Source organism: Micromonospora sp. C97 (assembly GCF_018070385.1).
Taxonomy (GTDB): Bacteria; Actinomycetota; Actinomycetes; order Mycobacteriales; family Micromonosporaceae; genus Micromonospora; species Micromonospora parva.
Genome location: NZ_JAGPXU010000017.1, coordinates 1 through 114,372, shown reverse-complemented (window position 1 = coordinate 114,372; position 114,372 = coordinate 1). Strand labels below are relative to the sequence as shown.

Annotated in this window: 105 protein-coding genes, 1 tRNA gene and 1 pseudogene (1 of these 107 only partly in view); 65 read left to right on the top strand and 42 right to left on the bottom strand. The window is 71.6% G+C overall.

Annotation, left to right across the window (positions count from 1 at the left end; genetic code table 11):
* Positions 1-103, top strand: the 3' portion of a protein-coding gene (locus KBX26_RS21615; protein WP_210866277.1) for a GPP34 family phosphoprotein. 578 nt of this gene lie to the left of the window's left edge; 103 of the gene's 681 nt are visible here — the last part of the coding sequence; its start codon lies beyond the left edge, outside the window; its stop codon occupies positions 101-103.
* 12 nt (positions 104-115) lie between these two features.
* On the opposite strand, the gene KBX26_RS21610 is transcribed toward KBX26_RS21615, so the two are convergent.
* Both KBX26_RS21610 and KBX26_RS21605 read right to left on the bottom strand, forming a co-directional pair.
* A complete protein-coding gene (locus tag KBX26_RS21610) occupies positions 116-1,783 on the bottom strand; it encodes a phospho-sugar mutase (RefSeq protein WP_210866276.1) in 1,668 nt (555 codons plus the stop codon).
* Positions 1,784-1,831: 48 nt separating this feature from the next.
* The gene (locus KBX26_RS21605; protein ID WP_210866275.1) at positions 1,832-3,901 is read right to left on the bottom strand and encodes a serine/threonine-protein kinase; all 2,070 of its coding nucleotides are present in this window, start codon (positions 3,899-3,901) and stop codon (positions 1,832-1,834) included.
* 206 nt (positions 3,902-4,107) lie between these two features.
* Here KBX26_RS21605 and KBX26_RS21600 point away from each other — a divergent pair, with 206 nt between their 5' ends.
* Positions 4,108-5,691, top strand: coding sequence for a methylmalonyl-CoA mutase (locus tag KBX26_RS21600; protein WP_210866274.1), 1,584 nt, complete (start codon positions 4,108-4,110; stop codon positions 5,689-5,691).
* Positions 5,692-6,150: 459 nt separating this feature from the next.
* A complete protein-coding gene (locus KBX26_RS21595; RefSeq protein WP_210866273.1) occupies positions 6,151-7,410 on the top strand; it encodes an amidohydrolase in 1,260 nt (419 codons plus the stop codon).
* Here KBX26_RS21595 and KBX26_RS21590 read toward each other — a convergent pair.
* Positions 7,367-8,329: a DUF4349 domain-containing protein gene (locus tag KBX26_RS21590; protein ID WP_210866272.1), complete on the bottom strand. Its 963-nt coding sequence runs from the start codon at positions 8,327-8,329 to the stop codon at positions 7,367-7,369. The genes KBX26_RS21595 and KBX26_RS21590 overlap by 44 nt on opposite strands.
* A 93-nt stretch (positions 8,330-8,422) precedes the next feature.
* Between KBX26_RS21590 and KBX26_RS21585 the strand changes: the two genes are divergently transcribed.
* From KBX26_RS21585 to KBX26_RS33060, 4 genes are all read left to right on the top strand, one after another.
* The gene (locus KBX26_RS21585) at positions 8,423-9,055 is read left to right on the top strand and encodes an MBL fold metallo-hydrolase (RefSeq protein WP_210866271.1); all 633 of its coding nucleotides are present in this window, start codon (positions 8,423-8,425) and stop codon (positions 9,053-9,055) included.
* Between the two features lie 3 nt (positions 9,056-9,058).
* The gene (locus KBX26_RS21580) at positions 9,059-10,024 is read left to right on the top strand and encodes a hypothetical protein (protein WP_210866270.1); all 966 of its coding nucleotides are present in this window, start codon (positions 9,059-9,061) and stop codon (positions 10,022-10,024) included.
* A gap of 104 nt (positions 10,025-10,128) precedes the next feature.
* Positions 10,129-10,863 (top strand): hypothetical protein, encoded by a 735-nt coding sequence (locus KBX26_RS21575; protein ID WP_030328958.1) that lies wholly within the window; start codon positions 10,129-10,131, stop codon positions 10,861-10,863.
* A gap of 60 nt (positions 10,864-10,923) precedes the next feature.
* A complete protein-coding gene (locus KBX26_RS33060; RefSeq protein WP_210866269.1) occupies positions 10,924-11,883 on the top strand; it encodes a GNAT family N-acetyltransferase in 960 nt (319 codons plus the stop codon).
* A 75-nt stretch (positions 11,884-11,958) separates the two neighbouring features.
* On the opposite strand, the gene KBX26_RS21565 is transcribed toward KBX26_RS33060, so the two are convergent.
* Positions 11,959-12,414 (bottom strand): gamma-glutamylcyclotransferase, encoded by a 456-nt coding sequence (locus tag KBX26_RS21565; RefSeq protein ID WP_030328953.1) that lies wholly within the window; start codon positions 12,412-12,414, stop codon positions 11,959-11,961.
* A 106-nt stretch (positions 12,415-12,520) separates the two neighbouring features.
* Between KBX26_RS21565 and KBX26_RS21560 the strand changes: the two genes are divergently transcribed.
* Positions 12,521-13,924, top strand: a complete 1,404-nt coding sequence (locus KBX26_RS21560) for an NAD(P)H-quinone dehydrogenase (RefSeq protein WP_030328951.1) — start codon at positions 12,521-12,523, stop codon at positions 13,922-13,924.
* Positions 13,925-13,963: 39 nt separating this feature from the next.
* Here KBX26_RS21560 and KBX26_RS21555 read toward each other — a convergent pair whose 3' ends face one another.
* Together KBX26_RS21555 and KBX26_RS21550 are read right to left on the bottom strand one after the other, a co-directional pair.
* Complete coding sequence (locus KBX26_RS21555; RefSeq protein ID WP_210866268.1) at positions 13,964-14,605, bottom strand: DUF998 domain-containing protein; 642 nt, start codon at positions 14,603-14,605, stop codon at positions 13,964-13,966.
* 182 nt (positions 14,606-14,787) lie between these two features.
* Positions 14,788-15,408: a DedA family protein gene (locus tag KBX26_RS21550; protein WP_036410846.1), complete on the bottom strand. Its 621-nt coding sequence runs from the start codon at positions 15,406-15,408 to the stop codon at positions 14,788-14,790.
* Between the two features lie 502 nt (positions 15,409-15,910).
* Here KBX26_RS21550 and thrS point away from each other — a divergent pair.
* Positions 15,911-17,128: a threonine--tRNA ligase gene (gene thrS, locus KBX26_RS21545; RefSeq protein WP_210866267.1), complete on the top strand. Its 1,218-nt coding sequence runs from the start codon at positions 15,911-15,913 to the stop codon at positions 17,126-17,128.
* A gap of 47 nt (positions 17,129-17,175) precedes the next feature.
* Here the strand turns inward: thrS and KBX26_RS21540 are convergent, their stop codons facing one another.
* The 4 genes from KBX26_RS21540 to KBX26_RS21525 form a co-directional block, all read right to left on the bottom strand.
* The gene (locus KBX26_RS21540) at positions 17,176-19,089 is read right to left on the bottom strand and encodes an ABC transporter ATP-binding protein (protein ID WP_210866284.1); all 1,914 of its coding nucleotides are present in this window, start codon (positions 19,087-19,089) and stop codon (positions 17,176-17,178) included.
* Between the two features lie 188 nt (positions 19,090-19,277).
* Entirely contained in the window at positions 19,278-21,011 is a 1,734-nt protein-coding gene (locus KBX26_RS21535) for an ABC transporter ATP-binding protein (RefSeq protein WP_210866266.1), read from the bottom strand.
* A complete protein-coding gene (locus KBX26_RS21530) occupies positions 21,005-21,487 on the bottom strand; it encodes a MarR family transcriptional regulator (protein ID WP_030328938.1) in 483 nt (160 codons plus the stop codon). Before KBX26_RS21530 ends, KBX26_RS21535 begins: the two co-directional genes overlap by 7 nt.
* Positions 21,488-21,512: 25 nt before the next feature.
* Positions 21,513-21,959: a DoxX family membrane protein gene (locus KBX26_RS21525; protein WP_030328935.1), complete on the bottom strand. Its 447-nt coding sequence runs from the start codon at positions 21,957-21,959 to the stop codon at positions 21,513-21,515.
* Positions 21,960-22,042: 83 nt separating this feature from the next.
* On the opposite strand from KBX26_RS21525, the gene KBX26_RS21520 reads away from it, so the two are divergent.
* The gene (locus tag KBX26_RS21520) at positions 22,043-22,603 is read left to right on the top strand and encodes a TetR/AcrR family transcriptional regulator (protein ID WP_210861366.1); all 561 of its coding nucleotides are present in this window, start codon (positions 22,043-22,045) and stop codon (positions 22,601-22,603) included.
* 93 nt (positions 22,604-22,696) lie between these two features.
* Here the strand turns inward: KBX26_RS21520 and KBX26_RS21515 are convergent, their stop codons facing one another.
* On the bottom strand, positions 22,697-24,136 hold the full coding sequence (locus KBX26_RS21515) for a GuaB1 family IMP dehydrogenase-related protein (protein ID WP_030328931.1): 1,440 nt from the start codon (positions 24,134-24,136) through the stop codon (positions 22,697-22,699).
* A gap of 161 nt (positions 24,137-24,297) precedes the next feature.
* On the bottom strand, positions 24,298-24,894 hold the full coding sequence (locus KBX26_RS21510) for a LysE/ArgO family amino acid transporter (RefSeq protein WP_030328928.1): 597 nt from the start codon (positions 24,892-24,894) through the stop codon (positions 24,298-24,300).
* Positions 24,895-24,964: 70 nt separating this feature from the next.
* On the opposite strand from KBX26_RS21510, the gene KBX26_RS21505 reads away from it, so the two are divergent.
* Positions 24,965-25,858 (top strand): LysR family transcriptional regulator ArgP, encoded by an 894-nt coding sequence (locus KBX26_RS21505; RefSeq protein ID WP_210866265.1) that lies wholly within the window; start codon positions 24,965-24,967, stop codon positions 25,856-25,858.
* 18 nt (positions 25,859-25,876) lie between these two features.
* Here KBX26_RS21505 and KBX26_RS21500 read toward each other — a convergent pair whose 3' ends face one another.
* The gene (locus KBX26_RS21500; RefSeq protein WP_030328923.1) at positions 25,877-27,628 is read right to left on the bottom strand and encodes a biotin carboxylase N-terminal domain-containing protein; all 1,752 of its coding nucleotides are present in this window, start codon (positions 27,626-27,628) and stop codon (positions 25,877-25,879) included.
* 150 nt (positions 27,629-27,778) lie between these two features.
* Between KBX26_RS21500 and KBX26_RS21495 the strand changes: the two genes are divergently transcribed.
* The 3 genes from KBX26_RS21495 (at position 27,779) to KBX26_RS21485 (ending at position 30,244) form a co-directional block, all read left to right on the top strand.
* Positions 27,779-28,390: a PadR family transcriptional regulator gene (locus tag KBX26_RS21495; protein WP_030328921.1), complete on the top strand. Its 612-nt coding sequence runs from the start codon at positions 27,779-27,781 to the stop codon at positions 28,388-28,390.
* A gap of 121 nt (positions 28,391-28,511) precedes the next feature.
* The gene (locus tag KBX26_RS21490; RefSeq protein ID WP_030328919.1) at positions 28,512-29,471 is read left to right on the top strand and encodes a daunorubicin resistance protein DrrA family ABC transporter ATP-binding protein; all 960 of its coding nucleotides are present in this window, start codon (positions 28,512-28,514) and stop codon (positions 29,469-29,471) included.
* 17 nt (positions 29,472-29,488) lie between these two features.
* The gene (locus KBX26_RS21485; protein WP_030328917.1) at positions 29,489-30,244 is read left to right on the top strand and encodes an ABC transporter permease; all 756 of its coding nucleotides are present in this window, start codon (positions 29,489-29,491) and stop codon (positions 30,242-30,244) included.
* Between the two features lie 157 nt (positions 30,245-30,401).
* On the opposite strand, the gene KBX26_RS21480 is transcribed toward KBX26_RS21485, so the two are convergent.
* From KBX26_RS21480 to KBX26_RS21460, 5 genes are all read right to left on the bottom strand, one after another.
* Complete coding sequence (locus KBX26_RS21480) at positions 30,402-31,055, bottom strand: O-methyltransferase (protein WP_210866264.1); 654 nt, start codon at positions 31,053-31,055, stop codon at positions 30,402-30,404.
* Positions 31,052-31,783 carry a nucleoside triphosphate pyrophosphatase gene (locus tag KBX26_RS21475; protein WP_210866263.1) on the bottom strand — a complete coding sequence of 244 codons (732 nt, stop codon included), beginning with the start codon at positions 31,781-31,783 and terminating at the stop codon, positions 31,052-31,054. Before KBX26_RS21475 ends, KBX26_RS21480 begins: the two co-directional genes overlap by 4 nt.
* Before the next feature lie 218 nt (positions 31,784-32,001).
* Positions 32,002-33,105, bottom strand: coding sequence for a type VII secretion-associated serine protease mycosin (gene mycP / locus KBX26_RS21470; RefSeq protein ID WP_247680913.1), 1,104 nt, complete (start codon positions 33,103-33,105; stop codon positions 32,002-32,004).
* A gap of 1,408 nt (positions 33,106-34,513) precedes the next feature.
* Positions 34,514-34,972, bottom strand: coding sequence for a hypothetical protein (locus KBX26_RS21465; protein ID WP_210866261.1), 459 nt, complete (start codon positions 34,970-34,972; stop codon positions 34,514-34,516).
* Between the two features lie 91 nt (positions 34,973-35,063).
* The gene (locus tag KBX26_RS21460) at positions 35,064-35,258 is read right to left on the bottom strand and encodes an acyl-CoA carboxylase subunit epsilon (protein WP_030328908.1); all 195 of its coding nucleotides are present in this window, start codon (positions 35,256-35,258) and stop codon (positions 35,064-35,066) included.
* Between the two features lie 90 nt (positions 35,259-35,348).
* On the opposite strand from KBX26_RS21460, the gene KBX26_RS21455 reads away from it, so the two are divergent.
* Together KBX26_RS21455 and KBX26_RS21450 are read left to right on the top strand one after the other, a co-directional pair.
* A complete protein-coding gene (locus KBX26_RS21455) occupies positions 35,349-37,391 on the top strand; it encodes a serine/threonine-protein kinase (RefSeq protein ID WP_210866260.1) in 2,043 nt (680 codons plus the stop codon).
* A gap of 65 nt (positions 37,392-37,456) precedes the next feature.
* Positions 37,457-37,684: a hypothetical protein gene (locus KBX26_RS21450; RefSeq protein ID WP_030328904.1), complete on the top strand. Its 228-nt coding sequence runs from the start codon at positions 37,457-37,459 to the stop codon at positions 37,682-37,684.
* Positions 37,685-37,767: 83 nt separating this feature from the next.
* Here KBX26_RS21450 and KBX26_RS21445 read toward each other — a convergent pair whose 3' ends face one another.
* Both KBX26_RS21445 and KBX26_RS33055 read right to left on the bottom strand, forming a co-directional pair.
* Positions 37,768-38,520, bottom strand: coding sequence for a GH25 family lysozyme (locus tag KBX26_RS21445; protein ID WP_030328902.1), 753 nt, complete (start codon positions 38,518-38,520; stop codon positions 37,768-37,770).
* A 124-nt stretch (positions 38,521-38,644) separates the two neighbouring features.
* Positions 38,645-38,833 carry a Uma2 family endonuclease gene (locus tag KBX26_RS33055; protein WP_247675686.1) on the bottom strand — a complete coding sequence of 63 codons (189 nt, stop codon included), beginning with the start codon at positions 38,831-38,833 and terminating at the stop codon, positions 38,645-38,647.
* 222 nt (positions 38,834-39,055) lie between these two features.
* Here KBX26_RS33055 and KBX26_RS21435 point away from each other — a divergent pair, with 222 nt between their 5' ends.
* From KBX26_RS21435 to KBX26_RS21420, 4 genes are all read left to right on the top strand, one after another.
* A complete protein-coding gene (locus KBX26_RS21435; protein WP_210866259.1) occupies positions 39,056-39,799 on the top strand; it encodes a M50 family metallopeptidase in 744 nt (247 codons plus the stop codon).
* A gap of 61 nt (positions 39,800-39,860) precedes the next feature.
* Complete coding sequence (locus KBX26_RS21430) at positions 39,861-40,844, top strand: ketopantoate reductase family protein (RefSeq protein ID WP_210860073.1); 984 nt, start codon at positions 39,861-39,863, stop codon at positions 40,842-40,844.
* 62 nt (positions 40,845-40,906) lie between these two features.
* A complete protein-coding gene (locus KBX26_RS21425) occupies positions 40,907-41,407 on the top strand; it encodes a SigE family RNA polymerase sigma factor (RefSeq protein ID WP_030328895.1) in 501 nt (166 codons plus the stop codon).
* Complete coding sequence (locus tag KBX26_RS21420) at positions 41,400-42,281, top strand: hypothetical protein (protein ID WP_210866258.1); 882 nt, start codon at positions 41,400-41,402, stop codon at positions 42,279-42,281. Before KBX26_RS21425 ends, KBX26_RS21420 begins: the two co-directional genes overlap by 8 nt.
* Positions 42,282-42,311: 30 nt before the next feature.
* Here KBX26_RS21420 and KBX26_RS21415 read toward each other — a convergent pair whose 3' ends face one another.
* Positions 42,312-43,895, bottom strand: a complete 1,584-nt coding sequence (locus tag KBX26_RS21415; protein ID WP_030328892.1) for an acyl-CoA carboxylase subunit beta — start codon at positions 43,893-43,895, stop codon at positions 42,312-42,314.
* Positions 43,896-43,979: 84 nt separating this feature from the next.
* Between KBX26_RS21415 and KBX26_RS21410 the strand changes: the two genes are divergently transcribed.
* Both KBX26_RS21410 and KBX26_RS21405 read left to right on the top strand, forming a co-directional pair.
* A complete protein-coding gene (locus KBX26_RS21410; protein ID WP_210866257.1) occupies positions 43,980-44,855 on the top strand; it encodes a biotin--[acetyl-CoA-carboxylase] ligase in 876 nt (291 codons plus the stop codon).
* A 189-nt stretch (positions 44,856-45,044) separates the two neighbouring features.
* Complete coding sequence (locus KBX26_RS21405) at positions 45,045-45,617, top strand: PH domain-containing protein (protein ID WP_030328888.1); 573 nt, start codon at positions 45,045-45,047, stop codon at positions 45,615-45,617.
* A gap of 45 nt (positions 45,618-45,662) precedes the next feature.
* On the opposite strand, the gene KBX26_RS21400 is transcribed toward KBX26_RS21405, so the two are convergent.
* The 3 genes from KBX26_RS21400 to KBX26_RS33250 all read right to left on the bottom strand — a co-directional run bounded on the left by KBX26_RS21400 (position 45,663) and on the right by KBX26_RS33250 (position 47,713).
* On the bottom strand, positions 45,663-46,409 hold the full coding sequence (locus tag KBX26_RS21400; RefSeq protein ID WP_210866256.1) for a MaoC/PaaZ C-terminal domain-containing protein: 747 nt from the start codon (positions 46,407-46,409) through the stop codon (positions 45,663-45,665).
* A complete protein-coding gene (locus KBX26_RS21395) occupies positions 46,406-47,113 on the bottom strand; it encodes a GtrA family protein (protein ID WP_210866283.1) in 708 nt (235 codons plus the stop codon). The genes KBX26_RS21400 and KBX26_RS21395 overlap by 4 nt, the downstream gene beginning before the upstream one ends.
* A gap of 63 nt (positions 47,114-47,176) precedes the next feature.
* Positions 47,177-47,713: a GtrA family protein gene (locus KBX26_RS33250; RefSeq protein ID WP_030328876.1), complete on the bottom strand. Its 537-nt coding sequence runs from the start codon at positions 47,711-47,713 to the stop codon at positions 47,177-47,179.
* A gap of 440 nt (positions 47,714-48,153) precedes the next feature.
* Between KBX26_RS33250 and KBX26_RS21385 the strand changes: the two genes are divergently transcribed.
* The 4 genes from KBX26_RS21385 (at position 48,154) to KBX26_RS21370 (ending at position 53,340) form a co-directional block, all read left to right on the top strand.
* Entirely contained in the window at positions 48,154-49,998 is a 1,845-nt protein-coding gene (locus KBX26_RS21385) for a phosphoenolpyruvate carboxykinase (GTP) (RefSeq protein WP_030328874.1), read from the top strand.
* A gap of 36 nt (positions 49,999-50,034) precedes the next feature.
* Positions 50,035-50,904 carry a hypothetical protein gene (locus KBX26_RS21380; RefSeq protein ID WP_210866255.1) on the top strand — a complete coding sequence of 290 codons (870 nt, stop codon included), beginning with the start codon at positions 50,035-50,037 and terminating at the stop codon, positions 50,902-50,904.
* 491 nt (positions 50,905-51,395) lie between these two features.
* Positions 51,396-52,538, top strand: a complete 1,143-nt coding sequence (locus KBX26_RS21375) for a geranylgeranyl reductase family protein (RefSeq protein ID WP_030328869.1) — start codon at positions 51,396-51,398, stop codon at positions 52,536-52,538.
* Positions 52,539-52,569: 31 nt separating this feature from the next.
* The gene (locus tag KBX26_RS21370) at positions 52,570-53,340 is read left to right on the top strand and encodes an isoprenyl transferase (protein ID WP_030328867.1); all 771 of its coding nucleotides are present in this window, start codon (positions 52,570-52,572) and stop codon (positions 53,338-53,340) included.
* A gap of 60 nt (positions 53,341-53,400) precedes the next feature.
* On the opposite strand, the gene otsB is transcribed toward KBX26_RS21370, so the two are convergent.
* The 3 genes from otsB to KBX26_RS21355 all read right to left on the bottom strand — a co-directional run bounded on the left by otsB (position 53,401) and on the right by KBX26_RS21355 (position 55,252).
* Positions 53,401-54,225 carry a trehalose-phosphatase gene (gene otsB, locus KBX26_RS21365; RefSeq protein WP_210858719.1) on the bottom strand — a complete coding sequence of 275 codons (825 nt, stop codon included), beginning with the start codon at positions 54,223-54,225 and terminating at the stop codon, positions 53,401-53,403.
* A 67-nt stretch (positions 54,226-54,292) separates the two neighbouring features.
* Positions 54,293-54,646, bottom strand: a complete 354-nt coding sequence (locus tag KBX26_RS21360; protein WP_030328864.1) for a hypothetical protein — start codon at positions 54,644-54,646, stop codon at positions 54,293-54,295.
* A gap of 162 nt (positions 54,647-54,808) precedes the next feature.
* Positions 54,809-55,252, bottom strand: coding sequence for an XRE family transcriptional regulator (locus KBX26_RS21355; RefSeq protein ID WP_030328859.1), 444 nt, complete (start codon positions 55,250-55,252; stop codon positions 54,809-54,811).
* Between the two features lie 264 nt (positions 55,253-55,516).
* Here KBX26_RS21355 and KBX26_RS21350 point away from each other — a divergent pair, with 264 nt between their 5' ends.
* From KBX26_RS21350 to KBX26_RS21320, 7 genes are all read left to right on the top strand, one after another.
* Positions 55,517-55,861, top strand: coding sequence for a hypothetical protein (locus tag KBX26_RS21350; RefSeq protein WP_030328857.1), 345 nt, complete (start codon positions 55,517-55,519; stop codon positions 55,859-55,861).
* 31 nt (positions 55,862-55,892) lie between these two features.
* The gene (locus KBX26_RS21345; protein ID WP_030328854.1) at positions 55,893-56,228 is read left to right on the top strand and encodes a hypothetical protein; all 336 of its coding nucleotides are present in this window, start codon (positions 55,893-55,895) and stop codon (positions 56,226-56,228) included.
* A gap of 415 nt (positions 56,229-56,643) precedes the next feature.
* Positions 56,644-58,059, top strand: coding sequence for a PhoH family protein (locus KBX26_RS21340; RefSeq protein WP_030328848.1), 1,416 nt, complete (start codon positions 56,644-56,646; stop codon positions 58,057-58,059).
* 277 nt (positions 58,060-58,336) lie between these two features.
* Positions 58,337-59,014 (top strand): lytic transglycosylase domain-containing protein, encoded by a 678-nt coding sequence (locus KBX26_RS21335; RefSeq protein WP_210861170.1) that lies wholly within the window; start codon positions 58,337-58,339, stop codon positions 59,012-59,014.
* A 105-nt stretch (positions 59,015-59,119) separates the two neighbouring features.
* A complete protein-coding gene (locus KBX26_RS21330; RefSeq protein WP_030328841.1) occupies positions 59,120-59,773 on the top strand; it encodes a rhomboid family intramembrane serine protease in 654 nt (217 codons plus the stop codon).
* A gap of 106 nt (positions 59,774-59,879) precedes the next feature.
* Complete coding sequence (locus KBX26_RS21325; protein ID WP_030328840.1) at positions 59,880-60,848, top strand: NAD(P)/FAD-dependent oxidoreductase; 969 nt, start codon at positions 59,880-59,882, stop codon at positions 60,846-60,848.
* A gap of 65 nt (positions 60,849-60,913) precedes the next feature.
* Positions 60,914-62,737, top strand: a complete 1,824-nt coding sequence (locus tag KBX26_RS21320; protein WP_210866254.1) for a hypothetical protein — start codon at positions 60,914-60,916, stop codon at positions 62,735-62,737.
* Between the two features lie 163 nt (positions 62,738-62,900).
* Here KBX26_RS21320 and KBX26_RS21315 read toward each other — a convergent pair whose 3' ends face one another.
* Entirely contained in the window at positions 62,901-63,872 is a 972-nt protein-coding gene (locus KBX26_RS21315) for a DMT family transporter (RefSeq protein ID WP_307857874.1), read from the bottom strand.
* Positions 63,869-64,900: a class II fructose-bisphosphatase gene (gene glpX / locus KBX26_RS21310; RefSeq protein WP_030328833.1), complete on the bottom strand. Its 1,032-nt coding sequence runs from the start codon at positions 64,898-64,900 to the stop codon at positions 63,869-63,871. The genes KBX26_RS21315 and glpX overlap by 4 nt, the downstream gene beginning before the upstream one ends.
* A 159-nt stretch (positions 64,901-65,059) precedes the next feature.
* On the opposite strand from glpX, the gene KBX26_RS21305 reads away from it, so the two are divergent.
* Both KBX26_RS21305 and KBX26_RS21300 read left to right on the top strand, forming a co-directional pair.
* Entirely contained in the window at positions 65,060-65,707 is a 648-nt protein-coding gene (locus tag KBX26_RS21305; protein WP_210866253.1) for a DUF4245 domain-containing protein, read from the top strand.
* 208 nt (positions 65,708-65,915) lie between these two features.
* Complete coding sequence (locus KBX26_RS21300; protein ID WP_030328829.1) at positions 65,916-66,761, top strand: hypothetical protein; 846 nt, start codon at positions 65,916-65,918, stop codon at positions 66,759-66,761.
* 39 nt (positions 66,762-66,800) lie between these two features.
* On the opposite strand, the gene KBX26_RS21295 is transcribed toward KBX26_RS21300, so the two are convergent.
* Positions 66,801-67,022 (bottom strand): exodeoxyribonuclease VII small subunit, encoded by a 222-nt coding sequence (locus KBX26_RS21295; RefSeq protein WP_030328827.1) that lies wholly within the window; start codon positions 67,020-67,022, stop codon positions 66,801-66,803.
* Between the two features lie 45 nt (positions 67,023-67,067).
* Positions 67,068-68,300 carry an exodeoxyribonuclease VII large subunit gene (gene xseA / locus KBX26_RS21290; RefSeq protein WP_245233528.1) on the bottom strand — a complete coding sequence of 411 codons (1,233 nt, stop codon included), beginning with the start codon at positions 68,298-68,300 and terminating at the stop codon, positions 67,068-67,070.
* A gap of 143 nt (positions 68,301-68,443) precedes the next feature.
* On the opposite strand from xseA, the gene KBX26_RS21285 reads away from it, so the two are divergent.
* Both KBX26_RS21285 and KBX26_RS21280 read left to right on the top strand, forming a co-directional pair.
* Positions 68,444-69,430 (top strand): 4-hydroxy-3-methylbut-2-enyl diphosphate reductase, encoded by a 987-nt coding sequence (locus KBX26_RS21285; protein ID WP_124770510.1) that lies wholly within the window; start codon positions 68,444-68,446, stop codon positions 69,428-69,430.
* Between the two features lie 40 nt (positions 69,431-69,470).
* On the top strand, positions 69,471-69,905 hold the full coding sequence (locus KBX26_RS21280) for a hypothetical protein (protein ID WP_210866252.1): 435 nt from the start codon (positions 69,471-69,473) through the stop codon (positions 69,903-69,905).
* Between the two features lie 70 nt (positions 69,906-69,975).
* On the opposite strand, the gene KBX26_RS21275 is transcribed toward KBX26_RS21280, so the two are convergent.
* Complete coding sequence (locus KBX26_RS21275) at positions 69,976-73,272, bottom strand: S8 family serine peptidase (RefSeq protein WP_210866251.1); 3,297 nt, start codon at positions 73,270-73,272, stop codon at positions 69,976-69,978.
* Between the two features lie 137 nt (positions 73,273-73,409).
* Entirely contained in the window at positions 73,410-74,585 is a 1,176-nt protein-coding gene (locus tag KBX26_RS21270) for a DNA recombination protein RmuC (RefSeq protein WP_210861328.1), read from the bottom strand.
* 54 nt (positions 74,586-74,639) lie between these two features.
* Here KBX26_RS21270 and KBX26_RS21265 point away from each other — a divergent pair, with 54 nt between their 5' ends.
* Positions 74,640-75,440, top strand: a complete 801-nt coding sequence (locus KBX26_RS21265; protein ID WP_210861326.1) for a hypothetical protein — start codon at positions 74,640-74,642, stop codon at positions 75,438-75,440.
* A 71-nt stretch (positions 75,441-75,511) separates the two neighbouring features.
* On the opposite strand, the gene ppc is transcribed toward KBX26_RS21265, so the two are convergent.
* From ppc to KBX26_RS21250, 3 genes are all read right to left on the bottom strand, one after another.
* A complete protein-coding gene (ppc, locus tag KBX26_RS21260; RefSeq protein ID WP_030328814.1) occupies positions 75,512-78,298 on the bottom strand; it encodes a phosphoenolpyruvate carboxylase in 2,787 nt (928 codons plus the stop codon).
* Positions 78,299-78,685: 387 nt separating this feature from the next.
* Positions 78,686-79,597, bottom strand: a complete 912-nt coding sequence (locus tag KBX26_RS32480) for an AraC family transcriptional regulator (RefSeq protein ID WP_051708186.1) — start codon at positions 79,595-79,597, stop codon at positions 78,686-78,688.
* Positions 79,598-79,650: 53 nt separating this feature from the next.
* Positions 79,651-80,571 (bottom strand): cyclase family protein, encoded by a 921-nt coding sequence (locus tag KBX26_RS21250; protein WP_210866281.1) that lies wholly within the window; start codon positions 80,569-80,571, stop codon positions 79,651-79,653.
* Positions 80,572-80,868: 297 nt separating this feature from the next.
* Here KBX26_RS21250 and mfd point away from each other — a divergent pair, with 297 nt between their 5' ends.
* The 4 genes from mfd (at position 80,869) to KBX26_RS21230 (ending at position 88,085) form a co-directional block, all read left to right on the top strand.
* Positions 80,869-84,498: a transcription-repair coupling factor gene (gene mfd, locus KBX26_RS21245; protein ID WP_210866250.1), complete on the top strand. Its 3,630-nt coding sequence runs from the start codon at positions 80,869-80,871 to the stop codon at positions 84,496-84,498.
* A gap of 63 nt (positions 84,499-84,561) precedes the next feature.
* Positions 84,562-85,368: a hypothetical protein gene (locus tag KBX26_RS21240; RefSeq protein WP_030328805.1), complete on the top strand. Its 807-nt coding sequence runs from the start codon at positions 84,562-84,564 to the stop codon at positions 85,366-85,368.
* Positions 85,369-85,370: 2 nt separating this feature from the next.
* The gene (locus KBX26_RS21235) at positions 85,371-86,357 is read left to right on the top strand and encodes a nucleoside triphosphate pyrophosphohydrolase (RefSeq protein WP_210866249.1); all 987 of its coding nucleotides are present in this window, start codon (positions 85,371-85,373) and stop codon (positions 86,355-86,357) included.
* A 108-nt stretch (positions 86,358-86,465) separates the two neighbouring features.
* Positions 86,466-88,085 carry a DUF885 domain-containing protein gene (locus KBX26_RS21230; RefSeq protein WP_030328800.1) on the top strand — a complete coding sequence of 540 codons (1,620 nt, stop codon included), beginning with the start codon at positions 86,466-86,468 and terminating at the stop codon, positions 88,083-88,085.
* Between the two features lie 141 nt (positions 88,086-88,226).
* Here KBX26_RS21230 and KBX26_RS21225 read toward each other — a convergent pair whose 3' ends face one another.
* Positions 88,227-88,919 (bottom strand): hypothetical protein, encoded by a 693-nt coding sequence (locus KBX26_RS21225; RefSeq protein WP_030328797.1) that lies wholly within the window; start codon positions 88,917-88,919, stop codon positions 88,227-88,229.
* A 213-nt stretch (positions 88,920-89,132) separates the two neighbouring features.
* Here KBX26_RS21225 and eno point away from each other — a divergent pair, with 213 nt between their 5' ends.
* The 4 genes from eno to KBX26_RS21205 are packed head-to-tail and all read left to right on the top strand — an operon-like array spanning position 89,133 to position 92,202.
* Positions 89,133-90,416 carry a phosphopyruvate hydratase gene (gene eno, locus KBX26_RS21220; protein ID WP_030328795.1) on the top strand — a complete coding sequence of 428 codons (1,284 nt, stop codon included), beginning with the start codon at positions 89,133-89,135 and terminating at the stop codon, positions 90,414-90,416.
* A 32-nt stretch (positions 90,417-90,448) separates the two neighbouring features.
* The gene (locus tag KBX26_RS21215) at positions 90,449-91,087 is read left to right on the top strand and encodes a septum formation initiator family protein (RefSeq protein WP_210866248.1); all 639 of its coding nucleotides are present in this window, start codon (positions 90,449-90,451) and stop codon (positions 91,085-91,087) included.
* Positions 91,088-91,126: 39 nt separating this feature from the next.
* The gene (locus KBX26_RS21210; RefSeq protein ID WP_030328791.1) at positions 91,127-91,684 is read left to right on the top strand and encodes a DUF501 domain-containing protein; all 558 of its coding nucleotides are present in this window, start codon (positions 91,127-91,129) and stop codon (positions 91,682-91,684) included.
* On the top strand, positions 91,681-92,202 hold the full coding sequence (locus KBX26_RS21205) for an amino-acid N-acetyltransferase (protein ID WP_030328789.1): 522 nt from the start codon (positions 91,681-91,683) through the stop codon (positions 92,200-92,202). The genes KBX26_RS21210 and KBX26_RS21205 overlap by 4 nt, the downstream gene beginning before the upstream one ends.
* Here KBX26_RS21205 and KBX26_RS21200 read toward each other — a convergent pair whose 3' ends face one another.
* Complete coding sequence (locus KBX26_RS21200) at positions 92,203-93,048, bottom strand: PHB depolymerase family esterase (RefSeq protein ID WP_307857872.1); 846 nt, start codon at positions 93,046-93,048, stop codon at positions 92,203-92,205.
* 142 nt (positions 93,049-93,190) lie between these two features.
* On the opposite strand from KBX26_RS21200, the gene KBX26_RS21195 reads away from it, so the two are divergent.
* The 13 genes from KBX26_RS21195 to KBX26_RS21135 all read left to right on the top strand — a co-directional run bounded on the left by KBX26_RS21195 (position 93,191) and on the right by KBX26_RS21135 (position 104,821).
* The gene (locus KBX26_RS21195) at positions 93,191-94,231 is read left to right on the top strand and encodes a helix-turn-helix transcriptional regulator (protein ID WP_210866246.1); all 1,041 of its coding nucleotides are present in this window, start codon (positions 93,191-93,193) and stop codon (positions 94,229-94,231) included.
* A 22-nt stretch (positions 94,232-94,253) separates the two neighbouring features.
* Positions 94,254-95,195: a Ppx/GppA phosphatase family protein gene (locus KBX26_RS21190; protein ID WP_210866280.1), complete on the top strand. Its 942-nt coding sequence runs from the start codon at positions 94,254-94,256 to the stop codon at positions 95,193-95,195.
* Positions 95,196-95,359: 164 nt separating this feature from the next.
* Entirely contained in the window at positions 95,360-95,692 is a 333-nt protein-coding gene (locus tag KBX26_RS21185) for a PadR family transcriptional regulator (RefSeq protein WP_030328782.1), read from the top strand.
* Positions 95,689-96,696, top strand: coding sequence for a hypothetical protein (locus KBX26_RS21180; RefSeq protein ID WP_210866245.1), 1,008 nt, complete (start codon positions 95,689-95,691; stop codon positions 96,694-96,696). The genes KBX26_RS21185 and KBX26_RS21180 overlap by 4 nt, the downstream gene beginning before the upstream one ends.
* 130 nt (positions 96,697-96,826) lie before the next feature.
* Complete coding sequence (locus tag KBX26_RS21175; protein ID WP_030328778.1) at positions 96,827-97,363, top strand: hypothetical protein; 537 nt, start codon at positions 96,827-96,829, stop codon at positions 97,361-97,363.
* Positions 97,364-97,561: 198 nt separating this feature from the next.
* Positions 97,562-98,248: a dienelactone hydrolase family protein gene (locus KBX26_RS21170; RefSeq protein ID WP_030328776.1), complete on the top strand. Its 687-nt coding sequence runs from the start codon at positions 97,562-97,564 to the stop codon at positions 98,246-98,248.
* Positions 98,241-98,981: a uracil-DNA glycosylase family protein gene (locus KBX26_RS21165; protein ID WP_030328775.1), complete on the top strand. Its 741-nt coding sequence runs from the start codon at positions 98,241-98,243 to the stop codon at positions 98,979-98,981. Before KBX26_RS21170 ends, KBX26_RS21165 begins: the two co-directional genes overlap by 8 nt.
* Positions 98,982-99,003: 22 nt before the next feature.
* Complete coding sequence (locus KBX26_RS21160; RefSeq protein WP_210866244.1) at positions 99,004-99,780, top strand: DUF4129 domain-containing protein; 777 nt, start codon at positions 99,004-99,006, stop codon at positions 99,778-99,780.
* Positions 99,777-100,361, top strand: a complete 585-nt coding sequence (locus KBX26_RS21155) for a hypothetical protein (protein ID WP_030328770.1) — start codon at positions 99,777-99,779, stop codon at positions 100,359-100,361. The genes KBX26_RS21160 and KBX26_RS21155 overlap by 4 nt, the downstream gene beginning before the upstream one ends.
* Complete coding sequence (locus KBX26_RS21150; RefSeq protein ID WP_030328768.1) at positions 100,361-101,368, top strand: MoxR family ATPase; 1,008 nt, start codon at positions 100,361-100,363, stop codon at positions 101,366-101,368. The genes KBX26_RS21155 and KBX26_RS21150 overlap by 1 nt, the downstream gene beginning before the upstream one ends.
* Positions 101,368-102,810 carry a DUF58 domain-containing protein gene (locus KBX26_RS21145; protein WP_210866243.1) on the top strand — a complete coding sequence of 481 codons (1,443 nt, stop codon included), beginning with the start codon at positions 101,368-101,370 and terminating at the stop codon, positions 102,808-102,810. The genes KBX26_RS21150 and KBX26_RS21145 overlap by 1 nt, the downstream gene beginning before the upstream one ends.
* Before the next feature lie 16 nt (positions 102,811-102,826).
* Positions 102,827-103,387, top strand: a complete 561-nt coding sequence (locus KBX26_RS21140; protein WP_210858123.1) for a hypothetical protein — start codon at positions 102,827-102,829, stop codon at positions 103,385-103,387.
* A gap of 102 nt (positions 103,388-103,489) precedes the next feature.
* A complete protein-coding gene (locus KBX26_RS21135) occupies positions 103,490-104,821 on the top strand; it encodes an NAD(P)/FAD-dependent oxidoreductase (protein WP_030328762.1) in 1,332 nt (443 codons plus the stop codon).
* 133 nt (positions 104,822-104,954) lie between these two features.
* Here the strand turns inward: KBX26_RS21135 and KBX26_RS21130 are convergent, their stop codons facing one another.
* Positions 104,955-106,805 carry a hypothetical protein gene (locus KBX26_RS21130; protein ID WP_210866242.1) on the bottom strand — a complete coding sequence of 617 codons (1,851 nt, stop codon included), beginning with the start codon at positions 106,803-106,805 and terminating at the stop codon, positions 104,955-104,957.
* A gap of 101 nt (positions 106,806-106,906) precedes the next feature.
* Between KBX26_RS21130 and KBX26_RS21125 the strand changes: the two genes are divergently transcribed.
* The 4 genes from KBX26_RS21125 to KBX26_RS21110 all read left to right on the top strand — a co-directional run bounded on the left by KBX26_RS21125 (position 106,907) and on the right by KBX26_RS21110 (position 109,190).
* Positions 106,907-106,987, top strand: a tRNA-Leu gene (locus KBX26_RS21125).
* Between the two features lie 107 nt (positions 106,988-107,094).
* Positions 107,095-107,910, top strand: coding sequence for a Bax inhibitor-1/YccA family protein (locus tag KBX26_RS21120; protein WP_030328756.1), 816 nt, complete (start codon positions 107,095-107,097; stop codon positions 107,908-107,910).
* Between the two features lie 154 nt (positions 107,911-108,064).
* The gene (locus tag KBX26_RS21115; RefSeq protein WP_210866241.1) at positions 108,065-108,823 is read left to right on the top strand and encodes a Bax inhibitor-1/YccA family protein; all 759 of its coding nucleotides are present in this window, start codon (positions 108,065-108,067) and stop codon (positions 108,821-108,823) included.
* 46 nt (positions 108,824-108,869) lie between these two features.
* Entirely contained in the window at positions 108,870-109,190 is a 321-nt protein-coding gene (locus tag KBX26_RS21110; protein WP_030328751.1) for a hypothetical protein, read from the top strand.
* A 7-nt stretch (positions 109,191-109,197) separates the two neighbouring features.
* Here the strand turns inward: KBX26_RS21110 and KBX26_RS21105 are convergent, their stop codons facing one another.
* The 3 genes and pseudogenes from KBX26_RS21105 to KBX26_RS21095 all read right to left on the bottom strand — a co-directional run.
* On the bottom strand, positions 109,198-110,460 hold the full coding sequence (locus tag KBX26_RS21105) for an acetyl-CoA C-acetyltransferase (protein WP_030328749.1): 1,263 nt from the start codon (positions 110,458-110,460) through the stop codon (positions 109,198-109,200).
* Positions 110,461-110,538: 78 nt separating this feature from the next.
* On the bottom strand, positions 110,539-111,351 hold the full coding sequence (locus tag KBX26_RS21100; protein ID WP_030328747.1) for an SGNH/GDSL hydrolase family protein: 813 nt from the start codon (positions 111,349-111,351) through the stop codon (positions 110,539-110,541).
* A pseudogene (locus KBX26_RS21095) lies at positions 111,337-112,400 on the bottom strand (SGNH/GDSL hydrolase family protein); the annotation flags it as partial. The gene KBX26_RS21100 and the pseudogene KBX26_RS21095, both read right to left, overlap by 15 nt.
* 150 nt (positions 112,401-112,550) lie before the next feature.
* Here KBX26_RS21095 and KBX26_RS21090 point away from each other — a divergent pair.
* Together KBX26_RS21090 and KBX26_RS21085 are read left to right on the top strand one after the other, a co-directional pair.
* Positions 112,551-112,907, top strand: coding sequence for a YkvA family protein (locus KBX26_RS21090; RefSeq protein ID WP_030328742.1), 357 nt, complete (start codon positions 112,551-112,553; stop codon positions 112,905-112,907).
* 72 nt (positions 112,908-112,979) lie between these two features.
* Positions 112,980-114,350, top strand: coding sequence for a cystathionine beta-synthase (locus KBX26_RS21085; RefSeq protein WP_030328739.1), 1,371 nt, complete (start codon positions 112,980-112,982; stop codon positions 114,348-114,350).
* Positions 114,351-114,372 lie beyond the last annotated feature (22 nt).

Sequence of the window (114,372 nt, the reverse complement as noted above, 5' to 3'; positions counted from 1 at the left end):
CGGCGAGGTGAGCACCGACGACTCGGTGGTCCGCCCGTCGGTCGGCCTGGTCGTCGCCGCCCTGGCCACCGCCGTCGACCAGGCGCTCGGCCCGCGCCGCTGACCCGCGCGCCGGTCAGAGCCCCAGAGCTGCGGCGATCTCGGCGCGCAACGCGGCGACGGCCGACGCCGCCCGGTCGCGGGCCGTCGCGACGTCACCGTCCGCCACCGGTTCCACCACCTCCAGGTACGCCTTGAGCTTCGGCTCGGTCCCGGACGGGCGGATCACCACCCGGGCCACAGCGGTGCGCAGGATCACCACGTCCGACTCGGGCAGCAGGTCCCGAACGCTGTCCACCGGCTGTCCGAGCAGGGTGGCCGGGGTGGTCGTCCGGATCCGGGCCATCGCGTCGGCGATGATCCGCAGGTCGTCCACCCGGGCGGAGAGCTGGTCGGTGTGGTGCACGCCGAACTCGGCGGCCAGCTCGTCGAGCCGGTCGGTCAACGTCCGGCCCTGCGTCTTCAGGCCGGCGGCCAACTCCGCCACGGTCAGCGCGGCGGTGATGCCGTCCTTGTCCCGGACGTGCTCCGGGGCCACGCAGTAGCCGAGCGCCTCCTCGTAGCCGAAGACCAGCGGCGCGCTGCCACCGCCGGCCCGCACGATCCACTTGAAGCCGGTGAGCGTCTCGTCGTAGGGCAGACCCCGGGCCGCGCACATCGCCCGCAGCAGCGACGACGACACGATCGTGGTGGCGTAGAGCCCGGTCACCCCCCGGCGCATCAGGTGGTCGGCGAGCAGGACGCCCACCTCGTCGCCGCGCAGCATCCGCCAGCCGTCGCGGTGGTCCCGGACGACCACCGCGCACCGGTCGGCGTCCGGGTCGTTGGCGATGGCGAGGTCCGCGCCGGTGGAGTCGGCCAGGGCGATGAGCCGGTCCACCGCACCCGGTTCCTCCGGGTTGGGGAACGACACGGTGGGGAACGCCGGGTCCGGCTCGGCCTGGTCGGGCACCACCCCGGGGGTCGGGAAACCGGCGCGGGCGAAGGCGGCGGTCAGCACCGCCGCGCCCACCCCGTGCAGCGGGGTGTACGCCACCGTCAGGTCCCGTGGCCCGTCCGGGTCGATCACCGCGGTGGCCCGTTCGACGTACGAGGCGACCAGGTCGTCGCCGAGCACCTGACCGGGCTCGCCCAACGGCACCTGGGTCAGCGGCCCGACCGACCGGATGGCCGCCTCGATTCCGGCGTCGGCGGGCGGCACGATCTGCGCCCCGGCGCCCAACTCGCCGCCCAGCTCCGCGCCGAGATAGACCTTGTAGCCGTTGTCCTGCGGCGGGTTGTGGCTGGCCGTGACCATCACGCCGGCGACCCCGCCGAGGTGCCGCACGGCGTACGCCAGCACCGGGGTGGGCAGCGGGCGGGGCAGCAGCAGCGCCGGGCGGCCAGCGCCGGTGGCCACCTGGGCGGTGCGCTCGGCGAACTGCCGCGAGCCGTGCCGGGCGTCGTACCCGATCACCAGCGGGCCGGTGCCACCCTGGGCCGCGAGCCAGGTGACCAGGCCGGCAGCGGCCTGGGTGACCACGGCGAGGTTCATGCCGTTCGGGCCGGCGCGCAGCGGGCCGCGCAGGCCCGCCGTGCCGAAGGTCAGCGGGCCGGCGAACCGGTCGGCCAGCTCCGGCGCGCTCGCGGGCAGCCCGTCGAGCACCGCCGTCAGCTCGTCCCGGCTGGCCGGGTCGGGGTCGTCGGCCAGCCAGCGCCGGGCTTGCTCACGAATGTCGTCGATGTCAGTGGTGTCCGCCGCCATGCCCCTTGATAGCACGGCGACGGATCATCCCTGTCGGTTCCCTCCGGCTCAGCCGTCTTCGGTGAGCTGGAACGTGCGCGCCATCTCGTCGAAGATCGGCTTGCTCTCCGCGAACTTGGCGTCGGTGGCGGTGAGGTAGAACGAGTACGCCTTGCCGTCCTGCGCCACGCCCCGCCAGATGCCGTGCCGCATCACGTCACCCTCGCCGCAGGTGTACTCGAATTCGGCGGCGGGCTTGCTGGCCAGCTGGGTTTCGGTGGAGGACGAGACCTGGTTGTACGGCTTGACGCAGGAGGTGCTCCTGGTCTTGAGGCCGTTCTCGGCCGTCTCCGCCCACCGGGCGGAGCTGCTGGTCCACTTCTCGGTGATGATGCGGACCTTGCGGCCGCTGTCCTCCGGGTCGATGTAGTCGGTGTACGAACCGCCGGTGGCCTTCTTCCAGCCCTTCGGCACCATGACCTGGATCCCGCGCGCCGCGTGCTCCTGCATCTCGACGGTGGGGGCCGCCGGGGCGGACGGGGTGGGCTGTGCCGCCGGGGTGTTCGGCGACGTCGTGTCGTCGTCGCCGCCGGAGAGCGCCACCACGCTGAGCAGCAGCACGACGACCAACCCGCCGGCAGCGGCGAGCTGGACCTTGCGCGGCCAGCCCTTGACCGTGGTGACCAGCTGACCCCCGGTGGCCCGGACCTTGTCCAGAGCGCTGCCGCCGGAGGTGGCGGGCGCGGTGGCCCAGGGCTGGCCGGTGCCCGGCACCGACCACTGGTTGCCGCCGTAGGTGCCGCCGACGCGCTGGGTGGCCTCCGGTGCGCCGCCGTACCCGACCTGCTGGGTGGCGTCGGCCGGGTTGCCGTAGCTGACCCGTTGGGTGGCGTCGGGGTGCCCGCCGGCGTCCACCCGCTGGGTGGCGTCCGCGTTGCCGCCGTAGGTGCGCCCGGCCGCCGGTCGGCCGGCGGCCGGCATCGCGCCGGTCGGCGTGTGCAGCGGGCCGGCCAACGCGTCGGCGCTGGTCTCGTCGAGCCCACCCGTGGCACCGGCAGCGGACGCTGCCTGCTGGCGCTTGCCCCGGCGCAACGAGGACAGCCGGTCGGTCAGGGACTCACCCGGGGCCAGCATCGCCGGGCCACCGATCTGGCTGTCCGGCTTGGGCTCCGGCTGGGCCGGCGGGAGGACGGGCACGGGGCGCTGCTGCACCGGCACCACGGCGTACGGGTCGGTGACCGAGTGCACCGCCGTCGCCGTGCTGCCCAGCGGGCCGGCGAGCAGCTCGCGCAGCATGGCCCGGGAGGTGTGCACGTCCAGTCGACGCGCCGGGTCCTTCTCCAGCAGACCCATCAGCACGCGGGTCAGCGGGCCGCTGCGCTGCGGCGGGGCGGGTGGGTCCTCCACCACGGCGTGCATGGTCTCGATCGGGTCGCCCTTGTCGAACGGGGGCCGCCCCTCGACAGCGGTGTAGAGCGTCACACCCAGCGAGAAGAGGTCGCTGGGCGGGCCGAACTCCTGGCCCATGGCCCGCTCGGGCGAGATGAAGTGCGGCGAGCCGAGCACCATGCCGGGGGTGGTGAGCTGCACGTCCGTGGGCATCCGGGCGACCCCGAAGTCGGTCAGCACGCACCGCCCGTCGGCGCAGATCAGCACGTTGGCCGGTTTGACGTCGCGGTGCAGTACGCCGATCGCGTGGGCGACCTCCAACGCGCCGAGCAGCGCGATGCCGATCTTCGCGACGGCGCGGGGCGCGACCGGCCCGTCCTCGATCACCATGTCGGCCAGGCTGCGGGCGTCCAGCAGCTCCATCACGATCCACGGCCGGCCGGCCTCGGTGACCACGTCGTACACCTGCACGACGGCGGGGTGCTGGATGGCGGCGGCGGCGCGGGCCTCGCGCAGGGTGCGTTCGTACATCGCGTCGCGGTCGCTGGGGGCCAGCCCCGGGGGCAGGACGACCTCCTTCACCGCCACGTCACGGCGCAGCAGGGTGTCTGTGGCACGCCACACCGTGCCCATGCCGCCGTTGCCCACCGAGGACCGCAGCGAGTACCGGTCACCAATGGTGGTGCCGGGCGCCGCTCGTCCGTTGGCGGGACTAACTGGTCCGCCGCTCCACGTCGGGATCTGAGTCACAGAAAAGCCACCGGGGGAAATCGAGGGGGGCTGGGACACAACCCCCCTATCTTGCTGGTTCCGACGCCCGATGCGAAAGCCGACGCGACGGACGTTTATCGAAGTCAACAGAACGTGCCCTGTCGTTCACCTGGTGTCGACCGGTCGGGACGCACTGTGCGGTATCCCTCACCCGGCGACGTGGCCAGGCGTCCTACCATCCGGGGATGAACCAACGGCGGTCAAGTGAGTCCGGTTTCCCGATCAACGGCGTCTACACGGAGGCCGACCTTCCGGAGGACCTGGACTCCCGGCTCGGCAGCCCCGGCGAGTTTCCGTACACCCGGGGCGTCTACCCCACCATGTACACCTCCCGCCCGTGGACCATGCGCCAGTACGCCGGCTTCGGCACCGCCACCGAGTCCAACGCGCGGTACCACCAGCTGTTGCGGGCCGGCACCATGGGACTCTCGGTCGCGTTCGACCTACCGACCCAGATGGGCTACGACTCCGACGACCCGATCGCGCACGGCGAGGTCGGCAAGGTGGGCGTCGCCATCGACTCCATCGAGGACATGCGGCTGCTCTTCGCCGACATCCCACTGGACAAGGTGTCCACCTCGATGACCATCAACGCGCCCGGCTCGGTGCTGCTGCTGCTCTACCAGCTCGTCGCCGAGGAGAACGGGGTGCCGGGGACGGCACTCAACGGCACCATCCAGAACGACATCCTCAAGGAGTACATCGCCCGGGGGACGTACATCTTCCCGCCGAAGCCGTCGCTGCGCCTGGTGGCCGACACCTTCGCGTACTGCCGCAAGGAGGTGCCGAAGTGGAACACCATCTCCATCTCCGGCTACCACATGGCGGAGGCCGGTGCGACGCCCGCGCAGGAGATCGCGTTCACCCTGGCCAACGGCGTGGAGTACGTGCGGGCGGCGCTGGCCGCGGGGCTCGCCGTCGACGACTTCGCGCCCCGGCTGTCGTTCTTCTTCGTGGCCCGCACCACGCTGCTGGAGGAGGTGGCGAAGTTCCGCGCCGCCCGGCGGATCTGGGCCCGACTGATGCGCGACGACTTCGGCGCCAAGGATCCGAAGTCGATGATGCTGCGGTTCCACACCCAGACCGCCGGCGTGCAGCTCACCGCGCAGCAGCCGGAGGTGAATCTGGTCCGGGTGGCGGTGCAGGGGTTGGCCGCGGTGCTCGGCGGCACCCAGTCGCTGCACACCAACAGCTTCGACGAGGCGATCGCGCTGCCCACCGAGAAGGCGGCCCGGCTCGCGCTGCGTACCCAGCAGGTGCTGGCCTACGAGACGGACCTGACCGCCACCGTCGACCCGTTCGCCGGCTCGTACGTGGTGGAGGCGATGACCGCCGAGATCGAGGCTGCCGCCGTCGAGCTGATGGAGCGGGTGGCCGACCACGGTTCGGCGGTGGACGCGATCGAGGCCGGCTTCCAGAAGCGGGAGATCGAGCAGTCCGCGTACCGGATCGCCCAGGAGATCGACTCGGCGGAGCGGGTGGTGGTCGGGCTCAACCGGTTCACCGTGGACGAGGAGGAGCCGTACGAGCCGCTGCGGGTCGACCCGGCGATCGAGGCGGCCCAGGCCGACCGGCTGGCCCGGCTGCGCGCCGAGCGGGACGCCGACGCGGTGGCGCGGGCGCTGGCCGATCTTCGGGCCGCCGCCGAGGGTGCGGAGAACGTGCTGTACCCGATGAAGGAGGCGCTGCGGGCCCGGGCGACGGTGGGCGAGGTGTGCGGGACGCTGCGCGAGGTGTGGGGGTTGTACCGACCCTCCGACCGCTTCTGAGCGCGCTCGGTCGCGGCTCTACGGCCCGAGGGCACTGTGTGTCAGTCGGGCCGAGCGGGTATCCGGTCGGTTGAGCCGGGACGCACACCCTGTGCGCCCACGGTGGGTGGGTGCGTGTGAGCGTCCTTATCCGGCTCGTTGCGGAGTGTGGTCGGCTAATTGTCGGAGTGTCAGTTCACCACCCCGACTAATGCGACAATTTGGCAACGGGTTCCGACTGGTTCCGGGATTCGTGACCGCCGCGATTGGTTACGCGTTGTAGGAGGTGAGGGGCCGATGACGGCGTTCGACCGTGATCTACCTGCTGTCCCCCGCCTCGACGAACGCCCTCAGCAGGGCATACGTGACTCTGTGCGGTCCGATCATTACCGTAACGAGGTTGCGCAGCGTCACCGTCGGAGGTCTAGGCTGTCTGCTGTCCCCGATGATCCATCCATCTCTAGTGATCGAGAATTCGACGTGACGAGTGCGTTGACGCTGCCCACGGGTGGCCAGCTGGCGTCGTCCTGGCCGGAGACGCCACCCGGATCCCAGCCGTTGCCCCGCGAGCTGGATCACCTTCTCGCGCTCCGGGTCCCGGGGCTGATCGCTACGCGCCGTCACATCCACTCGCACCCTGAGCTCTCCGGCAACGAGTTCGAGACGGCCGCGCTGATCGCCCGGGAGTTGTCGCTGGCCGGGTTGAGCCCGCGCCTGCTGCCCAAGGGCAACGGCGTGATCTGCGACATCAACGGCCGGCCGGACGGCCCGGTCGTGGCGCTGCGCGCCGACATCGACGCCCTGCCGCTCGACGACCCCAAGGACGTCCCGTACCGGTCGACCGTGGAGGGCGTCTGCCACGCCTGCGGGCACGACGTGCACACCACGGTCCTGCTCGGCGTCGGCATGCTGCTCGCCCAGCTCGCCGACCTCGGGGAGCTGGACGGCCGGGTCCGGCTGATCTTCCAGCCGGCCGAGGAGATCCTGCCCTGCGGTTCGCTGGAGGTCATCGAGGCCGGCGGCCTGGACGACGTGGTGCAGATCTTCGCGCTGCACTGCGACCCGAACCTGCCGGTGGGCCAGGTCGGCCTGCGGGTCGGTCCGATCACCGCGGCCGCCGACAACGTGACAGTCCGGCTCTCCGGCCCGGGCGGGCACACCGCCCGCCCGCACCTGACCGTCGACCTGGTCGACGCGCTCGGTCGGCTGATCACCGAGGTGCCCGCCCTGGTCAGCCGCCGGGTGCCGGCCAACAGCGGCCTGCTGCTGGTCTTCGGCCACGCCTCGGCCGGCACCCGCTACAACGTCATCCCGTCCGAGGCGAGCGCGTCCGGCACCCTGCGGGTGATGGACCGCGACACCTGGGAGCAGGCTCCCAAGATCGTCGCTCAGGTGGTACGGGACGTGATCGCGCCGACCGGCGCCACTGTCGACCTGGAATACCTGCGCGGCCGTCCGCCGGTGTGCAACGACTCCCGTGCCATCCAGGTGCTGACCGCCGCCACCGCCGCCGCGCTCGGCCCGGAGGGGATCGCCGAGACACCGCAGAGCATGGGCGGCGAGGACTTCTCCTGGTATCTGGAGTACGTCCCCGGCGCCCTCGCCCGGCTCGGCGTGGGTCGTTCCGGCCCCAACGTCGACCTGCACCGGGGGAGCTTCGACGTGGACGAGCGGGCCATCCCGGTCGGCGTCCGGGTCATGGTCCAGACCGCGCTGCGGGCACTGGCGGCGGCGCGCTGACGGGCGCGCCCAGAGCCGGGGACCTGCGCCGCCGGCGCAGCACCACCAACAACACCGCCAGCGGTACGCCGAGCGCCACCAGCCACGGCAGCAACGCGCCCAGCACCGTCAGCAGGACGGTCATCGAGACGACGAACGCCTTCCAGCCGCCCTTGAGCCCCACCAGGAAGCCGGTCTCGTCCTTCTCCTCGGTGGCCTTCGCCGCCGGTCCGGCCAGCGCCACGGTGATCGTGGAGAGGGCGGTCAGGTCGGCCAGGCGTCGCTTCTTGGCCTCCAACGAGGCCAGGTCCGCCTCCCGGCGACCCAGCTCGTTCTCCAACGACACCAGGTCGGTGATCGAGGTGGCCCGGGCCAGCAACCGGCGGGCGCTGTCCACCCGTGCCCGCTGACTGGTGATCCGGGCGTCCAGGTCGACGGTCTCCTCGGTGACGTCCTGTGTGTTGATCTCCCGGTTCTGCTGCCGACCGAGCTTCGCGATCTCCTCCACCACGCCGGTGAACTTCGCCGCCGGCACTCGCAGCACCAGCTCCGCCACCGCGTCGGCGTCGGCGCTGCGCCGCTGGTCCCCACCGACGAAACCACCGGCCCGAGTGGCCACGGCGGTGGCCTCGCGGGCGGCCGAGTCCACATCGTCCACCTGCACCCGCATCGTTCCGGTGTAGATGATCGCCCGCTGGTCCACCCGCAGGTCCGGTGCGCCGGCACCGGCCGCCTCCGGTGCGCCCGCGGCGGCGTCCCGGGGCACCTCACCGCCCTTGGCCGGCGGCGCCTCGACCGCCGAGCCGGCGGTGTCGTGTGCCCCACTGTCGCCGGCACCGCATCCTGTCAGCGCCAGCGCGGCCGCCAGTGCTGTCGCCGCCAGCAGCGCACCGCGGCGTCGTCCCACCTGTCCGTCCATCCCCGCTCCCATCGTCGTCAACCGGTGTGGCGATAGCTCGGACGCGACGCACACTCCGGCTGGTTCCGGCAGACTGCGCTGAGGACGTCACGATTCGATAATCGAGGAGTCACGATGCGACTCACCAAGTACGCCCACTCCTGCCTTCGGGTGGAACACGATGGGGGAATCCTCGTCGTCGACCCCGGGGTGTTCAGCGACACCACGGCGGCGCTGGACGGTGCGGACGCGGTGCTGATCACCCACGCGCACCCCGACCACCTCGACCTGGCAGCGGTGCGGCTCCAGCTCGACCGACGGCCGTTCCCGATCCACGGCCCCGCCTCGCTCGCCGAGGCCCTTGGGGACGCGGCCGACGCGCTGCGCCCGGTCGACGTCGGTGAGTCGTTCACCGCCGCCGGGGTCGCCGTGCGCGCGTACGGGGGGCGGCACGCCGTGATCCACCCCGAGATCCCGGTGATCGACAACCTCGGTTACCTGATCAACGACGTGGTCTACCACCCGGGCGACTCCCTGGTGGTGCCCGACGAGACACCCGTCGACACGCTCTTCGCGCCGATCCACGCCCCCTGGTCGAAGTTCTCCGAGGTGCTCGACTTCATCCGCGCGGTCGCGCCGCGGCGCGCGTACGCCCTGCACGACGCGCTGCTCAACGACAACGGGCTGGGTGTGCTGAACCGGCAGTACACGGCGATGTCCGGCACCGAGTACCAGCGACTGGAACCCGGCAGTCGGGTGGACGTCTGACCGATGCCCGGCCTCTCCGCGGAGCTGGTGCAGCAGCTCTACCGCACCCCACCGGACCGGTTCGTGGCCGCCCGGGAGGCCGCCGTGGCGCAGGCCCGCCAGGCCGGTGACCCGGCCACCGCCCGGGAACTGGCCCGGCTGCGTCGCCCGACGGTGGCCGCCTGGTTGGTGAACCTGCTCGCCATCCGACGTCCGGAGCTGGTCGCCGATCTGGTGCAACTCGCCGACGCCCTACGGTCCGCCCAACGGGAGCTGCGCGGGCCCAAACTGCGGGAGCTGTCCGCGCAGCGCCGGGCGGTGGTCGGCTCCCTGGTCGCCGAGGTGCGCAAGCTCGCCGCGGCCGAGCCGGACGCGCCACCGGCGAACCGGCTACCCCTGGCCGAGGTGGAGGCGACGTTGAACGCGGCGTTCTCCGACGTCGAGGTCGCCGAGCAGGTGCGGGCGGGTCGGCTGCTGCGGGCGGCCAGCTACGCCGGCTTCGGTGAGGTGCCCCGGCCACAACTGCGGCTGGTCACCGGAGACGGCGAGGAGCCCGACGAGGAACGCCCGGCCCGCCGACCCGGCGCCCAGCGAGGGCGACCCGAGGCGGCACCCCGTACGGATCGGGCGGCCGAGCGGGCCGCGCAGCGGGCGGCCCGAGCCGAGCGGGCCCGGCAGCGCCGCGCCCTGGACCGCGAGTTGGCGAAGGCCCAGGCCGACCAGGAGCGGGCCGAGGCGGAACTGACCAAGGCGACCGGGCAGGAGCGCGACGGTGCGGCCGTACTCGATGGGCTTGAGGCGGAGCTGGCCGAGCTGGAGCGGCGGCGCGCGGTCGCCGAGCAGGATCTCAGCCGGGCCAAGCTCGCCCGGCGGGCCGCCGAGCGGGCGGTCACCGTGGCCCGGCGGCGCGCCGGGGAGGTCGAGGCGGCCATCGAGGCACTGGCGGCCGAAGAGGGGGATGCGGACGCGGGCGGTGGCGCGGCAGACTGAGCATTGATGGACGACGACGAGTGCGCGGGCCGTGCACGGTGGGTGGCCGTGGATCGGGGCGTGGTCGGGCGCGGCGGTTCGGGCCGCGCGAAGAGGGCCCCGCGGTGACTCCGGAGCAGGTCGCGGCTGCCAGCAAGCCCGTCGTGCTCGACCTGGGCGACGCCTTCAGCCGGGACCCGACCACGTTGCGCCGGGCCCGACTGCTCGGCATCTCCGGGTGGGCCTTCTACATCAGCGGCCGGGCCGGCGCGCTCGGCGATGTGCGGGCCGAGACGGCCGCCGCCGCCCTCGGGTTCATCGCCCCGGACGCCGTCGCCGACGGTTGGGACGCCGCCGCCCGGGTCGTCCCGCCGTTCCAGGTGGCCGCCGCGAGCCTCGCCGAATGTTGCCGGTGGGGGGCGCAGCAGCTCGGCCCCCTGCCCGGTGCCGAACGCCTGTCCGCGCTCGTCGAGCGGGCCGTCGTCGCGGCCGACGCCAGCGGGATGCCGCTCTTCGCCGCGTGGCGGGCCATGCCCCTTCCGGACCTCTCTCCCGGGGCCCGCAGCGCCGCCGGGCTGCGGCTGCTCCGGGAACACTTCACCGGCGCCTACCTGCTCGCGGTACGGGCCGCCGGGATGACTCCGCTGGAGGCGGTGCTGGCCGGGCCGGAGGGGGAGGCCGGGGCGGTGGCCTGCGGGTGGCCGCCGCCGTACCCGCCGATCGGGCCGCTGGTGCGCCGCCGGCTCTGGGCGGAGGCGGTGACCAACCGCTTGGCCGCGCCGGCGTTCACCGCCCTCGGGCCCGCCGACGGCGCCGAGTTGGTGGAGTTGTTGCACCGCACCCGGGTCGACCTCGGCTGAGCCTCCGCCAGCCGGAAAATGGGCGGCGCCCCGGCGGCTCGGCTGCCAGGATGTCCTGCCGTGACCCTTCCCGCTGGTTGGACAACGCGCCGCCCCACCCTCGACGACGTGCCGGCGATCCTCGCGGTGGTGCACGCCGCCGACACCTTCGCCATCGGCCACCCCGACTTCGACGCCGAGGACGTCACGGCGTCACTGACCGCCAGCCACTTCGACCCGACCCGGGACTCCTGGTTGGCGATCGACCCGGACGACACAGTGGTCGGCTGGGCGACGGTGGACAACCCGAGCGGGGTGGGCCGGGAGTTCGTGGAGGTCTACGTCGAGCCGGTGCGGGGCGCCGCCGTCCGCGCGCCGCTGCTGGTTCGCCAACTGGACCGGGTCGCCGAACGCGCGGCCGAGCGGGGGTTGCCGTCGCTCACCGTCCGCTGCGCGGTCTTCGCCCCCGAACATGACTGGGAACAGACCCTTCGCGCGCTCGGTTTCGCCCGCGTCAAGCGGTACGTCCGAATGAGCCGACCGTTGGACGATCTGCCCGACGAGCCGGCCGCACCCGCGGGCGTGACCGTGCGGCAGGTCCGCCCGAACCACGAGACCGACCTGGTCGAGTTCCACCGGATCTACGAGGCCGCCTTCGGTGACACCCCGGACCACGAACCGTTGTCGTACGAGCGGTGGCGGGCCCGCATCGGCGACCTGACCGCCTGGGACGAGTGGTTCGTCGCCGAGGTGGACGGGGTGCCGGTCGGCGCGTTGCAGTCCTCGGATCAGGCACTCGACCAACAGTCGGGCTGGGTGAAGACCCTGTCGGTGCTGTCCGCGTACCGTCGCCGGGGTGTGGGTGCGGCGCTGCTGCGCCGCGCCTTCGCCCGCTACGCCGAGAAGGGGCGGAAGTCGGCCGGTCTGGGCGTCGACCTCACCAACCCGACCGCCCCGCTGTCGCTCTACCGGTCGGTGGGCCTGCGGGAAACCCACTGGACCGACATGTACGAACGGTCCGTCCCGGCGGCCCGTGTGTGATTGACGACCCCGGGCGGGCCCGACCGGCCCCGCGGTCGACAGCGGTAGCAGACTGGAGGCGTGCGATACGCGCTGCTACGCCGACGCGGTGCCGGTGGGGCGGGCCCGCAACTCGGTGACGTAGTCGTCCGGGGCGCCCGCCTTCTCGGCGGCGTTCGCGATCTCCGACAGGTACCACGAGGTCGGCAGGCCACCCTCGTACCCGTTGAAGACGTAGATCCACGCGGTCACGTCGCCGTCGAGGGTGGAAACCCGGACGTGCAGCTTGCGGTACGTCCCGGCGGCGACGCCCTCCAGCTCGTCGAGCTGCTCGGCGTCGTACGGGTGGATGTCGTAGAGCGCCACGAAGACCCGGTCACCGGGAGACTCGACGAGGGTGCTCACCGCACCCTCCCAGCCGATCACGTCCGCCCCGGCGAAGGTCAGCCGCCAGCCCTCCAGCCAGCCGGTGCCCACCATCGGCGAATGCGGACAGTAGGCACGCATCCGGGCGGGGTCGAGATTTGAGCCGTAGGCGGCGTGATGACGCACGGCGATGACGATAGCCCGGCCGACGGGTGGGGGAGAATACGACAGTGCGTGTCGAACGCGTTCGGGAGAAGAAAGTCACTGTGAGCATGGACGAAGGGCGAACGCTGTGAGCCAGATCGTGATCATCGGTGGGGGGCCGGCCGGGTACGAGGCGGCACTGGTCGCCGCCCAGCTGGATGCCGATGTCACCGTGGTGGAGGCCGACGGGGCCGGCGGCGCCTGCGTGCTCTCCGACTGCGTACCGTCGAAGACCTTCATCGCCAGCTCGGGGGTGGTCACCGGATACCGGGACACCGAGGAGTTCGGGGTGCACTCGGACGGCCTGGAGGCGGTCACCGTCGACGCGCGGGCGGTGCACGAGCGGGTCAAGCGGCTGGCCCTGGCGCAGTCCGCTGACATTCACGCCAAGCTGCTGAAGGCGGGCGTCACCTTCGTGGCCGGCACCGCCCGGCTCGGCGAGGACTCCCTCGGGCACACCCACCGGGTCGTCGTCAGCCCCGCCGACGGCGGCGAGGAGTACTCGATCGACGCGTCCACCGTGCTGGTGGCCACCGGCTCGACACCCCGTCAGCTGCCCACCGCCGTACCGGACGGTGAGCGCATCCTGACCTGGCGACAGGTGTACGACCTGCCGGAGCTGCCCGAGCACCTGATCGTCGTCGGGTCCGGCGTGACCGGTGCGGAGTTCGCCAGCGCGTACCTGGCCATGGGGGTCGAGGTGACCCTGGTCTCCAGCCGCGACCGGGTGATGCCCCACGAGGACGCCGACGCCGCCTCCGCGATCGAGCGGGTGTTCCGCAACCGGGGCATGGAGATCCTCAACAACTCCCGGGCCGACGCGGTCCGGCGTACCGCCGACGGCGTCGAGGTGGAACTCTCCGACGGCCGTAAGGTGACCGGCTCGCACGCGCTGATCACCGTCGGGTCGATCCCGAACACCGCCAACCTGGGCCTGACCGAGTACGGGGTGCAGCTGGGCCGGGGCGGCTACGTGACAGTCGACAGGGCCTCCCGGACCAACGTGCCCGGCATCTACGCCGCCGGTGACTGCACCGGCGTGCTGCTGCTGGCCAGCGTCGCCGCCATGCAGGGCCGGATCGCCATGTGGCACGCGCTCGGCGAGGCGGTCCGCCCGCTGCGGCTGCGGACCGTCGCGGCGAACGTCTTCACCGATCCCGAGCTGGCCACGGTGGGTGTCTCGCAGGACGAGGTGGACGCGGGCAAGGTGCCGGCCCGACAGGTGATGCTGCCGTTGTCCGGCAACGCCCGGGCCAAGATGGACGACCTCTCCGACGGCTTCGTGAAGTTGTTCTGCCGCCCGGCCAGTGGTCAGGTGATCGGTGGTGTGGTGGTCGCTCCGAAGGCCAGCGAGCTGATCCTGCCCATCACCATGGCGGTGGAGAACAACCTCACCGTCAACGAGCTGGCCCAGACCATCACCATCTACCCCTCGTTGTCCGGCTCGATCACCGAGGCGGCCCGCCAGCTCATGCTGCACGAGCTGGAGTAGCCGCCCCTTCTCGACGATCGTGGAGTTGTGGTGGGTGGTTCACGCCGCGATGCCCCCTTGGTGAGGTGCCACAACTCCATGATCGACGGCCGCGCGGGTCTGGGCCAGCGCGATGGTCGCCAGCACTGCCACCTCGGTGACGATGAGCAGTCGCTCGGCCAGGCCGATCAGCAGACGGTCGCCGGGGTAGGCGGACCAGATCATCGCCGCCGCCAGGGTCAGGCTCAGCAGGACGAGGGTGCGTAGCATTCGGGCGACCGGCGCCAGCTCGGATCGACGGGCGAGCAGCCAACCGGCCGCCGGCAGTGCCAGAAAGGCGACCACCGAGGCGTACCGGTGCACGTAGGCCGCCGTGGTCATGGCGGTGCCTGGCTCGTTCGTCGGCACCACCGCGGCCAGGAGCAGCCCGGTCACCCACGCGCCGAGCAGCAGGTCGGTTGCCGGGGCGGGCCGTGCCGGCGCGGCGCGGCGCAGTCCGTACAGCAGCGCCACGGTGGCGAGCGCCAGCACCACCATGGCGACGTCGATCACGCCGCCGCGGTCGGAGACGGCGAAGTCGCTGATGGTCAACGCCCAGGGGTTGAGGTCGTCGTTGACTTCGAGGTGACCGATGACGGTGAGCAGCGCCGCCAGGGCGATCCCGCCCAGGGCCAGCAGACCGGTACTCCGGGTTCCAGGCATGCCTCAGCCTGTCGCCGTGGGCACCCCAGCCGGATCCGGGACAGCCACCGAAATCTCTCCCCGGGACCACCCCTAGAGGCCCGCCGCCAACCCGCCGCGATCTTGCACTTTCGGTCGTTCTTATCTGCGGGCATGCCCCAATAGTTGGGACAGAAAGTGCAAGATCGCGAAGGTTGCGACACTCAGTCGATGGGGACGTCGACTGTGGCTGCGGCGCGGGCGTGGCGGGCGCTGACCAGGGTCATGGCCCAGCCGGCCGCGGCGAAGCCGGCCGCCGCGGCGGTGGCGATGATGGCCAGCCGCCACGCCGACTCGGTCAGCGCGGTGCCTCCGAGGTGCCCGACCAGGGCGCCGTAGGTGGCCCAACCCAGTGCGGCGACGGCCTCGTAGAGCACGAACAGGCGGTAGGGGTAGCGGCTGCGCCCGGCCGAGAAGCAGGCCGCCATCCGTCCGCCGGGCACGAACCGGCAGAGCAGGATGACCATCGGCCCGGGTTGTCGCAGCCCCTGGGTGACCCGGCTGGCCACCCGGCGGGCGCGGCTCAGTTCGGCGTGCCGGGGCGGGCGCCGGTCCGGCGCGCTGCGTCCGAGCAGGTAGCAGGCCAGGTCACCGGCGAACACGCCGAGTGCGCCGACGGCGATGGTGACCGGCAGGCTGAGCCCGCCGTAGACGGTGAGCGCACCACTGGTGATCATGACGATCTGGGTGGGTATCACCGGTACGAAGGCGTCCGCGATCAGCAGAGCGAGCAGCACCAGGTACGCCCACGTCGGCGACGCGACGTCAGTCAGAAGTTCGGGCACGCCTGCCACCTCGCCGGATGCGGCCGATTGGGTGTCTTGAGCCTGACGTCGTGTCCGGCGTCACCGTGGAGGGCCCCGGCCCGTCGTGACCGTCGACACCACTGGGCCACCCAGCTGCAACGAGACTGATCGCTGCCGGGTGACGGGTTCGGAGGGCGGTCCACCCGTTCGAGGCGGGCGGCGGATCGGCGTTCGTCGGCGTACCGTTGTCGGCGCGGCCACGCCCGTCGGGTCCCCCGTTCCTGACGATTCGGCCGCCAGGGCCGCCGGCGGGTCCCGCGCCGGCGGCCCACCCCGTAAATCCAGGTGCGTCCCCGATCGTCGCGCGGGTACGGTCGCCCCATGCGCAGCGCGGTAGTGCAGACCACGACGCCGGGAATCCCCGGCGCGCCGCTCTGACGTAACCACCGTCGACCAGGCCCCGGGGCGATCCGCCCCCGAGGGCAGTGCGCCGAACGGAGCTCAGGTCGCCTCCGGGTCGTACCCGATCCAGGAGCCCGACATGATCGACCACCGTAGGCTCGGCCGCGAGCTGGACCTCTTCGTCTCCGATCCGCTGGCCGGCGCCGGCCTGCCGATCTGGCTGCCGGCGGGCGCCGCCGCCCGGCACGCCGTCGAGGAGTACGTCCGGGAGTTGGAGCGCCGCTCCGGACACCAGCACGTCTACTCGCCGCCGCTGGGTAAGCGGGAACTCTTCGAACTCTCCGGTCATCTCGGCTACTTCGCCGACGACATGTTCCCGCCGATGCGGCTGAGCGCCGACGACGAGTTCGTGCTCCGGCCGGCGCTCTGCCCGCACCACGCGCTGGTCTTCCGGGCGCGGGGCCGCTCCTACCGGGAGTTGCCGTTGCGGATCGCCGAGCTGGGCGGGATGTACCGCTCGGAGCGTTCCGGCGTGCTCGGCGGGCTGTCCCGGGTCCGCGCCATCTCGCTCAACGACGCGCACACCTTCTGTGCCCCCGAGCAGGTCGGCGCGGAGGTCGTCGAGATCCTCGGGCTGATCCGCGCCGCGCACGCCGCGCTCGGCGTCCGTCCGGCCGGGTTCCGGTTGTCGCTGCGCGGGCCGGGCGAGAAGTACGTCGGCGACGACGCGCAGTGGGCCCGCGCCGAGGCGCTGCTCCGAGAGGCGCTGGCCGGGGTGGAGTACGTGGAGGCGCCGGGGGAGGCCGCCTTCTACGGACCGAAGATCGACATTCAGATCGTCGACGCGGCCGGCCGGGAGTCGACCATCTCCACCATCCAGGTGGACTTCGACAAACCGGAACGGTTCGACCTGTCGTACACCGATTCGGATGGCGGCCGGCGTCGACCGGTGATGCTGCACCGCAGTCTGGTCGGCAGCATGGAGCGGCTGTTCGCGTACCTCATCGAGGTGCACGAGGGGGCGTTCCCGGCCTGGTACGCGCCGGTGCAACTGGTGCTGCTGCCGGTCGACGCCGGCCAGGCCGGCGCGGCGGCCGACCTGGCCCGCCGGGCGGCCGAGGTCGGCCTGCGGGTCGATGTCGACGTCGCCGGCTCGCTGGGCGCCCGGGTACGGGACGCGGCCCGCCGCCGCGTCCCGTACCTCGGGGTGTTGGGTGCGCGGGAGGTTGCCGACGGCCACCTCGCGCTGCGGCTGCGCGGCGGCCACGCCCTGGCTCCGATGCCCGCCGACGCCGCGCTCGCCCTGATCGGTGGGCAGGTCGCGGCCCGCGCCGCCGACCTGCTGCCGCAGGGCTGACCGACTGCCGGATCCGGGGCGGACCGCTGTACGCATGGCGGTCCGCCCTACACCGACGCCGGTTGCGCGGCTGGTTCCTCGTCGACCACCGCACCGGTGAACTGCGAGCGGTAGAGCCGGTGGTACGCCCCCTGGGCGGCGAGCAACTGCTCGTGGGTGCCCTGCTCGACGATCCGACCGTCCTCCATCATCAGGATCAGGTCGGCGTCGCGGATGGTGGAGAGCCGGTGCGCGATGACGAAGCTGGTCCGGTCCGAGCGCAGCGCGGCCATCGCCCGTTGCAGCAGCACCTCGGTGCGGGTGTCCACCGAGCTGGTGGCCTCGTCCAGGATCAGCAGGGACGGCTCGGCGAGGAACGCCCGCGCGATGGTGATGAGCTGCTTCTCGCCGGCGCTGACGTTGCTGCCCTCCTCGTCGATGACCGTGTCGTAGCCGTCGGGCAGGCTGCGCACGAACCGGTCCACGAACGTGGCCCGGGCCGCGGCGAGGATCTCCTCCTCGGTGGCGTCCGGCCGCCCGTAGGCGATGTTGTCCCGGATGGTTCCGCCGAAGAGCCAGGTGTCCTGGAGCACCATGCCGATCCGGCCGCGCAGGTCGTCGCGGCGCATCGTGGTGATGTCCACCCCGTCGAGTGTGATCCGGCCGGCGTCCAGCTCGTAGAAGCGCATCACCAGGTTGACCAGTGTGGTCTTGCCGGCACCGGTCGGGCCGACGATGGCCACCGTGTGACCGGGCTCGGCGACCAGTGACAGGTCGTCGATCAGCGGCTTGTCCGCCTCATAGCGGAACGAGACGTGCTCGAACTCCACCCGACCGTGCGGGTCGGTGACCCGGGCCGGTTCGACCGGGTCGGGGGTCTGCTCGTCCGCGTCGAGCACCGCGAAGACCCGCTCGGCCGAGGCCACCCCGGACTGGAGCAGGTTGGCCATCGAGGCGAGCTGGGTGAGCGGCTGGGTGAACTGGCGGGAGTACTGGATGAACGCCTGCACGTCGCCGAGGCTCATCGTGCCGGAGGCCACCCGCAGCCCACCGACCACGGCGATCGCCACGTAGCTCAGGTTTCCGATGAACATCATCGACGGCATGATGATCCCGGAGATGAACTGCGCCCCGAAGCTGGCCCGGAACAGCTCCTCGTTCTTCGCGTGGAAGGCGGCCTCGACCTCACGCTGCCGGCCGAAGACCTTCACCAGCTCGTGACCGGTGTACGCCTCCTCGATCTGGCCGTTCAACTCGCCGGTGTGCGTCCACTGGGCGATGAACTGCTTCTGCGAGCGCTTGGCGATGCGCTGGGTGACCAGCACCGACAACGGCACCGCGACCAGGGCCACCAGAGCCAGCACCGGCGAGATCCAGAACATCACGGCCAGCACCCCGATGACGGTCAGCAGCGAGGTGAGGAGCTGGCTGAGGGTCTGCTGGAGGCTGGTGGAGATGTTGTCGATGTCGTTGGTGACCCGGCTGAGCAACTCACCGCGCGGCTGCCTGTCGAAGTAGGGCAGCGGCAGCCGGTTGAGCTTCTCCTCCACCTCGGCGCGCAGTCGCAGCACCGTGCGCTGGACCACGCCGTTGAGCAGCCAGCCCTGCCACCAGGACAGCAGGCTCGCCGCCAGGTAGAGCCCGAGCGCCAGCAGCAGCACCCGACTCAGCGCGCTGAAGTCGATGCCCACCCCGGGCACCACGTCCATCCGGGCCAGCATGTCGGCGAAGCTGTCGTTGCCGCTGGCCCGGGCCGCCGCGACGGCCTGGTCGGCGGTGGTGCCGGCGGGCAGTTGCCGGCCGATCACCCCAGTGAAGATCAGGTCGGTGGCGTGGCCGAGGATCTTCGGCCCGGCCACGCTGAACCCGACGCTCACCACTGCCAACGTGATGATCGCGGCCAGGTGCAACCGGTGTGAGCGCAGCCGGCCGAGCAATCGTCGGGCCGACGGGCCGAAGTTCATCGACTTCTCGGCGGGCATCCCGGCGCCCATCCACCCCGGGCCGCCGCCCTGACGGCCGGGCGGCAGCCGCTTCGGCGTCCGCGCGTCCCCGCCGGGCTGCTGCGCGGCGTCGCCGGGCTGTTGTGGCGCGTCGCCTCCCGGCGTCCGCGGCTCGCCGGCCGGCTTCTGACTGGGTACGGCCGCGGTGCGCGGCTCCTCACGCTCGCTCATGCCGCCACCTCCGTCGTCTGCTGCGAGGCCACGATCTCGGCGTACGTCGGGCAGGTCTCCAACAGCTCGGCATGTCGTCCCACTCCGACGACCCCTCCGTTCTCGAGAACGATGATCTGGTCGGCGTCGATGATCGTGGAGACCCGCTGGGCCACGATCACCACCGCGGACTGTGCGGTGACCGGCCGTAGTGCCGCTCGCAGCCGTGCGTCGGTGCCCAGGTCGAGCGCGGAGAACGAGTCGTCGAAGAGGTAGATCTCCGGTTGCCGGACCAGCGCTCGGGCGATGGCGAGACGCTGCCGCTGCCCACCGGAGACGGTGGTGCCGCCCTGCGCGATCGGGGCGTCCAGCCCGCCGGGCATCTGGGCCACGAAGTCCCGGGCCTGGGCGATCTCCAGCGCCGTCCACAGCTCCTCGTCGGTGGCGTCCGGGTTGCCGTAGCGCAGGTTGCTGGCGACCGTCCCGGTGAACAGGTACGGCCGCTGCGGCACCAGGCCGATGCGTCGCCACAGCTCGTCCGGTGCCAACTCCCGCACGTCCACCCCGTCGACCAGCACCGCGCCGGCGGTCACGTCGACCAGGCGGGGGATCAGCGACAGCAGTGTCGTCTTGCCCGCTCCGGTGCTGCCGATGATGGCCGTGGTGGTGCCCGGGGTCGCCCGGAAGGAGATGTCGCGCAGCACCGGCTCCACCGCTCCCGGGTACTGGAAGCGCACCCCGCGCAGCTCCAGCTCGGCCCGGGTGGGCAACTCGGTGACCGGCGCGGTGGCCGGAACCACCGAGGAGTCGGTGTCCAGCACCTCGACGATCCGCTCGGCGCACACCGCCGCGCGCGGCACCATCATCAGCATGAAGGTGGCCATCATGACCGCCATCAGGATCTGCATCAGGTACTGCAGGAACGCGGTGAGCGCGCCGACCTGGATCGCGCCGGCGTCCACCCGCTGCGCGCCGAACCAGAGCACCGCCACGCTGGAGACGTTCAGCACCAGCATGACCACCGGGAAGATCAACGCCAACAGTCGACCGGTACGCAGCGCGGTGGCGGTCAGGTCGGCGTTGGCGACGGCGAAACGGTCCGTTTCGTACGGCTCGCGGACGAACGCGCGGACCACCCGGATGCCGGTGATCTGCTCCCGCAGCACGCGGTTGACAGTGTCGATGCGGGTCTGCATCAGCCGGAAGCCCGGCACCATCCGGCGGATGATCGCGCCGAGGGCGATGGCCAGCACCGGCACGCTGACCAGCATCAGCCAGGAGAGCCCGACGTCCTCACGCAGCGCCATGAACACCCCACCGACGCTCATGATCGGTGCGGCGACCAGCATCGTGCAGCTCATCAGCACGAGCATCTGCACCTGCTGCACGTCGTTGGTGTTGCGGGTGATCAGCGACGGCGCCCCGAACCGGGCCACCTCGCGGGCGGAGAAGCGGTTGACGTGCCCGAACAGTTCGGCGCGTACGTCCCGGCCGAAGCCCATCGCGACCCGGGCGCCCAGGTAGACGGCGGCGATCGAACAGATGATCTGGATCAGGCTGACCAGCAGCATCCAGCCGCCGGTGCGCACGATGTAGTCCGTGTCGCCCCGGGCCACGCCCTGGTCGATGATGTCCGCGTTGAGGCTGGGCAGGTAGAGCGAGGCCATGGTGCCCACGAACTGGAGCAGCACCACCGCCAGCAACGGTTTCTGATAGGTGCGCAGTTGGCCGCGCAGGAGTCGGATCAGCACGCCGGGTCCTCCGCTTCGGTGGGGCGTCCGGTCATCCGCGGGTCGTCTCCGCTGCCGATGACCTCAAGCAGAAACTCCCGGATCACCTGGGCTTTCGCCGGGTCAGCGTCGACCGAGGTGAGTGGCCGTCCGGAGTGCATGAGCGCGCCGAGCGCAGCCACTCGTTCCCGGCCGGCGGGGGTGATGGCGAGTCGGATGCTGCGTCGGTCGCTGTCGTCGCGCTGCCGCTCGACCAGACCGTCACGCTCCAGCGTGTCCACGATGCCGGTCAGGGTCGCCGGGCGGACGAACCCCTTCTCGGCAACCTTGCGGTGGGGTAGCTCGCCGTGTCGGGCGAGCGTCATCAGGGTGATCATGCCGGCCTGGGTGAGGCCGTGCTCCTCGGCGAGGTAGCGGTTCCACCGCTGCCCGACGAGGTGCCCGGCCACCACCAGGAGACGGCCGAGCGGCACGTCCTGGAGGGTGATGAGTTCCACGAGAGGTAGATTAGCCCCCTGATAGTCAGGCACCAAACGAAATTACCGTGGCGGCGGCCACGAACAGGATCTGCAGGGCGGTGCGCTGGGCCAGCGGGGTGACCGGGCGGCCGGCGAGGGTCAGCTGGCGACGGGCGGCCGAGACGTTCGCCGGAAACATGGCCAGCATGAGCAGGCCGAGTCCGGCCGCCGCCACCCGGGCGGTCGCCGGCAGCAGCAGGCCGATCGCGCCGACCAGCTCCAGTACGCCGGTGACGGTGACCAGCAGGTCCGGCCGGGGCAGGCGGGGCGGGACCATGGCGATCAGTCCGGCCCGGCGGGGGCCGGCGAAGTGCGCGACGGCGGTCAGCGTGAACATCACGGCCAGTCCGACGCGCAGCGCGGGGATCCAGCCGTCCAGTGCGGCGATGCCGGCCAGGCCGGCGAGTCGGGCCAGAGCGGTGCCGGCGATCAGGGCGATCAGGGGTGCCATCGGAATCCTCCTCAACGAAACTTGTCAGTGACAAGATTCGCCGACGCGTGGCATCTTGTCAATGACAAGATTAGGATTCGCTGGTGACCGACAGCCGCTCGTACCATCACGGCGACCTGCGCCGCGCGCTGCTCGCCGCGGCGCTGGAGGCCATCGAGGAGGTCGGGCCCGTCGCGCTGAGCCTGCGCGACCTGGCCCGACGGGCCGGCGTCTCGCACGCCGCGCCCGCCCACCACTTCGGCGACAAGGCGGGCCTGCTCACCGCGCTCGCCACGCAGGGCTTCGACCTGCTGACCCAGACGTTGACCGAGGCGGATGGCGACCTGCTGGAGGCCGGCGTCGCCTACGTCGACTTCGCCGTCACGCGCCGCGCGTACTTCGAGGTGATGTTCCGGCCGGAGCTGCACCGGGCCGACGACGCCGAGCTGATCGCCGCCCAGGGTCGGGCCGGCGCCGCGCTCCGCGCCGGGGTGGCGACACTACCCACCGGCGACGCGCCCGCCGACCCCGGTCGGGACGCGCTCGCCGCCTGGTCGATCGCCCACGGCTTCGCCACCCTCTGGCTGGCCGGCGCGCTACCCGACCGAGTGGGCGACAACCCCCGCGAGGCAGCCCGCACAGTCCTGCGCCGACTGACAACCTAACCCCCGCCCTTTCCTCTGTTGATCATGAAGTTGTTGCCATGACACGCGACGCGGGAGGCAACAACTTCATGGTCAACCGGAGTGGGGTGGGGGTTACCAGCTGGTGGGGAGGGGCATTCCTTCGGTGAAGCCGGCGGCGCTCTGGACGCCGACGATCGCCCGCTCGTGGAACTGGGTGAGGTTCCGGGCGCCGGCGTAGGTGAAGGCGCTGCGTACCCCCGCGATGATCTCGTCGATCAGGTCCTCGACGCCGGGACGGGCCGGGTCCAGGTGCATCCGGGCCGAGGAGATGCCCTCCTCGAAGACCGCCTTGCGGGCCCGGTCGTACGGGCTGTCGTCGGCGGTTCGGGCGCTGACCGCCCGGGCCGAGGCCATCCCGAAGCTCTCCTTGTACCGCCGGCCGTCCACGTCGGTGTACAGGTCACCGGGGGACTCGTAGGTGCCGGCGAACCAGGAACCGATCATCACGTTCGACGCCCCGGCGGCGAGCGCGAGCGCCACGTCCCGGGGGTGCCGCACCCCACCGTCGGCCCACACGTGCCGGCCCAGTTGGCGGGCGGCCGCCGCGCAGTCGAGGACGGCCGAGAACTGCGGTCGACCCACGCCGGTCATCATCCGGGTGGTGCACATCGCACCGGGGCCGACGCCGACCTTGATGATGTCCGCACCCGCCTCCACCAGGTCGCGTACGCCCTCGGCGGTGACCACGTTGCCGGCCGCCACCGGCACCCCCGGGTCCAGCTTGCGGACCGCCTGGAGTGCGGAGATCATCCGTGCCTGGTGGCCGTGCGCGGTGTCCACCACCAACGTGTCCACCCCCGCCTCCAGCAGCGCCGAGGCCTTGCCGGTGACGTCACCGTTGATTCCGACGGCGGCGGCGATCCGCAGCCGACCGCGGTCGTCCACGGCCGGCGTGTAGAGGGTGGCCCGCAACGCGCCCTGTCGGGTCAGCACCCCGACCAGCCGGCCCTCGGTGTCCACCACCGGGGCGAGTCGGCGACGGCCCGCCGAGAGCAGATCGAAGCCGGTACGCGGATCCGAGTCCGCCGGGACGGTGTGCAGCTCGGTGGACATCACGTGCCGCAGCTGGGCGAACCGGTCCACGCCCGTGGTGTCCGCCTCGGTGACCACACCCATCGGTCGGCCGGCGTCGTCGACCACGATGACCGCACCGTGCGAGCGCTTGGGCAGCAGGTGGATGGCGTCGCCCACGGTGTCGGTCGGGCCGAGCGTGATCGGCGTGTCGTAGACGAGATGGCGCTGTTTCACCCAGGCGACGACATTCGCCACCACCTCGATCGGAATGTCCTGCGGGATCACCGTGATGGCACCCCGGCGGGCGACCGTCTCCGCCATCCGCCGTCCGGCGACCGCCGTCATGTTCGACACCACCAACGGGATGGTGGTGCCGGTGCCGTCGCCGGTGGACAGGTCGACGTCGAGCCGGGAACCCAGGTCGGAGCGGGCCGGCGCCATGAAGACGTCGGTATAGGTCAGGTCGTGCGCGGGGACCGCGCCGTGAAGGAACCGCACCCGGCAATCATTCCCGCTCGCGGTCGGTTCCACCGCCGGTGGTCGTGGAAAACACTCGCGTCGTTGCTGGCCTGGCCCGGTTGGCGCCCGCCCGCCCGCACGGTCCGGCCGGGGGCCCGCCTGGCCCGGGTGGCCTGGTCGTTCTCCGCCGGCGGGGCCGGTCAGCCCAGCAGGAGTGCCACGGCCAGGCCGGTCATCACCACGGCGATGACCGCGTCCAGCACCCGCCAGGCGGCGGCACGGGCGAGCAGTGGCGCGAGGCGCTGTGCGCCGACGCCGAGCGCGGTGAACCAGACCCCGCTGGCCACTGCGGCGCCGGCGCCGAAGACCCACCGGTGCGGGTGTTGTTGGGCCACCCCGCCGAGGAGCAGCACGGTGTCCAGGTAGACGTGGGGGTTCAGGTAGGTGAAGGCGGCGCACGCGAGCAGGGTGGCCCCCAGGGAGGCCGGCGGCCGTTCGGTGGGCAGCAGGGCGCCCGGACGCAGGGCACGGCGGGCGGCGAGCCCCGCGTAGCAGAGCAGGAACGCCGCGCCGCCCCACCGGATCGCGGCCAGCAGGCCCGGTCGGTCGGCCACCAGCGTGCCGACCCCGGCGACGCCCGCGGTGATCAGCAGCGCGTCCGACACGGCGCAGGTCAGCACCACGGGTACCACGTGCTCGCGGCGCAGACCCTGGCGCAGGACGAAGGCGTTCTGGGCGCCGATGGCGACGATGAGCGCGATGGAGATCGAGAAGCCGGCGACGGCGGAGGTGAGCACGGACTCGACGCTAGGGCTGCCGACGATCACCAGTCCAACTAAAGATTCTGACGCAACTTAAGCTGAGCTGATGGATGGTCTCGACTCGGCGCAGCTGCGGACGCTCGCGGCGGTGGTGGCGGAGGGCAGCTTCGACGCGGCGGCCCGGCTGCTGCACGTCACGCCGTCGGCGGTGAGTCAACGGATCAAGGCGTTGGAGGAGACCGTCGGCCAGGTGCTGGTCCGCCGCGCCCGACCGTGCGTGGCGACCGACGCCGGCCGCCCGCTGCTGCGCCTCGCCGGCCAGCTGCTGCTGCTCGAACGGGAGGCGCTGGCCGACGCCCGCGGCCCGCTGGCCGGCGGTGGCCGGATCCGGGTCGCCGTGGTGGTCAACGCGGACTCCCTGGCCACCTGGTTCCCCGCCGCGCTGGCCCGGTTGCCGCAGCGGGCCGGGCTCTCGTTCGACCTGCGGCAGGACGACCAGGACCACACCGCCGAACTGCTCCGCGACGGCTCGGTGACGGCGGCGGTCACCGCCCAGCGGGAGGCCGTGCAGGGCTGCCGGGTGCTGCGACTCGGCGCCATGCGCTACCGCGCGCTGGCCACCCCGGAGTTCGCGGCGTCCCACTTCGCCGGCGGATTCACCGCCGTCACGCTGGCGAGCGCGCCACTTGTCGTCTTCGATCGGAAGGACCGGGTGCAGCACCGCTTCATCCGGGCGGTGGCCGGTCGGCCGCTCGACCCGCCGGTGCACTACGTGCCGTCGGTGCCGGCGTTCAGCGAGACGATCCGGCTCGGGTTGGGCTGGAGCCTGGTGCCCGAACAGATCGCCGAGGCCGACCTGGACGCCGGCCGCTGGGTCGACCTCGCGCCGGGCCGACACCTCGACGTCCCGCTGTACTGGCAGCACTGGCGGCTGGAGTCGGACGTGCTGACCGCGCTGACCGCCGCCGTCCGCGCGGTCGCCACCGAAACCCTGCGCTGACTGGCGCCGAGCGGCGGCTCAGGCGATGGTGCAGATGGGGGCGCCAGCGGTGATCACGGCACCGACCTCGGCGCTGAGGCCGCTGACCGTGCCCGCCTTGTGCGCGTGCAGCGGCTGCTCCATCTTCATCGCCTCCAACACCACGACCAGGTCACCCTCGGCCACGGTGTCGCCGTCCGCCACCGCGATCTTGACGATGGTGCCCTGCATCGGCGAGGTGAGCGTGTCGCCGCCGACCGGAGCGCCGGCCTTGGCACCGCCGCCGCGCCGGGTCGGCTTGCGGGAGGCGGGTGCCGCTGTGGTCGTACTCCCGCCGAAGCCGGCGGGGAGGCTGACCTCGAGGCGCTTGCCGCCCACCTCGACCACGACGGTGTCGCGTTCGGCCGGCGCGTCGGCGGTGCCGGCGGCGGCGGTGAACGGCGGCACGGTGTTGTGGAACTCCGTCTCGATCCACCGGGTGTGCACTGTGAACGGCTCGGCGGTGAACGCCTCGTCCCGCACCACGAGCCGGTGGAACGGCAGCGCGGTGGCCATGCCGTCGAGGACCATCTCGTCCAGCGCGCGGCGGGCGCGCTCCAACGCCTCGGTCCGCGTCTCACCCGTGATGATCACCTTGGCGAGCAGTGAGTCGAAGTTGCCGCCGATCACGTCGCCGGCCGAGATGCCGGTGTCGACCCGAACCCCCGGCCCGCTGGGCAGGCGCAGCGCGGTGACAGTGCCCGGGGCGGGCAGGAAGTTGCGGCCCGGGTCCTCGCCGTTGATCCGGAACTCGATCGCGTGCCCGCGCGGGGTCGGGTCCTCGGTGATACGCAGCTTCTCGCCGTCGGCGATCCGGAACTGCTCCCGGACCAGGTCGATGCCGGCGGTCTCCTCGGTGACCGGGTGCTCGACCTGAAGGCGGGTGTTGACCTCCAGGAAGGAGATGGTGCCGTCGACGCCGACCAGGTATTCCACGGTGCCGGCGCCGTGGTAGCCGGCTTCGCGGCAGATCGCCTTGGCGCTGTCGTGGATCTGGGCCCGCTGGGCGTCGGTGAGGAACGGCGCGGGCGCCTCCTCCACGAGCTTCTGGTGGCGTCGTTGCAACGAGCAGTCCCGGGTGCCCACCACGATCACGTTGCCGTGCTGGTCGGCGAGGACCTGCGCCTCGACGTGCCGGGGCTGGTCGAGGTACCGCTCGACGAAGCACTCGCCCCGACCGAACGCGGCGACCGCCTCCCGGGTGGCCGACTCGAAGAGCTGCGGGATCTCCTCCATGGTGCGGGCCACCTTGAGGCCGCGCCCACCGCCACCGAAGGCGGCTTTGATGGCGACCGGCAGGCCGTGGTCGACGGCGAACGCCATCACCTCGTCCGGGCTGCCCACCGGGTCCGGGGTGCCCGGGACCAGCGGCGCGCCGGCCCGCTGGGCGATGTGCCGGGCGGTCACCTTGTCACCGAGGTCGCGGATGGCCTGCGGGGTGGGGCCGATCCAGGTCAGCCCGGCGTCGATGACGGCCTGGGCGAAGTCGGCGTTCTCACTGAGGAAGCCATAACCCGGGTGTACGGCGTCGGCACCGGCCCGAGCGGCGACGTCGAGCAGCTTGTCGATGCGCAGATAGGTCTCGGTCGCACTGTCCCCGCCGAGCGCGTACGCCTCGTCCGCGAGCGTGGCGTGCAGGGCGTCGCGGTCGGAGTCCGCGTAGACGGCGACGCTGCCCAGGCCGGCGTCGCGGCACGCGCGGATCACCCGGACGGCGATCTCGCCGCGGTTGGCGATGAGTACCTTGCGCACCTTCGTGGCTCCTCCCGGGCAGGTTACTGACGGGGAGTGTATCGGCCGCCCACGGTGGCCCTAACGATCGCTCAGTGTGGGATGCCGCACTGCGCCCGCCACGGTTTAGTCAAACTTGGCTATTACGCTTATCGGGTGTCTTCGACTCGGATGATGATTCTCGGTCTGGTGCGGTGGATGCAGCCCGTGCACGGCTACGACGTGCGCCGCGAGCTGCTGAGCTGGAGCGCCGACAAGTGGGCGAACGTGCAACCCGGATCGATCTATCACGCTCTGCGCAAGCTCACCGAGGAGGGGCTGCTCCGCGCCGTCGCGACCGAGCAGGTCGGCGCCCGCCCGGCGCGCACCACGTACGAGGTGACCCCCAAGGGGGAGGACGAGTTCGAGACGTTGCTGCGCAATCTGTGGTGGAACATCAGCGAGCCCGCCGACCCGTTCGTGGCGGCCTTCTCCTTCCTGCCGGCCATGCCGCGCGCCGAGGCGGCCGCGGCCCTGCGTAACCGGGCCAACCTGCTGCGCGCCGGCATCGAGTCGATGCGTGCCTCGCTCGAGTCGGACTGGGTGCGCAACCGCAAGCCGGCGCACGTGGGCTGGATGTTCGAGCTGTGGTCGGCGCGGGCCGAGGCGGAGATGAGCTGGTGCGAGCGGATCGCGGAGCGGATCGATTCCGGAGTGTCGTACCTGCCTGCTGAGCTGGATGAAGCGCAGGGTTGGTCGGGGTGGAAGGACGGCGAGGTGCCGTCCGGCACCGACACGGAATAATCAACGTTGACTAGAAAAGTTATATCGCGTTAGCCTGCTGGCGGCACAGCGGGGGAGTGCGCCGTCCGGCGTCGTCCCACTCGACGGCCGGCGCTACCGGCCTGAACGACCAGGAGCAGAAATGATCGAGACCAGGGGGCTGCGGAAGTCGTTCCGCTCCCGCGCGGGTCGAGAGACGAAGACGGTGGACGCCGTGCGGGGCGTCGACCTTGACGTCGCCAAGGGCGAGATCTTTGGCTTCCTCGGCCCGAACGGCGCCGGCAAGACCACCACGCTGCGGATGCTCGCCACGCTGATCGAGCCGGATGGCGGCGAGGCCACCATCGCGGGCGCCGACCTGCGCAAGGACCCGGCCGAGGTGCGCCGCCGCATCGGGTACGTCCCGCAGGGCGGCAGCACCTGGGACGAGTCCACCGCCCGTGAGGAACTGGTGCTGCACGCCCGGATGTACGGCATCAGCAAGGCCGACGCGCAACGCCGCGCCGCCCGCGCCCTGGACGCCTTCCAGCTCACCGAGTACGCCGACCGCAAGTGCAAGACCTACTCCGGCGGCCAGCGACGCCGGGTCGAGATCGCCCTCGGCATCATCCACGAGCCGAAGATCGTCTTCCTGGACGAGCCGACCACCGGCCTCGACCCGCAGAGCCGCGCCCACATGTGGGACGAGATCCGGCGGCTCCGCAGCGACGGCATGACCGTCTTCATCACCACGCACTACCTGGACGAGGCCGACGCGCTCTGCGACCGGATCGCGATCATGGACAACGGCGAGGTGGTGGCCGAGGGCACCCCGGCCGAGCTCAAGCGGGAGATCTCCGGAGACGTGGTGCTGGTCGGTCTCGACCTGGCCGCCACCCCGCAGGCCGCCCAGGCACTCGACGGCGAACCGTACGTCAACAAGCTGGAAACCGCCGACGAGGGCGGCCTGCGCCTCTATGTCGACGAGGGCGCCACCGCCATTCCGCAGGTGCTGCGCCGACTCGACCACGCCGGGCTGGAGCTGCGCTCGATCGAGCTGCACCGACCCAGCCTGGACGACGTCTTCCTCACCAAGACCGGCCGCTCGCTGCGCGAGTCCTGACCCCGGAGACGACTCTCATGAAATTCGCCCGTGACACCTGGCTGATCTTCCAGCGCCAGACCCAACTCCTGCTGCGCAACCCGGTCTGGGTCTTCGTCGGCGTCTTCCAGCCGGTCATGTACCTGCTGCTCTTCGCCCCGCTGCTCAAACCCGCACTGAACGCCCCCACCCAGGCCGAGGCCTACAAGATCTTCGTACCGGGCCTGCTGGTGCTGCTGGCCATCTTCGGTGGCCTGTTCCAGGGCTTCGGCCTGATCGCCGAGCTGCGAGCCGGCGTCATCGAACGCTCCCGGGTCACCCCGATCAGCCGGCTCGCCCTGCTGCTCGGCCGCTCGCTGCGCGACGTCGTCTCGCTCATCGTGCAGGCGGTCATCATCACCCTGCTGGCGCTCCTGTTCGACCTGCGGGTGTTCATTGGTGACCTGCTGCTGGCGTACCTGATGCTCGCTCTGATCGCCCTCATGACCTCGGCCGTCTCCTACGGTGTCGCCCTCAAGGTCAAGAGCGAGGACGCGCTGGCCCCACTGATGAACACCGTGGCGCAGCCGGTGCTCCTGCTCTCCGGCATCCTGCTGCCGCTGACCTTCGCACCCGGCTGGTTGCAGGGCATCGCCAACTGGAACCCGTTCTCCTGGGCGGTCGACGGCACCCGTTCGCTGTTCGCCGGTGACCTGGGCAGCGACAAGGTCTGGCAGGGCCTCAGCATCACCGCGGTGCTCGCCGCACTGGGCGTCTACTGGGCCGCCCGCCAGTTCGCCCGCAGCGTCCGCTGACCGTCCCCTGCGCGCGAGTTCCTGAAAAACGGGGTGTCCCCTGCTGGGGGACACCCCGTTTTCCGTGTTAGGCGGCCGGCACCCGGCGCCCGGCGTTGCCGGCGGCCGGCGTTTGGTGGTTGTCGGCGGGTGGCCGGCGTTCGGCGGGGGTCGGCGGTCAGCGGACCCGGGCGAGGGTCAGGCCGTCCGCGATCGGCAGCATCACCGGGTCCACCCGTACGTCGGCGAGGACCTCGTCGTTGAACGCGGCGATGGCCCGGTCACCTTCGTCCTGCGGGGCGATGACCCGCCCACCACGTAGCACGTTGTCGACGGCGATCACCCCACCCGGGCGCATCCGGGGCACCAGCTCCGCCCAGTAGATCGGGTAACCGGTCTTGTCCGCGTCGATGAACGCGAAGTCCAGGTGCCGCTCGTGCGGCAACGCCCGCAGCCCGTCCGCGGCCGGGCCGATCCGCAGGTCGATCAGATCCTGCACGCCGGCGCGCGCCCAGTAGCGCCGGGCGATGCCGGTGAACTCCTCGGAAATGTCGAAACAGGTCAGTCGCCCGCCCTCGGGCAACCCGCGGGCGATCGCCAGCGACGACAGCCCGGTGAACGTGCCGACCTCGACGGCCTGCCGTACGTCGAGCAACCGGGTGAGGAACGTCAGGAACGCGGCCTGCTCCGGCGCCACCTGCATCGAGGCGTGCTCCGGCAGCACCGACCGGGTCTCCTCGGCCAGGTCCCGGATGATCTCGTCCGGCGGGGAGCCGTGTGCGACCAGATAGGCGTGCAGCTCTTCGGTGAGCGGGATCGACTTGGTGGTCATGACCGGACGTTACCGAGCGGCTCGACGGATTGACCGCCCGCCACGGCAGGTTGGCCGCCGGGCTCGGCAGGTTGGCCGCCGGGCTCGACGGATTGGCCGCCCGGTGCGACCTTCGTCCACAGGTCGGTGATCCGCAGATCCAGCTCGGCGAGGAGCCGGCGCAGCAGTGGCATCGACAACCCGACCACAGTTCCCGGGTCACCCTCGATCCGCTCCACGAACGGCCCGCCCAGCCCGTCGATAGTGAACGCGCCGGCCACCGCCAACGGCTCACCCGTGGCCACGTACGCGGCGATCTCGTCGTCGCTGATCTCAGCGAAGTGGACCGTGGTCGAGGCGACCGCCTCCGCCCGCCGCCCCGCATCAAGGTCAATCAAGCAGTGCCCGCTGTGCAGCACACCGCTGCGCCCGCGCATCCGCCGCCACCGCCGGGTCGCGTCGGCCGCATCGTCAGGCTTGCCGAGGATCTCCCCGTCGAAGGCCAGCACCGAGTCGCAGCCGATCACCAACGTCCGCTGATCACCGGTCGGGTTCAGTCGGCTCACCACCGCCTGCGCCTTCAGCCTCGCCAACTCCAGACACAGATCCTCGGCCCGCTCGGTCACCACCAGGGACTCGTCCACCCCGCTGACCAGCACTTCCGGCTCAATACCGGCAGCCTGGAGCAACTTACGACGGGCAGGGCTCGCCGAAGCGAGCACGAGGCGGAGCGGCAAAGTCTCAGACACGAGCCCGACGTTACCGCCCAACCCCCACCAGGCCCGACACCCCGCCCAGCGCCCTCACCGATGCCGGCCCGGCGGCCTGGGTGGTCCGGGGCCTTGGCAGCCGTCGTAGCCCGGCGGTTCGACCGCCGGCACCCTTGATCCACACGCCTTTCAGGAAAACGCGCTATCCCATCGCCCCGGACACGGCGGTTTCCTGAAAGCCGAGTGGATCACCGCGATCACCGGCTGATTCTGGGCGGCGGATCATCACCACGACGGCGACGTCGCGCTATCACGACCCATCCCACCCCGGCGGCCACGATCACCCCAAGAGTGGCCAGGCCGCGCACGGTCGAGCCATCATCCTGACCACCCGGCTGAGCGGCAGCCGTCGTGGTCGGGCCAGCACCGGCCGGAGCGCTCACCGATTCAAAACCCAGCGGCGGTACGTCTGCCGTCAGCGCCGCCACAAGATCGATCACTCCATAGCCGTACTCGTCGTCGCGCCCAGGAGGGCCCTTGTCGACGGCGGTAGCCGTGAGCCGGTGCGCCACCTCTCTCGCCGGCAGGTATGGGTACTTCGACCTGATCAGTGCTGCCGCGCCCGCCACGATCGCCGTCGCGTCAGAAGTTCCAGTCCCTTTGCGGTACTTGCCGTCGATGCTCGTGCTGTAGATGTCGACCGCCGGCGCAACTACGTCAATATCGGGACCAGTCAGCGAGACGGTAGCGCGTTTCCCATCTCGATCAATTCCGCCAACAGCGATAACTTCCGGGTAGCGTGCTGGGTAACCAACCAGCTGCGCCCACGGCGCATTTCCAGCAGCGGCAACAACTACGATGTCAGCTTGTAAGGCCATTCTGACTGCCTGTTGCAGGCGGTCGCTCACCCCGCCGGCGATCGAGACGCTGATGACATCGGCGCCACGCTCAATTGCGTACTCTATTGCCACTGCCAATGACTCTGAATCGCCATCCCCTCCCGGCGGTGAACAGAGTATCGGTAGGATTCTAGATTTTGGTGCAATGCCGAGCGCGCTTGAACTTCCGTCGCCATGGGCTGCGATGAGGCCGGCCATTCCTGTTCCGTGACCGTCTCTATCGGTCAGCCCATCGCCACTGCCTCCAGCGATCACGTCCTTTCCGGAAAGCAGGTTACCCCTTAGGTCCGGATGCTGATCTACGCCGCTATCGGGAAGGGCAACGATAGCTCCCTCGCCTTCGCTGACCTTGTGCGCTTCTGTGACTCTGAGGAAATTCAGGTGCCATTGCTCGACATGGGCGCCGTTTTCGCGCGCTTGTAATGCAGGGGCCGGAATCCCTCCAGGCAAGCTCAATGCCAACAGAAGAGGGAATGCGAGGTATGACCTCACCGAGGAAGGCCGAGAGCGGGGCCCGGATCAATTGGGCCGTCCTCGTCGGGCGGGAGCACCACAGGTGCGACCCCAGGCTCCATCCTCCATGGATGGTCTGGGTCCCATCGGTTGGACTCGCTGTCACTGTCGTCGGGACCCCATCGATTAGGCCGAGTAGGCGGGGCAGACATGTGCCAATTGGCCCCAGTTCTAGGCGCACCACCAATGGGCGACATGCCGCTGACGCTCCCAAGCGCACGCGGAGCACTTGGCCGCGAGCCCGCCCCTCCCGTTGGCGCCGTCCCAGCGCTCCCACCGCCTATGACACCTCCAACGGGATTGACCCGGCGCGGTGCAGCCGGACCGTTGTTAGGTGATCCAAATCCAAGACCCGGTGCGCCACCGATTAAGCCGCTTGGTGGAGCTGGACGAGGTGTTTGCGTCGTATTAATTCCTTTTAGTTTCGGCTCCTCGGGCAGTAACCGCCCCGTTGACCCACGTTGCTCGGTTGGCTGCCCAATGATCCTTGGCGCGTTAGGGGTAGACCCAAGGCTTGCGGGTGGTATTCCCATGCCAGGTGGCTGGTTTATTGGCCCAATCTGTTGGCCGTGTGGCAAGTCTTGAGTGACGGGGGCGGGCGCTGGGCTTGCTCCACCAAGGACAGGGCCAACCCCCTTTGCGATGGGCATCCGGTCACTTCGCGGATCACCTGAGTTGCCGGGTAGCGACATTCGTGCGGTCGATTGAATGGGAACCGGAACGATCGGCGGGATGACGGGAGCTGCAGTGGGTGTCGTGGCGGCTCCGCCTTCGTCGACGCGGAGAGCGGGCCGCGTGGGAGGTTTTTGGAGGGTTGCTTGGGCTTGTTGGAGTTCGCCGCTCAAGCTGAACATCATCGACCGGGCCTGCGCGTTCAGCTGTTCCAGTTCCCCATCGGCGACAGGCGGTTGGGTGGCCCGGTTGCCCATCACCGCCTTCGGGTCGGCGACCATCGCCTCATACGCCTGTTTCTGCTGGTACTTGGTCGCGTACTCCTCATAGATCTTGCGGAGCGCGGCGCGGGTGGTGCCGATGGCCTGGGTTGCGGCGGAGAGGGCGGTGTAGTTCGCGGCGGCGGCATCGTGGGTGCGTTGCACCTTGTCGATGAGTTCGTCGAGTTCGGCGAGGTACGTGCGGGAGGCGGCGCTGGTTTCGGGGGGCCAGGCTGCGGCGAGGCCGCGTCGGTACTGCTGGAGGCGGCCGAGGTGGGTTTGCGCGAGGTCGCAGACCTTGCGCCAGCCGGCGACCTGCTTCCAATGGTTGGCGGTGTCGTGGTCCTGCAGGCAGGCCCACATGCTGTTGACGTCCATGAGTTGCCAGTCGGTGAGGCCGGTGGTCCGGCCGCTGCCCCGTTCGATCACGGCAGCACCACCGGCGGCTGGGCGTCGGGGCTGGTCGGGTCAGTCGGCACCGACGTGGGGCCGCCGGGCAGCATGTTCAAAGGGTTGGCGAGGGCTCGTTGCACGTCCACGACTCTGGCGGCGGTGAAGGCGTCGCTGTCGGCGTAGTGGGTGGCGACCTGGTCGGCGGCGGCGGCGAGGTGGCCGGTGGCGCCTCGGACGGCGTACACCATGTCGGCGGTGGCCTGCTGCGTCTCGTGGTGCGCGTGCAGGAAGGTGACCAGCTCGATGAAGGCGTCGCAGGGGTTGGGCAGCTTCGCGGACATGTCCTCGGCGATGTACGACAGGTGCGGCGCGTAGTTGCTCTCGACGTCGGCGGCGAGCCGGTCGGCGAACTCTCTGAGCTGGCTGATGTCGGCTTCGATGCCGCCGTAACCGCGCAGCCAGGGTGCTGGCCGGTCCTCTTCGGGGATCATGGATCCTCCCTACCCGTAGCGGCACCGTTTCCCTGAGTGAGGTTAACGGCTCAACGCCACCCTGGCAGCCCCCGTACGGCGGTCTGGCGGGTCAGCGAGGCAGGCCGGCGGCGCGCCAGCCGCGGGAGCTGCCCGGTCGGCCGCTGCGCGCCCAGGCGGACGGGGCCGTCGGCGTGGGAGCGGCGGCCGGGCGGGACCGGATGATGATCGCCCCCACCAGAGCGGCCAACTCCTCGGCGGTGGGCACGCCGCGGACGACCCGGAACAGCGGCTCTTCGGCAGACATGCCGTCAGGGTACGCGGCGCGAAGTTACCCGAAGCGCACAGTGGCGTGCCGGCGGTGTGAGCGTCAGCGGGTCCGGGTACCGTCTCACCGATGTCGAACGCGCTTCCCCAACTCGTCGCTGACCGATACCGGCTCCTGTCGCCGCTCGGCCAGGGCGGCATGGGCCGGGTGTGGAAGGCGCGCGACGAGGTGCTGCACCGGGACGTCGCCATCAAGGAGTTGGTGCCGCCACCCGGTCTCACCGATGAGGAGCGCCGCGAGATGCGCGAGCGCTCGCTGCGGGAGGCGCGGGCCATCGCCCGGCTCAACCACGCCAATGTCGTCCGCATCTTCGACGTGCTGCGCACCGACGGCGATCCGTGGATCGTCATGGAGTACGTGGCGTCGAAGTCGTTGCAGGACACGCTCGCCGAGGACGGCCCGGTTTCGGTGGCCCGCACGGTGGAGATCGGCCTGGGTGTGCTGGGCGCGCTCAGCGCCGCGCACAAGGCGGGCGTCATGCACCGCGACGTGAAGCCCGGCAACGTGCTGCTCGGCGAGGACGGCCGGGTGGTGCTGACCGATTTCGGTCTGGCCACCATCCCCGGCGACCCCAACGTGACCCGCACCGGCATGGTGCTCGGCTCACCCGCGTACATCTCGCCGGAGCGGGCCCGGGACGGCACCGCCGGTCCGGAGGCCGACCTGTGGTCGCTTGGCGCGACGCTCTACGCGGCGGTCGAGGGCAAGTCTCCGTACGCCCGCCCGTCGGCGATCGGCACCCTGGCCGCGTTGGCCACCGAGCCGATTCCGCCGCCGAAGAACGCGGGTCCGCTGAAGGCCGTCCTCAACGGGCTGCTGCGCAAGGACCCGAACGAGCGGATCACCGCCGAGGTGGCGGAGCGGTTGCTGCGCCGCGCCGGGGGCAAGCGGTCGCGCGGGATCTCCCTGCTTGATGGCGTACGTCGGCCGGGGCCGAACGGTCCGCGCGAGCCGCGCCCGCCGCACGTGCCGGCGCCGCGACCTGCCGAGAGCGTCGACCAGCCGGTGTCGCCGCCGCCGGCTGCCGCTGCGGTCCCCGCTGCTGCTGCCGCGACCGCTGCGGCTGATGCCACGCCGACGGCAGTGGTTTCCTCAGGTGCAGCCGCCGACCCGACCGCTGTGGTGCCGGCCGACCCGACGGTAGCGGCACCGGCCGAGCCGACCGCCCCTGTCGACCGCCCGTCCGAGGCCGCCGCGTTCGGGGCCGCCGCGTCCGATGCTGCCGCGTCCGGGGCAGAGCCGACCGCGACGGTCGCGGCCGCGCCCGACACGAGCGGCGACGGTACGACGAACGTCGACGACGAGCCGACGGTGGTCGACGGGCCGCCGGTGGCTCCGGAGCAGCGCAAGCCGACCACGCCGACGTCGCTGATGCCGCCGGTGGGTCCGGCCGGCCGCGCGTCGGTGCCGCCCTCGGACGGCACGAAGCCGAACAACACCCGACGTAACGTGCTGATCGGGGCGCTGGTCGCGCTGCTGCTGATCGGCCTCGCGGTGGTCGTGCCGATGCTGACCAGCGGCGACGGCGACAAGACCCCGCAGGCCGACCCGACCGGTGCTGCCGCCACCTCGGCGCCCGCGCCGACCTCCGCTGCCGCGCCACCGCCGCCCACCACCGGTGCGCCGACCCCGTCGGCCTCGGCCACTCCCTCGGTCGACCCGAACGCGCTGCCGGCCGGCTGGAAGCTGCACCGGGACCCGGAAGGCTTCGCCCTGCCGATCCCCGACGGTTGGGTGCGCCGCGACGCTGGTCAGAACACTGTCGTCTTCGACGAGTCCAACGGGCCGGGGGAGCTGCTCGTGCAGTGGACGCCGACCCCAAAGGACGACGCCTACAAGGACTGGCAGCGCATCGAGCCGGACCGCAGAGAGATCGTCAAGAATTACCAGAACCTCGGCATCAAGCGCTGTAACTTCTGGAAGACCTGTGCGGACTGGGAGTGGCTGGAGACTCGGGACGGGCAGCGGATCCACGTCCGCAACCGGGGGTTCGTGACGGCCAGCAACCGGGGCTACGCCCTGCGGTGGGAGATCGCGGAGAAGGACTGGCAGGCCAACCTGCCGAACTTCGACCGGATCGCCAAGGGTTTCGTGCCCGACCGGCAGGACTGAAACTCATTCGCATGACCTTCCGTCGTCCGGGGTAATTGACCTTTGACGACGGAAGGAGGCACGACATGGGTTACCGACGGAGGGACACTCGGCCCCGGCTGGCACTGTGGATGCTCGTGGCGCTCGGCGACGCGATTCTGCTGCTGGTCAGCGCGGGGGTTTCGGTGCTCGTCGCACTGCTCGGCGTCGTGATCGTTGCCGGCCTTGGCGTTGCTGCCTGGCGGATGACCCGCCGGGGCGCGCTGGCTCGTGAGGATGCTGTGGTGCCGGCCCTGAGCCGGCGGCGGGCCTGACCCGTACCCGGTGGTGTGGCGGCAGCCGGACCGATTGTCGACCGTGCTGGTGACCGTCGATCCCGCTGCCGCCAACGGCCCGGTCAGGTGTTGTTGGCCAACGCGATCAGGCGGCTCCGGTCGCCGTTCCAGTAGTTGCGGTCCACGTTGCCGCTGATCCCGGAGACCGCGCCGGTGCTGGTGTACTGCCAGAAGCTCCACACCGACGCGCCGGCCGGCAGCGTGCCCGGCGCGCTCGCCCAGCGGGCCAGCCAGAGCGGGTGGTTCGCCCACGGGCCGGTCCAGCTGCCGGTGCACTGGTTCCACCAGCTCGTGGTGGTGTAGATGACCGCGTACCGGCCGGTGCGGGAGCGGTAGGTGTTCAGGAAGTCCTGGATCCAGTTGCGCATCCCGGTCGTGCTGAGGCCGTAGCAGTAGCCGCCGCTGTACGGGTTGCCCTCGATGTCCAGCGCGGCGGGCAGGGTGCGGCTGTCCGCGGACCAGGCGCCGCCGTTGGACGCCAGGTAGTTGGCCTGGGTGGAGCCGGCGGAGATGTTCGGGCGGGCGAAGTGGTACGCCCCGCGGATCACCCCGGCGTTGTACGCGTTGACGTAGTTGGCGTTGAAGTTCGGGTCCTTGTAGCTGGTGCCCTCGGTCGCCTTGATGAAGGCGAACTGGATGCCCGCGTTGCGGACGCTGGTCCAGTTGATGCTGCCCTGGTAGCGGGACACGTCGATGCCGGGTGTGGTGGCTGCGGCCGCCGGTCCGGCGGTCGCTACCAGGGCCGCCGCCGCGGTGGCGAGGACGGTGAGGCCGGCCGCGAGTGCGCGGCGCAGCGTTGATGAGGTACGGGCCATGAGTGCCTCCAAGGACGTCGCTCTATCGACGTCCATCTTTGGAGGTAAGTGCCCTAGATCGCAAGGGAGGCTGAAAAAAGCTTCATCGGCGGCCGTCTGTCGCCCTGGTGACGAGAGGAACGGGTCAGCGCAGTGTGGCCGGGTCGAGCTGCCAGCGGAACGGCTCGACGACTGTCAGCGTCTCGCCGGGCTTGGCAACCTGGTCCTCGACGTAGTGCTCGCCGTCGAGCCGGAACAGCCGCAACGAGTGACCGTCCCCGTCCTGCTCGACCAGCAGGTACCAGAGGATTCGCGCGATGGCGTAGAGCTGCATTTTGACCAGGCGATCGGCGGCTCCCGTCGAGCAGCTCGATGCGGTCCGGGGTTTCACCCAGGGCGAAGTAGTCGGCCTCGGTCCAGAGCCCGACGTGGTGCCCCCGGGGTTCCGCGCTCATCAGCGCTCACCTGCCGTTTCACTCGCCACCCGATCAGTCTCACAGGATGCGAGCCGGTGCCTCGGGAGCGACACGGAACGCCGCCGGTAGGCTCGCGCCCCATGATGTCGATCGACGGGCTGGGCGAGAAGTGGGACACGTTGTTCGGCGCGCAGCCGGACCCGCCCGCGCTGCTGGTGCTGATCACCGGGGCGGTGGCGCTGGTGGTGGTCTCCACCCGGCTGCCGTGGCGGATCGCCCGTAACGCCATCACCATCGCGCACGAGGGCGGGCACGCCCTCGTCGCCCTGCTCACCGGCCGCAAGCTGCGCGGCATCCGGCTGCACTCGGACACGTCGGGTTTGACGCTCTCCGCCGGCCGTCCCACCGGGCCGGGCATGATCCTCACCCTGCTCGCCGGATATGTCGCACCGCCGTTGGTCGGGCTGGCCGGCGCCTGGCTGCTCGGCGGCAACCGGATCACCCTGCTGCTCTGGGTGGCGGTGGCGCTGCTGCTGGCCATGCTCGTCATGATCCGCAACGCCTTCGGCGTGGTGTCGTTGCTGGTCACCGGCGCGCTGGTGTTCGCCGTCTCGTGGTACGCGACGCCGCAGGTCCAGGCAGCCTTCGCGTACACCGGGGTGTGGTTCCTGCTGCTCGGTGGGGTGCGGCCGGTGGTCGAGCTGCAACGGCTGCGCTCCCGGGGCCGGATGCCCGCCTCCGACGCCGACCAACTCGCCGGGCTCACCCCGTTTCCGGGGTTCTTCTGGGTGAGCGTCTTCGCAGTGATCAACCTCGCGGCGCTGATCGCCGGCGCGCTCCTGCTCGCCGGCCCGTTCCTCACCGACGCCGGCCTGACCAGCTAACGGAAGGCAACCGGCGGGCGGCACACCGGGCGGAAGGCGCACGGCGGGCAGAATGAGGTCCATGCGATACGTGATCATCGGGGCGGGCGCGGTCGGCGGCACCATCGGCGTACGGCTGGCCCAGGCCGACCGGGACGTGACAGTGGTGGCCCGCGGCGCCCACCTGGACGCGATCCGGAGGCGGGGTCTGACCCTGCGGCAGCCCGACGGTGAGGTCACCGCCCGGCTCGCGGCGGTGGACCGGCCCGGTGACCAGCCGCTGCCAGCGGACACCGTGCTGATCCTCACCGTGAAGTCGCAGGACACCGCCGGCGCGTTGGCCACCTGGGTGGACGCGCCGGTGGTCGGCGGCGGCACGGCCGGCGAACGTCTGCCGCTGGTGACCGCGCAGAACGGGGTGGCCAACGAGCGGGCCGCGCTGCGGCTCTTCGCCGACGTGCACCCGGTCTGTGTCTGGCTGCCGGCCACCCACCTGGACCCGGGCGTGGTGGTCGCCAACGGGTACCCGCACCCCGGGATGCTCCACATCGGCCGGTACCCCGCAGGTGCCGACGACACCGACGCGGCGATCGCCGCCGACCTGACCGCCGCCGGCTTCGTCGCCCCGGTCCGCGCCGACGTGCTGCGCTGGAAGTACGGCAAGCTGCTCAGCAACCTCGGTAACGGCCTGCAGGCGCTGCTCGGCCGGGACATCCCGGACGCGCTGGCCGAGCGGGTACGCGCCGAGGGCGTCGCCGCGCTCGCCGCCGCCGGCATCGCGCACACCTCGCCGGAGGAGGAGAAGGCCGAACGGGGCGACCTGGTCGGGCAACGCCCGGTCGCCGGAGAGGCCCGTTCCGGCGGCTCCACCTGGCAGAGCCTGGCCCGGGGCACCGGCTCGACCGAGGTCGACCACCTCAACGGGGAGATCGCCCTGCTCGGCCGGCTGCACGGCGTACCGACACCGGCCAACGTGGCGGTGCAGCGGGCCGTACGCCGGGCGGCCCGGGAGCGGATCGCGGCCGGCGCGTTCCCGCTCGCCGAGCTGGAGAAGATGATCGCCTGACCGGGGCAACCGACCACCCCGCGCGGTGCGTGTTCCCAGCGACCGACACGGGGAGGTAGCTGGTGCCGGACGTCGACGGGTTCGACGAGTTCTACCGGGGGAGTCGACAACGACTCCTCGGGTTCGTCTACGCCCTCACCGGCGATCGGGGCGAGGCGCAGGACGCCGTGCAGGAGGCGTACGTCCGGGCGTGGCAGCGCTGGTCGACGATCAGCGCGTACGACGACCCGGAGGCGTGGGTTCGGGTGGTGGCCAGTCGGATCGCGGTCAGCCGCTGGCGCAGTCTGCGGAGCAGGGCCCGTGCCTACCTGCGACACGGGGCCACCGAGAGCGTTCCCGGGCCGGGCACCGACACCGTCGCGGTGGTCGCCGCCCTGCGCCGGCTGCCCGAGGAGCAACGCGTCGCCATCGCCCTCTACTACCTGGTGGGCATGCCTGTCGCCGAGGTCGCCCGGGAGACCGCGGCCCCGGTGGGCACGGTGAAGGCCCGACTCTCCCGGGGGCGCGCTGCGCTCGCCGGTCTGCTCGCCGTCTCTGACCTGGAGGAGGCCACCGATGCGTGACGACCCGACCTTGGTCGAACAGATTCAGCGCGACCTGCGGGACGTGCGCTGGCTCGGCCCGGAGGAGATCCGTGCCCGGGCCCGTCGCCGCAGCCAGCGCAGGATCGTGGCGGCCACCGTCGTGCTGGCCCTCGCCGGGGTGTCCGCCGCCGCGGTCGCCGCGCCGAGGACATCTCCGCCGTCGGCTCTTCCGGCCGCCTCCGCCTCGCCCGACGCCACGCCGACCCAGCACGAGATCACCACCGACGCCCTGCTCCAGCCGGCCGACCTGACGCGCCCGATCGAGGTGCAGCTCAGCCAGGCGGGCATGGGAGAGCCGGTCCGGGTCGACGCGATGCTCGATCAGTGCCGGGCGAACCTGGGGCTGCCGGAGGGGTGGCGGTTCTCCCGCCTGTCCCGCTCACAGACCCTGCTTCGGGCGCGTCCCGCCGGAACCGAGCCCGGCAACGCCGACGTTCTCGTGATGCAGGACGTCTACCGGATGGCAACACAGGACGAGGCGACGTTGGCCCTCGTGACCCTCCAGGGTCTGGTGGACCCGTGCGACGAGTGGCGCAGCCGCGGGCCGTACGAGCGGAAGGGGCAGACCGGTACGGCGGAGGCGGTGCACCGGTGGCAGGTCCGGCCGCTGGACTCTGGGGGGCAAGGCGGCGTCCTGCTGACCCACACGATTTCCCAGGCCCGGGACGTGAACACCGGCGCGACGCTCGACGACGAGACGCGCCCGACCAACACTGCGGTGGTGCAGGTCGGCGATCTCGTCTCGGTGCTCAGCCTCGGTCGCGACGGCACCGAGGCGGAACTCCAACAGTTCGCCGTCGCGGCCGTGGCGCGCCTGTGCCCGAACGCCAACGCCCCACCCCCGAACTGCTGAGGGCGCGGATCGAGGGAACCGGACCCCGCGTTACAGCGGGATGTTGCCGTGCTTCTTCGGCGGCAGGGTCTCCCGCTTGGTGCGCAGGATGCGCAGCGCCCGCACGATCTGGGTGCGCGTCTCGTGCGGCGGGATCACCGCGTCGACGTACCCCCGCTCGGCGGCCACGTACGGGTTGGCCAGGGTGTCCTCGTACTCGGCGATCTTCTCGGCCCGGACCGCCGCCGGGTCCTCGGCACCTGCCAGCTCGGAGCGGTAGAGGATGTTCACCGCGCCCTGCGCACCCATCACCGCGATCTGCGCGGTCGGCCAGGCGAAGTTCAGGTCCGCGCCGAGGTGCTTGGAGCCCATCACGTCGTACGCCCCGCCGTACGCCTTGCGGGTGATCACCGTGACCTTGGGGACGGTGGCCTCGGCGTACGCGTAGATGAGCTTGGCGCCCCGGCGGATGATGCCGTCCCACTCCTGGCCGGTGCCGGGCAGGAAGCCGGGTACGTCCACGAAGGTCAGCACCGGGATGTTGAACGCGTCGCAGGTGCGCACGAACCGGGCTGCCTTCTCCGAGGCGGCGATGTCCAGGGTGCCGGCGAAGTGCATGGGCTGGTTGGCGACCACACCGACCGGTCGCCCCTCGACCCGGCCGTAGCCGACCACGATGTTCTGCGCGTAGAGGGGCTGGACCTCGAGGAACTCCCCGTCGTCGAGGACGTGCTCGATGACGGTGTGGATGTCGTACGGCTGGTTGGCGGAGTCCGGGACGAGGGTGTCCAGCTCGCGGTCCTCGTCGGTGATCGTCAGGTCGGCGGGGGCCTCGACGACGACCGGCTCGTCGAGGTTGTTCGACGGCAGGTACGACAGCAGCGCCTTGACGTAGTCGACAGCGTCCTCCTCGTCGGTGGCGAGGTAGTGCGCGTTACCGCTGCGGGAGTTGTGCGTACGCGCGCCGCCCAGCTCCTCCATGCCGACGTCCTCGCCGGTCACCGTCTTGATCACGTCGGGGCCGGTGATGAACATGTGCGAGGTCTGGTCGACCATCACTGTGAAGTCGGTGACCGCGGGGGAGTAGACCGCGCCGCCGGCGCAGGGGCCCATCACCAGCGAGATCTGTGGGATGACACCGGAGGCCCGGACGTTGCGGAAGAAGATCTCACCGTAGAGGCCGAGCGAGACGACGCCCTCCTGGATGCGCGCGCCACCGGAGTCGTTGATGCCGACCACCGGGCAGCCGATCTTCATGGCCAGGTCCATCACCTTGACGATCTTCTCGCCGAAGACCTCGCCGAGCGAACCACCGAAGACCGTGAAGTCCTGGGCGAAGACGCACACCTGCCGGCCGTCCACCGTGCCGTAGCCGGTGACCACACCGTCGCCGTACGGCCGGTTCTTCTCCAGCCCGAAGGCCGTGGACCGGTGCCGGGCCAGTTCGTCGAGTTCGACGAAGGATCCCTCGTCGAGCAGCATCTCAATCCGCTCGCGGGCGGTCTTCTTGCCGCGCGCGTGCTGCTTCTCCACGGCGCGGGCCGACCCGGCGTGCACCGCCTCGTCGACCCGGCGCTCCAGGTCCGCCAGCTTGCCCGCGGTGCTGTGCATGTTGGTCCCGGTCTCGGTAGTCACCCTGGGAATATAACGATGGTTCAGGTGGGTGCCCCTGTGCAGTACGCCTCAGTGTCGATCAGGGCACCGCCGTAGGCTGGCGGAATGCCGGGTTCCCCGTACACCGATCTGGACCGGCCGCCGCTGTCGGCGGCCCGGCTGCGCCGCGCGTTGGTCGCGCCGAACGGGCCGTGGGCCCGGCTGGAGTTGCGGGCCGAGACCGGCTCCACCAACGCCGACGTGGCCGAGGCGGCCCGGACCGACGAGCCCGAGGGCCTGGTGGTGGTCGCCGAACGGCAGACCGCTGGTCGTGGTCGCCGTGGTCGGGTCTGGCAGTCGCCGGCCCGGGCCGGCATCGCGACGAGCGTGCTGCTGCGGCCCGGCGAGGCCGTGCCGGACCGCGGTTGGTTGCCGGCGGCACCCACGGGGTACGGGTGGCTGCCGTTGCTGGCCGGCGTGGCGCTCGTCGAGGCGGTGGCCCGGCTGGCCGAGCTGGAGGCCACCCTGAAGTGGCCGAACGACCTGTTGATCGACGACGCGAAGTGCGCGGGCGTGCTGGCCGAGGCGGTGCCCGGACGTACGCCGGACCAACCGCCGGCGATCGTGCTGGGCATCGGGCTCAACGTGACGCTGCGCGCCGACGAGTTGCCGGTGAACCCGACCGGGCTGCCGGCCACCTCGCTCCAGCTGGCCGGCGCGGCGGCCACCGATCGGGATCCGCTGCTGCGGGCGCTGCTGCGGGCGGTCGCCGACTGGTACGACCGTTGGCGTTCGGCGGGCGGCGACGCGGTGGCCAGCGGCCTGCGCGACGCCTACCTGGCGGCCTGCGCGACGGTCGGTCGGGAGGTACGCGTCCTGCTCCCCAACGGCGACTCCCTGACCGGCACCGCCACCGGAGTGGACCCAGACGGCCAACTCATCGTCACCACCCCCACCGAAACCCGAACCCTGGCAGCCGGCGACGTCCTACACCTCCGCTAACCCACCCCGCCCCACCCCCCAACCGCGCGATCTTGCACTTCCTGTCGCGGCACAAGGGGTGAAAGCCGCGTAACGGCGACCGGAAGTGCAAGATCGCGGAAGCACGGGTGGGGGCCGCGTGGCGGATGTTGTGGTGGGGCTTGGGGGGTTTACCGTCTGCGCGTCTAGAAAATCGCGTTGGAGGTTCCCGTGGCGTTTCCTGAGGACGTGCTCACCGAGGACGAGCATGTCGTGCTGCACCTGCACCCGCACTGGAAGGCGTTGATCCGGCCGATCGCGGTGCTGGTGCTGGCCATCGCCGCGGTGGTGGTCGGCGTGGTCCTGTTGCCTGAGGGCAGCGGGGGTTCGATCGTGCTGGCCGTGATCGGGGCGATCGCCCTGGTCGCGGTGCTCTGGCTCGCGCTGTGGCCGTTCCTGGTCTGGCGCACCACCCACTACCTGTTCACGAACGAGCGGGTCCTGCTCCAGCAGGGTGTCTTCTCCCGGGACCGGCGGGACCTCCCGCTCGCCCGCGTCAACGACCACTCGATGAACCAGCGTTTCGTCGAGCGTCTGCTCGGCTGCGGCACGCTCACCATCGAGTCGGCCGGTGAGCGCGGCCAGTCGGTGCTCTCCGACGTGCCGGACGTCGGAAAGGTGCAGACCACCCTGTACGAGTTGGTCGAGGCACAGCACGACAAGCACTCACTGGGCGATGGCGAGATGCGCGACATGCTCGCCGACATGCAGGACGGCAAGTCGCTGCGCGACACCACCACCTGACCGGTGCGGTTGACACCCGCCCCCTGCCACGGTGTCGGGGGCGGGTCAGTCGTGTCGTTGCGCCTCGGCGGAGCCGCTGATCTCCGTCGGGTCACCGTCGGACGGCGCGGCGGCGGACGGCACGGCGGCGGACGGCGCGGCGGCGGACGGGTCCGCCGCGCTCGGGCCGTCGGCGGGCCGATCAGCTTCGGGCCGATCAGCTTCGGGCCGATCAGCTTCGGGCCGATCAGCTTCGGGCCGGTCAGCGTCGGCCGCGGCGGCTTCGACAGCTTCGGCGCCGGCGGGGTCGACCTCGACCGGCCGGACGGCGAACCAGCCACGGAAGCGGGTCCGCAGCACCTCCTGCTCGGGCCGGTCGTCCGGGCCGAGGCGCAGCATGGTGCCGGTGAGGCTGACGGTGCCGAGCCCGGGACGGGCGGTCGACGGTCGGGCGCCCATCACGTCGACCCGGACGGCGAGCCGGTCGCCGGCCCGCACGGGGGCGAGCCACCGCAGCTCCTCCAGGCCGGGGGACGCGTCCGCGGCGGCCCGGGACAGCAGGTGGTCGACGTACGCGCGCATGAACAGGCTGACCGTGTAGAAGCCACTGGCGATCACACCGCCGTGCCGGCTCGCCGCGGCCAGGTCGCTGTCGACGTGGTACCACTGCGGGTCGAAGCGGCGGGCGAAGGCGACCATCTCGTCGGCGTCCACGGTGACCACGCCGAGATCGACGGTCAGCCCCGGGACGAGGTCCTCGAAGAACAGCTCGGCTGGTCGGCCCGTGCCAGAGCGGGCGTCGGGTGTGGTCACCGGCGGGGCGCGCGACGGGTGCCGACGTGCAGTTCCGCGGCGAGTTCCGCGTCCAGGTCGGCGGCGGGGCTGACGCTCAGGTGCGGGGGCCGGCCCTGGGTGGGTGTGCCGGGCGGGTAGTCGGCGCGCTGTGCGGGCTCCGACTCCTCCAGCTCGGACACGGATTCCGCCAGCTCGGCGACCGGGTCCATCTCCGCCATGGTGTCCCACTCGTCGCGCGGAATGCTGTGCCAGGTGGACTGGGGCTTCGCAGCCTCGTCCGCTGCTGGTGCGACAGGTTGGAAGACGAAGGTCCGGTAGGACCAGAACCGGAACAGCGTGGCCAGCATGACGCCGACGGTCTTGGCCACATTCAGCGCCAGCAGGCCGTGTACGCCGAGACCGTACTTGGCGGCCGCCACGGCACCCAGCTCAATGAGCAGGCCGGCGCCGTTGAAAAGGAAGAAGAGCAGATATTCCCGACGAAGCGCCGATTTCGGGCGATCGCGGTACGTCCAGTGCCGATTCATGAGGTACGACGTGATGGTCGCGACGATGGTCGCGATCACGGTCGCCTTCAACTGACCATTGACGAAAACGGTCAGTGCGAGGGCATTGAACACCGCGTAATTGATGACGGTGTTGATGCCGCCGACGATGCCGAACTTGAGCGCCTCGTGGATGAACTTCTGCCAGCGCTCAGGCAGCAGACGGACAAGACGCATGCGAAACACCTTAGGGCAGTCGGTGCGGCCGGCGATCACCGGCCGAACGAGGTGGGCGGCAGGTCACGCCCCGTGGTCACGGTCGGGATTCACCTGCGGAACGGTCGGGGTTCCCGCTTCGACGAAGACGAACCGCCGGTAGGACCAGAATCGGAACAGCGTGGCGAGCCCCGTGCCGACGATGTAGCTGGCGAGGTTGTCGGCGAGGCGGGTCTGGAACACTGCCGGCCAGATGGCCCCGAGCCCGTAGCGGCTCAGCGCCAGGCAGGCGACGGTGATGCCGAGGCCGACCGCGTTGAAGAAGAAGAAGAGCGCGTACTCGCGGGCCGCGTTGTTGCGCTGACGGTGCCGCCACGTCCAGAACCGGTTGCCGACGAAGGCGACGGTGGCCGCGATCACTGTGGAGATCGTCTTCGCGGTCAGCTCCTCGACGCCGTGCCTGCTCGTCAGGTAGTTGAAGAGCGCGAAGTCGATGAGGAAGGCGAAACCACCCACGGTGGCGAACTTGCTCAGCTCGCGGAGGAGATGACCGAAGCGGTCGAGCAGTGTGCCGACGAGACCCCGTCGGGTCTGCGGGGAACCCGGTTGCTCCCCGGTCATCGTGGCGGCCACGCAGGGAGCCTACCGGCTGCCGGCCAGTCAGAGGGGTAGCAACGGCGAGCGGGCGCGGTGTCCCGGAGGGGCCCAGCGTCTGCGTACGTGACCACTGCACAGAGCGTAGCCAATTGGGAGGACTGAGCCGCTGCGGAACGGGAATCCTCGCACCGGTCGGCGGGGCAGGTCCACGGCCCGACCGCAACAAGCCGCCGCCGGGGTGCACAACAAGATTTGCGTGAAACTGCGCGGGAAAGCGGGTATCAGCTCGTGATGCCGCAGCGAGGCCGTAGCTTGTGCAGTTCTTCACAACCTGTCCCACTGACTCGGAAGGCTGCCCGGTTTACGCTGAGGCCAATCCCAGGTTTCCACGAAGGCGACGCTTCGCGCCGCCGAGTCTCGTGCATCCCATAGATCGGTCAGCGTCGACCACAAGGAGATGTGTCATGGTTGCTCCGGCTGTTGTGCGGGGAATCGATCAGGCCCCGACGTCCCACCCGAAACTGCTCGCCTGGGTCCGTGAGGTCGCAGAACTGACCACCCCCGACCGTGTCGTCTGGGTGGACGGGTCCGACGAGGAGTGGCGCCGCCTCACCGATGAACTGGTCGAGGCCGGCACTCTGATCCGGCTCAACCCCGAGAAGAAGCCCAACTCGTTCTACGCGCGCACCGACCCGACGGACGTCGCCCGGGTCGAGGAGCGCACCTACATCTGTTCCGTCGACGAGGCGGATGCCGGCCCCACCAACAACTGGATGGCGCCGGCCGAGATGAAGCGGACGATGACGGAGTTGTACCGGGGCTCCATGCGCGGTCGCACCATGTACGTCATCCCGTTCGTCATGGGCCCGGTGGAGGCCGAGTCCCCGATGTTCGGTGTGGAGATCACCGACAGCCCGTACGTGGTCGCCTCCATGCGGATCATGACGCGGATGGGCGCCCGGGTCCTTGAGGCCATGGGCGACGACGCGGACTTCGTGCACGCGCTGCACTCCATCGGCGCCCCGCTCGCTCCCGGCCAGGAGGATGTCGCCTGGCCGTGCAACGACACCAAGTACATCTCGCACTTCCCGGAGACCCGGGAGATCTGGTCGTTCGGCTCGGGTTACGGCGGCAACTCGCTGCTGGGCAAGAAGTGCTACTCGTTGCGGATCGCCAGCGTGATGGGCCGGGACGAGGGCTGGCTCGCCGAGCACATGCTGATCCTGAAGATCACCTCGCCGGAGGGCCGGGTCTACCACATCGCCGGCGCGTTCCCGTCGGCCTGCGGCAAGACCAACCTCGCCATGGTGGAGCCGACGATCCCCGGCTGGAAGGTCGAGACCATCGGCGACGACATCGCCTGGATGCGGTTCGGCCCGGACGGCCGCCTCTACGCGGTCAACCCCGAGTACGGTCTCTTCGGCGTCGCGCCCGGCACCGACTGGAAGACCAACGCCAACGCCATGCGCACCCTGGACCGGGGCAACTCGATCTTCACCAACGTCGGCCTCACCGACGACGGTGACATCTGGTGGGAGGGCATGGGTGAGCCGCCGGCGCACCTGATCGACTGGAAGGGCAACGACTGGACGCCGGAGAGCGACAGCCTCTCGTCCCACGCGAACAGCCGGTTCTGCACCCCGATCACGCAGTGCCCGATCCTCGCCGACGAGTACTTCGACCCGAACGGCGTTCCGATCGACGCGATCCTCTTCGGCGGACGCCGTAAGGACACCGTCCCGCTGGTGACCGAGGCCCGCGACTGGGTGCACGGCGTCTACATGGGTGCCACGCTCTCCTCGGAGACGACCGCCGCCGCGTCCGGCGCGGTCGGCGTGGTCCGCCGGGACCCGATGGCGATGCTGCCGTTCATCGGCTACCACGCCGGTGACTACTTCCGGCACTGGATCGAGATGGGCAAGGGCACCGACGGCGACGAGGCGAAGCTGCCGAAGATCTACTACGTCAACTGGTTCCGCAAGGACCCGGACGGTTCGTTCCTCTGGCCCGGCTTCGGCGAGAACTCGCGGGTGCTCAAGTGGATCGTGGAGCGGATCGAGGGCACCGCCGACGCGGTCGAGACGCCGGTCGGCATGGTCCCCGCGCCGGACGCCCTGGATGTCGAGGGCCTGGACATGACCCCGGAGGATGTCCGGATCGCGCTGAAGGTCGACCCGGACGAGTGGCGCAACGAGCTTCCGATGATCACCGATTGGTTCGAGAAGTTCGGTGACAAGCTGCCCGGCGTGCTCTGGGCCGAGCTGGACGCACTGCGCGCGCGCCTGGACGCCGCACAGCCGCAGCGGTAGGTGTGAACGAGGCCCTTCGCGGGCAACATCGATTTCATGAGGACGGCCGCCGAGACCCAGGTCCGGCGGCCGTCCGCCGTCCGGGTGCTCGTCATCCTGCTGGCCACGACGGCGGCGGCCACCGTCGTGGTCGAGCTGCTCAATTGGTGGTACGCCCCGGAGCAGGGTTTCGGGTTGGCCGTCCGGACCGGCTGGGCACTGCTGCGCTCGTTCGGTTTCCTGCTGCTGATCGGGCATGTGCAACGGGGTCGTACGGTGGCCCGCCCGTTCGGGCTGATCCTCGCGGTCACCACGATCTTCGCGGTCGGCCGGCTCATCGTGCCCCGGCAGGGGGTGCCGCCGTTGCCCGGCCTGCTCGGTTTCGCGATCCTCACGGCGCTCTGTGTCGCTGTGGTCTGGCTGCTCTACCGCTCGTCGGCGTTGGCCGGGCACCTGGTCCGGCACCGTGCGCGTCTCGTCATCGACCGGGACGGCATCTCCTGGCGGGAGACCCCGCCCCGCCGACCACAGGCCAGCGCCTGGTTGTTGACCAGTCGCGTGGCGGCCTTCACCTACAGCCCGTTGATGCTGGTGCCAGCGCTGGTGGCCGGGGGCTCCATCCTGGACGGTCGGCTGACCGCGGTGCCGGCCGTGCTGTTCTGGTTCGGCGCTGGCATCACGGCCAGCTACGCCGTGCTGTTCTGCACCGCGTTCCTGATGCGGGGCAAGGACTGGGCCCGTGGCCTGCTGATCGTCGTCACGGTGGCCGTACTCGCTGTGGATCTGCCGCTGTGCTGGTGGCTGCTGGGGGTCGACGGCCTGGTCCGCGACGGCGGCCCCCTGGTCGCGGCGGCGGGGTTGACCCTGTACGGCCTGCGCCGCGCCGCCCGCGCCCCCGACGCCGCCCAACCTGAACCCCAACCCTGACCGCGGCCAGCCCCGCACCCCTCCCGCTGGCCGGCTGGCGGCCGGCGGCCGGCGGCCGGCCATGGCGCTGGCCCGGCCATGGCGCTGGCCCGGCCATGGCGCTGGCCCGGCCATGGCGCTGGCCCGGCCATGGCGCTGGCCCGGCCATGGCGCTGGCCCGGCCATGGCGCTGGCCCGGCCATGGCGCTGGCCCGGCCACAGCGCAGGCCCGACCACGGCCCATTCCCCCTTTGCTCTGCACCTCTATAGGCGACAGTGGCGGACGGTAACCGTCGCGTCCGCGGGTGCAGAGCAAAGGAGGGCGGTGAGACCTGTCGGTCCAGTGCGGGAACGGTCTTCTCGGGCGGGCAGGGGGCAGGATGGCGGGTGGCGTCGGTCACAGCGATCGGCGTCGGGGCAGCTGCGGAGATCGTCGGTGTGGCCGGCCGGAGGGCCGACCAGGTCGCCCGGCGGGAGCGGCCGCGCCGCGTCGGACTGGAGGGAGGCGCGCGGTGGACGACGAGTTCGACGTGGTGGTGGTGGGGGCGGGGCCGGCCGGCGCGGCAGCGGCGCTGACGGCGTGCCGGGCCGGTGCCAGCGTGCTGCTGCTGGACCGGGCCGACTTCCCCCGGGACAAGGCGTGTGGTGACGGGATCGCCGCGCACTCGGTGGACGTGCTCGCCGAGCTGGGGGTGACCGAGGCGGTGGCGGGTTACGCGCCGTTGCCGGCGCTCCGCATGATCTCGCCGGGGGGCGGTGCGGTGGCCCGGGCGCTGCCCCGACCCGCGTACACCGTGCCCCGGGAGGTCTTCGACGCGCGCTTGGTGGCGGCCGCGGTGGCCGCCGGCGCGCAGCTGCGCCGGCACACCGTGCGCCAGGTCGAGCCACGAGCCGACCGGGTGGTGCTCGACGGGCAGGTGTCCGGGCGGGTGGTGATCGGTGCGGACGGCGCCGGCTCGGTGGTGCGTCGGGCGCTCGGCCACCCGCAGAACCCCGACCGGCACCTCGCGCTGGCCATCCGGGGGTACGCCCCGGCGCTGCCCGGCCCGTCCGAGCAGCTCATCGTCACCTCGAAGGCGCGTTGGCCGGCGTACGCATGGTCCTTTCCGATCGGTGACGGACGGGCGAACGTCGGGTACGGGGAGGTCCTGCGCGGTGAGCCGCTGAGCCGGGCGTACCTGCTGGACCGGCTGGCCGCGCTGCTACCCGGCACCGACCTGGCGACAGTGACCGCGTTGCGGGCCCATCACCTGCCGCTCTCCACGCACCGACCGTCGCCGGGGCGGGGGCGCACCCTGCTGGCCGGGGACGCCCTGTCGCTGATCAACCCGTTCACCGGGGAGGGGATCTTCTACGCGTTGCTCTCCGGCGCGCTGGCCGGGTCGGCGGCGGCCCGGTCGCCCGAGGACGCCGCCGGCCGCTACGCCCACGGGTTGCGTCGCCGTCTCGGCACCCACCTGCGGCACAGTTCGGTCGCGGCCTGGTTGGCCCGGCGACGCCGGGTGGTGGACGCGGCGGTCCGGGCGGCCCGTCGGGACGACCGGGTCTTCTACGACGTGGTCGAGCTGGGTCTGGGTGACGGACGCCTCACCGCTCGTACGCTCGCGATGATCGGCATCGGTCTGGGCGGTGGGGATGGGGCTCCGAGGCGGTGAACTGGCGCAAGGGTCGCTACGCTGCTAGGTGATGACGCTGCGGAACCTTATCTACTCCGTGTACGAGCGCCGGCTCACGGCAAAGCTCGCCGGTAAGCCCGTGCCCCGCCATGTCGGGGTGATGTGCGACGGCAACCGCCGCTGGGCGCGGGAGATGGGCTTCGTCGACCCGAACGACGGGCACCGGGTCGGCGCCGCGAAGATCAAGCATGTCCTCGCCTGGTGTGACCAGGCTGGCGTCGGGCACGTGACCCTCTACCTGCTGGCCACCGACAACCTGCGTCGCCCGGCGAGCGAGCTGGATCCACTGGTGAAGATCATCGAGGATCTGGTGGTGGAGCTGGCCGAGGAGGGCAACCCCTGGCGGCTGCGCATGGTCGGTGCGCTCGACCTGCTGCCGGCGCAGACCGCGGCGGCGCTCAAGGGCGCCGAGGAACGCACCCTCGACCGCAGCGGAGGGGCGGAGGTGAACATCGCGGTGGGCTACGGCGGTCGGCGGGAGATCACCGACGCGGTCCGCTCCCTGCTGCTGGAACACGCAGCCGCCGGCGGGACCCTTGAGGAACTGGCCGAGGTGCTGGACGTCGAGCACATCAGCGAGCACCTCTACACGCGCGGCCAGCCCGACCCTGACCTGGTCATCCGCACCAGCGGCGAGCAGCGGCTCTCCGACTTCATGCTGTGGCAGTCCGCGCACTCGGAGTTCTACTTCTGCGAGCTCAACTGGCCGGATTTCCGGCATATCGACTTCCTGCGGGCCCTGCGCTCGTACGCCAACAGGCAACGCCGCTACGGCACCTGACCGGGCGGCGACGCCGTCGGTCGCCGCTCGATCAGAGCAGGCCGGTCAGAGCAAGGCCGGTCAGGGCAGGTGGGTCAGCGCCCGGGTGAGGAAGTCGCCCAGGGCGGCCGGCGACTCGATCGTCAGGTCGGCGGCGTTGGCCACCTCATGTCCGGTCTCCGAGTTGGCCACCGCCACGCACACGCCGAGGAAGTCCGGATCGGCGGCGGCGCGAGCGCGCAGCGCGGCGAAGGCCTTGATGTCGGAGACGTCGTCGCCGAAGTACCAGGCGCCGGTGGCGCCCTTGATCGCCTCGCCGATGACCATGCCCTTGTCCCGGTCGACCGGCGGCTTGAGCTCCAGCACCATCCGCCCGGCCTGCGAACGCAACCCCAGGCGGTCGGCCTGCGACTGACCCCACTGCTGCACCGTCGGGCCGAGTTGCGGGGCGGTACGCCAGTGCAGCGCGACCGAGAGCCGCTTGTACTCCACCAGCGTGCCGGGAGGCAGCTCCGCCCGGGCCAGGTCGGCCAGCTCGGACATTGTCGGAACCCAGGGCAGCGCCGCCGGTTCGGTGACGGTCTCCCCGCCGGAGTGGCTGTGCTCCAGCCCGTAGAGACCGTAGAGGTCCACGCCGGCGAGCCCGCCGAGCTGGTCCCGAAGGAACTCGACGGGTCGGGCGGAGACGATCGCGACCCGCTGCACGACCGGGGCGAGCGCCTCGATCGCGGCCAACGCGTTGGGAGCCGGGCGTACCGCGGTCGGATCGTCGTCGACGGGCGCGAGCGTGCCGTCGAAGTCGAAGAAGAGCACGGTCCCGGCCGCCCGACTGGCGGTTGCCCGCCAGGCCTGGTCGGCGTCCAACGGGGTTTTCGGCTGCTGATTGCCCAGATTCAACGGCGGCACGCGCGTCAGCGTACCCCGGCGATCCAGGCTCATTCCTGGCCGAGCGGACCCGTTGTGCGGTAGGCGATCAGCGTTCGGCAGCTCCTCGTCCGCGCCGGCCGAACGGCACCACCGCCGCCTCCTGGCCGTGGCTCAACAGGTAGCCCTCCACGAACCCGGTGTTCCGATCGCCGGTGTGGTGTTCGATCTCGTTGAGCCGGGCCACCAGGAACTCGGTGAGCGCGCTGATCCGGTTGTTCAGGCGCTCGTGCAGCTCGGCGACGACGGCCAGGACGACCGCGGTGCCGGCGGTGATGAGCGCAAAGAGGTTGACGAGCAGCGGAAGCTGCCCGCCGTCGACCACGAGGGTCACTGTGTTGCCGGTCACCCACAGTGTCACCGACACCGTTGCGACCACGACTGCCAACCACTTCAGGGTCATGGACAGACCCCTCCTTCTGTCCCGCAGGGCTGGGTTCGGCCTTGTCCCGTCCCCCCGCCGATGACGAGCCCAAGCAGTACGAATAGGGACGCTAGCGTGCCCGTTCCAACCCCGGAGGTAAACGAATGAACCTGACCAGGCGTTCTTTCGCTATCTGAGGAACTAGCCTGCCTGATTGCCCCTTTTTCGGACATCGACCGGCAGCGTTGGGCGGTATGCGAGGTATCTGATGGTTTCGCGGATGTGGAACTTCTCCGCGTCCGACACCTGCGGGTCGACCAGCCGGCGCAGCAGGGCCTCGACGTCGGGGTCCATCGGAGGGGCGGCCTGGCCGGTGCGGGGGCCGGTCGCGGTGCGGTCCCAGCCGAGGGCGGCGAAGGCGGCGGCCGGGTTCAGGCCCAGCCCCTCGCAGAAGGCGACCACCCGTTCGGCCTCCGGGTCGCTGGCCCAGTCGCCCCGGACCCAGCGGTTGATGGTCTGCCGGGAGACGCCGGTGCGCCGGGACACCTCGGTGCCGCTCCAGGCTCGGGTCGCCCGTGCCTCGTCCAGGGCCCGTCGGACGAAGGTGGCGAAGGCGATCTTCCGCGCATTGGCCGTCTCGGTCACTCCGTGACGGTACGGCCAGCCGGCGGAGGGTGGGTACGACGGCTCGCCACTGTCACGCGGACGTGACGAGGCGTTCGGATTTCCGGTAAACGAGTCAGTGCCACTGTTGAGGGGTGTCACGCGGGCAGAATAGATGAACGTAGTGGCAAACGTAACCGGACGAAAAGCTGATACTGTCACGTCCATGGGACAATCTACGGTGTGTCACGTGCATGAGACGACTGGTGCTCACATGCGTCACGCCCCCGGTGCCAGGGGGCCGTGGTGACCGAGCTCGCCACCCGCGCCCAGGCCTTCGGGCTGATCGCCGAGGGCGTCGCTGCGGGGCTGACCGCCCCCTGGCGCCTCTACCTCGCCCGAGGCTGCCGTTACCTGTCGCTGAGCGTCGGCGATCGTGCCGAGTGGAACGCCTGGCGTACCCATCTCGGCTGCCCCGAGCTGAGTGTCCGGGTCTACGACGCCGGCGGCGAGATCCGCCGGTCCTCGGTGGCCGAAGTCGTGCTGGACGGCTGCCGGATCAGCGTCGAGCTGGTCGAAGAGGTCAGCACCGACGACCTGGACCGGTTGCTCGTCGCCGACCCCACCACGATCGAGCCGGAGGAGCGATGACCTGGCGTCCCGGCTGGGCCGGAGCTGCCCGATGAGCCCTTTTCTCGCGGTGTTCCTCGTCCTGGTGCTCGGCGCCACCAGCTACGCGGCCGGGCGGCTGCACGGGCAGCTCAGCTATCGCATCGGTTACCGCTTCGGTTACCGGCAGGGCTACTTCGACGGTGACCGGGGCGCCTGGAACCGGCGTCGGCGGGACGCCCAGGCGGCCATCGCCTCGGCCCTGTCGGTCTCGCCCGCGGGAGTGGTCCGCTCGGCTGGTGCCGTCGCCCGCCCCGGCACCACGTACACCGGCTCGTCGTTCAGCGCGCCGGCCGCCCCGATCACCGGGCGGCACCCGACCGGCACGCTCGTCCGACGGACCGGTTGAGGTCGGTCGGCGGGGTCCGCCCCGCCGACCGGTGCCACGAACGCGGTGCGTCGTCCGCGGCGGACACGCACCGTCGGGGTCACGTCAGACCGGTGACGGTGGCCCCAACCGGCCGGGATGCGCGCAGGGGGCATGCATCCCGGCCGGTTCCGCCGTGCCCGCGACGGTGCCTTTCGGCTGGTGCCGGCGTCGGCGCGGCGCTGTTCACGAGCGCGCCGTGGGAGATCCACGTTCGGCCTCTAGCCGGGAAGGTCCGGCGGGGCTAGCGTCTAGGCATGGCACGGGGTTCTCCCGAGCCAGCCGGTCCGCCCGGATCTGCGACCTCGCGCACGGGGTTCCGCATCCGACCCCGTGTCCCCGGGCACCGGAGGAGGCGGAACACGGGTGGCGGGTGCCCATCCGTCGGAGCAGGCCTGTGACGACTCGCCGTACCATCGCCGGTGCCGACCAGACCCCGGCCGCGACTGCCACGACCCGCCGCGCCACCAGGAGCCGCCGTTCGGCGGCCGCCGCGCCGGCCGACCCCAAGGAGCCACGACCAGCCGGCCAGGCCTTCGTCCTGGACACGTCGGTGCTGCTCTCCGATCCGGCGGCATTCCACCGGTTCGCGGAGCACGAGGTGGTGCTGCCTCTGGTGGTCATCACCGAGCTGGAGGGCAAGCGGCACCATCCGGAGCTGGGCTGGTTCGCCCGGCAGTCGCTGCGGATGCTCGACGACCTGCGGGTCCGGCATGGTCGACTCGACCATCCGGTGCCCGCCAACGACGTCGGCGGCACCCTGCGGGTGGAGCTGAACCACACCGACGACGGTGTCCTGCCGCCCGGCTTCCGCACCGAGAGCAACGACGCCCGGATCCTCTCCGTCGCGCTGAACCTCGCCGCCGAGGGGCGGGAGGTGACCCTGGTCAGCAAGGACATGCCGCTGCGGGTCAAGGCCGCCTCGGTGGGCCTGCGCGCCGACGAGTACCGCCACGGCCAGGCCAGTGACCCGACCTGGACCGGCATGTCGGAGCTGGAGTTGAGCGAGGAGCAGATCGGCCAGCTCTACGCCGGCGAGACGCTCGACCTCGACGAGGCGGCCGGGCTGCCCTGTCACACCGGTCTGGTGCTGCACTCGGCGCGTGGCTCGGCGCTCGGCCGGGTGCTGCCGGACAAGTCGGTGCGGCTGGTCCGGGGCGACCGGGAGGCGTTCGGGCTGCACGGTCGCTCGGCCGAGCAGCGGATCGCTCTCGACCTGCTGCTGGACGAGTCGATCGGGATCGTCTCGCTGGGCGGCCGGGCCGGCACCGGAAAGTCGGCGCTGGCGCTCTGCGCCGGGCTGGAGGCGGTGATGGAGCGTCGTCGGCACAAGAAGGTGATCGTGTTCCGCCCGCTGTACGCGGTAGGTGGCCAGGAGTTGGGCTACCTGCCGGGTTCGGAGTCGGAGAAGATGTCGCCGTGGGCGCAGGCGGTCTTTGACACGCTCGGCGCGGTGGTGCACGAGAACGTGCTGGAGGAGGTCACCTCGCGGGGCATCCTGGAGGTGCTGCCGCTGACCCACATCCGGGGGCGCAGCCTGCACGACGCCTACGTGATCGTGGACGAGGCCCAGTCGCTGGAGCGCGGGGTGTTGTTGACGGTGCTGTCCCGGATCGGGCAGGGCTCGCGGGTGGTGCTCACCCACGACGTGGCCCAGCGGGACAATCTGCGGGTCGGTCGGCACGACGGGGTGACGGCGGTCATCGAGGCGCTCAAGGGCCATCAGCTCTTCGCACACGTCACCCTCAGCCGTTCGGAGCGGTCGCCGATCGCCGCGATGGTCACCGACCTCCTGGAGGACATCCCGATCTGACGGGCGCTTTAGGGGGATTCGTCCCTATTTTTAGTGTGGCCCAGATCACAAACGGCCCGGTCCGTTTCCCATCAGCCTCACTGTGCGCAATCGTGTCCCACGAGCGTCCACGCACCACAGGAATCGTTGGTGATCGAACGTCGCGAGACGGACGACATCAGCGACGATCGGTGCGTCAGCGCGACCGGCAACCGGTCGGGGCGCTCGTGGCACGGCTGACGGCCCACCTGCGGCCCGCGCCGCGCCACGTCCTTGCTCCCGACGAAGGGACCACTTCGTGAGTCGGCTGTGGAGCCGGTTGGGCGCCCGTACGGCTGCTGTAGCGCTGCTCTCCGTGGGCGTTGCCGGTGGCTTCTACCTGGGCGAAGACCGGGAAACCCAGCAACAGGGCCTGGCCGACAAGGTCAGCGTCGAGGTCGACCGGGCCGACCTCGCGTACCAGCGTGAGCGGCAGGCCGCTCACCAGGTGCAGTTCTCCAAGCAACGCGCCGCCGAGTACCAGGCGAAGCTGCGGGCGAAGCAGGCCGCGAAGGAAGCCGCCGAGCGGGCACGCCAGGCCGAGGCCGCTGCGGCGTCGCGCAAACGTGAGCGCGCGGCCGCGAACGCGGCCGCGAAGCCGTACGACGGGCCGATCCCGGCGTCCTGCGCCGAGTACAGCGGCAACCGCAAGACCGGCTGCGCTCTGATGATCGACGCCGGCTTCGGCATCTCCGAGTTCCCCTGCCTGGAGAAGCTCTGGACCAAGGAGAGCGGCTGGAACCACAAGGCCAGCAACTCCTCGTCCGGTGCGTACGGCATCCCGCAGTCGCTGCCGGGCAGCAAGATGGGCTCCGTCGCATCCGACTGGCGAACCAACCCGGCCACCCAGATCAAGTGGGGGTTGGGCTACATCAAGGGCAGGTACAAGACGCCCTGCGGTGCCTGGACCTACTTCCAGAACAACGGGCACTACTGACGCTCTCGACGCGGGGCGGGTGGGAGACCACCCGCCCCGCTGTCGCGCGTACCCCGGTCGGGACGTGAGTGGCGGTCGGCCGCTTTTGCTGATAGCAGTTGTACGGTGACCCTGCACCCGTCAAGCGGCGACCCGTTCCGGTTCGGCACCGAGGCGTTCTACGCCTCGCTCGGCCGGGCCTTCGTCGCCATGTGCGCGGTGGTCCCGTTCCTGTTTCTCATCGAGGCCGTCGACCAGGGGCTGGCGTTCGGCCTGGACGCCACCGCCGGCATCATCCCGCAACGCATCGACGGGCTGGACGGGGTCTTCTTCTCCCCGTTCCTGCACCACGGCTTCGACCACCTCTACAGCAACAGCATCCCGCTGATCCTGCTGGGCACCTTCGTCCTCGCCGCCGGTGCCCGCCGGTTCCTCTGGTCGACCCTGATCATCATCCTGGTCAGTGGGCTCGGCGTGTGGTTCACCGGCTCGCCCAACTCGGTGGTGGTCGGCGCCAGCGGTGTCATCTTCGGCTACCTGGGCATCCTGCTCACCCGGGGCATCGTCGAGCGCAGCTGGTGGAACTTCGCGGTCTTCCTCCTGGTCGGTCTGCTCTACGGCTGGCAACTGGTCGGCATTCTCCCCACCGACGAGCGGATCTCCTGGCAGGGTCACCTGTTCGGCCTGCTCGGCGGGGTGGTGGCGGCGATCCTGTTCCGGCGGCGGCGACCGGCGGTGGACGGCCCGGACTATTCAGGTTCCACGCTCAGCCTGCCCTGAGCCGATTCTCCGGCGCGCCTCTGGGACGTCCTTGCCCGACTGTCGCCGCCCGCCTACGGTCGAGATCAGCACGCGTTGATCCGTAAGCGGAAAGCGACGGTACGCCATGCGCGAGGTCGATGTCGCCGTGATCGGGGCCGGTCCGGCCGGCCTCTTCGCCGCGTACTACGCCGGGTTCCGAGGGCTGTCGGTGGCGGTGATCGACGCGTTGCCCGAACCGGGCGGCCAGGTCACTGCCATGTACCCGGAGAAGCTGATCCTCGACGTCGCCGGCTTTCCCGCCGTCAAGGGCCGTGATCTGGTGGCCAACCTGGTGGCCCAGGCAGCGCCGTTCAATCCGCGGTACCTGCTCGGCACCCGGGCGGAGAAGCTCTCGTACGCTGACGGCCGACCGGTGCTGGGCCTGGCCGGCGGTGAGCAACTCGCCTGCGGCGCGATAGTGGTCACCGGCGGGCTCGGCAGCTTCAGCCCTCGGCCGTTGCCGTGCGCCGACGGCGCCCCCGGGTCAGGGATCGTCTACTTCGTGACCGAGCCGACCGAGCTGGCCGATCGGGACGTGCTGATCGTCGGTGGTGGCGACTCCGCCTTCGACTGGGCGTTGGCCCTGCAACCGCTGGCCCGGTCGGTGACCCTCGTACACCGACGGGAGAAGTTCCGGGCGCACGCCTCGACCGTCGCCCGGGTGCTCGCGCTGCCGGTGCGGGTCGTGGTCAACGCCGAGGTCACCAGGCTGCTCGGGGACGGCACGGTGACCGGTGCCGAGGTGACAGTGCGCGGCGGCGCCACCGAGACGTTGCCGGTGGACGTCGTGGTGGCCGCCCTCGGTTTCACCGCCGACCTGGGCCCGCTCGCCGAGTGGGGGCTACGGCTGGACCGCCGCCACATCCTGGTGGACAGCGCGATGGCCACCAACCTGCCCCGGGTCTTCGCGGCGGGCGACATCACCGAGTACCCGGGCAAGGTCCGGCTGATCGCCACCGGCTTCGGTGAGGCGGCGACGGCGGTCAACAACGCGGCGGTGGCCATCGACCCGAGCGCCCACCTCTTCCCGGGGCACTCCTCCGATGCCGGCTGAGCGTCGGTACCGGACCCAGACCGACCTGAGCCCGGATCGAGACAGGTCGACCCGATCCTGAGGGGATGACGGGTTCCGCCACTCCCCAGGACGGCGCACCCACCACGCTGTCCTGGCTCTGCCACACTGCCACTCTGTTCGCGCTGGCCCTGCTGCTGGTCAACGATCATGTGCTGAAGGCGGCCTTCCCCGGCCCGGTGACCGGCAAGCTGAGTGACGTCGCCGGGCTGGTGCTCACCCCACCGCTGGTCGCGGTGCTGCTGACCCTCCTGCTGCCACGACTGCCGGCCCGGAGGGCCGCATCCGTCGCCCTGGCCACTGTGGGTGCCGGGTTCGCGGTGGTCAAATCCAGTGGGTACGCCGCCGAACTCGCCTCCTCGGCCTGGACCGTGCTGGCCGGGCCGTCGCTGGTCCGGGCCGACTGGACCGACCTGTTCACCCTGCCGGCGCTCGGCCTGGCCTGGTGGAGCTGGCGGCGGTCACGTCGCCGCCCGGTGCGCCGACGGACCGCCCGGCTGGTCCGGATGCTGGTGGTGCTGCCACCGGCGGTCTTCGCGGTGGCCGCCACCAGCCAGTACCAGTACCCGTACGCCGTGGGCACCGCCCTGCTCGACGGTCACCCGGCGATCTCGATCGGCGTGGGATACAACGATCGGACCTGGCCGGAGGGGCCGGCTGACGGCCGATGGTCGATCAGCCAGGACGGGGGGAACACCTGGCGGCCCGCCGCCGACGGCGAGGAACAGCGGTTGTCCCGCCAGGGCCCCGGGCAGCGGCAGGCGTGTGTGCCCACCGAGCCGCAGCGGTGCTACCGGGCGGTCGCCGAGCACCTGCGGGTGGAGCAGAGTGACGACGCGGGCGTGACCTGGCAGGTGGCCTGGGAGGTGTCGGACGCGCGCCGCGAGGGGATGGCCCGCCGGTTCGCCAACCCAGGTGACATCCGCCGGCACTTCGCCTCCCGCGATCTGATCGTCTATCCGGCCGCCGGTGGCGGCCACGAGGTGCTGGTCGCCAACGGGCGCGACGGCATCCTGCACCGGAGAGCGGACGGCGGATGGCAACGCGACGGCTTCCGACATCACGCGGGACCGGACGACGGAGGCTGGACCGAGCCGCCCGCGCTGGACGGCGGGCTCGGCAGCCGCGACACGGACCTGCAGCTCGCCCTCGCGCTCGCGCTGACCCTCGGCGTTACGGTCACCGTGCTCGCTGGTCATCTGGCGATCCGTCGCGGGGGCGGTCCGCGCTGGTGGGGGGTCGCCGGCAGCGGGGAGATAGTGGTCGCGGGGATCGTGCTGGCGGGCGCCTGGGGGCGCAACGATGACTCCTCGACGGGCATGGCCCTGCTGTTCGTCGTTCTGCCCCTGAACGTCGTGACAGCGACGGCCATGCTCGTTCGGGTCTCCTACCAGGACGCACTGACCCGATGGAGCGGATGGGCACTCACCGGGCTGCTGCTCACCGCGCTCCTCTCCCTGGTGCCGCTAGTGGGTTGGCTGGGCGGGAACCCTGCGCAGAGCAGGGTCGCCGTGGCGCTCGCCCTGCTGGCCCTGGTGCCGGGCGTGCTGCTCGCCGTCCGGATCGCCCGGCTGTACGACCCGGCCCGGGCGTTTGGGCACCGATACCCACCGCACCCGTCCGATCCGCCCTACCCGCAGTACCCGCCGCACCCGCCCGCGGTTCCCGATCGGCCCTACCCGCCCTACCCATCGCACCCGCCCGCGGTGCCCGATCCGTCCTACCCGCTCGACCCGCCCTACCCGTTCGAACCGCCGGATCGGCTGTCGTCTAGGACGCCGCCAGCGCCCCCGACATCCCCAGCGCCGCCGGAGTCGTCCCATCCGGTGCTCCGGCCTTCCGTGCCGGATCCGTCAGCCGAGTCGGGGTAGGCCGCTCAGGTCGGCGCGTGGTCGAGGTCCGGGTGCCGTGGTGCGGGCTGGCGCCGTTCGGCCCGGCCGCACGATGACGAAGTCGACCCCGGTGCGCTCACGGCGACCGTGGGGGCCCTGGGCGGCCGATCCGCGCCAGGTGCGTCGCCGGCCCGCTGACGGCTCAGCGGCGGGCCGGCGGGGCGAGCGCGGCGATCAGCACTGCCACCATGGTCAGCGCCGCCCCCAGCAGGGTGTTCACCCCGGGGTGCGAGGCCGCCGTGGGGAGGACCAGGTCCAGCAGCACGGCGCCGACGATCTGCCCGGCGATGGTGGCCAGGCCGAGCAGCAGCACACCGGTGAAACGCACGATCGCGGCGGCGATCGCGATGAACACGATGCCGATCGGGCCGCCCAGGTAGAGCCACGGCTCGGACGGCAGATGGCCACCGGGCCAGCCGCGTACGACGATGTCGATCGCGAACGCGACCAGCAGGGTGACAGTGCCGACGGCGAAGTTGACGAGCGTGGCGGTCAACGCGCTGTCGGCCGCCGCCCGGACCCGACCGTTGACGGCCTGCTGCCAGGCGATGCCCACCCCGGCGAGCAGCGGCAGCAGAGCCAGCGCCAGTGCGCCCGGGTCGCCCAGTCGGTCACCGACCGCCAGGCAGACCGCCAACACGGTGAGCACCGCGCCGGCCAGCCGCTGCCGGGTGACCGGCTGCCGGCCGGTGGGCCCGATCCCGGCCCGATCCACGGCAAGGCTGCTGCCGGTCTGGCCGGCCACCACCGCCACGGTGAAGACCGCCACGCCCAACGTGCCGATGGTGAGCCCCTGAGTGGCCACCAGGAACGCCCCGCACATGCCACCGAGGCACTGCCACGGCCGCAACGCGCCCGTCCGCAGGGCCCGCCGGGTCGCGGCCAGCCCGCGCCGGCCACCAGGGGTCGCGGGCACCAGCACCAGCAGCACCAGCAGGCCGAGGCCGAACGACACCACCGCGGCGGCGAAACCGTCCTCGAGGCGTACCCCCAGCTCGCCGTTGATCCGCGACTGCACCGCCACCGCGACCCCGGAGGCCGACGCGAGCGCGACGCCGGTGATCCGACGGGCGGCCGACAGGGTCTGCGGGGTCGCCGTGTCGGTGGCTGTCACTCCTGTTCAGCCAGCGGTCGACCATCGAAGTCGACAGCGGAGTAGAGCGCCAGCTTCTCCAGCCGGTGGTACGAGTCGATCACCCGGATGGTGCCGCTCTTCGAGCGCATCACGATCGACTGGGTGTACGCCCCGCCCGCCCGGTACCGCACGCCGCGCAGCAGGTCGCCGGAGGTGACCCCGGTCGCCACGAAGAAGCAGTTGTCGCCGGTGACGAGATCATCGGTGCCCAGCACCCGGTCCAGGTCGTGCCCGGCGGCGATCGCCTTCTCCCGCTCCTGCTCGTCGCGCGGCCAGAGCTTGGCCTGCATCGCACCGCCCATGCACTTGAGCGCGCACGCGGAGATGATGCCCTCCGGGGTGCCGCCGATGCCCATCAGCACGTCCACGTCCGACTCGCCCCGGGCGGCGGCGATGGAGCCGGCGATGTCGCCGTCGGAGATGAACCGGATACCCGCCCCGGCCCGGCGGATCTGCGTGACCAGGTCGTCGTGGCGGCTGCGGTCCAGCACGCAGACCGTCACCTCGGAGACGTCGGTGCCCTTGACCTTGGCGATCCGGCGCAGGTTCTCCGCCACCCCGGCGTTGATGTCGATCACGTCGGCGTACGCGGGCCCGACGGCGAGCTTCTCCATGTAGAACACGGCGCTGGGGTCGAACATCGCACCCCGCTCGGAGACGGCGAGCACCGCCACGGCGTTCGGCATGCCCTTGCTCATCAGGGTGGTGCCGTCCACCGGGTCGACGGCGACGTCCACCTCCGGGCCCGTGCCGTCGCCGACATGTTCGCCGTTGAAGAGCATCGGGGCGTTGTCCTTCTCGCCCTCGCCGATCACCACCACACCGCGCATCTGGATCGAGTTGATCAGCTTGCGCATCGCGTCGACAGCTGCTCCGTCGCCGCCCTCCTTGTCGCCCCGACCGACCCACCGGCCGGCGGCCATCGCCGCGGCCTCGGTGACCCGGACCAGGTCGAGGGCAAGGTTACGGTCGAGATCCTGTGGGATCCGCGTCCTGGTGTTCGTCATGACGGCTACTCCTCCTCGCGACGGTGCGGGGACGACCGGCCGCGGGGAGGCCCCCACCGCCGGCTTTGTCGCTGATCCTCACACGATGGCCGACGGGGCGTCGGCGCGGGGCGGTGATGGCCCGGATACCGCCGGTCGGGCGGCTGCGAAGATAGCGGGGTGGAACCCGCACAGCCAGCCGACCGCGTACCCGCCGACCGCACGCCGCCCGACGGTCAGCCGCCGGCCGACGTCCCCGCCGGTGGTGAGCCCGCCGCGACCGATCCGACCCCGACCCCGCCGCCAGCGGCGGCGGCCGGCAAGTCCGAGCGGTCGCCGAAGGACATGGCGATCTCGTTGCTGGTGCTGCTCGTCCCGATCGCGCTCCTGCTGGCGTTCTACCGGGGATTCCTCGGCGGCGACCAGGCCACCACCGTCGATCCGGCGCCCGCGATCGAGCAGGCCCGGTCGGCGAACGTCTTCCCGGTGAGCCAGCCGCAGGGGCTCGGCTCCGACTGGAAGACGGTCAGCGCCCGCTACCAGACCGTCGAGAACGGCGCGAGCCTGCGACTCGGCTACCTCACCCCGGAGGGGCGAGGCGTCCAACTGCTGCAGAGCAGCGTCCCGGCGGATCGTCTGCTCCCCGCCGAGCTGACCAGCCAGGGCCAGCCGCAGGGCCCCACCGAGCTGGCCGGGCGCACCTGGCAGCTCTACACCGCGCGGGGCAACCAACAGGCGCTGGTCCTGCTGGAGCCGACCCGCACGGTGATCGTCGTCGGCGACGCCCGGGACAACGAACTACGCGAACTGGCCGGCTCACTGCGCTGAGGGGACCTCGGCGGTCGATGGACCCGCCGGCGCCGAATCTGGGCAACCAGCCCGAAGGGTGATTGTCCGACGCCTCGACAGGGAACAAGGAGGGGGTGATCCGGGCGCGCTGCTCGGCCCGGATCGCGCGACGCAGCCGACGGTGCTGCTGCGTCGCCCGGTTTCCGGCGCCGTCCAGGTCGTCGGGTGACCCCCTTGGGAGACACGTATGACTGTTCGACGACTTGGCGCCGGCCTGGTAGCCGCCGCTCTGATCACGCCCGCACTGGCCGCCTGCGCCAGCGGAACCGGCACCACCGGCTCGACGCCGTCCCCGACGGTGACGGCGTCCGGCACGGCGAGCCCGTCCGGTGCCCCGGTGGCGGGCGACGCCAAGCAGGCCCTGCTCGACTCCACCAAGGAGATCAGCAACGGGAACTTCCGGTTCACGCTGGCCGGCGCCGGCTCGACGGCGGAGGGGCTGGTGCACCAGCCGAGCCAGAGCGCGGCGTTGAAGATCGCCATCGGTGGTCCCTCGTCCGACCTGGCGATGAAGCTCGACGTGATCCACTACAAGCCGGACAGCTGGGTCAAGTTGGAGCTGACCGGCCCCACCGCCAACAGCCTGCCCGCCATCAAGCAGCTCAACCTCGGCAAGTACCAGCACCTGGACCAGAACCGGATCAAGGGCAACCGCAACCTCGGCTTCGACTTCGACAAGGTCGACCCGGCCGGCAGCGCGGTGCTCACCCAGGGCATCACCGAGGTCCGCAGCACCGGCACCGGCACGTACGCCGGCACCATCGACGTCACCAAGGCCGCCGAGGCGGGCTCGTTGAACGCCGCCACGATCGCCGCGCTCGGCACCCAGGCGAAGACCGTCCCGTTCACCGCGAAGGTGGACCCGCAGGGCCGGCTCAGTGAGCTGGTGCTGCAACTGCCGGCCGCCGGGCAGACCGCCGCCCAGGAGATCAAGATGACGTACTCCGACTACGGTGCCGCCACCGCCGCGCAGAAGCCGCCGGCGGACCAGGTCGTCGAGGCGCCGGCCGAGCTGTACAGCCTGTTTAACTGACCTGCCCCGGTGGGGCGGCTCCGGCCGCCCCACCGGCGGTCAGGAAGCTGGTTCCTGCCGGGCGGCGTCGATCCGCGCCCGCGCGCCATCCAGCCAGCGTTGACAGATCACCGCCAGCGCCTCGCCGCGCTCCCAGAGCGCCAGCGACTCCTCCAGGGACGTGCCGCCGGCCTCCAGCCGCTCCACCACCGAGGCCAGCTCGGCGCGGGCCTGCTCGTAACTGAGCCGCTCGTCCGGCCCGGCCTTCGTGTCGTCAGTCATCGCGTTCATCTCAGCACACCCCTCCCCGCTGCGGCGCGTCGCCACTCAGCCATCGACTGTGGCGGCCAGCTCGCCGTCGGCCAGGCGTACCCGCAGCGGGTCGCCCTTGCCGACCTCCGCCGCCGCGCGGACCACCTGGCCGTCCGCGCGTTGCACGATCGCGTACCCCCGGTCGAGGGTGGCGGCGGGGGACAGGGCGCGCAGCCGCGCGAGGGTGTGCCGCAGGTCATCCTCGGCGGCGGTGAGCCGGTGCTCCAGGCATCGGCCGGCCCGCTGCCGCAACGCGGTCAGCTCGGTCGCCCGGTGCTCCACCATCACCTGCGGCCGGGCCAGCACCGGCCGGGACCGCAGCCCGTCGAGCCGGTGTGTCTCCCGGTCGACCAGGTTGCGCACCGCCCGTTCGAGGCGGTGTCGGGCCTGACCGATGAGGCGTACCTCCTCGGTGAGGTCGGGGACGACCCGCTTGGCCGCGTCGGTCGGGGTGGAGGCGCGGACGTCGGCCACGTAGTCGATCAGTGGCGCGTCCGTCTCGTGGCCGATCGCGCTGACCACCGGCGTACGACAGCCGAACACCGCGCGGCAGAGCGCCTCGTCGGAGAAGGGCAGCAGGTCCTCGATGCCGCCGCCACCCCGGGCGATGATGATCACATCGATGCTCGGGTCGGCGTCCAGCACCTTGAGCGCGTCGACGATCTGCGGGACCGCCGACGGGCCCTGCACTGCCACGTTGACCGTCCGGAACTCGACCGCCGGCCAGCGCCGTCGGGCGTTGGTCAGCACGTCCCGTTCGGCCGCCGAGGCGCGACCGGTGATGAGCCCGATCCGGCCGGGCAGGAAGGGCAGCCGACGCTTGCGGGCGCGGTCGAAGAGTCCTTCGGCGGCGAGCAGCTTCTTGAGCTTCTCCAGCCGGGCCAGCAGCTCGCCGAGGCCCACCTGGCGGATCTCGTCGGCGCGCAGGCTCAGCGTGCCCCGGGCGGCGTAGAACTCCGGCTTGGCGTGCAGCACCACGCGGGCGCCTTCGCGCAGCTCGGGTGCGCCGGCGTCCAGGACGTCCCGGTTGGTGGTGACGGTGAGGCTCAGGTCGGCCGACGGGTCGCGCAGGGTGAGGAAGACGGTGCTGGCTCCGGGGCGACGGCTGATCTGCGCCACCTGCCCGTCCACCCACACCCAGCCCAGTTTGGCGATCCAGGCCCCCACCTTCTGGCTGACCACCCGTACCGGCCAGGGCTCCTCAGCGCTGCTGGCCCCGCCGCCCCCCACCCGCCCGTCTCCGCTCACCCGCCCACCCTACGGACCCTCCCGGTGATCAAGAGGTTTGCGTCAGTGCTGGGCGCGTTTTTGACGCAAACCTCTTGATCACCGGGGCTCTGGGCGGGTCGCGGCCCACTGCCGGTGGGAAAGCCGGCACGTACGATGGGGTGGTGACTGAGGCTCAGGCGACTCACCGGACCGGCAAGCGCGTGCTCCTGGCCAAGCCCCGCGGCTACTGCGCGGGTGTCGACCGCGCGGTGCAGACCGTGGAGGAGGCGCTGAAGCTCTACGGTGCCCCCATCTACGTGCGCAAGCAGATCGTGCACAACAAGCACGTGGTGCAGACCCTGGAGGCCCAGGGCGCGATCTTCGTGGAGGAGAACGAGGAGGTGCCCGAGGGCGCCACCGTCATCTTCTCCGCGCACGGCGTGGCGCCGGAGGTGTACGAGCAGGCCAAGGCGCGTTCGCTGAAGGCGATCGACGCGACCTGCCCGCTGGTCACCAAGGTGCACCACGAGGCGCGGCGCTTCGCGGCCGAGGACTACGACATCCTGCTCATCGGCCACGAGGGGCACGAGGAGGTCATCGGCACCGCCGGTGAGGCCCCCGCGCACATCCAGCTGGTGGACGGCCCGGACGACGCCGACAAGATCACCGTACGTGATCCGGAGAAGGTGGTCTGGCTCTCCCAGACCACGCTCTCGGTCGACGAGACGCTGGAGACGGTGGCCCGGCTCAAGAAGCGGCTGCCGCTGTTGCAGTCCCCGCCCAGTGACGACATCTGCTACGCCACCTCCAACCGGCAGCACGTGGTCAAGGAGATCGCCGCCGACTGTGACGTGGTGATCGTCGTCGGCTCGACGAACTCCTCCAACTCGGTGCGCCTGGTCGAGGTCGCCCTGGACGCCGGCGCCCGCGCCGGTCACCTGGTCGACTTCGCGCACGAGATCGACGACGCCTGGCTGGAGGGCGCCACCACCGTCGGCCTGACCTCGGGCGCGAGCGTCCCGGACGACCTGGTCCAGGAGGTGCTGGTCCACCTCGCCGCGCGCGGTTTCGCCGACGTGGAGGAGATCACCACCGCCAACGAACGGCTCACGTTCTCGCTGCCGCAGGAGCTGAAGCGGGACATGAAGGCCGCTGCGGCGCGCGGCTGAACACGGGAACGAACTCGGGTCGGCGTACGTCAGATTCGGCATGAGGACTCTTCGGTTCGCCGTCCCCGCGCTTGCTGTCTGCGTGGCGCTGAGCGCCTGCGGCAACCAGGGCGGGGTGGGCGGCACACCAACCTCCACCCCGACGGGAGCGCAGCCGGTGACCAGCCAGCCCACGCCCGACCCGACCGTCTCGCCAGCGACAGTCACCCCCACCCCGCCGCCCGGAGGAAAGACTCCGAAACCGGGCGGCCCGAGCACGCCGCCGGGCGTCGGGGCCACCACGGTGAGCGGCACCGTGCAGAGCGGTGTGGAGCCCGGGTGCGTACTGCTCGGCGAATACCTGCTGCTCGGTGGCCCGCGTGACGTGCTGACGCCGGGCGCACGCGTCGAGGTCACCGGTCGGGTGGAGCCCGGCATGATGACCACCTGCCAGCAGGGCACCCCGTTCGTGGTGGAGAGCGCCCACCGGTCCTGACCACCCACCCTGACACGCGGGAGCCCGCCCCCGAACATGGGGACGGGCTCCTGCCGGCGTTACCAGCGGATCAGTTCACGGCCCCGATGGACACGTTGCCGCGACCCACGATCGCGCCCTCGGACGTGACGATCGCCAGCTCACCGGAGAGCTGACGCCCGTCGGCCGGTACGGCCACCGCGGTCACCGTGCCGGTGATGGTGGCCGACTCGCCGTGCATCAGCGGCACCGCGACGGCCGGAGCGGTGATCGTGCCCAGCGACGCGGACGCGAACGCGTCGTAGTAGTCGTAGGCGGTGCTCGTGCCCGGCCCGTCGACCCCGTACGGCTCCACCACGACGCGGTAGGTGCCGGCCGGCGGGTTGTTCAACGTCACCGCCTCCTCCGAGTCGCCGTCGGCGGCCCGACCGACCTCGGTGGCACCCCGGTAGACGAACAGGTCCAGGTCTGCGCCCGCGTTCGCGGGGTTGCCGATCCGGGCGGTGAACGTCGAGGTGCCCGCCGGGATCTCGACGGTCCACTCCTGGTTGGGGCCGCCCTCGGTGATGGTCGGACGCTCGGTGCGGACACCGGTCAGCGCGCCACTGCGGCCGCTGACCGAGACCGGACCGAAGGCGTTGGTGACGTTCCAGCTCACCGGGGTCGGCTCGCCGGCCTCGACGCTGGGCAGCTCGACCAGCGCCGGCTCGACCGTCAGGCCCTGCACCCGCACCTGGAGCTTGAACGGGTTGTTCAGCGCCGGGGACGTGCGCCGCGACTCCACCTCGATCTCCCAGACCCCGGGAAGCGGGTTCTGGTAGTCACGTTCCTGCGGCTTGCAGACGTTGACGTCGGAGAAGTTGGTGTAGCAGACGGTGCTCGTGGTGGCCTCCACCGGCACACCCAGCGGGTTGATCGCGATGAACCGGGTCTGTGAGCCGGTGGCGATCCCCGAGAGGTTCACCTGGAGGGCCTTGGCGCCCTCCGGCACCGTCACGAAGTACGACGTGAAGCCGTTCCGGTCGACCGAGCCCTCGTTGGCGTACGAGAAGCTGGGCTTCTTCACGTCGTTCGAGGCCACCACCACTGTGGACACCTCGAAGTCGACCACGTTGGTGGCCGGGTCGTCGATCCGCATGATCGCCCCGTGCGCACCCTCGGTGGCCGGCTTGGCGGTGACGCTGATGGTGACGGTCTTGTTGAGCGGCAACGCGACGGTCTTCGGTGCCTTGAAGGTGCCGTCGTTGCCCTGGAGCGTGACGTCGTGCCTGATGGTGCCGGCCGGGCCGCTGGTGCGGGTCAGCTTGACCTGGTAGGTCTTGCTCTGGCCGACCTTGTGGCCGCCCTCGGCTGCGGCGCAGCGGTTGTAGACGCCGGTGCCCCGACCCGGGTTCGGCACGAACTTCACACCGTTCCAGATGGTCAGCTGGTTGGCCAGGGGGCTGCAGACCGGCGCGTCGGAGACGTACGACCGGGTTTCGACGCCCTGGCGCAGCAGCTGCCAGGCGCCCGGCACGTTGACCATGCCGTAGCCCTGCGCGTACGTCGGCACGTCCGCGATGGGCTTGGCGGAGCTGTACAGGGCCCGCCGCAGCGCCGCCGGGCTGACGCCCCGGTCGGTGGCCTTGGCGGCCGACAGCAGCAACGCGCCCGCGCCGGCGGTCTGCGGGGACGCCATCGACGTGCCGTTCAGCATCGCGTAGCCCGGCGGCAGCGCGTACCCGGCCTCGGGGACCGGGGCGCCGAGTTGCCAGGTCGGTGCGGTGGAGATGGCCGAGCCGGGGGCGGCGATGTTCGGTTTGAAACCGCCGTCCTCGCGCGGGCCGCGGGAGGAGAAGTTGAACAGAGCGTTCTTCTTCTTGACGACCGAGCCGTAGTTGGCCAGCCAGGTGTCCTTGCTGATGTTGGCGGCAACGCTGATCACGTTGCTGGCGACCGACGGGTCGCCGACGGTGTTGAGACCCGGGCCGGAGTTGCCGGCCGAGATGACCAACTGCACGCCGTACGTCTCGATCAGTTCGTTGTAGAGGTTCGTCCGCGCGTTGTTGCCGTCGTTCAGACCCGGCAGGCCACCGATCGACATGTTGACGATGTCGACGCTACGGTTGGCCACCAGGTCGATCATGCCGGTGGTGAGGGCGGCCGCGGTGCAGCCGCCGCCCCAGGAGCAGGCGCGGGCGGAAACCAGCTTGGCGCCGGGCGCGGCGCCGTCGAAGGCCCCGTTGCCGAGCATGTCGTTGGCGGCGGTGATGCCGGCGACGTGGGTGCCGTGGGTGCTTTCGACGATGCCGATGTTGACGTAGTCGTAGGTGCCCGGCAGCCCGATCGGCGTGGTGTTCACGTTCTTGCGGAACTCGACGACGAAGGGCTGCCGCTCGGCGACCGGCGTCGCCGGGTTGTCGGTGCCGAAGTAGCCGATGTCGTACTTCTCCTTGTACGGCCGCATGATCGGGTCGTCGGTGAAGTTGAGGTTCTGGTTGGCGTCCACCCAGATGTTGTTGGTGGCCGGGTCGTAGAGCACACCCCAGGTGTCGGTGGTGTCGCCGTCGCGGTTGACGTCACCCCGGGCGTCGCTGTTGGTGGTCACCGACTCGCTGAACAGGTTGAACCGGTACGCGCCGGCCGGCGCCGTCCAGGTGCCACCGGCGATGGTGAACGACGGGCCGGCGACCTCGGCCTGCATCCGCCGCCAGGTGCCGTCCTCCAGCGGGTCGGTGGCGGTGACCCAGTCGACGATCTTGCGCTCGCCGGTGGTGGTCTGCTGCAGGGCCGGGTGGGCCAGGTCCACGCCGGAGTCCATGATGCCGATCGTGACGCCCCGGCCGTCCCACTCCGGGTGGGCCGCGGTGAACGCCACCGCGCCGGTCTCGTTCGTCGGCATGTACGGGTTGTCGGCCGGGGTGGTCGCTCCCGGCGCCCCGACGGTGGCCTGCCGAGCGCCAGCGGTGCCGGTGGTGGTGCGTTCCGGGGTCGGGTCCGGCAGTTGGATGACCTCGTCCAGGTCGACGGCCGAGACGCCGGGCAGCCGCGCCGCCTTGAGAACGCTGTCGGTCGGGACCTTGGCCAGCACGAAGCCGACCCGGTCCTGCCGCTGGCTGACCGTCCCGCCGAGCTTGGTCAGGCTGTCGGCGACGTCCCCCGCCTCACCCTTCTCGGTGGCGACGATCAGGGTGACCGTCGGGGCCTTCTTGGCGCGGGCCTCGCCGAGCAGTTTGGCGTCGTGCGCGCCCAGCGTCTCGGCGGCGGTGGCCGGGGAAGCGTCAGGTGTGGTGGCGGGAGCGGCGGCCGCGGTGGCGGCACCGCCAACGGCGGTCGCGGCGCTCGCCGCCAGGACCGACGCGAAGAGCGCGGCTGAGGTGCGCCGGCTCAGGTTTCGGAGTCTGCTCACGTTCTCTTTACCTCCAGAGAACAGGGCCCCTCAGAGAAGGGCGCTCGGGTGAGCAGAATCTTTCGTGGTATCGATGAACACTGTCACTACCGGTCAGTCCCTTGTGACCACTTCGTGACATGAGGGCACACGCACTGTCACATAGCCGGTGAGCGGGCCTCGACCTCGCCGTCGGTCGGATCGACCAACTCGGGTGCCTGCGGCTGCCGGGGCGTCAGCTCGACCTGGGCCGGCGTGGCCAACTCGTCGTCCGAGACGCCCAACTCGGCGAGCTTGCGGGCGCTGACCAGCACCCGGGCCTCCAGCGAGCCGACCGCCCGGTTGTAGGCGGTCACCGCGCCCGCCAACGAGGACCCGAGCTTGCCCACGTGATCGCCCAGGGTGGACAACCGGCCGTACAGCTCCCGGGCGAGGGTGTGCACCGCGAGCGCGTTGCGGGCCAGTGCCTCCTGCCGCCAGGAGTAGGCGACAGTGCGGAGCAGTGCGACGAGCGTGGCCGGCGTGGCCAGCACCACGTTGCGGGTGAACGCGTGCTCCAGCAGCGTCGGGTCACGCTGGAGCGCGACGTCGAGGAACGGGTCGGCGGGGACGAACAGCACCACGAACTCGGGTGCGCTGTCGAACGCCGACCAGTAGGACTTGGCCGCCAACGCGTCCACGTGCCCCCGCAGGTGCCGCGCGTGCGCGTCGAGGTGGGTGTCCCGGCCACGCTCGTCGCGGGCCTCCATGGCGGTCAGGTACGCGTCGAACGGCGCCTTGGCGTCCACCACCACCGAGCGACCGCCGTGCAGCCGGACCACCAGGTCCGGGCGGACAACCTGCCCGTCGTTGTCGGCGGTGACCTGCTCGGAGAAGTCGCAGTGCTCCAGCATGCCGGCAGCCTCGACGATCCGGCGCAGTTGGTGCTCGCCCCAGCGACCCCGCACCTGCGGTGCGCGCAGCGCCGCCACCAGCTGTTTCGTCTCGGTGCGCAGCTCACCCGAGACCGCGGTCATGGAGCGGACCTGCTCGCGCAGCTCGGCGTACGCGTCGACCCGGTCGTGCTCCAGCTCGGCCACCCGCTGCTCGTAGCGGCGCAGGGTGTCGTGCAGCGGCGCGACCGCCCTGGCCACCGCCTCCTGGGACTGCGCGGTGGCCTCGTAGCTCAACGCCCGCATGGACTGCTCCAGCCGGCCCTCGCCCTCCCGGGTGGCGGCCAGGGTGGCGTCGAGACGGGCGATGTCGGCCGCCGAGCGGGACCGGGCCGCGAGCCAGCCCACCGCCCCGCCGACGCCGAGGCACACCATCACCAGGAGCAACGTCGAGACGTCCATCACCGGAGCTTGCCAGACGGATACGACGTGACACCCGGGGGTACGTTCGATGACATGGAACTTCTGCTCTGCCTCGCCGTGGTGCTGGTCGGCGCGCTGGGCGCAGCCGCGCTCATCCGCGCCCAGGCCGGTGCCCGCCGACGCACCGAGCTCGGCGACGCCCGCGCGGAGGCGCAGCGGTGGTACGAGCGCCTCGGCGGCCAGTTGATGAACCTGCACGGCGACGACCCGGCGGTGCGCCAGGCGCTGGCCGACGCCGGTGAGCGGTACAACGCCGCCGGCTCGCAGCTGGAGCAGGCGCGTACGCCGCACCAGTTCGCCCTGGCCCGGGAGACCGCGCTGGAAGGGCTGGCGTACATCCGGGCGGCGCGTACCGCGATGGGCATCGACCCCGGCCCCGAGGTGCCGGCGCTGGCCGCCGCGCGGGGCGTGGGGCAGCTCACCAAGGAGCGCGAGGTCGACGTGCAGGGGCAGACCTTCCGGGCCGGGCCGCAACCCGGCCGGGAAACGCCCTACTACTACCCCGGTGGGCGTTATCAGGGCCGTCCGGTGCCGGCAGGGTGGTATTCGACGCCCTGGTGGAAGACGGCGCTGGGCGCCGGCGCCGGCGTGCTCGGCGGCATCCTGATCGCCGACGCGCTCTTCTCGCCCGCCTTCGCCGACCCCGGGTACGGCTACGACGCCGGCTACCAGGAGGGCTTCGGTGACGGCGTCGACCAGGGCGGCGACCAGGACTTCGGTGGCGGCGACCAGGGTGGGGACTTCGGCGGGGACTACGCCGGCGGGGACTTCGGCGGTGGGGACTTCGGCGGTGGGGACTTCGGCGGCGGTGACTTCGGGGGCGGCGACTTCTGAGCGTCGTTCCGCCGACCTACGAACGATGGGCCCCGGTCGCGGTGACCGGGGCCCGTCGTCGTACCTGATGATCAGCCGGTGTTGCGCATTCCGGCGGCGATGCCGTTCACGGTGGTGAGCAGCGCGCGTTCCAGGGCGGTGCCGTCGCTCGGTGCGCGTCGGCCGCCCGGGGCGGTGGCGATGGCCCGCCCGGCGGCACCCGACTCCCGGTACTGCCGCAGCAGCGCCACCTGCAGGTGGTGCAGCGGCTCCAGGTAGGTGTCGCGGACGGCCAGGGTGCGCTGGAGCACCGGCGAGTTTTCCAGCAGGGCCGGTGAGGCGGTGACCGCCAGCACCTCCCGCTTGGTCAGCTCGTACTCCCGCTCGATCTGCTCGAAGATCGGGTGCAGCTTCTTCGGCACCAGCGTCTCGACGTACCGGCGGGCGATGCTCAGGTCGGTCTTGGTCAGCATCATCTCGACGTTCGACAGGAACGTGCGGAAGAAGTGCCAGTTACGGTGCATCTCGGCCAACACGTCCGCCAGCCCCGCCTCGCGGGCGGCGGCCAGCCCGGAACCGACGCCGAACCAGCCCGGCACGATCTGCCGGGTCTGCGTCCAGCCGAACACCCACGGGATGGCCCGCAGCCCGGACAGTCCCGCGCCGGTGTTCGGGCGCTTCGCCGGCCGGGAGCCGATGTTGAGCGCGCCGAGCAGTTCGGTGGGGGTGGACGCCCAGAAGTACGCCGGCAGGTCCGGGTCCTCTACCAGCGACCGGTAGGACCGGAACGCCGACTCGGAGACCACGTCCATCGTCGCGTCCCAGCGCTCCAACATCTCGGCCGGCTGCCGGGGCGCGGTGTGCAGCAGGGTCGCCTGGAGCACCGCGGCGAGGGTCAACTCCAGGTTCTCCCGGGCCAGCGAGGGCAGGGTGTACTTGTCGGAGATCACCTCGCCCTGCTCGGTCACCTTGATCGCGCCGTCCATCGTGCCGTAGGGCTGCGCCAGGATCGCCTCGTGCGTCGGACCGCCACCACGCCCGACCGTGCCACCCCGGCCGTGGAAGAGCCGCAGGTGCACGCCGTGCCGGGCGGCCACGTCGCGCAGCGCGCGCTGCGCCCGGTGGATCGACCACTGGCTGGTGGTGATCCCGGCCTCCTTGTTCGAGTCGGAGTAGCCGAGCATGACCTCCTGCACGTCGCCGCGGGCGGTGACCAGCGCCCGGTACGCGGGCAGTGACAGCAACTCGTCGAGGAGCTCACCGCCGGCGTTCAGCTCGGCCGGGGTCTCCAGCAGCGGCACGAACCCGATCCGGGCCCGCCCGCTGTGCACGTCCACCAGGCCGGCCTCGCGGGCCAGCACCACGGCGGCCAGCACGTCGTCGACGCCCAGGGTCATCGAGATGATGTACGACTCGATCACCTCGGCGCCGAACCGGTCCTGTGCCTCCCGGATGGTGCCGAACACGTCGAACGTCTTGCGGGCCGGCTCGGTGAGCGACGTGTCCAGCGTGGACAGCGGCCGGCGGCCGGTCAGCTCGTCGGCGAGCAGCTTGGTGCGTTCCAGCCGGGTCAGCGCCGGGTAGTCGGAGACCTCGCCGACCGCCTCGTAGAGCTGCGCGAGCACCGCGTGGTGCGCCTCGGCGTGCTCCCGGACATCCATGGTGGCCAGGTGCAGGCCGAACGCGGAGACCGTACGGATGGTGGAGGCCAGCCGGCCGACCGCGGTGAGCTGCCCGGAGTTGCGGGCCAGCGAGGCGCGCAGCAGGTCCAGGTCGGCGACCAGCTCGGCGGAGCCCCGGTAGTCCCGACCGGGCACGTGCGCGGTGCCCTGACGCAACCGCAGCCGGGTGTTGGCGAGCTTCGCCTTCACACAGCGCGCCTTGAGCCGGTACGGCTCCTCCGCGTTGACCCGGCGGAAACGCTGCGCCACCTCGGGCAGCGCGTCCAGGTCGGCGGCGAGGCTGGCGGAGAGGTCCAGGGACACCCCGCGCAGTCGGCGGGACACCGAGACCTCGTTGATCAGGTGGTCCATCGCCTTCTCGGTGGCGGCGATGCCGTGCTCGTGCTGGATGGTCAGCACCTCGCGGGTGACCGCCGGGGTGACGAACGGGTTGCCGTCGCGGTCGCCGCCGATCCAGGTGCCGAAGCTCAACGGCCGGGCCGTCGGTGAGGTCTCCACGCCGAGCGTGCGCAGCGTGTCGGCCAGATCGTCGAGCACCTGCGGGGCGGCCTCCGCGTACAGGTCGCGCAGGTAGTAGATCGCGTTGCGGGCCTCGTCGGTCGGGTCCGGCCGGTCGAGTCGCAGCTCGTCGGTCTGCCACATCAGGTCGAGCAGCTCGGCCAACCGGCGGTTGGCCGGGCCCTCGTCGCTGGCGCCGTAGAGGATCGCGTTGGCGGTCTCGGTGTCCAACTCGTCGGCGATCGCCCGCAGCTTGGACAGGATCGACCGACGGGCCGCCTCGGTCGGGTGCGCGGTGAAGACCGGTCGCACCGCGAGCCGGCGAGCGGCGTTGGCGATCTCCTCGGCCGGCACCCCCCGCTCGGCGATCATCTTGGCGGCCTGGTCCAGCCAGCCGCCCTGCACCGCGCGACGGCGGCGCAGATCCCGGGCGCGGTGCACCTGCTCGGTGATGTTGGCCAGGTGGAAGTAGGTGGAGAAGGCGCGGGCCAACTTGGTGCCGGTGGTCACGTCGAGCCCGCCGAGGCGCTGCGCGGCCGCCGGGGCGTCGCTGCGGACCTGGGCGCGGATCTCCTCGACGAGGTCGAGCAGCGGGCGACCCTCCTGGCGGGCCAGGGTCTGGCCGAGCAGGGTGCCGAGTCGGCGGATGTCGGCGCGCAGTGCGGCGTCCGGGCCGTCGTGGTCGTGCTGGTCGGTCACGATGCGCTCCCTTGCGTGGGTACGAAGGACAGCGCTGTCCGACTTACTGGATGGTATCCGCGCGGACCGGATGTCTGGAGGGCCCCCGGGTGATCCACTGCCTCCGGACGTGTGTTTTGCGGCGTGATCTCAACCACCATGATCGGTCCGCGCGGGCAGACGGTGGTGTGCGCCGGGACCGGAACATAGGGCGCTACTGAGCAATTTTCTTCAAGACGCGGCGGCCCGACGGCCCGAGGATGGTTCCTGCCGGACCGGAGGCCGTCCTGGCGGCGGGGGCACGCGGGCCTGTTCGGGGAGGCCCGACGCCCCGGTCGCGCGTGCCCGAGAGGGCGCCGCAGGTCCGCTGACGGGGCCTCCCCGACGGTGTCCGCACCCGCCGACGGGTCAGCCCGACCCGGTCCGGGTCTCGACCGCGGGGGTGAGCAACCGGCGCAGGCGGGCCGGTGGATGGCCCACCTGCTCCCGGACCACCCGGGTCAGGTGTGCCTGGTCAGCGAACCCGTACTCGGTGGCCAACGCACCGAGCGGACGACCGTCGGGCTCGGCGAGCGTGTCCAGCACCGCCCGTACCCGCAGCCGGTTCCGGTAACTGGTCAGGCTGCTGCCGGTCATCCGGTGGAAGACCCGGCTGAGGTGGTGCGGCGAGCTGCCCACCTCCCGGGCGACCTCGTCCAGGCTGAGCGTGAAACCGGAGTTGGCCAGCACCTCCCGAGCCCGGTCGGCCAACCGCCGGTGGGCGACCAGCGTCGCCGGTCGACGGCGGACCGCCGGGTCGAGCCCCTCGTCCGCGCCGAGCGGGCTGTGCCGCAGCAGGTGGGTCAGGAACCGGTGCAGCCGCTCGGCCATCTCGAACCCGTCCAGCCCGCGCCGGAACTCCGCCACCAGAAGCCGGTGCGCCAGGTCCAGCGCCGCGTCGGAGGATCCGGACCACCCACCCCGGTCCAGCCAACCCTCCGCGTCCGGGCGGGCCGCCAGCACCACCGGGTCGATCTCCAGGCAGGTGTACGAGTCACCGCAGCCGAACGGGTGGGCCACGGCGAGTTCGTCGCCGGGGCGGGTGAGCAGCACCGAGGTGGCGTCGGAGAGCTCGACCCGACCGTTGAGCCGACGCCGGTACGCCCCGGAGCGGCCCAGGATGACCTTGTGCCGGTCCACGACGGTGGACTCCGTCCAGCCGTGGTCCTCCACGATGCACCGCGCCTGGTAGGCGAGCATCCCCTCCGGGTGCCCCAGCACCCGCCACCGGGCGGGTGTGGTGCGGCGACGCGGATCACTGCCGACTCCCTCGGCGGGCATCGTTCCCTCCCCAGACGTGACGGTGGTGGGTCAGGTGTCGCTGGTGTCGGGCCTCACGTTCCAGCGGAGACGACGGCGAAGGCGCGAACGGGGAACGTGCCCATGCCGGCCACCATCGGGGGGGCCGCCGTGAACCGGAACCCGCTCGGCGGCAACGCGCCCAGGCCGGTCAGGTGCTCCACGATCGGGATGCCGGCGGCGAGCAGCGCGCTGTGCGCGGGGCGTACGCCGGCGGCAGCCGGGCTCATGTCGTCGATGTTGATCGAGTCGATGCCGACCAGCGCCGCCCCAGCCTCGACAAGCGCCTGGGCGGCGTCCCCGGTCAGGTACGGCGCTTCCGGCGCGCCGTACCGCTCGGTGCCGAAGTGCGCATCCCACCCGGTGTGCAGCAACACCGCCCGACCGGCCACCTCGTACGGGGCCAGCATGAGCCGGTCAACCGCGCGGATGCCGGCCGGCACCCGGACCACCACCCCCGGTAGGTCGGCGAGACGGTCCAGCGACACAGCGGTCAGGTCGTCCCGGCCGGCCCATCGGTGGGCGGGCGTGTCCAGGTACGTGCCGGTGTTGGCGATCATGTCGATTCGGGCCACGTGGAATTCGGTGCCCGGGGCGTACCGCTCCCGGGAGGCGGCGAAGGTCAACCAGTCGGTGATCCGGGGGCCCGGCCAACCGGGCAGGGTGGTCATCCCTTCGCTGATCACGTGGCTCAGCTCGACCAGCCTGCGGCCGGACGTCGGCTGATCGACGGCGACGCCCCGGCCGCCCTTGTGCGGTTCCTCGATGATCGTCTTGGCGCTGATCCGAACCTCGGCCACCATCAGCAGCCCGAGGTGCCGGACGAACAACGCCGCCAGGTCCTCGTCGCTGATCTCCCGACCGGAAATGTCCAGTCGGAACCCCTCGGTACGCAGCCCGCCGCCGTTGGCGAAGCTCACCTCCGCGTCGAACTGTGCCCGCCACTGCTCACCCATCCCGAAACCCGACCACGCCAGCCGCCATTCGGTCAAGATCCGCTGCGAGGGCTGGTGGCGCCGGGCGGCGCGGTCCCAAGATCTCGCAATATCCAGGATGTAGTGGCATCGGCGCGTCGCTGAGGCCACTACATCCTGGTTCGAGCGCGATCTTCGGCGCGGGGCGCGGGGCGGCGTGGACCTGGGCGGAAGGGGGTGACTGTCGGTCGACGGGGCTAGGCTTGTCGTCGTGCACCCCCCGTCCGACTGGACGAGGGGCCGCCGTCGTGTGCGTCGACTCCCCGGGAAGGATTTCCCTTGCTCACCGGTCTGTTTTCCGCCGCCCTGGCCGACCCCGGGCTGGCCCGGGCGCGTGACCTGGCGCGCTCCGGTGCCGCCCAGGTAGACGGCCTCGACATCACCGCCCCGGCGGCGCTGCGCCCGTTCGCCGTCGCGGCGGTCGCCGCCGACAACGACGGGGCCGGGCGCCCGGTGCTCGCGGTGACCGCCACCACCCGGGAGGCCGACGACCTGGCCGCCGCGCTCGGCGGGCTGCTGCCGGCCGAACAGGTAGTGGTCTTCCCCTCCTGGGAGACGCTGCCGCACGAGCGGCTCTCCCCACGCTCGGACACCGTGGGTCGACGGCTGGCCGTGCTGCGCCGCCTCGCGCACCCCGAGTCGGCCGACGCGCACGGCCGCACCGGGCCGCTGCGGGTGGTCGTGGCCCCGGTGCGTTCGCTGCTCCAGCCCCAGCTCAAAGGGCTCGGTGACCTGGAGCCGGTGCAGCTCGCCGCAGGCGAGGAGGCGGACCTGGAAGAGGTCGCCCGCCGGTTGATCGACATGGCGTACGCCCGGGTCGACCTGGTCACCAAGCGCGGCGAGTTCGCGGTACGCGGCGGCATCCTGGACGTCTTCCCGCCCACCGACGAGCACCCGTCCCGGGTCGAGTTCTGGGGCGACGAGGTGGAGGAGATCCGCACCTTCGCCGTCGCCGACCAGCGGACCATCGAACAGGTCCCGCTGCTGTGGGCGCCGCCGTGTCGTGAGCTGCTGCTCACCCCGGCGGTGCGCGACCGGGCCGCCGCGCTCGCCGAGCAGCACCCGGAGTTGGCCGAGATCCTCGACAAGCTGGCCGAGGGAATTCCGGTGGAGGGGATGGAGTCGTTGGCCCCGGTGCTGGTCGGTCCCGACTCGCTGGAGCTGCTGCTGGACGCCATGCCGGTCGGCACCCACGTCCTGCTCTGCGACCCGGAGCGGATCCGCACGAGGGCGCACGACCTGGTGCGTACCTCGGAGGAGTTTTTGCAGGCCAGTTGGGCCGCCGCCGCGGTCGGCGGCCAGGCCCCGGTGGACGTCGGCGCCGCCGCCTTCCGCACCCTCGGCGAGGTACGCGCCGCCGCCGGCAAGCTCGGCCAGCCGTGGTGGACGCTGTCCCCGTTCGGTCTGGTGGAGGGCGAGACAGCCGAGACGCGGCAGCCCTGGGAGGACGCGCCGGAGCAGGCCGCCGTCACCCCGGACGACGCCATCGCGGTGACCCTCTCCGCCCAGCCGGCACCGCTCTATCACGGTGAGACCTCGCGGGTCGTCGAGGACCTCAAGCGTTGGTCCGGCGACGGCTGGTCGATCGCGCTGGTCTTCGAGGGGCACGGCCCCGCCCAACGGGCGGTGGAGGTGCTGCGCGACGCCGGCCTCGGTGCCCGGTTGGTGCAGGAGGTGCCGACCGCGCCCGCCCCCGGCGAGCTGGTGGTCACCTGCGGCGCGCTGGGCAGCGGGTTCGTCGACGAGGCGTCGCGCTTCGTGCTGCTCACCGGCAACGATGTGACAGGCGGTCGGGGCACCTCGACGCGGGACATGCGCAAGATGCCGAGCCGGCGGCGCAACACCATCGACCCGCTGGAGCTCAAGGCCGGCGACTTCGTGGTGCACGAGCAGCACGGCATCGGCCGCTACGTCGAGCTGGTGCAGCGGACCGTCAACGGGGCCAGCCGGGAATACCTGGTCATCGAGTACGCGGCCAGCAAGCGGGGCCAGCCCGGCGACCGGTTGTTCGTCCCCACCGACCAGCTCGACCAGCTCTCCCGCTACGTGGGCGGTGAGCAGCCGACCCTGCACAAGATGGGCGGCTCGGACTGGCAGAAGTCCAAGGCCCGGGCCCGCAAGGCGGTCCGGGAGATCGCCGCGCAGCTCATCCAGCTCTACGCCGCCCGCAAGGCGTCCAAGGGTCACTCGTTCGGCCCGGACACGCCGTGGCAGCGGGAGCTGGAGGACGCCTTCCCGTGGCAGGAGACTCCGGACCAGCTCGCCGCCATCGAGGAGGTCAAGCGGGACATGGAGCAGACCGTCCCGATGGACCGGCTGATCTGCGGCGACGTCGGCTACGGCAAGACCGAGATCGCGGTCCGGGCGGCGTTCAAGGCGGTGCAGGACGGTAAGCAGGTGGCGGTGCTGGTGCCGACCACCCTGCTGGTGCAGCAGCACTACAACACGTTCGCCGAGCGGATGAGCCAGTTCCCGGTCCAGATCCGACAGCTGTCGCGGTTCCAGACGGCGAAGGAGACCGAGCGGACGTTGGAGATGGTCGCCGACGGCACCGTCGACATCGTCATCGGCACCCACCGGCTGCTCCAGACCGCCACCCGCTTCAAGCAGCTGGGCCTGGTGATCGTCGACGAGGAGCAGCGCTTCGGTGTGGAGCACAAGGAGCACCTGAAGACGCTGCGCGCGTCGGTCGACGTGCTGAGCATGTCGGCCACCCCGATCCCGCGCACCCTGGAGATGGCGATCACCGGCATCCGGGAGATGTCCACCATCGCCACGCCACCGGAGGAGCGGCACCCGGTGCTCACCTTCGTCGGCGCGCAGGACGACCGGCAGGTGGCCGCGTCCATCCACCGTGAGCTGCTCCGCGACGGGCAGGTCTTCTACCTGCACAACCGGGTCGAGTCGATCGACCGGGCGGCACGGCGGCTGCGGGAGTTGGTGCCCGAGGCGCGGGTAGCGGTGGCGCACGGCCAGATGGGCGAGGACGCCCTGGAGAAGGTCATGGTCGGCTTCTGGGAGAAGGAGTTCGACGTCCTGGTCTGCACCACGATCGTCGAGTCGGGCATCGACATCCCGAACGCCAACACCCTGATCGTGGAGCGGGCCGACCTGCTCGGCCTGGCCCAGCTGCACCAGATCCGCGGCCGGGTCGGCCGGGGCCGGGAGCGGGCGTACGCCTACTTCCTCTACCCGCCGGAGAAGCCGCTGACCGAGCATGCCCACGAGCGGTTGGCGACCATCGCCCAGCACACCGAGTTGGGTGCCGGCATGTACGTGGCGATGAAGGACCTGGAGATCCGGGGCGCCGGCAACCTGCTCGGTGGCGAGCAGTCCGGGCACATCGAGGGTGTCGGCTTCGACCTGTACGTGCGGATGGTCGGCGAGGCGGTCTCCGCGTTCAAGGGTGAGCGGTCGGAGGAGGAGACCGACGTCAAGATCGACCTGCCGGTCGACGCGCACCTGCCGCACGACTACGTGAGCGTGGAGCGGCTGCGTCTGGAGATGTACCGCAAGCTCGCCGAGGCGCGCGACGAGGAGCGGCTGGGCGAGGTCATCGCCGAGATGACCGACCGGTACGGCGAGCCGCCGGCCCCGGTGCAGAACCTGGTGGAGGTGGCCCGGTTCCGCCTGTTGGCCCGCCGCTACGGCCTGACCGACGTGTCCATGCAGGGCAAGCACGTCCGCTTCGGGCCGTTGCCGTTGCCGGATTCGAAGCAGATGCGGCTCAAGCGCTACCACCCGGATGCCGTCTACAAGCAGGCCACCGACCAGGTCAGCGTGCCCCGACCGACCACCCGGCGGATCGGCGGCGAGCCGCTGCGGGACCAGGCGCTGCTGCAGTGGTGTGCGCAACTGCTCTCCGATGTGCTCGGTGCTCCCGCCCCGCTCGCCGTCGCGGCGGGTTGAGGCGGGTCCGTGGTGTGGTGGGGGCCGTCACAGGCTGGGGGAGGGCATGAGAGAGTGACGGGTATGCGTGCTCGCCGTGTGATCGCCGCCGCCAGCGTCGCGGCCCTGGGTGTCCTCTCCCTCGCTGCCTGCGGCAAGTCCGCACCGAACATCGCCGCTTATGTCGGTGACACCGCCTATTCCGTGGACCGGGTCGACGCGATCTACGACGACGCGCAGACGAAGTACGGCGACGCCGTCCGGCGGGAGGCCGGTCAGGCGGGGGCGACGCCGTCTCCGGAGCAGTTGCGCGCCGCGGTGACCCGTCAGGACGTGGTCAACCTGCTGGTCAGCCTGGACCTCGGCAAGCGGGTGGCGGCGGCGAAGAACATCCAGGTGCCCGACGAGGTCAGCCCGCAGCAGCTTGAGCAGAACCTGCGGGTGCCGGCGAGCACCGAGTACGCCAAGCTCTGGGGTGACTGGATCGACCTGCTCCAGGTGCTCAACCAGCAGCTCCCGCCGGCCGAGCTGAGCGACGATTCGCTGATGGCCGTCTACGACGCCCTGACCAAGACCGGGGCGATCGACGCCGGGATGTCGGTGGCCAACGTCCGTCAGGCGTTCGGCGACGGCGGCTTCGTGCGTAGCGCCACCGCCCTCAGCACCGCGCTCGAGGAAGAGGCGCGCCGGGTCGACGTCACGATCAACCCGCGCTACCGGGCGGTGGGCGTGCCGTCGGTGGTGAGCACCGGCCAGTCGCTGGTCTTCTACTCGCTGCCGTACATCAACGAGGCCGGCCCGGTCACTGACATCTCCACCCCGGAGCCGCTGCCGTCGAGCGGCGCGCCGAGCGACGAGGCTCCCGCACCGGAGCAGGGCACGGCCAGCTGAGCATGTCGGCGCGGATCGTCCTGCTGGTCACCTCACCCCGGCTGCCGGCCGGCCTGTTGACCTCCGCGGCCTGGGACGTCGTACGCCAGCACCCGGTGTTGACCGGCTCGGACAGTGAGATGGTCACGGCCGTGCGTCAGGCGGGCGCCGAGGTCACTGTGGTGGACGGCCCGGCCACGCAGCCGTTGCTGGACGCGGTGGCGGCGCACGGCACCGTGGTGTGGTTGGCCGGTCCGACGGGTGACGAGGCGCTGGCCCGGGAGTTGGGCCTGCGGCTGGCCCGGCAACCGGGGTTGGCCGAGATGGAGCTGATGTACGGCTCGTGGGATCCGCCGGGCGCCCGGCTGCTCGACGCGGTGGCCGTGCTGGACCGGCTGGCCTCGCCGGGTGGCGACCCGTGGAAGCGGGCGCAGACGCACCGCAGCCTCGCCGGCTACCTGCTGGAGGAGAGCTACGAGGCGTACGACGCGATCAGCGCCGACGACACCGACGCGCTGCGCGAGGAGTTGGGCGACGTGTTGTTGCAGGTGGTGCTGCACGCGCGGCTCGCCGAGGAGTTGCCCGAGGATGAGCGGTGGTCCATCGACGACGTGGCCGGTGGTCTGGTCGACAAGATGATCCGGCGTAATCCGCACGTCTTCGCCGGTGCCGAGGTGGGCACCCTGGAGGAGATCACCGAGAACTGGGAGCGGATCAAGCGCGCGGAGAAGGCGCGGAGTTCGGTGCTGGACGGCGTGGCCCTGAGTCAGCCCGCGCTGGCTCTGGCGGCGCAGATCCTGGACCGTGCCGCCCGCCGGGGCATCGAGGTTCCGCCGCCGCTGCCCGACGCCCAACCGGACGCCGAAGCGAGGCTGGGAGCCAGCCTGCTGGCCACGGTCGCGGCGGCCCGCGAGGCAGGCCTCGACCCCGAAGCCGCCCTCCGCCGCGCCACCCTGGCCCACGCCCAATCCATCCGCACCGCCGAACCCTCACCGGCAGACCCGCGTTGACCATGAAGTTGTTGCCCCGACACGCCGAGGCGAACGGCAACAACTTCATGATCGACGGAACGGGGCGGAACCGGCCGACCACGGTGGGGCGGTCGGTAGGGTGGGCGGGTGGAAGCGTTTGGGGTGCTGGCTGAGCGGGTCGTCGAGGCGTTGCTGGAGTCGCGGCCGGGGGTCGCCACCGCCGCCGGGGACCACCGGTTCGACGACCGGCTGCCGGACCTGTCCGCCGACGGGTTGACCGCCGACCGGGCGATGCTCTCCGACGCGGCCAACGCGCTGTCCGAACTGGACCCGGACTCCCTCGACGTCGACGAACAGGTCGACCACGCGCTGCTCACCTCATTCGTGGACCGGGAGCTGTTCGAGCTGACCGAGATCCGGTCGCACGAGTGGGATCCGTTGCGGCACAACCCCGGCCCGCTGCTGCACCCGCTGCTGGCCCGCCCGTACGCCCCCGCCGAGGTGCGGCTGACCCAACTGGCCGGGCGGCTCGCCGCCGTACCGGACGCCCTCGCCACCGCCCGCGCGACGCTGCGGGACATGCCGCGGATCCACGCGGAGACGGCCGTCGGGCAGTTCACCGGCACGGCCGCGCTGATCCGCGACGAGCTGCCGGCGCTGCTCGCCCAGGCGCCGAGCCAGCTCGACCGGGTCGAGCCGGCGGCCACCGCCGCGATCGCCGCGCTGGACGAGTTCGTCGCCTGGCTCCGGGCCGGCCTGGCCGCCGATGCCGGTCCCGGCCGTGACCCGCGACTGGGCCGACGTCGCTGGGAGGCGCGGCTCTGGCACACCCTCGACACCGAGCTGGGCGCCGCCGAGATCCAGCGGCGCGCGTGGGCCAACCTGGACCGGGTCACCGCCGAGATCCGTGCGGCGGCCGTCGAGCTGGTCGGCGGGCCGGCCGACGACGCGTCCGTACGGCGGGCGCTGGACCTGCTCGCCGCCGAGCACCCGAACGACGCGACGATCGTCGAGCTGGCCGCTGTGACACTGGACGAGGCCACCGACTTCGTCCGCGCACACGACCTGGTCACCCTGGTCGACGACCGGTGCGTGATCCAGGAGATGCCGGAGTTCGCCAGGGGCGTCGCGGTGGCGTACTGCGACGCGCCCGGCCCGCTGGAGACCGCCGCCGTGCCGACCTTCTACTGCATCGCGCCCACCCCGTCGGACTGGTCGGCGCACCGGGTCGAGTCGTTCTACCGCGAATACAACGACCACATGATCCGCAACCTGACGGTGCACGAGGCGATGCCGGGGCACTTCCTCCAACTCGCCCACGCCCGCCGCTACGTCGGTGGCACCCGGGTCCGCGCGCTGGCCGAGTCCGGCCCGTTCATCGAGGGCTGGGCGGTCTACGCGGAGGAGGTGATGACGGGTCTCGGCTTCGGTGGTCTGCCGGTGCGGTTGCAGCAGCTCAAGATGCAGCTACGGATGACCATCAACGCGTTGCTCGACCAGTTGGTGCACGCCGAGGACCTGCCCGAGGCCGAGGCGATGGCGTTGATGACCGGGCGCGGCTTCCAGGAGGAGGGCGAGGCGGCCGGCAAGTGGCGGCGCGCCCAACTGACCTCGACCCAGCTGTCCACCTACTTCGTCGGCTACAGCGAGGTGGCCGACATCGCCGCCGCCCGCCCGGACGGGGTGTCGGTCCGCGACTGGCACGACGCGATGCTCGCCCACGACTGCCCGCCCCCGCGCCACCTGCGCACCCTGCTCGGTCTCTGAGCAGGGCCGCCGCGCGGGCTCGGCGCCGCCGTCGGTCACCGTCGCGTCGATGTGCCGGCGCGAGATGGCGTACGCGGGCAGCAGTTGCGCCGGACGCGGGCCCGCCGGGCGGTGCGCCCGACCTGGGCTCGGCCGGCTCGGTCAGGAGCCGCCGGGGCGGCGGTCGACGACGCCGGCACCGGCGGGCGGCTCGAACGCGTCCTCGTCGACGGTCGCGGAGTAGTCGCTCAACGCCAGCTCCACCGGCTTGCCGTCGACCGGCCCGGTGAAGCTGCCGAGCACGCCCTCGGTGGTCACGCAGGCGGTGAAGTCGCCGGACGAGCTCTCCACCGCCACGCAGGCGGCGTGGTGCCCGGCGACCGTGGTGTCGCTCTGCTTGATGACCGCCTGCGGGTCGAGCGCGGCGGCGGTGAGCAGGCCGACCACCACCGGCGGCGTGACGAGGCCCTGCCGGTTGGCCTCGCCGAACAGCGTCACGGTGGGCTTGCTGCCCGGGGTCGGCGGGGCGACCAGCGTGCACTCCGGGCGGGTGCCGGTTGTCGTGCACCGGGTGATGGCGTCCGGGGTGACGGTGAGTTGCCCGCCCGGGTAGGTGTACGTGGATCGCGCCGGGTCCTGTGCCTGCACGATCGCGGCGCGCTGGCCGCCGGGCAACTGGTAGGTGGCCGAGTAGGTCAACTCCAGTGCCCGGTCGAGCCGGGCGGCGAGATCGTTGACGAGTTCCGAGCGGCCCATGGCGACTCCGGCGTCCTCGAATGTCTGACAGCCGGTGACCGTGAGCGACGCGATGACCGACACGGCGAGCATGCGGAGGGTGGTCGAGGCGGCGGGCATGGCGACCAGCCTGGTGGATTTGGTCCGTGCAGCGCAAACCCGTTGCCGGTTGACGCCCGGAAATCCGGGAATGTCCGTCAACGCGGGGTGACCCGGGTGCGCGGGCGACGCCGTGCCCGTTCGCGCCGCCCGATACGCTGCGTTCAACACCTGCCTCAGCCGCACCGTCGCGGCCCACCCACGGACCGGATAACAACAACGAGGAGCGACTTAGTGGCAACCATCGAGGGAATCGTCGCCCGGGAGATTCTCGACTCGCGGGGCAACCCGACGGTCGAGGTCGAGGTCGGTCTGGACGACGGCACGGTAGCCCGCGCCGCCGTGCCCTCCGGCGCCTCCACCGGCGCCTTCGAGGCGATCGAGCTGCGCGACGGTGACGCCGACCGCTACCAGGGCAAGGGCGTGGAGAAGGCGGTCTCCAACGTCGAAGACAAGATCGTCGACCAGATCATCGGGTACGAGGCCAGCGAGCAGCGGCTGATCGACCAGAAGATGCTCGACATCGACGGCACCGACAGCAAGTCGGAGCTGGGCGCGAACGCCATCCTGGGGGTCTCCCTGGCGGTGGCGAAGGCCGCTGCCGGCAGCGCCGAGCTGAGCCTCTTCCGCTACCTGGGCGGCCCGAACGCGCACCTCCTGCCCGTGCCGATGATGAACATCCTCAACGGTGGCGCGCACGCCGACTCGAACGTCGACATCCAGGAGTTCATGATCGCGCCGATCGGCGCGCCCACGTTCCGGGAGGCGCTGCGCTCGGGCGCGGAGGTCTACCACGCGCTGAAGTCGGTGCTGAAGAAGAAGGGCCTCTCCACCGGGCTCGGCGACGAGGGTGGCTTCGCGCCGAACCTGCCGACGAACGCGGCGGCCCTGGACCTGATCGCCGAGGCGGTCGAGAAGGCCGGTTACCGGCTCGGCACCGACATCGTGTTCGCGCTCGACGTGGCGGCCACGGAGTTCTTCGACAACGGCACCTACACCTTCGAGGGCGCCGCGAAGTCCGCCGAGGAGATGAGCACCTACTACACCAAGCTGGCCGACGAGTACCCGATCGTGTCGATCGAGGACCCGCTGGCCGAGGACGACTGGAGCGGTTGGCAGACGCTGACCGCCTCGATCGGTGACCGGGTGCAGATCGTGGGCGACGACCTGTTCGTGACCAACCCGCAGCGCATCGCCCGCGGCATCGCGGAGAAGGCGGCGAACGCGGTTCTCGTCAAGGTCAACCAGATCGGTTCGCTGACCGAGACCCTGGACGCGGTGGACCTGGCCCACCGGGCCGGCTTCAAGTGCATGATGAGCCACCGTTCCGGCGAGACCGAGGACACCACCATCGCCGACCTGGCGGTGGCCACCGGCTGCGGCCAGATCAAGACCGGCGCGCCGGCCCGTTCGGACCGGGTCGCCAAGTACAACCAGCTGCTCCGGATCGAGGAGGAGCTGGCCGACGCGGCGCGCTACGCCGGCGCTGGCGCGTTCCCGCGCTACCGTTCGGCCTGAGACGCACGAAGCCTCGGGGGAGGGGTGTGACGATGCAGCAGCGCCGCACACCGGGTGGTCAGCGTCCCGCCCGCCGGCCGGGTCAGTCCGGCCGGCCGGGCGGCGGGCGCGCCACGCGGGGATCGGTCCGGGAGGCCGGCGTACGCGCCGAGCCGCGCGCCGCCGGTCGCGCGCCGGGTGCTGCCCGGGGCGCCGACGGCGTGCGCTCCGCGAACCGTCCGGCCGCCGCTCGGCGTACCGCCGCCGGCGGTGCCGTGAAGCGGCTCGCCGCACCCCACCCCCGTGGCTTCACCGGTCGGGCCACGGTGCTGTTCGCGGTCCTGATCGCGCTCGCGCTGGCCTACACCTACCCGGTCCGGGTCTACCTGGACCAGCAGGCCGACATCGAGCGGATGGAGGCCGCCCAGGCGGCACAGGAGGCGGAGATCGCCAAGCTCGCCGCCGAGGCCGCCAACTGGAAGGACCCCGAGTACATCAAGACGCAGGCTCGGGAACGGTTCTTCATGGGCCGGCCGGGCGAGAAGATGATGGTGGTGCTGCACGACCCGGAGGGCGCCGCCCGGGACGCCGGGAAGCCGGCCGGCTCGGCCGCCCCGGCCGGGCCGGTGACCTGGTACGACACGCTCTGGTCGAGCGTGCAGGCGGCGGACAGCCAGCAGCCGGGCAAGTGAGCCACCGACCCACCGCACCGCACCAGGAGAGATGGCACCGTGACTGTCGTACCACCGTCGGAGCCGGCGGCGGATTCCGTACCCCTGCCGCAGCGTGAGCCGGCCACCGAGGCCGACCTGGCCGCGGTGGCCGCGCAGCTGGGCCGGACGCCCCGCGGCACCCGGGCGGTCGCCCACCGGTGCCCGTGCGGCCTGCCGGACGTGGTGGAGACGACCCCCCGCCTCTCCGACGGCACCCCGTTCCCGACCCTCTACTACCTGACCTGCCCCCGGGCCACCGCGGCGTGCAGCCGACTGGAGTCGGCGGGGCTGATGAAGGAGATGGCGGACCGGCTGACGACGGACCCGGAGTTGGCGGCCCACTACCGTGCGGCGCACGAGGACTACCTCACCCGGCGGGAGGCGATCGGCGAGGTGCCGGAGATCGCCGGCATCTCGGCCGGCGGGATGCCGGGCCGGGTGAAGTGCCTGCACGTGCACCTGGGCCACGCGTTGGGCGCCGGCCCCGGGGTGAACCCGTTCGGCGACGAGACGTTGGAGCTGGTCGAGCCCTGGTGGTCGACGGGGCCGTGCGTGGACGTGCCGGCGGGCGAATGAGCACGCCGACTGCGGATCAGATCACGGTACGGCGGGCGCGCACCGGGGATGTGCGGGGCATCCGGCGACTCGTCGACACCTACACCGACGACCGGCGGCTGCTGAGCAAGGCCACCGTCACCCTCTTCGAGGACGTGCAGGAGTTCCGGGTCGCGGTCCGGGCCGAGGACGACGTCGTGGTGGGCTGCGGCGCGCTGCACGTCATGTGGGAGGACCTGGCGGAGATCCGCACGGTGGCGGTGGACCCGTCCTGCCGGGGCCGGCGGATCGGTCACCGGCTGGTCGGTGAGCTGATCGACGCGGCCCGGGAGTTGGGCGTGGCCCGCATCTTCGTGCTCACCTTCGAGACCCGGTTCTTCGCGTCGTTCGGCTTCCGCGAGATCGACGGCGCGCCGGTGCCGCAGCCGGTCTACGAGCAGCTGCTGCGGTCGTACGACGAGGGTGTCGCGGAGTTCCTCGACCTGGAGCGGGTCAAGCCGAACACGCTGGGCAACACCCGGATGCTGCTGCGCCTGTGATCAGCCCTTGCGGGGGTGGGCGGCGAAGAAGTCCCACATCAGGTCGGTGGCGGACAGCCCCGCGGAGGACGCGGCGAGTTGGCCCGCTGTCGCGCCCGGCCAACTGTGACCCATGTCGGCGAGGGTGTAGACGCTGACCTCGCTGCCGTCCGCGCAGCCCGCCACCGTGTGCGTCACGCCCGGCACCCCGGACGCCTTCGGGGCCGGCCGGCAGTTGAGCCGCTGCTGCCAGGTCCGTATCCCGGTCTGGAAGATCGTGGCGTACCGGTCCTGACCGCCGATGAAGGTGATCACGGAGACCGGGCTCTTCGGCACGTAGCTGTCGGCCGTGGTCAACTCCCCGCTGTAGCCACCGCTGACCACCCCGAGCGCGGCGAAGGTGTCGGTGCTCTCCACCGCCGCCCGGAAACTCATGTCGCCGCCGTTCGAGATGCCGGTGAGGAACACCCGGTTCGGGTCCGCGTGCCAGGTCTGCACCAGATGGTCGGTGAGGGCGTCGAGGAAGCCGACGTCGTCGGCGCTGCCGCAGCAGATCAGAGCGTTGAAACCGCCGCCCTGCCCGTCGGGGTAGGCGACCAGCACGTTGTCCTTGTCGGCCCTGGCGTCCAGGCCCGCCAGCTCCCGCATCGCGGAGCCGGTGCCGGGATAGAAGTGCAGCGCGATGACCAGTGCGGGTGACCGGGTCGGGTCGTACCCTGCCGGCGCGTGCAGCAGGTAGGTGCGGTCGAGCCCGTTGTGTTTCAGGGTGAGCTGGTGGTCGCCGGCCGCCGGTCGTTCGCTCGACGCGGACGGCGCGGCTGGCGGGGTCGACGAGGGTTGCCCCCGCTCACTACAGGCTGCGGCCACGATCAGGAGGCAAAGCCCCGTCAACACCGCCACCGATCGCCGCACGCCGGTCACCCCCCGTCGACCCCGCCGTCCACACTGGAGATCCTTCGGCCGGTAAACAACCCTTTCGGTCCTGGCCGAAGGCGGGCAGGCTGGTGTCATGCTTCGCCTCCAGCTCGGGTCGGCCGACCTGTGCCGGGTGCGGTTCGCCGACCGGCTCCACCCGGTCGCGAACGCGCTGCTGGCCGGTCAGTGGCTGCGCGATCCCACTGTCGCGGCGCTGGCGCCGGCGCTGGCCGAGCGGGCGGTGGCGGCCGAGGGCACGCCTGCCGCCCAGGCTGCCACCGCGATCCTGCGGCACCTGCTGCCCGGCCAGGGGCGTCTGCCGGACTTCGTCACGCCCTTCGCCGGTCTGGAGTCGGTGGAGGCCGGCCTGGAGGCGATTCGGGCCACCCCGGCACGGCGGGTCCGCGCCGAGGTCACCATGGCGTACGCGGACACGCCGGTCAGCCCGCTGCGGCGGCGGTTCGCGGCGGCCGACCCGGAGGTGCTGGACCTGTTCGGCGGGGCCGTGCGGGCCTGGTTCGACGCGGTCCTCGAACCGCACTGGGCCGAGCTGACGTCCGCGTACCGCCAGCAGGTGGCGGCTGCCAGTCAGCGGCTGGCGCAGCATGGCCTGGCCCGCCTCTTCTCGGGTCTGCACCCGGGGATCCGGTGGCGGGAGCCGGTGCTGGAGGTACACACGTGGTGGGACGGTGATCTCCCCGGCACCGGCCACGGGCTGATCCTGCTGCCCTCCCCGCTGGCCGGGCCACGGCCCCGGGTGCTGCTCCAGCAGGGTCATCCGATCCTGCTCGTCTATCCGGTGGTCATGCCCACGCTCGGGGCCTCCGCCGCCGCCGATTCCCTCGGTCGGCTGCTCGGCGTCACCCGGGCGCTGGTGCTGCGCCGGCTGGCGGCCGACGGCGGGTTGACCACCACCGTGTTGTCCCGGTCGGTCGGGATCAGTCTCTCCTCGGCCTCGGAGCACGCCCACGCCCTGCGGACCGCCGGTCTGGTGGCCAGCGTGCGCGAGGGCGGGGCCGTCCGACATCACCTGACCTCGCTGGGGGCGAGCTTGTTACGGGGCCCGTCGGGCGACGCGGGCGAGTCGGTGCCCACGGCCGGCCAAGCCGCCAGGTGGCCGCCCGTCCTGCCGTAAGGTTGCTGCCGTGACGACGCGTGTGGCGGCCATCGACTGCGGGACCAACTCGATCCGACTGCTGGTCGCCGACCTGCCCGACGCGTCGGCCGGGCCGCAGGCGCCGCTTGTCGACCTGACCCGGCGGATGGAGATCGTCCGGCTGGGGCAGGGCGTGGACCGCACCGGTCGACTGGCGCCGGAGGCGATCGAGCGGACCCGGATGGCGTTGGCGTCGTACGCCGCCGACATCGAGAAGCTGGGCGCCCAGCGGGTGCGGATGTGTGCCACCTCGGCCTCCCGCGATGCCGCCAACGCCGCTGACTTCACCGAGATGGTGCGGGCCACCCTCGGTGTCGAGCCCGAGGTGGTCAGCGGCGACGAGGAGGCCCGGTTGTCGTTCACCGGCGCGGTGCGTGGGTTGCCCGCCGACGCGAAGGAGCCGTTCCTGGTCGTCGACATCGGTGGTGGTTCCACCGAGTTCGTGGTCGGCGGCCGGGCCGACGGGGTGCGTGCGGCGATCTCGGTCGACATCGGCTGCGTCCGGATGACCGAGCGGCACCTGCCCGGTGACCCGCCGACGCCCGAGCAGGTAGCGGCGGCGCAGGCCGACATCGCGGCAGTGGTGGACCGGGCGCTCGCCGTGGTGCCCGGTCGCGAGGCGGCCACCCTGGTCGGCCTCGCCGGGTCGGTCACCACTGTGGTCGCGCTCGCGCAGGGCCTGCGGGAGTACGACCCGGAGCGCATCCACCACGCCCGGGTGTCGTACGAGGAGGTCGCCCGGGTGACCGCTGAGCTGCTGGGTCAGACCCGCGAGCAGCGGTTGGCGAACCCGGTGATGCACCCGGGCCGGGCCGACGTGATCGGTGCGGGCGCGCTGGTGCTTCGGGTGATCATGGAAAGGGCCGGGATGCCGTCCGTGGTGGCATCCGAGCACGACATCCTCGACGGCATCGCCTGGAGCCTCCAGCCGGCCACGCGCTAGCCGGCTCGATCAACTCGCCTTCCTTGAAGTCGCGGTATCCGTGTGCCTCGGATGCCTCGACTTCCTGAAAACCGAGTCGATCAACCTTCCGCGCGTCTGACCGGCTCGGCGTGTTGAGGCGGATTCGTTGACGCTATTTCGCATTGCACAGTAGTGTGCAATGCGTGGACACCACACAGCTGCTGAAGGGCGTGCTCGACATGGCCGTCCTGGCTGTTCTCCGGGAGGAGGACGGCTACGGTTACGACATCCTGCGCCGGTTGCGCGAGGCCGGCCTGGAGGAGGTCGGCGACGCCTCGGTCTACGGGACGCTGCGTCGCCTCTTCGCCGCCGGCCTGCTCACCACCTATGTGGTGCCGAGCGAATCCGGGCCGCACCGCAAGTACTACTCACTCAACGCCGCGGGGCGCGACCAACTGACCCGCTCCGGCAAGCTCTGGCGCTCGTTCGCCACCACCATGGACAGTCTGCTCGACGATCGGGGGATGGCGGCATGACCGTCACGGAGCAGGAGATCACCGACTACGTGGCGCGGGTCCGGGCCGCTCTGGCCGACCTGCCGACCGCGCAACGCGACGAGCTGACCGAGGACCTCGCCGACCACCTCACCGAGGTCGCCGCCGAGGCCGAGGGCACCCTTCTCGAGCGACTGGGCGAGCCCGAGACGTACGCCGCCGAGCTGCGCGCCGCGGCCGGCGCCGCACCGGGCGGCGGGCGCAACCTCGACCAGCGGGTGGCCACCGCGATGGCCCGGGTCCGCGGCCGGCTGCGCACCCTGGACACCCGTCTCGGCCCACCCCTGGGGTACGCGACGGCCAGCGACTTCCTCCACCTGCTGCGCCCCGGCTGGTGGGTGCTTCGGGGCTACCTGGCGGCGATGCTGGTCACCGTGATCAGCACCGGCGGCAGCTTCGGGTTGCTGCCGAGGTTCGGCGGTGAGTTGCTCGCCGGCATGATCATGCTGATCGGTTTCGTGGTCGCCTCCATCTGGATCGGCCGCCGCTCGGCTCAGCTGACCCGCTGGCCGCGCTCGGCAGTGCAGGTCGGCAGCGTGGTGCTGGTGATCTTCGCGTTCGCCGCGCTGATGCAGGCCGAGGACCGGATGCGCTACGGCGACTACGGCTACGACCAGACCTCGGTCGACAGCCAGTACGACCGGGTCCGGGACGTCTTCGTCTACGACAGCGAGGGCCGACTGGTGGAGAACGCCCGACTCTTCGACCAGAACGGCAATCCGATCCGGCTCGGCTACCCGGACTGCTCGGAAGAGGTCTATGACAAGCCGAACCTGCGGGCGTACCCGTACTGCCCGGAGCAGGCGCCCTTCGTGCCCCGCGCGCCCGGCGCACCCCTCCCGCGCGGTTCAGCGACCAGCACCCCGGACCCGACCAGCACCCCGGACCCGAGCGGCACACCCGGGCCGACCGGGACGCCGCTGCCGGCCGGTACGCCCACCGCAGTGCCGCCGAGCGGGACACCAACCCCCACCCCGACCCGGTGAACCGAGGTGTGAACTGGATCATGCGGGTGAAGCTGGGAAATAGCTGAACGGACGAGGCGAGCGGGACGGCACCGGAAATCAATGATCGTTACGGTGTCGTCTGCTCATCAACCCCTCGGAAGGAACCCCCGTGTCAGAGCAGGTCGCACCGCCCCCCGCGTCCGACGCCGCAACCCCTGAGCCGGCCGTCGAGACGCCGCAAGCGGCCGCGCCGCAGCAACCCGCTGGCGAGTCGCCGCAGGCGACCGAGCCGCAGCCAGCCGAGCCGAAGGCGGAGAAGTCCGGTGGTAGGAAGGTCCTCGGCATCGTCGGTGCGGTCCTCGCCGTCGTCGTCATCGCCGGCCTGAAGTTCGGCGTCGCCTCGGCGATCGGCAACTACTTCAACAAGGACGAGACCGCGGACGCCAAGACCGGCGACTGCATCGCCGAGCTGCCCGAGATCACCGGCACCGAGCAGGAGGAGGTCGACGGCGCCAAGGTCGTCGAGTGCACCTCCACCGACGCGGCGTACAACGTGGTCGGTCGGGTGGACGGCCAGAGCGAGGCTCAGGCCAAGGCCGACACCACCTGCACCCAGTTCTTCAAGGAGGGCGAGGAGGGGTACATCTTCTCCAGCATCGAGCCGGGCAAGACGGGCTACGTGCTCTGCCTGACCAAGAAGGTCTGACCGGAGCGGCGGACCGGTGTCGACGGCGGCGGGAGACATCCCGCCGCCGTCGGCGTACCCGGAGTCACCAGGGGGCGAACAGGAGGTGAATGCCACTGTTCCGGCGTCTTCCCGATGGCCGCGTGGCGTGGCAGGCTACCGGCACGTAGGACCACTGGGCGACCAGCCAACGATGACTGACCGCTAGGAGGACGGCCCATGGGCGAAATGGTGAGCTACCGCAGCAACGGGGGCACGAGCGAGGGGTATCTCGCGATACCCGCCAGCGGCACGGCCAGCCCCGCCGTCATCGTCATTCAGGAATGGTGGGGTCTGGTCCCGCACATCCGGTCGGTGGCCGACCGGTTCGCCGAGGCCGGTTTCGTGGCCCTCGCCCCGGACTTCTACCACGGTGAGACGACCAGCGAGCCGGACGAGGCGCAGCGGCTGCTGCTGGCGATGCGGATGGACGAGGCGGCGAAGGACATCGCCGGAGCGGCCGACTATCTCGCCGGGCGGCCCGAGGTCACCGGTAAGGTCGGTGCCGTGGGCTTCTGCGCCGGTGGCAGCCTGGCCCTCTGGTCGGCCACCATCTCCGAGCGGATCGTCGCCACCGCCGGGTTCTATCCCGTGCTGCCCTGGGAGTCGATGCGCCCCGACTGGGCCGACTACGCCGGCAAGGCAGCGGTCATCCACTGCTCCGAAGAGGACGGCACCTCGACCGCCGAGGGCGTACAGACCGCCCGTCGGGCCATCGAGGAGGCCGGCGGTGACTGCCACCTCTACGACTACCCGGGCACCTCGCACGCCTTCTTCAACGACGACCGGCCGGAGGCGTTCGACCAGCGCGCCGCCGCCAGCGCCTGGGCCCGCACCCTGGAACTCTTCCGGGCCAAGCTTGGCTGAGACGCGTACCCCCGAACAGGTGGTCGCCCGCGCACCGCGGGCGGCCGACCTGGCCGACCTCGACGCGGCGGTGAGCGACTGTTTCGCGTGTCCACGGCTGGTCCGGTGGCGGGAGGAGGTCGCCCGCACCCGCCGGGCCGCCTTCCGCGACCAGGAGTACTGGGGTCGGCCGGTGCCGGGCTTCGGCACCTCGGACGCGCGGATCGCGATCCTCGGGTTGGCGCCCGCCGCGCACGGTGGCAACCGCACCGGCCGGATCTTCACCGGTGACCGGTCGGGTGACGTGCTGTTCGCCGCGCTGCACCGGGCCGGGCTGGCCAACCAGCCGACGAGTGTGGCCGCCGACGACGGGCTCGCCCTGCGGGACCTGCGGGTCTTCTCGGCCGTCCGGTGTGCGCCACCGGACAACAAGCCGACCCCGGCGGAACGGGACACCTGCGCGCCCTGGCTGCACCGTGAGGTCGCGTTGGTCCAGCCCACGCTGCGGGTCGTGGTCGCGCTGGGCGCGTTCGCCTGGGCCGCGTGGTGGCCGGTGCTCCGCGCGGTGTACGGGCAGCGCCCGCCCAGCCCGCGACCGGCGTTCGGTCATGGGGCACACTGGTCCGGCACGGACGCCCCGGACTTGCTGGGCTGTTACCACGTCAGTCAGCAGAACACCTTCACCGGGCGGTTGACACCAGGGATGTTGGACGACGTCTTCGGCCAGGCTAAACAGCTGGCCGGAGTGGACTGAGACGACGCGTGGGGTGGTGGCGATGACAGACGGAACCCGCCCGCCCGCGCCGTCGGCCGAGCCGGCGCTGCGTCCGGTGCTCGGCCTGCTCCGCCGGTGGTGGCCGGTCGGCGCGGTCGCCGTCCTGCTCGCCGGTGCCGCGCTGGCGTCCGCCCACTCGTCGATCGGGGCCAGTCGGATCCCGCCGGCCGCGGACAACGTTCCCTGGGTTCCGGAGTACCCGACCGTCGAGCCGTCACCGTCCATCCCGATCGAGCCACGCGACGCGGGCGAGGCCACCCAGGCGCACATTCCGGAGTGGGTCGGCAAGGTGGCCGTGGCCCTGCTCGGGCTGGCCATCCTGGCCGCGCTCGGCTACCTCTGCTGGGTCCTGGTCCGGGGCGCGCTGCGCCGCACCACCCGGGCGCTACCGGCGCAGCGGGGCCGTCGGACCGCCGAGGGCACCGCCCGCGAGGTCGTCGCCGCCCTCGACGCCGGCCTGGTGGAACTCGACGACCGGGACACCGACCCCCGGGTGGCGGTGATCGCCTGCTGGGTGCGGCTGGAGGAGACCGCCGCCGCGGCCGGTGTGCCGAGGCTCGCCGGGGACACCCCCACCGACCTGGTCAGCCGGCTGTTGCAGGGCGACCCGGAGGCGGGCGTGCCGGCCATCGCCAGCACCGACGTGCTGGCGGAGTTCGCGCACGTCTACCGGGAGGCCCGGTACGCCACCCACCCGGTCGACGAACGCACCCGGGACCAGGCCCGCGCCGCACTTCGCCGGCTGCGCGGAGAACTCACCGCGGTGGTGACCCCATGAGCAGCACCAGCATCGACGATCTGCTCGCGTTCGAGGAGGAGGCGGCGCCGACCGGTCCGGGGGCGCGCGACTCCCGCTGGCGTCCGATGCTGCGTTCCCTCGCCTGGGCCGCCGCGCTGGTCGCGGTCCTGCTCGTCGGCCTCCGCGCGGTGGGCCTTCAGGTCTCGCTGCCGGTACTGATCGCCGGGGTGCTCGCCGTGTTGGCGGTGCGCCGGGTCACCGCACTGCTCGCGCCGCCGCCCCCGCCGCCGGGCGGTGCTCGGGTCGGCACCGGCGAGGAGGACGGCAGCTACAACTGGGGTGCCCGGGACGCGCTGCGCAGCGCGATCAACAGGTGGGAGTGGCCGCTGGACTGGTCCTCGACCCGACCCGAACGGTTCACCGGGACGGTCCTGCCCCGGATCGGTGAACTGGCCGACGAGCGGATGCGGCTGAAACACGGCGTGACCCGTGAGTCGGATCCCGCCCGCGCTCGCGCCCTGCTGGGTGAGCGCCTGTGGACGTTCCTGGAGACCCCGCCTCGCCGCACCCCGTCGCCGCGCGACCTCGCGGTGATCGTCGCCGAACTGGAGAGTATTTGATGAACGACGTGGACCGGAGCATTGCCCCCGCCGAGGTCGGGCACCTGGCCCGGGCGGTCCTGGATGCGGTCGGCACCGTCGTGGTCGGCAAACGGGACGCGTTGGAGTTGGTCCTCGCCGGCATCCTCGCCGGCGGGCACGTGCTCCTGGAGGACCTGCCGGGGCTCGGTAAGACGCTCACCGCCCGATCGTTCGCCCAGGCGCTCGGGTTGGACTTCCGTCGGTTGCAGTTCACCCCCGACCTGCTCCCCGCCGACGTCACCGGCTCCTTCCTCTACGACCAGCGCAACGGCGACTTCAGCTTCCGGGCCGGCCCGGTCTTCACCAACCTGCTCCTCGCCGACGAGATCAACCGGACGCCGCCGAAGACCCAGTCCGCGCTGCTGGAGGCGATGCAGGAGAAGCAGGTGTCGGTGGAGGGGGTGACCTACAAGCTCGACGAGCCGTTCCACGTGCTGGCCACCGCCAACCCCATCGAGTACGAGGGCACCTACCCGCTACCCGAGGCGCAGCTGGACCGGTTCCTGCTGCGGGTCTCGTTCGGGTACCCGCAGCACGAAGAGGAGTGGGAGGTGCTGCGCCGCCGGATGGGCCGTCGCCGGGAGGAGGCGGACATCAAGCCGGTGGTCGACGCGGCGACGCTGCGGGCCATGCAGGCCGCCCTGGAGGACGTGGTGGTGGAGGACTCCATCGGCCGCTACATCGTGTCGCTCACCGCGGCCACCCGGGAGCACCCGTCGGTGCTGGTCGGCGCCTCACCTCGTGGTTCGCTGGCGTTGCTGTTGCTGGCCCGGGTCCGCGCGGTGTTCGGCGGCCGGGACTACGTGGTGCCGGAGGACGTCAAGTCGGTGGCCGCGCCCGCCCTGGCACACCGGATCACCCTGCGCCCGGAGATGTGGTTGCGCCGGGTCGACCCGGCGTTCGTGGTGGGCGAGGTGCTGGAGGCGACTCCCGCCCCGGCCAGTGGCGCGCTGCCCAGCTACGCCGCCGGCGGGCCCCGGCACTGATGACCGGACCGACAGTGCCGAGGGCCACCGAAGCGGAACCGGCCGCCGGTTGGGCGCCCACCCCGGCGCTCGGCCGCGCGGTGCTGCTCGCCGGCCTGCTGCTGGTGGCCGGCGTGCTGCTGGGCAGGGTGGACCTGATCGTGCTGGCCGCTCCGTTCGCGCTGGGCACCGCGTACGCGTTGCGTCGACGGCCCACGGCGCTGCCCCAGGTCTGGATCACCCAGGGTGACGGCGGGCCGCTTGTCGAGGGCGGTGACGTGGCGGCGGCGGTGAGCGTCGGCAACCCGGACACTGTCGACTACGACCTGGTGGTGATGCGGTCCCGGGTGTCGCCGTGGCTGCGGATCGACAGGGCCGGCTTCGCCAGCGACGAGGCCGCCGGCGACGGGGCACAGAGTGCCGTCGCGGCGACCGGGGTGACCGCTCCGGGTAACAACGGGGGCCGTTCCGTCGCCGACCGACCGTTCGTGACCTCGGTGCCGATCGGTGCCGCTGTCGACCTTGAGTTGGCCGGCAAGGCCCTGCGCTGGGGCCGGCACCCGATTGGCCCCGCCGGTGCCCGGGTCGCCACGGCGGGCGGTCTGCTGGTCTCCCGGGCGGTGATCACCGAGCCGGTCCGGGTGCGGGTGTACCCGCGTACCGAGCCGTTCGAGGCGGTGGAGGCGATGCCCCGCGCAGCCGGCCTGGTCGGGGCGCACCACTCCCGCCGACCCGGAGAGGGCGGCGAGCTGGCCGGCGTACGCGTCTTCGCCCCCGGTGACCGGCTGCGCCGCATCGACTGGCGGGTCTCGTTGCGGGCCCGGCAACTGCACGTGGCCGCCACCCTCTCCGACCGGGACGCGGAGGTGGTGGTGCTGCTCGACGTGCTCGCCGAGGCGGGCCGCTCCGGTGGGGTGGACGGTGCCGCCTCGGTGCTGGACACCACCGTCCGGGCCACCGCCGCGATCGCCGAGCACTACCTGCACCGTGGCGACCGGGTGTCCCTGCTGGAGTACGGGCCGGCCGCCCGTCGGCTCCGGCCGGCCGCCGGGCGGCGGCAGTACCTCACCGTCCTGGAGTGGCTGCTCGACGTCCGGGTGCACGCGTCCGCGCACGAACCGTACGACCAGGTCTTCGGCCCGCAGTTGCTCTCCTCGGACGCGTTGGTGGTGGTGCTCACCCCGCTGCTGGACGAACGGTCGGCGCAGATGCTCGCCCGGTTGGCTCGCGGCGGGCGGTTCGTGGTGGCCGTCGACACGTTGCCGACGGACCTGGCGTCACCGAAGGACCGGGGCTGGGCCGAGGTGGCGTACCGGCTGTGGAGGCTGGACCGGGAGATCATGATCGGGCAGCTCCGCGAGCACGGCGTACCGGTGGTGCGCTGGGCGGGCGCCGGCAGCCTGGACCAGGTGCTGCGGGACGTGGCGCGGTTGGCGACGGCCCCCAGGGTGGGTGGCCGGTGAGCGAAAGGTCAGTGCGGTGAACCCGGTCGTGGAGCGGGCTCGGGCGACGCGGAACGCCGTCGCCCGGATCAGCGTCGCCCCGCTGCTGGTGCGGGCGGCGATCTTCGTCATCGTGCTTGCCGGGTTCGCCCTGGCGTTTCCGGCGGAGGTGCTTTCCGGCCGGCCGATCCTCTTCCTGGCGTTCGCCGCCCTGTTGCCCGCGTTCGGGCCGCGGCGGCTGTGGGCGACCTTCACGGCGTTGGTCACTGTCGGGGGTTGGCTGCTCGCCACCGACGGGTACGGCCGTCCGGTCGCGCTCTGGCGGCTGCTGGCCGTCGCGGCCCTGCTGTATCTGGGGCACACCCTCTGCGCGCTGGCCGCGCTGCTGCCCTACGACGCGGTGGTGGACCCGGAGTTGATCAGCCGATGGTTGGTGCGCTCGGCCGCCGTGCTGTTGGGTGCCGCCGTGTTGGGCGTGCTGCTGTTGCAGGCAGCGGGGACGGGTGGGGGAGCCGGATACCAGTGGGTCACCGTGCTGGGGTTGCTGGTGGCGGTGGGGACGGCGGCGTTGCTCGGTTGGCTCCTGCGGCGTCGGTGACCGCTGTGACCTGAGGGTTACGCAGGTCACATGGGTTGTGCTCCGTCACAGATGGGGGGCGCGAGCGGGATTACCTGAGCCGGCCGGGGAAAGATAGACAACGTGAATCCGAAGCGGATCCTTGTGGTTGGTGCCGGGCACGTCGGTCTGTACGCCGCCCTGCGCCTGTCGAAGAAGCTCAGCTCCCGTGAGGCTGAGGTCATGGTGGTGGACCCCCAACCCCACATGACCTATCAGCCGTTTCTGCCCGAGGCGGCGGCGGGCAACATCTCCCCGCGGCACTCCGTGGTGCCGCTGCGGCGGGAGTTGCGCCGGTGCAAGATGGTGGCCGGTACGGTCACGCGGATCGAGCACGACCGCAAGGTGGCCACCGTGCAGCCGATCAGTGGCCCGGCCCGGGAGATCACCTACGACCACGTGATCGTGGCCCCGGGTTCGGTCTCCCGCACCCTGCCGATTCCCGGCCTGCACGAGCAGGGCATCGGGTTCAAGACCATCGGTGAGGCGATCTACCTGCGCAACCACGTGCTGGATCGGCTCGACGTGGCGGCTGCCACGCCGGATCCGGACGTCCGCCGCTCGGCGCTGACCTTCACCTTCGTCGGTGGTGGGTACGCCGGCATCGAGGCGCTCGCCGAGATGGAGGACATGGCTCGCGACGCCCTGCGCTACTACCCGGAGCTCAAGCAGGACGAGGTTCGGTGGGTGCTGGTCGAGGCGACCCAGCGGGTGCTGCCCGAGGTCGACCGGGACATGGGTGCCTACACCGTGCAGCAGCTGCTGAAGCGGAACATGGACATCCGGCTGGACACCCGGCTCGAGTCCTGCGTCGACGGGGTGGTGAAGCTCTCCGACGGTGACAGCTTCCGCTCCGACACGATCGTCTGGACGGCCGGTGTGAAGCCTTCGCCGATGCTGGACGCGACCGACTTCCCGCGCGACGACCGTCGGCGGATCACCTGCCTGCCCACCCTGCAGGTGGTCGACGGTGACCAGGTGGTCGAGGGTGCCTGGAGCGCCGGTGACTGCGCCGCCGTTCCGGACCTCACCAAGGAGCCGGGCAACTTCTGCTCGCCGAGCGCCCAGCACGCGGTGCGTCAGGCCGCCCGGATGGCCGACAACATCGTGGCCGTGGTCCGGGGCCGTGAGCCGGTGAACTACAAGCACAAGCACGTCGGCAGCGTGGCGAGCCTCGGCCTGCACAAGGGCGTGGCCCAGGTGTACGGGATCAAGATGACCGGTTGGCCGGCCTGGGTGATGCACCGGACGTACCACATGAGCCGGATCCCGTCGTTCAACCGCAAGATCCGCGTGGTGGTGGACTGGTCGTTGGCGTTCTTCCTCAAGCGTGAGGTGGTCGCCCTGGGTCAGTTGCACGACCCGCGCGAGGAGTTCGTCGAGGCGTCCCAGCCCGTCGGTGCGCCCCGCGTCTGACCAGAACCCAAAAACCCAGACCCACCAACCCCGTCGATCTTGCACTTTCGGATGCCGTGATGCGCCTTTTAGCCCGTCTTGTCCGAGCAGAAAGTGCAAGATCGGCGGGGTTTTTGGGTCCCGCGAGGCGTGCTCAGACCCGCCAGGTCCAGGCGTCGGCGATGCGGGTGGGCGGGCCGTAGAGCTGTTCCAGGGTTGCCCGCAGGCTCTCCGCGTGGGGAGCGTCGTCGGTCAGCGCCACGCAGGAGGCACCCCAGAAGTCCGCGTCGCGGGCGGCCTGGCGGCGCTGCTCGTCGCCGATGGCCGGTTGGTCGCCGCGCCGGGCGACATCGGCGAGCAGTGCGGAGGTGGGCTGTTTGAAGGTGCCCATCGCCGCGGTGCCGCGCCTTCCGTACGGGCCGATGAAGAAGCCTTCCGGCAGCCCGAAACCGGCGTCGGCGGCGGTCGCCCAGCGCATCGGCCAGGGCTCCTTCGGCGTCGGCAACGGCACCGGGACCAGCACCCCGCCCGGTGGTACGCACTGCCGCCAGTGGCCGCCGCTGATGAATGTCGGCACGGCTGGTCGTCCGGCGGTGGGCAGCGGGGTCGGGAAGAGCGGCAGCAGCGCCACCCCGACGGCCAGTGGTACCAGCCGTCGTGCCCGACCGGAGCTGCCCAGGGCCCGGTCGACAGCGAGCACCAGCAGCGTCGCGACGATCGGCAGCAACGCCAGCGCGAACCGCATCGGCAACGCCCCGTCCACCACCGGCAGCCCGGCGATCACTGCGTACGGACCGGGGACCGCCGTCCTGGTGCCGCCGAACACCACCTCGGGGCCGAGCGAGAGCGACCCCATCACCAGGCCCGCCACGACGCAGGCGAAGACCAGCCGGCGTCGCCCGGCCCAGATCGCGCAGGCCGCGGCGACCAGCAGCAGTGGCCAGCCGAGGAACGTGTTGTACTCGGCGGGGCCGGTGGTCAGCCGGGCGGACTCGGCGCTGCCGGCCACCGACAGTGGGGAGAGGGTCCACCAGCTGCTCAGGTCGGCGGAGAAGTAGGCCGGGGTGAACATCCCGTCGGCGACTCCCTGCGGCCCGGCGAACTGGAACCACAGCGGATAGCCCAGCACCAGCAGGGCGAGCCCGGCGGTGATCGCCAACCCTGCGGCGAACCCGGGGAGCGCCCGGCGGGCCAGGTCCCGGTCCACCACGGCATAGCTGATCGACATCACCAGCAGCGTGATCGCGGCGAGGAAGAGCACCTCCTCGCCGATGAAGACCTGCGCGGTGACCGCGCCGGCCAGCCCCGCCGCCGAGGTGAACAACCGTCGACGGTCCGGCCCGGTGGCGCCGGTCCCGTCGGGTGTCCCGGGCCCCGGGTCGGCCGCCCTCAGCAGCCGGACCACCAGCCAGACGATCACCGGCACCAGCCACTGGGCGGTCATGTGCAGGTGACTGTTGGTCTGCGAGACCATGCCGGGTCCGAAGCCGCACAGCCCGCCGCCGAGTGCGGCGGCCAACCAGCGGGCGCGCAGCGTCCGATGGAACAGCAGGTACCAGGCGAGGGCGGTGCCGGCGAGGTTGGCGGCGGCGATCAGCGCGAAGGTGACCGGTGCGCCCAGCAGCAGGGTGACCGGCGCGAAGACGACGCCCAGCGCGATCACCGTGGTGTTGGCCATCAGGTTGACCCCGTCGGGGGCGTTGAGCCGGTCGGTGAGCAGATCGAAGTCGCCGAGCAGCGCGCGGGCGTCCACCGCCAGGAACCACTCGTAGAGGGTCTGGTCCTCCGGGTTGAGCGCCAGGGTGCGGGCTCCCGGGTCGGGCCACAGCCCGTGGGTGAGCCAACCGGCCAGCACCGCGAAGATCAGAGCGGCCAGCAGATCCGCCCGGTGACGCCGGACGGCGGCCAGCAGCCGGGTGGCCCGGGGCCGGCGGTTGACCTGATCGGCGAGGCGGAATGCCTGCTCAGGCGCGGCGTCGGGGGCCGTGGGGGCTGCGCTGCTCACGGCATCGACCCTAATGTGGCCAGGCCGGCGGGGTACGCCGGGTCGCCGCAGACCGGCTACGGTGACATTGCACCAGGCGTGTCGGCGCGCCGGTGTCACTCGCCCGGGTGGTGGAACGGCAGACACGGCCGCCTTAAAAGCGGCTGCCGAAAGGCGTGCGGGTTCGACCCCCGCCCCGGGCACCGGTCGACCTCACCCATTCTCATTCGTGATCTCCAAGACGTGACTGCGCCGTTTACTCTTGGAGGGCACGTTCACGTGCACACGACCCCCTGAGGGAGGCCAGACAGTGAAGACCTCGAACCCGGTGCTCGCCCGGCTCGGCCAGGCGGCCGAGCGGGAGCGCTCCGCCGGGTACGCCCCGGCCGGGCCGTACGGACAGCCCGGCATTCCCCAGCAGTACCCGTCCCAGGCCGGTTACCCGGCCGCGCCGCCGACCGTGGCGCCGATGACCGTCGACGACGTGGTCGTCAAGACGGTCGCTCTGCTCGGCATCCTCGGCATCACCGCCGCGGCCGCCTGGGTGCTCGTGCCCGACGCGTTGGTCGGTACCGCCTGGATCGGCGCGGCGGTGGTCGGCCTGGTCCTCGGCTTGATCATCTCGTTCTCCCGGATGGCCAACCCGGCGCTCGTGATCGCGTACGCGGTCGTCGAGGGTGTCTTCGTCGGCATGGTCAGCAAGGCGTTCGAGACGGCCTACGACGGCATCGTGCTCCAGGCCGCCGCGGCCAGCTTCGGCATCTTCTTCCTGATGGCGATGCTCTACCGGGCGAAGGTCATCCGGGCCACCCCGGCCTTCGTCAAGGGCATGATCGCCGTGATGGTCGGTCTCTTCGCCGTCATGATGATCAACCTGGTGCTGGCGCTGTTCGGCGTCAACACGGGCCTGCGTGACGGCAGCCCGCTGGCCATCGGCTTCAGCCTGGTCTGCATCGTGGTCGCCTCGCTGAGCTTCGTGCTCAGCTTCAAGGAGATCGAGGACGGCGTCCGGATGGGCCTGCCCCAGCGCTACTCCTGGACGGCCGCGTTCGGCATCCTGGTCAGCCTGGTCTGGCTCTACATCGAGATCCTGCGCCTGCTGAGCTACTTCCAGGGCGACGACTGACCTCGTCCGCACTGCGACCGGCGCCCGCCTCCAACGTCGTTGGGGGCGGGCGCCGTCGTCCGCGCCGTTTCCCCGCCGCCGCCGGTCCGCCCGGGGCAGAGTGACTGCGAGGCTTTGACACAAGCCCTGGGGTACGCGGGTGGAGGAGGCGACGGTGCGCAGCAACAACCCGGTGCTCAACCGGCTGGACGAGGCCGGCCGGGTGGAGGCCCGGGTGCTCGGTTCCCGTGACGTCGAGCCGATGACCGTCGACGACGTGGTGGTCCGTACCGTCGGGTTGCTGCTGGTGACCGGCGTCGCCGCGGCGGTGTCCTGGGCGGTGATTCCCGACGCCGTGTGGCTGGGTGCCGCGTTGGCCGGCAGCGCGCTCGCCTCGATCGCGCTGGTCCTGGTCATCTCGTTGCGGGGAATCACCAACCCGGTGCCGATCGTCGGCTACGCCATCCTGCAGGGCCTGCTGCTGGGGGTGGCGAGCCGCACCTTCGAGCAGGTCTATCCGGGCATCGTGGTGCAGGCGGTGGCCGGCACCTTCGGCGTCTTCCTCGGCATGGCGGCGCTGTACCGGGCCCGCGTGATCCGGGCGACGCCCCGGCTGGCCCGCCTGGTGATCGGCGCCCTGCTCGGCATCGCCGTGCTCAGCGTGGTCAACCTGGTGTCGTACCTGATCAGCGGGCGACCGGGCCTGGCGGGTTACAGCGTCAGCGGGGAGGTCGGCTGGGTGCCGTACGCGATCTCGGTGGTGGCCATCATCGCCGGGGCGTTCAGTTTCATCCTCGACTTCGATCTCGTCGAGCGTTCGGTGCGCGACGGTCGAGCCCGCCGGTACGCGTGGCTGAGCGCGTTCGGCCTGCTCACCGGGTTGGTCTTTCTCTACTGGCAGCTGCTGCGGCTGCTCAGTTACCTGCGCCGCTGACCGGCCCGAACAGCAGCGGCAGGCGTCGGCCGTAGACTCGGCGGCGATGAGCGCAGCGGAGTTGGACAAGGCCGTGCGGTTGCTGGTCGGTCAGATCGCGCACTGGCAGCAGCCGAGGTGGGCGGCGGCCGCGACCGCCGGCAACGTGTCCCGCGCCGACCTCGTGCACCGCCTGGTGCAGGAGGTCGCCAACCTGGCGGCCGACGCCGAGGGGCAGCCCCGGCGGGTGGTGCCCCGGCTCGACAACGACCTGGCCCTGCCCGACCAGCTGCGGGTGGTCACGGCGGACCTGTTGGCCGCCGACCCGGGGGCCGAGGCGCTGACCCGGGCCGCCGCCGAGGTGACGGCGACCCGCAGCGCGCTCTGAGGGCGACTCAGCTGAGCCGTTCGAGCACCATGGCCATGCCCTGGCCGCCGCCCACGCACATGGTCTCCAGACCGATGGTCTTGTCGTGCCACTCCAGCGCGTTGAGCAGGGTGCCGGTGATCCGCGCGCCGGTCATGCCGAACGGGTGGCCGACAGCGATGGCCCCACCCATCACGTTCAGCTTCTCCTCGGGGATGCCCAGCTGGCGGTAGGAGGGGATGACCTGCGCGGCGAACGCCTCGTTGATCTCGACGAGGTCGACGTCGTCGATCGTCATACCGGCCCGGCGCAGCGCCTGCCGGGACGCCTCGACCGGCCCGAGGCCCATGATCTCCGGCGACAGGGCGGTCACACCGGTCGAGACGATCCGGGCCAGCGGGGTGATCCCGAGCTCCTCGGCCCGCTGGGCACTCATCACCACCACTGCCGCCGCACCGTCGTTGAGCGGGCAGCAGTTGCCGGCGGTGATCCGACCGTCCGGGCGGAACACCGGCTTCAGACCGGCGACCGCGTCGAGGGTGACGCCGGCCCGGGGCCCGTCGTCGGTGCTCACCACAGTGCCGTCCGGCGCGGTGACCGGGGTGATCTCCCGGGCCCAGAAGCCGTCGGCGATGGCCTTCTCGGCGAGGTTCTGGCTGCGTACGCCGAACTCGTCCATGTCGGCGCGGGTGACGTCGTACACCTGGGCCAGGTTCTCCGCGGTCTGCCCCATGGTGAGGTAGATGTCGGGCAGCTCACCGGCCTCGCGCGGGTCGGTCCACACCTCGGCGCCGCCCTGCGCGCGGCGCTTCGAGCGCTCGCCGGCCGCCGCGAAGCGGGGGTTTTCCCAGCCGCCGCCGACCAGCGCCTGCGCCTCGGGCGGCAGCCCGTCGGAACTGCCCCGGGCGTAGCGGGAGACCATCTCCACGCCGGCGGAGACGAACACGTCGCCCTCGCCGGCCCGGATCGCGTGCATCGCCATCCGGGTGGTCTGCAACGAGGAGGCGCAGTAGCGGGTCAGCGTGGCGCCGGGGACAGTGTCCAGGCCGAGGAGGGTGGACACCACCCGGGCCATGTTGAAGCCCTGTTCGCCGCCGGGCAGGCCGCACCCGAGGTAGAGGTCGTCGATCGTGGTCGGATCGAGCGCGGGGATCTTGTCCAGCGCGGCTCGGACGATGGTCGCGGCGAGGTCGTCGGAGCGGACATCGCGCAGGGAACCCTTGTGCGCCCGGCCGATGGGGGAGCGGGCGGTGGCGACGATGACGGCGTCGCGGGACGACTCAATCGGCATGGACCAACGTTAACCCGCCGGTAACATGCGCGGAAGAAGCCGGCACAGCGGGAAATGTCACCAGCGGCCGGCGACGATCTAGCGCCGGGTGGTGGCCGCCGCCGCGGCGACGATGGCGGGCAGCAGCGCGTGCGCCCACACCCGGTAACCATCGGCGGAGGGGTGGAAACGGTCCGGGCAGAGCGTCCCCGCATCGGCCCGGAACACCGGCCCGGTCTCGGTGCCCAGGTCGACCACCGAGCCGCCCGCCTGCAACACGGCGCTGGTCTGCGCGCGGGCCACCCGACGCCCGGACCAGCCGACCACCTGGCGCAGCGGGGGAGCGATCGCACGCACCGCGCCGAGGTCGGGGCAGGTGCCCACGACCACCTCGACGCGCGCCTCACGCAGCCGGTGCACCGCCGCACCGAGGTAGGCCGCCGCGTCGGCGGGCCGGCGCAGCCCGGTGGCGTCGTTCGCGCCGATCAGGATCAACGCCACGTCGGGCCGCTCACCGAGCAGGGCCCGGGCCACCTGGGTGGCGAGGTCGGTCGAGCGGGACCCGGACACGCCGACGCTGGACAGGTGCACCCGGCGGCCGGTCGGGCCCTCGGCGAGCAGGTTGGCCAACTGCCCGCCGATGGTGTCCTCCAGCCGGTCCACACCGACACCGAGTGCCGACGAGTCACCCAGCAGCACCAGTCGCAGCGGTGCAGCGCCCGCCCGGCCGATCGTGGCGCGCAGGGCCAGGCCCAGCTCCGGTTGGGCGTAGCGTCGGTGCCGGGCGACGAACGCCTCACCGGCGAGGACGGCGGCGCCTCCGACAGTGCCGGCGAGCAGCGAGAACGCCGCCGCCCGACCCAGCCGGCCGGCGAGGCCGGAGGTCACGCTCCGCGCGCTGCGCTCGTTCATGCCAGTCCCTCCACTGTCGAGGTGTCCGAGGCGGACCCGTGCTGCGGCACCGCACCGACACCGAAGAACGCCCGTCGGCGCAGCTGCGCCCACCGGCCGGCCGGCCCTCGGTCGCGGCCCCGCACCTGGACGCCGCTGACCTCCGTGCCGGCGTGTCGAGCCGCCTCCTGCGCGGCCTCCGGCAGCGACCGTACGCCGTCGCCGCGCATCAGTGTGGCCCGTCGTTCCGGGGTCGCGCCGAGGGCGGAGAGCATCGTCGGCAGGAGCGCGGCGGCAGCCATCGCGTACCCCTCGGCGGAGGGATGGAACCGGTCCCAGGCGAACATCCGGGTCGGCTCGGCCGCGAACCGGGGGCCGAGCAGGTCACCGAGGGAGACCGTCCAGCCGCCCGCCTCGACCACTGCCACCGTCTGGGCGGCGGCGAGCTGACGGCTCCAGCGGTGCGCCAGCCAGCGCAGCGGTGGCTGGATCGGGCGGATCGCGCCCAGGTCGGGGCAGGTGCCGACGACCACCTCGCACCCGGCGTCACGCAGGGTGCGCACCGCCTCGACCAGGTAGCGCACCGCGAGGCCGCGCGGGGTGCGGTTGGTGATGTCGTTGCCGCCGATGAGGATCACCGCGATGTCGGGCCGGCACTCCAGCGCCGCCTCCACCTGGTGGCGTAGCGCCGCCGAGATGGCGCCGACCACCGCGAAGCGGTGCAGCTGAACCGGCCGGTGCAGTCGACGGGACAGGCCCGTGGCGAGCAGCGCCCCAGGCGTCTCCCGGCGGCGGTGCACGCCGTAGCCGGCCGCCGACGAGTCACCGAGCACCACCATGGTGAGCGCCGGGCCGGGGAACTTCGCGCCGTACATCCCATCGCAGCGGGGTGGCGGCGCCTCGGCCATCGGGATGGTCCGTCGAGCCTGCCGGGCCTGGCCGACCAGCACCCCGCCGGTCGCCACCACGGCCGCCGCGGTGGCGCCTGTCCCGATGGCTGCCAGCCGGACGAACCGCCGGGCCTGCCGCCAGCGATCACTACCGGGTACGACGGAATCTGCCACCCCCATACCGCGACATTATCGCGCTGGTCCGACACCCCGCTGTCGTCGTGACGGCACCCGGGTGCCTGGAACCCGACGCGACGGGGTATCTGAATGGGAGAGGCCGGCCGACTTGCGCCGACCCGCCACGCTGATCCGGCGGAGAGGAGCGCGACGATGGGTAAGACACTGAAGCGCAGCGCGGCGTTCACGGCCCTGGCGCGGGCCCTGGCGGCGGGGGCGCGCAACGGGCCGTCGATCGGCACCCGGTTGGCCGCGTTGCCCCGGATGATCCGGGCCACCGCCAAGGGGGAGTACGACGGCGGCCTTCGGCTGGCCCTGATGACCGCGGCGACGGCGTACATCGTCTCGCCGATCGACCTGCTCCCGGAGATCCCGTTGGCGATCTTCGGGCTGGCCGACGACGCGGTCATGGTCACCTGGCTGGCCGGCAGCGTGCTCGCCGAAACCGATCGCTTCCTGGAGTGGGAGGCCCGTCGCAGCTCGGTCATCCCCGGGGGGTTGGTGCCCTGACGACACGTACGCTGGGCGGCGAGGAACCGTCTTCCCGGTCGCCACCGTCGGCACCGCAACGAAGGGCACACCGTGCAGTACTACGACAACGTCGTCGACATGATCGGAAACACCCCGCTGGTGCGTCTGCGTAACGTCACCGAGGGCATCCAGGCCACCGTGCTGGCCAAGGTGGAGTACGTCAACCCGGGTGGTTCGGTGAAGGACCGGATCGCGCTGCGGATGGTGGAGGACGCCGAGGCTGCCGGTCTGCTCAAGCCCGGCGGCACCATCGTCGAGCCGACCAGCGGCAACACCGGTGTCGGGTTGGCCCTGGTGGCCCAGCTCAAGGGCTACCGGTGTGTGTTCGTCTGCCCCGACAAGGTCAGCCAGGACAAGCAGGACGTGCTCCGGGCGTACGGCGCCGAGGTGGTGGTCTGCCCGACCGCCGTCGCGCCGGAGGACCCGCGCTCGTACTACAACGTCTCGGACCGGCTGACCCGGGAGATCCCCGGCGCCTGGAAGCCCAACCAGTACAGCAACCCGGCCAACCCTCGGTCGCACTACGAGACGACCGGCCCGGAGCTGTGGAAGCAGACCGACGGCGAGCTCACCCACTTCGTGGCCGGCGTCGGCACCGGAGGCACCATCTCCGGCATCGGCCGCTACCTGAAGGAGGCCTCCGAGGGTCGGGTGCGCGTCGTCGGGGCTGACCCGGAGGGCTCGGTCTACTCGGGCGGCACCGGCCGGCCGTACCTGGTGGAGGGCGTCGGCGAGGACTTCTGGCCGGAGACGTACGACCGGGGCGTCGCCGACGAGATCGTGGAGGTCTCCGACAAGGCGTCGTTCGAGATGACCCGGCGACTGGCCCGCGAGGAGGGGCTGCTGGTCGGCGGTTCCTGCGGGATGGCGGTGGTCGCCGCGCTGGACGTCGCCCGCCGGGCCGGCCCGGACGACGTGGTGGTGGTGCTGCTGCCCGACGGCGGCCGAGGCTACCTCTCCAAGATCTTCAACGACTCGTGGATGGCCCGGTACGGCTTCCTCGACAACTCCGGCGCCGAGCCGACGGTGGCCGACGCGCTGGCCAGCAAGCCGGGCGGGCTGCCTGAGCTGGTGCACGTGCACCCGACCGAGACGGTCCGCGACGCGATCGACTACATGCGCGAGTACGGCGTCTCGCAGCTGCCGGTGCTCAAGGCCGAGCCGCCCGTGGTGACCGGTGAGGTCGCCGGCTCGATCGCCGAGCGGGACCTGCTCGACGCGCTGTTCACCGGTCAGGCTCACCTGCACGACACCATCGAGCGGCACATGGGCGACCCACTGCCGATGATCGGTGGGGGTCAGCCGGTGAGCGAGGCGGTCGGCATGCTGGAGAAGTCCGACGCGGCGCTGGTCCTGGTCGACGGCAAGCCCAAGGGTGTCCTGACCCGCCAGGACCTGCTGTCCCACCTCGGAGCCCACTAACCCCCAACCCCAACCCCAACCG

Coding starts and splice junctions, on each gene's coding strand:
- KBX26_RS21300 (WP_030328829.1), top strand. CDS start 65,916: ATGACTGTTCGACGACTTGGCGCCGGCCTGGTAGCCGCCGCTCTGATC.
- KBX26_RS21360 (WP_030328864.1), bottom strand. CDS start 54,646: ATGACCCTGAAGTGGTTGGCAGTCGTGGTCGCAACGGTGTCGGTGACA.
- KBX26_RS21170 (WP_030328776.1), top strand. CDS start 97,562: ATGGGCGAAATGGTGAGCTACCGCAGCAACGGGGGCACGAGCGAGGGG.
- KBX26_RS21430 (WP_210860073.1), top strand. CDS start 39,861: ATGCGATACGTGATCATCGGGGCGGGCGCGGTCGGCGGCACCATCGGC.
- KBX26_RS21345 (WP_030328854.1), top strand. CDS start 55,893: ATGAGCCCTTTTCTCGCGGTGTTCCTCGTCCTGGTGCTCGGCGCCACC.
- KBX26_RS21540 (WP_210866284.1), bottom strand. CDS start 19,089: ATGCCCGCCGAGAAGTCGATGAACTTCGGCCCGTCGGCCCGACGATTG.
- KBX26_RS21585 (WP_210866271.1), top strand. CDS start 8,423: ATGCGACTCACCAAGTACGCCCACTCCTGCCTTCGGGTGGAACACGAT.
- KBX26_RS32480 (WP_051708186.1), bottom strand. CDS start 79,597: ATGCCCGCCGAGGGAGTCGGCAGTGATCCGCGTCGCCGCACCACACCC.
- KBX26_RS21460 (WP_030328908.1), bottom strand. CDS start 35,258: ATGTCTGCCGAAGAGCCGCTGTTCCGGGTCGTCCGCGGCGTGCCCACC.
- KBX26_RS21235 (WP_210866249.1), top strand. CDS start 85,371: ATGTCGGCGCGGATCGTCCTGCTGGTCACCTCACCCCGGCTGCCGGCC.
- glpX (WP_030328833.1), bottom strand. CDS start 64,900: ATGACGAACACCAGGACGCGGATCCCACAGGATCTCGACCGTAACCTT.
- KBX26_RS21420 (WP_210866258.1), top strand. CDS start 41,400: ATGCGTGACGACCCGACCTTGGTCGAACAGATTCAGCGCGACCTGCGG.
- KBX26_RS21205 (WP_030328789.1), top strand. CDS start 91,681: ATGAGCACGCCGACTGCGGATCAGATCACGGTACGGCGGGCGCGCACC.
- KBX26_RS21410 (WP_210866257.1), top strand. CDS start 43,980: ATGCCGGGTTCCCCGTACACCGATCTGGACCGGCCGCCGCTGTCGGCG.
- KBX26_RS21580 (WP_210866270.1), top strand. CDS start 9,059: ATGCCCGGCCTCTCCGCGGAGCTGGTGCAGCAGCTCTACCGCACCCCA.
- KBX26_RS21090 (WP_030328742.1), top strand. CDS start 112,551: ATGGGTAAGACACTGAAGCGCAGCGCGGCGTTCACGGCCCTGGCGCGG.
- KBX26_RS21145 (WP_210866243.1), top strand. CDS start 101,368: ATGACCGGACCGACAGTGCCGAGGGCCACCGAAGCGGAACCGGCCGCC.
- KBX26_RS21505 (WP_210866265.1), top strand. CDS start 24,965: ATGGATGGTCTCGACTCGGCGCAGCTGCGGACGCTCGCGGCGGTGGTG.
- KBX26_RS21465 (WP_210866261.1), bottom strand. CDS start 34,972: ATGATCCCCGAAGAGGACCGGCCAGCACCCTGGCTGCGCGGTTACGGC.
- KBX26_RS21325 (WP_030328840.1), top strand. CDS start 59,880: ATGCGCGAGGTCGATGTCGCCGTGATCGGGGCCGGTCCGGCCGGCCTC.
- KBX26_RS21525 (WP_030328935.1), bottom strand. CDS start 21,959: ATGGCACCCCTGATCGCCCTGATCGCCGGCACCGCTCTGGCCCGACTC.
- thrS (WP_210866267.1), top strand. CDS start 15,911: ATGATCGACCACCGTAGGCTCGGCCGCGAGCTGGACCTCTTCGTCTCC.
- KBX26_RS21155 (WP_030328770.1), top strand. CDS start 99,777: ATGAGCAGCACCAGCATCGACGATCTGCTCGCGTTCGAGGAGGAGGCG.
- KBX26_RS21270 (WP_210861328.1), bottom strand. CDS start 74,585: ATGGACGTCTCGACGTTGCTCCTGGTGATGGTGTGCCTCGGCGTCGGC.
- KBX26_RS21480 (WP_210866264.1), bottom strand. CDS start 31,055: ATGACCACCAAGTCGATCCCGCTCACCGAAGAGCTGCACGCCTATCTG.
- KBX26_RS21215 (WP_210866248.1), top strand. CDS start 90,449: ATGCAGCAGCGCCGCACACCGGGTGGTCAGCGTCCCGCCCGCCGGCCG.
- KBX26_RS21295 (WP_030328827.1), bottom strand. CDS start 67,022: ATGACTGACGACACGAAGGCCGGGCCGGACGAGCGGCTCAGTTACGAG.
- KBX26_RS21455 (WP_210866260.1), top strand. CDS start 35,349: ATGTCGAACGCGCTTCCCCAACTCGTCGCTGACCGATACCGGCTCCTG.
- KBX26_RS21435 (WP_210866259.1), top strand. CDS start 39,056: ATGATGTCGATCGACGGGCTGGGCGAGAAGTGGGACACGTTGTTCGGC.
- KBX26_RS21395 (WP_210866283.1), bottom strand. CDS start 47,113: ATGCGTCTTGTCCGTCTGCTGCCTGAGCGCTGGCAGAAGTTCATCCAC.
- KBX26_RS21195 (WP_210866246.1), top strand. CDS start 93,191: ATGCTTCGCCTCCAGCTCGGGTCGGCCGACCTGTGCCGGGTGCGGTTC.
- KBX26_RS21385 (WP_030328874.1), top strand. CDS start 48,154: ATGGTTGCTCCGGCTGTTGTGCGGGGAATCGATCAGGCCCCGACGTCC.
- KBX26_RS21320 (WP_210866254.1), top strand. CDS start 60,914: ATGACGGGTTCCGCCACTCCCCAGGACGGCGCACCCACCACGCTGTCC.
- KBX26_RS21485 (WP_030328917.1), top strand. CDS start 29,489: ATGAAATTCGCCCGTGACACCTGGCTGATCTTCCAGCGCCAGACCCAA.
- KBX26_RS21225 (WP_030328797.1), bottom strand. CDS start 88,919: ATGCCCGCCGCCTCGACCACCCTCCGCATGCTCGCCGTGTCGGTCATC.
- KBX26_RS21380 (WP_210866255.1), top strand. CDS start 50,035: ATGAGGACGGCCGCCGAGACCCAGGTCCGGCGGCCGTCCGCCGTCCGG.
- KBX26_RS33055 (WP_247675686.1), bottom strand. CDS start 38,833: ATGCAGCTCTACGCCATCGCGCGAATCCTCTGGTACCTGCTGGTCGAG.
- KBX26_RS21495 (WP_030328921.1), top strand. CDS start 27,779: ATGATGATTCTCGGTCTGGTGCGGTGGATGCAGCCCGTGCACGGCTAC.
- KBX26_RS21370 (WP_030328867.1), top strand. CDS start 52,570: ATGACGCTGCGGAACCTTATCTACTCCGTGTACGAGCGCCGGCTCACG.
- KBX26_RS21105 (WP_030328749.1), bottom strand. CDS start 110,460: ATGCCGATTGAGTCGTCCCGCGACGCCGTCATCGTCGCCACCGCCCGC.
- KBX26_RS21490 (WP_030328919.1), top strand. CDS start 28,512: ATGATCGAGACCAGGGGGCTGCGGAAGTCGTTCCGCTCCCGCGCGGGT.
- KBX26_RS21555 (WP_210866268.1), bottom strand. CDS start 14,605: ATGCCTGGAACCCGGAGTACCGGTCTGCTGGCCCTGGGCGGGATCGCC.
- KBX26_RS21610 (WP_210866276.1), bottom strand. CDS start 1,783: ATGGCGGCGGACACCACTGACATCGACGACATTCGTGAGCAAGCCCGG.
- KBX26_RS21100 (WP_030328747.1), bottom strand. CDS start 111,351: ATGAACGAGCGCAGCGCGCGGAGCGTGACCTCCGGCCTCGCCGGCCGG.
- KBX26_RS21445 (WP_030328902.1), bottom strand. CDS start 38,520: ATGGCCCGTACCTCATCAACGCTGCGCCGCGCACTCGCGGCCGGCCTC.
- KBX26_RS21180 (WP_210866245.1), top strand. CDS start 95,689: ATGACCGTCACGGAGCAGGAGATCACCGACTACGTGGCGCGGGTCCGG.
- KBX26_RS21240 (WP_030328805.1), top strand. CDS start 84,562: ATGCGTGCTCGCCGTGTGATCGCCGCCGCCAGCGTCGCGGCCCTGGGT.
- KBX26_RS21110 (WP_030328751.1), top strand. CDS start 108,870: ATGAGCGCAGCGGAGTTGGACAAGGCCGTGCGGTTGCTGGTCGGTCAG.
- KBX26_RS21600 (WP_210866274.1), top strand. CDS start 4,108: ATGAACCAACGGCGGTCAAGTGAGTCCGGTTTCCCGATCAACGGCGTC.
- KBX26_RS21450 (WP_030328904.1), top strand. CDS start 37,457: ATGGGTTACCGACGGAGGGACACTCGGCCCCGGCTGGCACTGTGGATG.
- KBX26_RS21265 (WP_210861326.1), top strand. CDS start 74,640: ATGGAACTTCTGCTCTGCCTCGCCGTGGTGCTGGTCGGCGCGCTGGGC.
- KBX26_RS21160 (WP_210866244.1), top strand. CDS start 99,004: ATGACAGACGGAACCCGCCCGCCCGCGCCGTCGGCCGAGCCGGCGCTG.
- KBX26_RS33250 (WP_030328876.1), bottom strand. CDS start 47,713: ATGACCGGGGAGCAACCGGGTTCCCCGCAGACCCGACGGGGTCTCGTC.
- KBX26_RS21150 (WP_030328768.1), top strand. CDS start 100,361: ATGAACGACGTGGACCGGAGCATTGCCCCCGCCGAGGTCGGGCACCTG.
- KBX26_RS21280 (WP_210866252.1), top strand. CDS start 69,471: ATGAGGACTCTTCGGTTCGCCGTCCCCGCGCTTGCTGTCTGCGTGGCG.
- KBX26_RS21250 (WP_210866281.1), bottom strand. CDS start 80,571: ATGGGTGAGCAGTGGCGGGCACAGTTCGACGCGGAGGTGAGCTTCGCC.